The following is a 113,275-nucleotide window of genomic DNA, read 5'->3' as shown; positions in this document are numbered from 1 at the left end:
CTTGATCCGTCTTGCTGGGCAACCTAGAACAGCGACGCGCAACTTTCAAATCCGGAGAACGACATGATCACCCTGTCCGCGACATTGTCGCGCGTGAAGCCCTCGCCCACCATCGCCGTCAGCACCAAGGCGCGCGAGCTGAAGGAGGCCGGGCGCGACGTGATCGGCCTTGGCGCCGGTGAGCCGGATTTCGACACGCCCGAGAACATCCGTGACGCGGGCAAGCGGGCCATCGACGAGGGCAAGACGCGCTACACCGCCCCCGATGGCATCCCCGAGCTGAAAAAGGCAATCTGCGCCAAGTTCAAGCGCGACAACGATCTCGATTATACCCCCGCGCAGGTGAGCGTCGGCACGGGCGGCAAGCAGATCCTCTACAACGCGCTCATGGCCACGCTGAATCCGGGCGACGAGGTGATCATCCCCGCGCCCTATTGGGTCAGCTACCCCGACATGGTCCTGCTGGCGGGCGGCGAGCCTGTGTTTGTCGAGGCGGGCATGGATACCGCCTACAAGATCACGGCAGATCAGCTGGAGGCCGCGATCACTGACAAGACCAAGTGGTTCATCTTCAACTCGCCGTCCAATCCGACCGGCGCGGGCTATACCTGGGACGAGTTGAAGGCACTGACCGATGTACTGCTGCGCCACCCCCAGGTGCTGGTGATGACCGACGATATGTATGAGCATCTCGTGTTCGGCGACTACGAGTTCTGTACCCCGGCCCAAGTCGAGCCCAAGCTCTATGACCGAACGCTGACCTGCAATGGCGTCTCCAAAGCCTACGCGATGACCGGCTGGCGCATCGGCTATGCTGCGGGGCCGGAGCAGATCATCAAGGCAATGGGCAAGATCCAGAGCCAGAGCACGTCGAACCCCTGTTCGATCAGCCAGTGGGCGGCGGTCGAGGCGCTGAATGGCACGCAGGATTTTATTCCGAAGCATAACGAGATCTTCCAGCGCCGCCGCGATCTGGTCGTCTCGATGCTGAACGAGGCCGAAGGGATCGAATGCCCCATGCCCGAGGGCGCGTTCTACGTCTATCCGTCCATCAATGGCTGCATCGGCAAGACAGCGCCCAGCGGTACCAAGATCACCGATGACGAGGTCTTCGCCACTGAACTCCTGGAGGCCAAGGGTGTCGCCGTGGTCTTTGGCGCGGCATTTGGTCTGTCACCCAACTTCCGCGTCAGCTACGCTACCTCCGACGAGGCGCTGAAAGAGGCCTGCACACGAATACAGGACTTCTGCAAGAGCCTGAGCTGATCGACCCGGAAGGAGACGCGGACCATGGCCGGAGAGCTGCCTGATTACTATTTCAGGGTGCGCGAAAACGGCGCCTTCGTGTTCCGCGTCGACACCGAGAACCGGCAGCGCCGGATCGATCTCGATCAGATCGCGGTGGTCAATATCCGCAAGGGCGAGATCAAGCCCCATGGCGAGCGTGAGCTGACCGCAGAAGACACCGCCGTCATCAACGAGTGGATGGCCGAGCGGCTGGAACTGCTGGAATATCGCGATATCGACGATATCCACCGCGCTGTCGACTACCTCAACACTACCGCGCATTGGGTGCAATCGAAGGCCACGGATGAACAGCTGGAGGCTGTCACCGACGCGCTCTTGCTGGCGATGCATGATCTGCGCACCGTTCTGGTGCGCAAGAAAGCCGACCGCCTGCTGGGCGATACGTAAGCGCACTCAGATCAGCCACCGGCCCGTCCAGCGCCAGAACCGGATGCCAAGCAGCAGCGATGCCGCGGCAAGTCCGATCGCCAGCCCCACCCAGACGCCGACCCCGCCCAGCCCCAAGGGAAAACCGAACAGATAGCTGGCCGGGATGCCAATCCCCCAATAGCTGACCGCCGCAATGACCATGGGCGCCCGCGTATCCCGCACGGCCCGCAAAAGGCCCAGCGCCATGACCTGCCCCGCATCCGCCAACTGAAAGAGTGCCGCCGCAACCAGAAGGCCCGTACCCATGGCCATCACCGCCCCGCGGTCCGGATCATCGGGCCCCAGAAAGCCGGACATGAGGGTCTCTGGAATGCCGATGAAGGCCAGGACCGTCAGCAGCGCGAACGCCCCGGACAGCCCCACGGCCACCACCGCGCCCGAACGCAGCGCGCCCTTGTCGCGCCGCCCGTAGGCCTGCCCCGCGCGCACTGTCGCGGCATTCGACAGGCCCAGATGGATCATGAATGCAACGGACACCAGCTGAAGCGCGATACCGTGCGCCGCCAATGCCACCGTTCCCAGCCAGCCCATCATCACGGACGAGGCGGCGAAAAGGCCCGTTTCGGCCAGATTGGTGATCCCGATGGGCCAGCCGAGGCGGAAAACCTCGCGCAGGGCCTCCCAGTCGGGGCGCCAGACGCGCACGAAAATCGCATGTTCGGGCGTCGCGAGCGCCACATATACGCCCAGCGCGATCATCGTAACGGTGGTCACGCCCAGCGATGCGATGGCGGCGCCGCGGACGCCCATCTCGGGCATGCCCAGATTGCCGAAAATCAGCGCGTAATTGATCAGCGCATTGAGCGCGACCCCCGCCAGCGTCAGCCACAGTACCACTTGCGTGCGCTCAAGCGCGGCAAGATAGGATTTCAGCACCATCACCATCAGCGCCGGTATGATCGACGCGCCCGCAATCGCCAGATACTCGCCCGCCAGCGCCGAGGTCTGCGGGTTCTGATCCAACTTCAGGAAAATCGCCTCCGAGCCGATCATGAAGGGCAGGACAAGCGCGGCAAAGCCCAGCGATGCCCAGGCGCCCATCCGGGTGATGCGCCTGACCTGCCGCTCGTCCCCTTCGGCAACGGCAGTGGCCACCATGGGCATCACGGCAAAGGCGAAGCCAGAACCGATGATGAAGAAAAGGAAGAAGAAAGTATGCGCCAGAACCTGCGCCGCCAGCGCCTCGACCCCGTACCAGCCCAGCATGACGGAATCCGTCAGATGGATCGCCATCTGCGCCAGATGACTGCCGATCAGCGGCATGCCCAGCACCAGAAGGGATCTGGCGTCACGGCGATATGAGGGGACGATGTGCATCGGAGATATGCGTTTGGGCTCAGCCGGCACGGGCGCGGCTGGTGCTCAACCTGCAGATGGCATGCTTTGATCGAGGCCATGCAATGCCTGCGGTAAGATCGGCCCTCATGATGCGTGTTTCCCCTTTGACGTCGCACGGTTGCGGAGCCTGACCACATTCAGTGCGAAAGTCGATGGCCAGCGTCGAACCGGATATCGGCAAAGGCCAACTGCGGCAAACGCGCCCGCCTAATCGGGCACGCAGATCGCACCCGCCCGCATCGCAGTGGCAGTACGCAGGATCAGCGCGGCCACAACGGCGATCAGCAGTGCCAGAAGGCCCGCGCCGATCCATTTATGCACCTCTGACCCCGCCGCACCGGCGTAGCCGAAACTGGCGATCGCCAGCGCGGCCAGCGGAAAGGACAGCGCCCACCATGATAGCGTGAAGGGGAGTTTGCGCAGCTTGGCCGCTTGCGTCACCACGATAAGGGCAAAGACATAGGCCGCATTGAGCAGGAACTGCCCGAAAAACCCCGGAGCGCCCGCAAGGCCCATCCAGGCCGTGAAGGCCACAGCCGGAGGCGCGACGAGGATCGTCAGCGTCGGCACCATCTTGCCCGGCAGGGGGTCGTGAAACATCAGCCGGTTCATCACCATCGTCAGCAGCACGATCCAGAAGATCAGCCCGCCCGAAAAGAAGAGCCACGACAGTTCGATATAGCCAAGTCGTGCGCCCGCCAGCGGGACGATGACATTGCCCACCGCCGGAATGAACCAGGCGGGCGTCATCATCCCCGTCTGAAACGAGCGGTGCCCGATCCAGGCCGAGATCACCGCCAGCGCCAGACCGCCCTGCAGCAGCGTGGCAAAAAGCCATAGCGGCGCGGCCAGGGTAGGCGCGATATCCAGAAGCGCCGTCGCGAGCAGCAAAAGCGAGATCGAAATTGCCGGAAAGAAGGCGATGCGGACCGGGTGATGCCATTCGGCTGCCACCTCGGCCGGGTAGCGCAGCGCCTTGGCCAGATAGCCCGCCGTAACGGCCAGCAGCAAGGCGACCGACAAAACCAATGCGCCCTGCGAGATACCATGCGCCAGCCCGAAGGCCCGCTCGGCCGCGCGCAGCGCCAGCGTCAGACCCATCATCCCCATGCTGATGGCAAAGAAGGTTACCGGGTAATGGGACAGCCGGGAGGATGATGCCAGATTGGGCGATATGACGGACATAGTGAGACCTTTTTGATGTTTGCAAGGCGCAGGGCGGCAAGCAAGACCTGCCGCCCGCAACCCGGCTCAGTCGCGCGGCGGCCTAGCCGGGCTGGCAGACCCCTTGGCCATGACGCGCTCATCCTCTTTCAGCTCAAGCCACATGGCGTTCATCACCGCAAAGATGGCGGCCAGCGGAAGGCCGAGAATCCAGGCAAAATACCACATCGGAATTTCCTTTCCTTAGTAAACAGAGTCGGAGTTTTCAGACACATCGGCATCGGTGACCTTGCCCCACAGCACCTTGTAGACCCAGGCGGTGTACATCAGGATCAGCGGCATGAAGATCGCCGTGGCCACCAGCATGACAAAGAGCGTCAGGTGCGAGGACGAGCTGTTCCAGACGGTCAGCGACGAGCGCGGATCGCTGGAACTGGGCATGATGAACGGGAACATCGTCAGGCCCACCGAAGAGATCACGCCAAGGATCGCCATCTTGGAGAAAAGCAGCGTCGACACCTCGCGCCCGGCACGCAGGCCCATGAAGGTCAGCAGCCCGCCCATGATGCCCATGATCGGCGCAATGGCGATCCACGGGCGGTCGGTATAGGCCGTCAGCCAGCTTGCCGACCGCGCGACCTCGAAATGCAGCGGGTTGGACGGGCCATCCGTCACATAGCTGCCGACGATGGCAAAGCCCTCGATGCCGAAGGCCAGCCATAGCCCCGCCAGAACATAGCCCCCGACCGCGACCAGCGCGGCGAGCGATCCGATGGCGCGGGCACGGATCTGCACCGGCCCTTCGGCCTTCAGGGTCAGCCACGCGCCGCCATGCATGATCAGCATCGACAGCGACACCAGGCCCGCAAGGATCGAGAAGGGATCGAGCAAGCCGATGAATTTCATGTACCACGCACCCTCGTAGATGGTGTGCAGATCATCGGTGAAGTGGAACGGAACGCCCTGGATCACGTTGCCCACGGCCACGCCGAACAATAGGGCAGGCACCGCGCCACTGGCGAAGAGCGCCCAGTCCCACGTGCTGCGCCAGCGCACATCATCCCGCTTGGAGCGATACTTGAATGCCACGGGCCGCACGATGAGCGCCGCAAGGATGACGAACATCGCAAGGTAAAAGCCGGAGAAGCTGACCGCGTAGAGCGGCGGCCAGGCGGCAAAGATCGCGCCGCCCCCGAGGATGAACCACACCTGGTTGCCCTCCCAGACGGGGCCGACCGTATTGATGGTGATGCGCCGCTCGACATCCGTCTTGCCAACGAAGGGCAGAAGCGCCCCTACCCCCATGTCGAATCCGTCCGTCAGGGCAAAGCCGATCAGCAGCACGCCCAAGAGGCCCCACCAGATCACACGCAAGGTCTCGTAATCCATAAAGTCGTGTAGAATCATAGCTCTTACTCCGCAGGGGTTGCGATGGAATCGGCATTGTGCCCGCCGGCCAGGCGTTTGTGGTGGCGGTCTCTCCAGGCGTCCGTTTCCTCGACATCCTGATACGGACCCTTGCGGATGTATTTCAGCATGAGGCCCATCTCGACGATGAAGAGGATCGTGTAGAAGATCACGAAGCCCGCCAGCGTCAGCGCCACTTCGGTCATCGACAGGGCGCTGACCGACATGGCCGTGGGCAGGACACCGTCCACGGTCCAGGGCTGGCGCCCGAACTCGGCCACGAACCAGCCCAGCTCGGCGGCGATCCACGGGGCCGGGATCATCCAGACCGCCAGATGCAACGCGGGCCGCGGAAAGTTCATGCCCTTGAACGAGGCGCGGTAGAAGAAATACCCCATCGTCGCGATAAAGCCGAAGCCAAGCGCCACCATGATGCGGAACGCCCAGAAAAGCGGCCAGACCATGGGCACCGTGTCATTCGCCGCCGCCTTGATCTGATCCTCGGTCGCGTCCACCGGGTTCTCGACATACCTCTTCAACAGGAAGGCATAACCCAGATCGGCGGAATGCTCCTCGAACGTCGCCATGACGGCGGGATCGGTCGCGTCGCGGTTGGCCCGCACCTCCATCAGCGCCTCATAGGCGATCATGCCCGAGCGGATACGCTCCTCGGAGGTGGCGACCAGATCGTTGATACCCGGAATTTCCGTGGTCAGCGACCGCGTTCCGATCAGGCCCATGGCCCAAGGGATCTCGATGGCGTAATGCGTCTCGCGCGCCTCCTGGTCGGGGATGCCGACAAGGTTGAAGGGCGCAGGGGCGTCATGCGTCTCCCACATCGCCTCGATGGCGGCCAGCTTCATCTTTTGGCTATGTGTGGCCGAGTAACCGGATTCGTCGCCCAGCAAGACCACGGAAAACGCCGAGGCGAGGCCGAAGGCCGCCGCAACGGTGATCGACCGGCGCGCCAGTTCGGTATGGCGACTGCGCAGCAGGTACCAGGCCGAGACACCGATGACAAAGACCGAGGCCGTGACATAGCCCGCCGAGACGGTATGCACGAATTTGGCCTGCGCCACCTCGTTGAAGATGACGGCAAAGAAATCGGTCATCTCCATGCGCATGGTCATCGGATTGAATTCGGCGCCCACCGGGTTCTGCATCCAGCCATTGGCGATCAGGATCCACAGCGCCGAGAAGTTGGAGCCGATGGCAACCAGCCAGGCGACGACCAGGTGCGCGACCTTGCTCAGCTTGTCCCATCCAAAGAAGAAAAGGCCGACGAAGGTCGCCTCGAGAAAGAAGGCCATCAGTCCTTCGATCGCCAAGGGCGCGCCAAAGATGTCGCCGACATAATGGCTGTAATAGCTCCAGTTCATGCCGAACTGGAACTCCATCGTGATGCCCGTGGCGACACCGAGAACGAAGTTGATCCCGAAGAGCAGCCCCCAGAACTTGGTCATCTGCCGCCAGATCGGGCGGTTTGTCATGACATAGACCGTCTCCATGATCGCCACGAGGATTGACAGACCCAGCGTCAGCGGCACGAAGAGAAAATGATACATTACCGTCACGGCAAATTGCAGTCGTGACAACTCGACAATACCGAATTCCATCCAATCAGCTCCAGCTTGCAGGCGGCGACTCGCTACCGCCCAAGAATTCCAATGTCGGAATATGTGCGCCTTGAATGGCGAGGAATCCTTGACATGGGTCAATAACCAACATCTCGGATGCAACTTATTTCAGGGCAATGACCCGGTCCGCGAACTGGATCTCGGCCTTGCGGTGGGCGGCAATCAGGATCGCGGCATCCGGCAGGTAGGCGCGGATGCCGCGCAGAACCTCGCGCGCGGTCGCATCGTCCAGCCCCTCTGTCGGCTCGTCCAACAGCAGAACGCCGGGCCGCCGCAGCATCGCGCGGGCCAGGGTCAGCCGGCGCGCCTCGCCGCCCGAAAGGCCGTCGCCGCGCCCGCCGATCATCGTGCCAAGGCCTTGCCGCGCCTCCATCAGACGGATCAGACCCGCCGCCTCCAGCACCTGCCAAAGAGCGGCATCACTGCTGTTCGGCGCGGCAAGGCGCAGCGCATCGGCCACCGACCCCGACATCAGCGCACTGCGCTGCGGCAAGAGCGTGAGCGCGCGGCGCAGCGCAGACTCGTCCCAGTCGGGAATGAGCATGTCGCCCAGCGTGATGCGTCCCGCCGCCACCGGGTGCAGCCCCGCAGCAGCCAGAAGCAGCGTTGACTTGCCCACTCCGCTGGGGCCGGTCATGGCAACGGTTTCGCCGGGCCGGACGGTCAGCGACAGATCCCGAATGATGGGCACCTGCGACCCGGTGCGGCTAAGCGTCACCGCGTCGAACTGCAGCGCGCGCCCCGCAGCAGTAGCGCCCTCCGGCACCTCTGACAGCGCGATGTCACGCGCCACCTTGCGCGCGGCCTCGGCCATCCGCCCCAGATCACCCGCCGCGCGGCGCAGCGGCGCAATCGTCTCGGACAGCGCCAGCGCCGCGAAGAAGCCAAGCGCGGCGAAGGCGGGCGCAATCTCTCCCGCCTGCACCATGGTGATACCCAGCCACAGGGTTCCGGCGGCAACGAAGGCCGACAGCATCTCGAGCGCGGCCCCGGTCCACCGCTCGGCCCGGTCCTGATCGCGGCGCAGGGCAAGCCGCCGGTCGTCCGCCGACAGCACATGCGCGGATTGGGCGACAAGACGCCCCTGAACCGCCAGATCGCGCCGCGCCCGGATCATGTCGATCAGCCGGGCGCGCGTCGCCTGCGCCGCCGCCTCGGCCCGGCGCGACAAGGGCGCCGTTCGGCGCGCGGCCCGCCAGAAGATGACGGTAGCCCCCACGACGAAACCGACGAGCACCCAGAGCGCGACCGGCAGGCCGATCAGCGCCCAGAGGGCGATGAACGCCGCCCCCTGCGCCGCAACACCCGCCAGAACCGGCAGGACCAGACGCAAGGGCACACCGTCCAGCGCGTCAATATCCGCGACAAGGCGGTTGAGCGCCTGCGCGCCCCTCAGCCGGATCATCCGATCATGCGGCGCGCCCATCAGCCCGCTCAGCAGGCGCAGGCGCAAAGCTTCGAGCGCGCGCAGCGTCGCGTCATGGGTCAGCACCCTTTCGCCATAGCGCGCCGCGGCCCGACCCAGCGCCAGAAACCGCACCATCGCCGAGGGGCGAAAGACATCGAAGACCGCGCCCATCCCGGCCAACCCGGCAGCGGCGGCAGCGGTGATGAACCAGCCCGACAGGCCCAGCAGCGCCGCCCCCATGGCCAGCACCACAAAGCTGAGAAGCGCGCCCCGCGTCAGGGAAACGCGCTCTTCGCGCAGGATCAGGCGAAAGATCTGCCAGAGCGCCCTCATACCGCGCCTCCGATGCGAATGATGCGGTCCATCCGCGCGGCCAGCATCTCGTCATGGGTCGCGACGACCAGCGTCGCGCCGCGGGCGACCTGCGCCATCAGCCCATCCGCCACGGCCTGCGCGGTGACCGCATCCAGATCCGCCGTCGGCTCGTCGGCAAGAATCACATCCGGGGCGCCATATATCGCGCGAGCCAGCGTCAGGCGCCGCGCCTCGCCGCCCGAGAGGCCCCCACCGGTCTCGCCCAGCCGGGTGTTCAGCCCCTTGGGCAGGTGCGCGACAACATCCGTCACCGCCGCGTCGCGCAGCGCGGCGTCCAGATCGCCCTCGCGGCCCGAGGTCAGGTTCTGCCGCAGGCTGGCATTCACGAAATGAGGAGCCTGCGGCATCCATCCGATCCGTGCGCGCCAGGCATCCGCGCTTGCGCCGTCCAGCGCGCGCCCGGCCACGCTGACCCGTCCCGAGACCGGCGTGATCAGCCCCGCCATTATGCGCAGGGCTGAGGTCTTGCCCGCGCCACTAGGCCCCATCAGCGCCACGCTTTCCCCCGGCGCGATGTCGATATTCGCCAGCGCGAGGCCCCCCGGCAAGACGCAGCCCCGCAGCGAAATGGCCGCGGGGCCAGCCAGAGGCGGCGCCTCACCGCCGCGCCCCAGAAGGCTAGCGGTCTCCTGGCCCTGCCACGCCTCGAACTCATCCAGAACGGCATCGGCGGCGGCCTTGTCATGCCATGCCGCCGCAAGATCCCTCAGCGGCTGATAGAATTCGGGCGTCAACAGCAGCAGGAAAATTCCGGCCTGCGGCGTCATCGGATCGCCCCATGTGCCAAAGCCAAGCACCCCGAGCAGCGAGAAACCGACATAGACGGCCACCATCGCAACACCGATGGCAGCGAAAAGCTCGAGCACGGTCGAGGACAGGAAGGCCACCCGCAGCACCGCCATCGTGCGGCTGCGCAAATCGCCCGCCTTGGCGGCGAACCCGCCCAGAACGGCATCACCCGCGCCCAGAAGCCGGACATCGACCAAGGCCGACAGCCGTTCGACCAGCAGATCGTTGAGGCTGCCGACCTCGGCCATCTGCTGCTGACTGGCCTCCTTGGCCGCCAGACCGACAAGCGCCATGAAGACAGGGATCAGCGGCCCCGAGATTGCCAGGATCAGCGCCGCCGCCCAGGATTGCGACAGCGCCAACAGCAAGATGACCAGCGGCACCGTCATCACCCGCGCCCGCGCGGGGGCGTAGCGCGTGATATAGGGCGCAAGCAGGTCCAGCTTCTCGCTGGCCAGTGCCGCGATGCTTCCGGCGCCGCCAGAAGGGCTGCCCGATGCACGGCGCGCCTCGACCGCGATGATCTCTGCTCGCGCGGCATGGATCACTGCCTCGGCCGCCGCTTGCGACTGCGCCTCGCTGAGCACGCTCAGCAGCACCCGCAGCGCGCCAAGGCCGGCAAAGCCCAGCGCCGCACCCAGCGCCGATACATCGGCGCCGGTCAACAACCCGCCCAGCGCATATGCGACAAGCGCGGCCTGCAAGGGCCAGACCAGCGCCGCCAATGCGGACAGCCGGCTGGCCCGGCGCTGCATGGATTTGCCGGGCTGCAGCAGCTCTTCGCGCCCTGGCCCTCCTGCGGCGGGCGCATCCATAATTTCTGGCCTTGAGACCGTCACGGGGAAAAGAGCCTTAAAATTGAATCGCTGAAACCACTTATTCACGTCTCGCCTGCTGCGATCTGATCTGAATCAAATACCGGGCGGCCCAATGCAGGTAGGAATGAAAAACTGGAATCTGCAACAGAGCTTTGCCCCCATGCGCCTGACCACCCGCACCAACCTTGCCTCGCGCATCCTGATGGCCTGCGCCGTCAATGACAGGGTGCTTGTGCGCACCGCTGACATTGCCGAGAAGTGCAACACCTCCAGCAATCACACCCAGCAGGTGGTCAACCTACTGCAAAGCAACGGTTTCGTGGAAACCATACGGGGGCGCAGTGGGGGCCTGCGGCTGGCCCGCCCGATGAACAGGATTTCTGTCGGTCAGGTGTTTCGCGTCTTCGAGGCGTCGGTGCCCTTTGCGGAGTGCTTTGCCGATACCACGAATACCTGCCCGCTTTCCGATACCTGCCGCCTGCGCCACTTCATCGCGCGCGCGGTCGAGGCGTTCTATCACGAATTGGATATGGTGACATTGGAAGATCTCGTGAAAGGCAATTGCGATCTGGCCGCACTGCTGGACATGCGCCCGGCCCCCGCCTTGGCCTGCGCTGGATAGAGCGTCCGAACATGACGGACCCAGGTCAGGTCTTGCGGTAAATCCGATCAAGACCACCCCTTAGAGTCCGAACATTTGCGCGAACTCAATAGCTTATCGCAGGAAAGCGCATGGTGATCGGCTTGCCGTCGCGGGCCGCTACCCGCCGCGACATCTCGGTCGTTGCATCGCGTTGAAAAGGCGGCAGTAGAAACTCTCCAGGAGTCTTGATGCCCGTCTCAATCAGGTCGACGGTCGTTGCAGTACTGGAGGATTACCGGTGGACCGCCAGGCCTTGCCGCGGAAACGCCATGCCCTGATTCCAATGGGCGGACGCGAACACTGTTGCGACACCGCCGCTGTCAAAACGTTCTTCAAAACCATCAAGTCCGAGCTGATCTGACCCGTCGACTGGCAAAGCCGCGCCCAAGCTGAAAAGCCGTCGCCAGATATATCGGAGGGTTCCATATCCCCCCCCCGCGTGTCGGCATTCACCGCTCGGCTGGAAAAGCCCAATCGGTGCCGCGCGGGTGGATGACGAAGAGCAGGTGATCGGCGCCGGCCTTTTCCATGCCCGGACTCCGCCATAATCGCTTGGTATTTGTATGTCACCGCGATGCGTTCAAGTTTGACTGAAATACAGGTTTGCCGCCCTTCTGAGTGAACCGGAAACCAAAGAAATGCCGGCTCGGCCTGCCGATTGAATTGCGCGGTGATGGTGTCCCGTGTCGTGGTGTAGCTCCCGATGGGCACCGCGCTTCCGGGCGGGCGGAGCTGGTCAGTCGCACTGCGCAGCTTTTTTTTGCCATACATGGATTGGATCCTTTCGACGACCGGCGAGCTCAGAACTCAGCCCTGGACGCCCAGGATGTGGCAGAAGCCAGAGCCTATCGAATCTCGCCAAGCTCCTTATCCTCCGGCAAGCTGAGTTTTTTACGCATATCACATCTCGGACCAGCCCTTCGCCGCGTGGCGATAAGTCCAACAGAAGTTTCTGTTCATGCGCCAGCCAGCTTCGTAATGCACGCCGAGATAATTCGCCAATTCTCGGATGAACACGTCCGCGTCCATTCTTGGCGCAGCGCGTCTCCATATAATTTGCGCAGCGCCAACAAACCACATTTTTGCTGGCGAGTGGCTACGGTGCATGACTGTGCCAGACGTGATGGAAAATTGTTGTCGGCACGTCCGACACTACAAAATCTTTTGCGTTGAGAGCATTACGGCGTTTCGGTCACCGCATTTCATACATGTCACGCCATCCAGACATTGCACGTCTTTCAGGCGGCGTCAGCGTAATCCTTCAGAGGGATCCGTTGTTCTCACTCCCCTTGCGGCAATCGAAGAGCTGATGCCGTCCAGTAAATTTTTTCCTGTTCAGTGTCGGTGAGAGAACCTCAGGATTTAACCGGCTTTCGGGTCATTTTATTGGAGATCATTCTGACAGATCGGCGAATTTTCGTGCCCATAGGTGAACGCGCCGGAATTCTGGGGATGCCGCAGGTTTCATCATATTGCGGTTCCCCATCAGTCGCGGCGGTGCTCGAGCCTGTCTTGCCGTAAGCTCATTCGTGGCGCAAGTTAATGGCAATGCCAGGAGCGTCGGCGCCTCCCTTTATCGATCGAGTTCGGCTCGACGCCGCCTCTAGACGCCCGGATGTCGGATGCCCGCAGCTGACATGCGTTCTGTGAACAGTCGACCCTGGCAGTACAGGCTTATCGTGCGGAGAGTGGAACTTCGTTGCGCGCCGCACAAACGGCGGCCATGTGGGGGACTTGGACCGTGCGAAGCAATGCGTGTCGAATACCAGGTTAAGTAGTGACCGGTCCGCTTCAGTCAGCCAACAGCTAGTGTATGTCGCCATCGGCGTGCCACCCCCGCCTCATTCGGCCGCTTGTCTGTCCCAGTCCTTGGGCTGGGGAAGCACTTCGAACGTGTGTTCGGGGACAGGCGACGGCAGGGTCCATTCGAGCGTATCGGCGTAGTCGTTCCAGTAGCTTGCCCGTGTCTCGCGCCTGCCCGCCAGCAGCGTGTAGAGGATGATCCCAATGAACAGCAGGAAAGACGCGAAGGACAGCAGCGCGCCCCAACTTGACACCGCATTCCAAAGGCCGAACGCCTCGGGGTAGTCGATGTAGCGGCGCGGCATGCCCTGACGGCCAAGGAAGTGTTGCGGAAAAAAGGTGAGGTTAGCTCCGATGAAGAACATCCAGAAATGCAGCTGCCCCGCCCATTCGGGATATTGGCGCCCCGACATTTTGGCGATCCAGTAGTATATCCCGGCGATCAGAGCGAACACCGCGCCGAGGCTCATCACGTAGTGAAAATGCGCCACGACATAGTAGGTGTCGTGATAGGCCCGGTCGAGGCTGGCCTGCGCCACGACCACACCGGTTACGCCGCCGACGGTAAAGAGGAAGATGAAGCCGATGGCAAACAGCATCGGCGTCTTGAACTGGACGGACCCGCCCCACATCGTCGCCAGCCATGAGAAAATCTTGATCCCGGTCGGCACCGCGATCGTGACCGAGGCGATCTGGAAAAAGCTCTGCTGCGTGATCGACATGCCGACAGTGAACATGTGATGCGCCCATACCAGAAAGCCCAGCCCCCCGATGGCGATCAGCGCCCAGACCATCGGCAGGTATCCGAAGATCGACTTGCGCGAGAAGGTCGCGATGACATGACTGATGATGCCGAAGCCGGGAAGAACGACGATGTAGACCTCGGGATGGCCGAAGAACCAGAACAGGTGCTGATAGAGCATCGGATCACCCCCGCCCGAGGGGTCGAAGAATGTCGTGGCAAAGTTGCGGTCGACCAGCAACATCGTGACGGCCCCTGCGAGGACTGGCACTGCCAGCAGCAGCATCCATGCCGTGATGAAGATTGACCAGGCGAAGAGCGGTACCTTGAACAGCGACATCTCCGGCGCGCGCATGTTGAGGAAGGTGGTGATCATGTTGATCGCGCCAAGGATCGAACTGGCCCCCGAGACGTGAATAGCGAGGATCGCCAGATCCATCGAGATGCCCGCGTCCCCGACCGAGAGCGGCGCGTAGAGCGTCCAGCCCACCCCTGCCCCGTGCGAGCCATCGCCACCCGGCGCAAAGAACGATGCGGCGGCCAGGCTGGTGCCCGCAACGAACAGCCAGTAGCTGAGATTGTTGAGGCGTGGAAACGCCATGTCTGGCGCGCCGATCATCAAGGGCATGAAATAGTTGCCGAAGCCTCCGAAAAGTGCGGGAATCACAACGAAGAACATCATCAGGATGCCGTGATAGGTGACGATGATGTTCCACAAATGCCCGTCCGGTGTGCAATCCGCAGCCGAGGGCACGAACCGCAGTCCCTCCAGACACAGGTATTGCACCCCCGGCTCCATCAGCTCGAGACGCATGAAAACCGACAAGAGCGCGGCGACTAGCCCGACCCCGGCCGAGGTGAACAGATAGAGGACACCAATATCCTTGTGATTGGTTGACATGAACCAGCGGGTAAAAAAGCCGCGATTGTCGTAGCTTTCGGTCACTTTTGCTTCACTCATCTGCACTTCCCCTTGACGTTGGACTGCTCGAAGTCGAGTCCGCGCCACGCCTTCGGCCCGTCGGAAAACAGCGCTGACCTCAAGACGGGGCGCTCGACCGATTGCTCTTAATTGGAGTTTACAATACCATTTATGCCGCCCTATAATAAGTATTGTCAATACCAATTAAGGAACCACCCATGCGCCTTGCGGCTTTCACCGATTATGGATTGCGGATCTTGATGCGGCTCGCCAGCACCCCGAACGAGCGGCTGAGCACTACCGATCTGGCCACGCAACTCGACGTTTCGCAACATCATCTGACCAAGGTCGTGCAAGACCTCGCCCGTGGCGGTTTTATTATCACGCAGCGCGGCGCGGGCGGCGGTATCAGCCTTGCGCAGGACGCAAGAAAGATCGGTCTTGGCCGTGTTGTGCGCCATCTGGAGCGGCGCTTTGCCTTGGTCGAATGCTGTCAGGCAGATGGCGGGAATTGCGTTTTGACACCGCGCTGCCGTCTGAAGCCCCGCCTTCTGGCCGCACAGGAGGCGTTCCTGAAAGACCTGGATCGATCGACCGTCGCAGATTGCGCCTGGCCTGGTGATGCAGCGGCGGCCTGATCCAGAAAAGGAGATCGCCATGTCTGAAATTGAAATCAGCCCCGGCATGATCCAGATCGATGCCGACATCGTAGCAAAAGCCCTGAAGCTGGAGCCGCTCGATTTACGGATCCGCATGCGCGACGGCACTGTCACCAGCAGGTTCGAAACCGGGGAAGGCGCGGATATCGGCCGTGTGCGGCTGACGTTCTTCTCAAGCACCCGCCGCGCCCGGATCATCGCCGACGCGGCCGGTTCTGTCCTCTCATGCACGGCGGTGGATTACGTCGGCGCACCCAAAAGCCCGCGATCGGTAGTGCCCAGCGCGGCAGGCTCCGGCGACGCCGGGAAGACATCGAAACCCGCCCGTCTCGATTCATTGCTCGACACGGCGCTCGACGGAAGCTTCCCCGCAAGTGATCCGATCGCAATCACCTTCGATCACCGCGATTGAGCGGCCGTGCCTGACCTGCCCCGACGGTTACCGCTGACCACCGGAAAGGAATGTTTATGACCGATGCGATTTTTCCCGCCAAAAGCGGCGCGCTTGCAAAGCGCCGCAAGGCCCTGACACCGGAGGCCGAAAGAGCTTTCAGTCAGGCGGTCTTTGCCGATGGCACTCTGGACGCGAAGACCAAGCAGCTGATCGCGGTGGCCGTCGCCCCATGTCTCCCGATGCCCCTATTGCATCAAGGAACATACCAAGGCGGCGCTGCGTCACGAGGCGGACGAGGCCGAGATCATGGACGCCATCTGGATCGCCGCCGAGATGCGGGCGGGCGCCGCCTACGCGCATTCGGTGCTGACCCTCGATGAGATGAAAAACGCTGCGGCACAGGGCTGAAGGAAAGGCGCGCAAGGGAACGAGATGAAACACGATTTTTCGATCACGCACGGCTATTCGGACAGAAAGCGCGCCCAGATCAGGGAGGCAGCCGGGATCATCGGCATTGACGAGGCGTATCTGGCGCGCATGGTCGATGAGTTCTATGCCCGCATCCGCGCCGACGCACGTCTTGGCCCGATCTTCGAGGCCGAACTCGGTGAAGATTGGGGAGCACATCTGGACCGGATGAAGCGGTTCTGGGCTTCAATCGCACTGAGCACGGGCAGTTACGCGGGCAAGCCGGTGGCCGTACATCAAAGGCTCCGTGGTATCCGACGCGATGATTTCGATCTCTGGCTGCAATTGTTCCGCGCCACGCTGGAAGATACCGCCCCCACCCCGGAGGCCGTCGAATATCTGGTCGTCCGCGCCGAGCGGATCGCGCAGAGCCTGCGCATGGCGATGTTCGAGCGAAACGAGGTCGGCGTGCCGACACTCGGTTAAACCGCCTCGTGGCGAAACCGGGCGGGCCAACTGCATGCCGTGCCGGTCATGCTTGCGCAGCCGCGGGATAAACGACTTTCCTGTCCGCCATCCGGGTCGCGCCCAGCGTCGGCTCCGCCCGGTCTTCACGGCCGCTGCCCATCAAGTGAATGACCTCATACCCGTTCAGAAGGAGATAATCCGCAATGATCCGGCGATGGCAGCGCCACCAAACTGCCTCCGAGCACATGATGGCAATGAGGCGGCTTTGGCCGAACTCGACAAGCGCATCGTAGGCGCTGGCGAACCGTTCGGACAGCGCGTAATCCGCGTAATTGTGAAAACTCCGGTTGCGCCAGAACGCGTTTACGCTGTCCGCAACATCGCCCTGAACCTTCCGCCGCCCGCCAAGATCGGGAAAATGGCGATAGCCGATCTGGCAAGAGCCCAAATCATCCGGCAGGCTGTCAATGTTGAAGGCGGGATTGCTGCGCGAGCGCGGATAACTGCGCACGTCCGCCACCGACTGCACACCAGCCAGTTGCAAGATTCCGATGAACCCCGCAAGGCTTCGGTTCGAGTGCCCGACTGTGCGAAACCCGCTAATCATCAGTCGATCTTCGTCAGCGCATCTTCCTTGTGGGCGGCGATGTGATCGGTCTTGTCGCTTTCGATTTCGTATTGCGGATCGTTGTTCGATGCGCGCCGGGTATGCCCCTTATAGTCGAAATCCTCGGTGTGAATCTTGGTGATCTCGCCGGTCACATGTCCCGCTTCGGAATTCCATTTCACGTGGTCTCCAACTTTGAACTTGGCCATCCTGACATCCTCCGTTTCCTTGGAAACCAGGATTGCCACGCCAAGGTTCCACGGCGCCGTCTCAGCGGATCAGACCGGACGATTGGACTTTCAATTTTTTGACGCTGATGAGATGACCTTTCGGACGGCCAGGCAAAAGGCGCCCAGGACATTCTGATCAGCCGCCAACCTGCGACGTAGCGACATAGGAAGCTCAAGCTGCACCCCGTTCCCCGCGCGTGTTCGGTTGCAGATGCTGGTCTCGTGGACGGCCGGCAGGGTCATGTTGGATACCGCCCTGAAGTCGGCCCCCGCAGCGGCCCGCCAATCTCATCGCTCAGTTCAATTGAGCAAGGATGGCTCGGAGCGGACCTCCTTTGCGATGGTCGCCGGGCGCCGCTGATCGAACAGACGAACAAGACCGTGCGCCGCGTCAATGCGGCCGCCGGAAAGGTCATCCTGCCAGAGGCGCGAGCTGTCATTCAGAGGCGTGGCCGCTTGCCAGGCATTAACGGCAAGCCCAAGATGTCAAAATCAGGCGGGAATGCCATCCGTCTCTGCGCTTCGCCGGATGCCATTTCGGCAGCGGTGCGCGCGATGTATACCGATCCAGGCCATCTGCGCATCGCGGATCCCGGCAAGGTCGAGGGTAATTTCGGCTTCGCATATCTCGATGCAATCAACGAGGATGAAGCAGCCGTCGCCGATTTGAAGGCGCAGTATCGACGTGGCGACCTCGGCGACGCCGTGATCAAGCGCCGTCTCGACGGCGTAAATCACGCCCCAATCCGATCTTCGTCGAGGATGCCGCGCGGTTGTTCTGCGAGCAATTGCAGAAGGATGTGAGACTTTAAGGTGGTCCCCGAAAACTGGACACTGACGTAAGCTCGAATTTGCTGTCTGCTGATCTTCACCACGAAGGAGATTGAAGATGTCGAAACGAAAGCGGCATGCCACTCAGTTTAAGGCGAACGTGGCGCTGGAGGCGCTGAAAGGCGAGGGGACCGTTCGGAACAGGCGAGTTGGTTCGGCATGCATCCAACGATGATCAAACAATGGAAACCTGCGCTGCTGGATGGCGCGTCCGGTGTTTTCGAGCGCGGCAGCCGCAAGGCACCGGTGATTGATGAAGACCAGATCAGGGACCTGCACGACAGGATCGGGTGAATGGGCGGGTGAACGCCAATGGTCCGAGAAAACCCGCCCATGCGGTGGCCAACTCTTTTTGGGAAAGAAGGCTCAAGCCCTGGGACGGCAAGTGAGGCGGGGCATGATCGAACGTGACCATCCAGACCTGTCGGTCGGCCAGCAGTGTGCTCTGCTCTCCATCCCACTCTCGTCATTCTACTACGCGCCGCAGGGTGAGACAGAGCAGAACCTTGCGCTGATGCGGTTGATCGACCTGCGGTTCCTCGACACGCCGTTCTTCGCCGTTCGCCAGCCTCTCGGGGCATTGCGATGCAATGCTCTGACGGTCAATGGATGACATGGCACCTGCGCAACGAGGGCCATGCGGTGAACGAGAAGCGCATCCGTCGGCTGATGCGTCTGATGAGGCTCATGCCGATCCGCTGCCTGGCAGGGTATCGCAAAGCGATGCCCGAGAGGGAACCAGACCCCTACACCAGCAAGCCGGGACGAGGGCAAAAGACCTATCCGTACCTGCTGCGGGGGGCTGCGTGTGGACCGGCCAAACCAGATCTGTTGCGAGGACATCACCTATCTGCTCCCTCTCGGCAGATTGCTTTGCAATCGCCTGCCGGGCAATGATCGAAGCGCCGAACGAGGCCATCTATCGGTTCGGACCGCCGGACATCATGAACCGCGACAAGGGGTCCAAGTTCACGTCGTTTGTCTGGACAGACCGCCTGCGTCGGTCCGGCATCCGCATCTCGCTGTTCGAGTTGGACCTAGACTTTGAAGCTCGTGATCCATCGCATTCAATGATGGCATTGCTCCTGCAGCCGTTCCTGAACAACGCATCGGCTTAAAGGAACATTACCCGGCCAAAGCCTCAGCCACCGCGATATCCGCCATTCTTAGGACCGCTTCGCGCGAAGCTGCCACCGCGATGAACCGACCGTTGTGGCAGAACTTCGCACCGTTCACGCCGCAAGCAGCTTCAAGCGCACCGTCAGTCAATCCTGCCCAGGCGGCAGGAAGGTCGGCGCGATTGTCGAATGTGTCATCACCCAAGCGGATCGTGGTCAGCGCCCAATCGGTGCCGCGCGGGTGGATGACGAAGAGCAGATGATCGGCGCCGGCCTTTTCCACGCCTGCGCGAAAAGGCATTCCCATGGTCAGTTCCAGAACATGCCCTTCGCCTGCGGCCTCAATGGCTGCCATCACCATCGCCTCGGCGCGGAACGTGGCGGCCTTGCGTTTGATCTGCGCCTCGACAAGGGCGCGCGCCACCGGCAGTGCCGCCATGAAGGCGTGGTCATCAGCGCCCTCTTCGCGGTCGTCAAAGACCGGCTTCAGACTTTCCAGCAGCACTGGCAGGGTCAGCCCGGCAAACAGCGGTCCGGCCTCGGCCGCATCTACTGCGCCGCTATCGAGCAAATCAACCGGCAGTACGAAATCATGATCAAACGAGGCGTGGATCGCGCCCACATCCTTTTCAGGCACATCCATCGCGCGCAGGTAGTCGCGACCATACTGCGCCCAGATCAACCCGAATGAGCTGTAGGGTTGGCCATCTTCGCGCAGCGGGTTTGGGCGCTGATGATGATCGAAAATCTGTGTGGCAGCGTCGAACTCGCGCCCGACATCGTAGATGATCCGATCCTCGGCGGGCGTGACCCATGCCTTGTCCCGGCTGCGGATCAGCTCTGCTACAGGGAACAGCCGCGTCAGAATGACCGAAGACAACAGCTCATCAGCATGGAAACCGCCGGAATGGGTGACGAGGTAGGCAATGGTCATCAGAGACAGGCTCCAGCGGGGTTTGACACGATTGGAGTGACCGAACCGGCCGCCCTGAAGGTCATAATGAAAGTAATTTTTCGGAAAGAGCGGCGTGAAGCCAGATCATGTAGCACAAAGAGCCGCGCCCACAACATATAGGCAGGCAAGCACCGTCGCGGAATTCTCACCCCAATTCCAAGACAACCTTGCCCAGATTTACAGCGATCAGTGCGTCCAGACCGCCTTGCGATTGGTTGCGAAATTCTCGCCATAGCCACCCTGGCGGATATTGGGCTTGCGCGTTTGGGGGTCCTGAACGACCACGTCGATGCCATGCTCCTGCGCGTATTCCAGCGCCGCGTCCTTGGTCGGAAAGGTCAGCCGTACCTGCGCCTGCGTATCATTGGAGGACGTCCAACCCATCAGCGGATCAACTTCGCGCGCCGTGTTCGCGACATATTCCAGCACCCACTTGCGCGTCTTGGCGGTGCCGGACGACATGGCGGTGCGGGCGGGGCGATAGATACGTGCGGGCATTGGCGTCTCCTCGGCAGTGCTGACCTTCCATTGCACCATGAAAGCCCCTTAGTCAATTGCGGCGCGGCGCCGCGCTGAGCTAGGATCATGGCAAAGCGACAGCGAGGCATCCAGAGGCATATGGCGATCAAGATCGAAATGCTGCGCTGTTTTCAGGCGGTGGCGGATCACGGCAGCCTGAGCGGCGCGGCGGAAGCGCTTGGGCGCACGCCTTCGGCCATCTCGATGATGCTGCGCCAGTTCGAGGATCATATCGGCGCACCCCTCTTCGAGAGCGCGCGCAAATCCCGCCTCACTCCCTTGGGCGAGTTGATCCGGACCGAGGCCGCGCGCGAGTTGGTCCATTACGCCCGCACGATCGAGGCCATCGAGGCTTTGTCCCACGCCAAGGCCGGTAATGTGCGCCTGTCCTGCACGCCCTCGGTCGCGCAAACAGTCATGCCGCCCATCCTGCGCGATTTCATGGCTGCCCGCCCCGGCGTGCGTATTGACATGCGCGATACTGACAGCGGCACGGTCCAGCGCGATCTGATCGAGGCGCGCGCCGACATCGGCATTGGCTCGCTGCCGCCCCTGCCCGGGTTTCGCCGCGATCTGCTGTTCTCGGATGCGTTCGGTGTGGTCTGCCCTGTCCAGCATCCGCTGGCCGCCCGTTGGGATCGCCTGACATGGGCGGATCTTGCCGGGGTCGAATTCATCGCCAACGGGCTCTGCGCGCAGATCACCGATGCCGATTTTCAGCCCGTTCTGGCCGCCTCGCGCCTGATGGTGCGCAACACCGCGTCGATTCTCAGCATGGTGCGCGCTGGTGCTGGCGTGACGATCTTGCCCCGACTGGCCGTTCCCCCCGAGTTTCAGGACCTCGCCTTCCTGTCACTTGCAGGCAGCGCCGCGTGCCGCGAGGTCTGGATGGTCATGCCCCCCGAGGCCGAGGTCAGCCCTGCCGTACAATCCCTCGCCCGCGCTATCAGCGAGGCAGATGTTCAGACCAAAGCGGGCTGAGTTCTTCCAGATTTCAATTTTACTGAAGTTACCTTAATCACTTTGCGATTGCCCTGAAGCGCGTTCTTGCCTGACACTCTTGGCTTTAAAGGGCAGGCGTGGGTGCCTCACCCATCTGGCCCTGCCGCGACCGAAACAGTGGCGCGCCCGCAGCGCGCGAAGGACAAGGGGATCGTCATCATGACAGACATTCGCAAAAACTACATCGCAGGCGAATGGGTCACCGGCCCCGGCCAGATCGAAAACATCAATCCTTCCGACCTCTCGGACGTGATTGGCACCTATGCACAGGCTAGCGCCGAACAACTGGACCGCGCCCTCGACGCCGCCAAATCCGCGCAGTCCGAATGGGCCGCCTACGGGCTTGAGCGCAAGCAAGCCGTACTGAATGCCATCGGTACCGAAATGATGGCACGCGCCGAAGAGCTGGGCACACTGCTCAGCCGCGAAGAGGGCAAGCCCTTCGCCGAAGGCAAGGGCGAGGTTTATCGCGCCGGCCAATTCTTTACCTATTACGCCGCCGAGATCCTGCGCCAGTTGGGCGAGACCGCCGACAGCGTGCGCCCCGACGTCGAGATCGACGTGCGCCGCGAGCCTGTCGGGACAGTGGCCATCATCAGCCCTTGGAACTTCCCCACCGCAACTGCCAGCTGGAAGATCGCGCCCGCCCTCGCCTATGGCAACGCGGTCATCTGGAAGCCCGCCAACGTCACCCCCGCCTCGGCCCATGCGCTGACCGAGATCATCTCGCGCCAGGACATCCCCAAGGGGCTCTTCAGCCTCGTCATGGGCGCCGGCCGCGACGTGGGCCAGCGGCTGGTCGAAAGCCCGAAAGTCGATGCCATCTCTTTCACCGGCTCGGTGCCCGTTGGCCGCGGCATCGCTGCCGCCGCCGTGCAGAACTTCACCCGTGTGCAAATGGAAATGGGCTCGAAAAACGCGCTCCTCGTCTGCGACGATGCCGATATCGACCTCGCCTTGACTCTCGCCCTCGGCGGCGCCTTCGGCGGCACGGGGCAGAAATGCACTGCCTCCTCGCGCCTCGTGGTGATGGACGCCGTGCATGACGCCTTCACCGAGAAGCTGATCGCCGGTGCCAAGGCGATGAAGGTCGGCCCCGCGCTGGCTGACGGCACCCAGATCGGTCCGGTCGTCTCGGAAAGCCAGCTGAATGAAAACCTCGCCTGGGTCGAAAAGGGCAAGGCAGAGGGCGCAACCCTCGCCTGCGGCGGCGAGCGCCTCACCCTGGGCACCGAAGGCTATTTCATGTCGCCCGGTGTCTTCACCGGCACCACCAACGACATGGCAATCAACCGCGTGGAAATGTTCGCCCCCCTCGCCTGCGTCATCAAGGTCGCCAGCTATGACGAAGGCCTCAAGGTCGTCAACGACACGAATTTCGGCCTCACCTCAGGCATCGTCACGCGCTCGCTCGCCCGCGCCACGCATTTCCGCCGCAATGCCCGCACCGGTGTCGTCACCGTCAACCTGCCCACGGCCGGCACGGACTACCACGTTCCCTTCGGCGGGCGCGGCGACAGTTCCTACGGCCCGCGCGAGCAGGGCCGGACCGCGCGCGAGTTCTATACCATCGTGAAAACCGCCTACATCTCCAGCGGCACACCGTCATGATCCGGCCTGACCCAACTCTCGCGTTCACTGTTCCACAAATACGCGACCCCGCCAGCGGGTCCGGTAAGGCCGCATGACCGATTTCGCCCCCCGCATCGATGGCCTGCAATACGCCAACTGGTCCGAAAAGATCTTCAGCGAGATGCGCGCGGGCGGCCTCGACGCGGTGCATGTCACCATCGCCTATCACGAGACCTTCCGCGAGACGGTGCTGAACATCGAGCGCTGGAATCGCTGGTTCGAACAGTTCCCGGATCTGATCATGAAGGGCCGGTGGGCGGGCGATGTGCGCCGCGCGCACGAGTCCGGCCGCACGGCTATCTTCTTCGGTTTCCAGAACCCCAGCCCGATTGAGGACGATATCGGCCTCGTCGAAGTGCTGCACGATCTGGGCGCGCGCTTCATGCAACTGAGCTACAACAACCAATCCTTGCTCGCCACGGGCTGCTACGAGGCCGAGGATCCCGGCATCACCCGCATGGGGAAACAGGTCATCAAGGAGATGAACCGCGTGGGCCTCGTCGTCGATATGAGCCATTCCGCGGACCGCTCCACGATCGAGGCCGCCGATATCAGCGAGCGGCCCATCGCGATCACCCACGCCAATCTGCATTCGTGGCAGCCGGCCCTGCGCAACAAGCGCGATGACGTCATTCGCGCGGTGACGCAAAACGGCGGCATGATGGGCTTTTCGGCCTATCCTCATCATCTAAAGGGCAAGTCCGACTGCACGCTGCGTGATTTCTGCGAGATGATCGCCCGCGCCGCCGACCAGTTCGGGGCCGAGCATTTCGGTATCGGCACGGATCTTTGCCAGGATCAGCCCGACAGTATCGTCGAATGGATGCGCACGGGTCGCTGGACCAAGGAGATCGACTATGGCGAAGGCAGCGCCGCCGCGCCCGGTTTTCCGCCGCAGCCAGACTGGTTCAAGGACAACCGGGATTTCGTGAATTTCGAGACGGGTCTCAAGAAGGTCGGCTTTGACCAGGCCGAAGTCGCCGGGCTGATAGGTGGCAACTGGTTGCGTTTCTTCGAAGAAAACTTCATCCCCCGCGCTTTCACAGCCGAATCCGCGGGCAATTAAAAGATTGTCGGTATCATCCGGCATCAATTCTACACTCAGGGAGGGTGTGAAAATGAGCGATCTAACAGCGTCGGGCAAGCCCCGCGCGCATATCAACAAACCCCTATTCGCAATCACCGGAGGCTTCATCACCCTCTTTTGTATCGTCGCGCTGGTCAATCTGGATCTTTTGTCCGCGATCGTGGATGCCAGCTTTGCCTTTTCGGCGAAGTATTTCGGCCTCTACTGGCAGATTTTGCTGCTGGCCACGTTCCTCATCGGACTCGTTCTGGTGGTGATGCCCGGCGGGCGCGCGATCATGGGCAACATGAGCGTGCCTGAGTTCCCGGCTTTCCAGTGGGGCGCGATGATCATGTGTACGCTTCTTGCCGGTGGCGGCGTCTTCTGGGCCGCGGGCGAGCCGATGGCGCATTTCCTCTCGTCGCCGCCCTATTTCGGCGCCGAGTCTGGCACGGCCGACGCGGTCGGCCCCGCCATGGCCCAAAGCTTCATGCATTGGGGTTTCCTGGCCTGGGCCATTCTGGGCGCGCTCAGCAGCATCATGCTGATGCACTACCACTATGAAAAGGGCCTGCCGATGGCGCCCCGTACGCTGCTCTACCCAGTCTTCGGCGATGCGGCCATTACCGGCCCGATCGGCTGGATCGCGGACGCCGCCTGCATCATCGCCGTGGTCGCGGGCACCGTCGGCCCGGTGGGCTTTCTGGGTCTGCAGGTCAGCTATGGCCTCAATGCCCTGTTCGGCATCCCTGACACCTTTACCACCCAAGCGGTTGTAATCGGCGGTCTGGTCGCGCTCTACACGATCTCGGCCATTACAGGTCTGTCGAAGGGTATCCAGATCCTCAGCCGGATCAACGTGATCCTCGCGGGCCTCCTTCTGGCCTACATGCTGATCGCCGGCCCGACCACCTTCATCTTCTCCAGCTTCGCGCAGGGCTTCTCGACCTATATCAGCGATTTCTTCGGTATGGCGCTCTATCGCGGCGATGCGGAAGTCTTTGGCGATCCGGGCTGGCTGGGCTGGTGGACCGTGTTCTTCTGGGGCTGGTTCATGGGCTACGGCCCGCTGATGGCGATGTTCATCGCGCGGGTGAGCCGCGGCCGGTCGATCCGCTCGATCATCATCATGCTATCGATCGTCGCGCCCGTCGTGACCACCTTCTGGTTCTCGATCGTCGGCGGCTCGGGCATCGCGTTCGAGCTGAACAATCCCGGCTCGGTCTCGACCGCGTTCGAGGGCTTCAACCTGCCCGCCGCGCTTCTGGCGATCACGCAGCAGATGCCGCTTGGTTTCCTTGTGTCGGTTCTCTTCCTGATCCTGACGACGATCTTCGTCGCCACGACGGGCGATTCGATGACCTACGTGATCTCGGTTGCCATGTCGGACGAGGACCGCAGTTCGACTGGCGTGCGCGTCTTCTGGGGCGTGACGATGGGCATCATGGCGCTCATCCTGATCTGGACCGGGTCGGGCGGCATCGGCAAGCTGCAAAGCTTTATCGTCGTCACCGCCGTGCCGGTGTCGCTGATCCTGCTGCCCTCGCTCTGGGACGCCTTCCGCATCACCCTCGCGAAGGGGCGCGGCACGGATTGATATGAAAACACTGGGCGGCCCGAACGGGCCGCCCTATTTATTTGAGAGGAGGAGTCCAACATGCAGATTGACATGACCGCCGCCATCGCCGCCATGCGCCAGCCAGATCAGGTGATGCGGCTGGAACGATTGGGCTCCTTCCATCAAAGCCGTCTTTCTTTCATGCGCATCCTGTTGCGCCGCCTCAAATCCGAAAACTGGCGAATCGAGCGCAGGCTTTTCGACATCGACGCAGCAGGCATCGGCACCGCGGTCTATACCGCCCACGGACCGCTGCGCAGCTACAGCCTCGTCGCCTTTGCCAATGACCTCGACCCTGCGAAACGCTCGGACCGCGTGATCGCGACCGAATGGGACGCGACCTTCACCCTCTTTGACGGTATCCCCAATGAGGCCGACATCACCCGCCTGCGCGCAAACGTGCCCTTGCAGGAGGCCGGTCGCATTTCTGAAAGCGAGCTTTCGCTGAGCCGCGCCAACCGCTCGGTGCGCCTCTGGGATCACGTTGTGGAAGCGCTTTCGGCAGGCCGCCAGCCCGACGCGGCCATGATCGACGACGTGGGCTACCTGATGCGCACCACGGCCGTCTATGGCTCGGGCAAATTCGGCGCGGCGGACCGTGCCGCGACCTCGGGCCGCCCCGAGTTTCAGGCACCCTACCAGATCGAGATGCTGTCGGTTTACCTGACCCGTGCCTTCGTCATGGACCTGGTCGAGGATATGGCCCGCCAGCGCGCGCCTGAAACCGCCGTGCCGATGGACCCAGGATTGCGCCGCCGCTTTGGCATCGGCAATTCCACCGGCCTCGGCATGGCGCCCTACCTGCTCAATCACCCGGCCCTGCTGCACAGCTGGATCGCCGCACGCGAAACCGCCCTGTCGCGAGTCCGATCGCTACCGTATGCCACGCCGCACCATGCCGAGAAATTCCGCGAGATGGTGGACCGCGCGATCCTGCATGCCAAGGTATGGCATAGCGAGCATCCCGCGCAAATCGCCAAGCTGGCGGACCTGCGTAACGATCTGGCACGACTCAAGGCGCATTTGACGCCAACCGCCCTGACCGGCATGCGCCCCTGGGACGCGATCTGGCACTGGGCCGAGGACACTCTGACGCTGGAGGGGCAGGAACAAGTCGTATCCCTCATGCTCGAGCCCTATCCCGAGATGGTCGATGACCTCGCTGACGAAATGGCCTGTGACGAGGATCGCCACTGGCGCATCTGGGGCGGCATGCCCTGCGAGCGTCTCGCCATCATCATGCGCGACATCTACGGCTGGGCGCTCGAGATCGACTGGAACGCGCCTGACGCGCAGGCGCGCGTCTGGTATGTCTCGGAGGCCAAGCTGGAGCCGCGTCTGGGCGAGCGCCGTCTTGAGCCGGTCGAGCCCTACGAGCAGCCCCTTTGCCCGGGCCGCGATGCCGCCCGCATGATGGCCGATCTGGAGGTGTTCGAGGGCGATACCGTCGCCGCCTTCACCCTCGCCCATCCCGAGCATCGCCATATCGTGCGCCGCGCCCAGATCGCCGCACGCCTGCCCTATGCGGAGATCCGCGGCAACACGATCGGCGCCTCCCTTCTGCCCATCGACATGCTGCGCGCCAAGCTCAGCTTTTTCGGCGCCTGCCATTTCGATCCACGCTCGGATCGCTGGGTGCGCATCACCATGTTCCAGAACGCGCCCTACCCCGCCGAGTTGGCGACCGGCGATGCAGATGACTGGACCTATCCACCGCTGGAGGCAACATGAGCTGGTCGCTGAGCGAGATCGAGGGCCTTGCGCGCAAGGCCGCACGCGGCTCGGGCTTCAGTTGGGGCATGGCCGAAGAAGCGGGCAAGGCGGTGCGCTGGCTGGCCGGAATCGGCCTGCCCGGGCCCGAGGCGTTGGCCGAATTCCTGGAGGCCCATGACCGCACGCCCCACGCGCAGATGCGCCCTGCCGATACCGATCTCGACACATGGACGGCGGCGGGCGGCGTGATCTGCCCCATCTCGGCGGGCGCGGCCCTTTGCGACCTTGCCCAGAACGACGCGCCCAGCCGGGACATCCGGATCGAGACCTGCGCCTATCCCCTTCTGCTCTTGCCCTTCGTGCGGGCCGCCGCCGAGGATGGCGAGCAGGCCGAGCGCATGATCTGGGACGGCGGCGAGTTCGCCTTCGCCGCAGATGTCAGGGGCGCCGTCACAGTACCGATGGCGCCGCTTGGAGACGTCCGCGTCGAACATGGCATGAATGACACTTTGCCCCTGCCGGGATGCCAGCTGCGCTACGATCTGGCCGACGCGCCCGCCGCCCGCCTCGCCGCCCTCGCCGCGCGCACCTACGCGCCCGATACCGAGCAAAGCCGGATCTCCGGCGCAGGCGCGGGCCTGAGCGATAACGACTGATTTCCGACCGCCGCGCAGCGCAGCGCGGAGCAGCGGGCGGGGATACTTTCCGCAAGAAGAACGCGTGGCATGGTTCGGCGAGCGTGATAGAGGCTCTACCATGATATTGAGATTCCCTGAGTTCAGCCGTGATTTGCGGCGCGGCGACGAGGCGGCGGTGGATGATCTGCTGCTGCGCGCAACGGGTGATGCCGAAACAGCGCGGATGATCGCGGCGCTGCGCAGCGCGGGGGATATCGCGGGTGAGGTAGTGTTGCCGTTTCAGGACGGAATCGTCGGCTATTACGCACTGGCCCGGATGCGCGCCCCGGCAGGATGCCTTTACGTTGCAACCGTGGCGATAGAACCGGAATGGCAGGGCGCGGGACATGGCCGGCGCCTGATGGGCGTGCTGTCCGAATGGGCGCGGTTGAGCGGGCAGAGCGTGATTGCATCTGGCCCTTTGGAGCTTTTTGAGCGGGCAGGCTTTGCGGCCGCCCCGGGGCCATCAGGGCCATTGGCCGTGGCCGGACCCGTGCCGCCGGAGTTGGCGAAGGGCGTGATCTATCCGCCAGCGGCTGGATCGCGGGCGTGAGGCTATTATTGTTGGTGGCGCTGGCCATGACTGCCTTTGCCGCCAATTCCGTTCTGAACCGCGCCGCGCTTACAGATGGCGGCACAGATCCGATTGCCTTCGGCGTGCTGCGGCTGATCGCAGGTGCGGGGGTGCTGGTCCCGCTGGCATGGCTGCGCGGCGGGCGCTTGCACCTGAGGGGCGGGCGGCGCCTGCTCGGAGTCGCTGCGCTCTTGGTCTACGTCTTCGGTTTTTCAACGGCCTATCTTCGGCTCGATACGGGACTGGGCGCGCTGATCCTCTTCGGCTTTGTGCAGATCACGATGTTTGGCGGCGCACTTTCTCTGCGCGAGCCTGTGCCGCCGCTGCGATGGGTGGGGGCAGCGATAGCCTTTGGCGGACTGATCTGGCTACTCTGGCCCGGCTCGGGGGGCAATGTGCCGCTCTTGGCCGGGCTTGCAATGGCGGCAGCCGGTGCGGCCTGGGGCGTCTATTCGCTGGCCGGGCGCGGCGGCGGCGATCCCTTGGCCGGGACGGCGGCGCAGTTTCTGCTGGCTTCGATAGTGGCTCTCATGGTGGGAGCGGCGTTGGCGCTCTGGCCTCAATCGGGCGTATTACGAATGACGGTGGAGGGAGCAGCACTGGCCACGATATCGGGTTGCGTGACCTCGGGACTGGGCTATGCGCTGTGGTACAGGGTGCTGCCGCACCTCGCAGCCAGTAGCGCGGGTGCGGCGCAACTGAGCGTGCCGATCCTCGCGATGATCGGCGGCGCGGCCTTGCTGGGCGAGCCGCTGACGCGTGATTTCGCCGTGGCGGCGTGCCTTGTGCTGGGCGGAGTGGCCCTGTCCCTGCGCCGTTAGGGGGCGTGCCGGATGCCCGTCACCTCCAACTCGATCATGCCGCTGGGGCGAGGCCATTCGACGACATCGCCCACCTGCGCTTCCAGCAGGGCGCGCGCCAGCGGCGAGGGCGCAGCAATGAGGCCGGCGGCCGGATCGGCCTCGTCCTCGCCGACGATTGTGTAACTGATGGCGCGGCCATCTTCGTCCAGCACATCGACCGTGGCGCCGAACTGCACCCGCGGATAGCCACCCTCGGGCGGGGTGACCAGCATGGCTGAGGCCAGGCGCGCCTCGACATAGCGCAGATCGCGCTCGGCCACGGCCAGCGGGTAGAGCGTTTGGGGATCATCCGTGGCGGCGCGCAGGCGGTCGATCTCGGTCTCCAGCGCCTCGGCCCGCGCGCGCAACTGCGCCAGCCCGGCGGGCGTGACGTGGTTGGGGTGGGAAGAGATTGGCAGATCGTCCAGCCGCTGGGGCGCGGTGCTGCCATCGTCCTCCTTGGTAAAAGCCTTGTTCATGGGGTCATCAGCCTACGATTATTTCCAGAGGATCATAGCCGATGGTATCCGAAAAGGCGACATCCGGCAGGCTGTCCGGCTTGAGCCGGATCGAGGCCAGCTCATCCTTGGTGAACCAGCGGCGGCGGGTGACGATGCCTTCGGGATCGCACCAATCGTCGCTGAGCGTGCCACTGACGAGAGCGCAGCGAAAGAAGAGTTCGACCTGGTGAAAACCGCGGCGCGGGCAGTGAAATTCGTTGACCAGGCAAGGCGCACCGACATCGATGCGCAGCCCCGTCTCCTCATAAACCTCCCGGGCAAGGTTGTCGGGCAGGCTTGCATGCATTTCGGCCCCGCCGCCGGGGGCGCACCACAGATCGGTTGCGGCACCGGGATAGGCGTTGACCAGAAGCAGCCGGTCCTCGTGGATCAGGACGGCGCGGGCGGCAAGGCGAATGGGCATGGGCGGGCTTTCACCGATGGCGGCCCGGATCGGGCCTTTTCGTGGGATCAGTTTGCGCATATCTGCATAGGGATGAAAACACCGCGCATCCTGACGGCGCTTGCGCTGATCCTGACCGGGCTGCCACTGGCGGCACGGGCGGACTGCGCCGTGCTGCTGCATGGCCTTGCGCGCAGCGATGCGTCCTTCCTGGTGATGGAGGAGGCGCTGGAATTGTCGGGGATGACGGTCGTGCGTCCTTCCTATCCCTCGACCGAGGCGCGAATATCCGTTCTTGCCGACGAGGTTCTGCCCGAAGCGGTCGCCGCCTGCGGCGATCAGACGGTGCATTTCGTCACCCATTCGATGGGCGGCATCCTGCTCCGAGCGTGGCTGCCCGCGCACCGGCCCACCAAACTGGGGCGCGTGGTGATGATGGCGCCGCCCAATCACGGCAGCCAAGTCGTTGACGAGCTTGGTGGGCTGGAGCTCTTCGAGTGGCTGAACGGCCCGGCCGGCATGCAGCTGGACACAGGCCCCGGAACCTTTACCGAAAGCCTGCCGCCCGTTGATTTCGAGCTGGGGGTGATTGCCGGCACACGCTCGCTCAACCCCTATTTCTCGCTGCTGCTGGAGGGGCCGGATGATGGCAAGGTCTCCGTCGCTTCGACGCGGGTCGACGGGATGGCCGACCATATCGTCCTGCCGGTGACTCATACCTTCATGATGAACAATCCGATGGTCATCGTGCAGGTCGAGACATTCCTTGCCACCGGCGCCTTCGACCATCAGATGTCCCTCGGCGACCTTTTTGGCTGGGGGGACGAGTGACGCTTGAGTTACAGTTTGAGGGGGCCGATGTGCTGCGCCCCGGTGGGTTGGACCGCGCACCGCTGAGTATTGCCGGCGGCCTTGTCAGCGAAGGCGGTGGCCGGCCGGTGGACCTGAGCGGGTTCACCATCCTGCCCGGCATCGTCGATGCCCACGGCGACGGGTTCGAGCGGCACCTTGCCCCCCGGCGCGGTGCGATGAAGGACATCGGAACGGGCCTGATTGCCGCCGAGGCCGAACTGGCGGCCAATGGCATCACCACAGCGACCCTCGCGCAGTTTTACAGCTGGGAGGGCGGGATGCGCGGGCCGGATTTCGCCCGCTCGGTGCTGGACGGGTTGGCGCGGATCCGCCCGGAGGCGATGACCGACCTGCGTGTGCAACTCCGGTTCGAGCTGTCGATGCTGGAGGATTACGGCACCGTCGCCGCGCTCGTCGCCGAGCATCAGATCGGCTATGTCGTCTTCAATGACCACCTGCCGCACGAGGCGCTGGAGGCAGGCAAGAGGCCCCCGCGCCTGACGGGCCAAGCGCTGCGGATCGGCCGCAATCCCGAAAAACATCTGGAGGCGATGCAGGCCCTTCACGCCGGGATGGACCGGGTGCCCGAAGCGCTGGCGCGACTGACGTCGGATCTTGCTCGCGCCGGTGTGCTGATGGGCAGCCACGATGATCGCAGTCAGGCTGGGCGCGACGAATGGCGCGGGCTGGGCGTGAAGATTGCCGAGTTTCCGGAAACGATCGAAGCGGCCGAGGCCGCCCGCGCGGGCGGCGACGCCATTGTTATGGGCGCACCCAACGTGGTGCGGGGCGGCTCGCATAATGGTAACGCCAGTGCGCCCGACATGGCGGCGATGGGGCTGATCGACTCGCTTGCCTCGGATTATCACTACCCGTCGCTGCGGCGCGCGGCGTTTCTGCTGGCCGATGCCGGGATTCACGATCTGGCAGGCGCTTGGCACTTGGTATCCAAGGGGCCTGCGCAGGTTCTGGGCTTGACTGATCGGGGAGAGCTAAGACCGGGGCAGCGCGCCGATCTGGTCATTCTGGAGCGTGCGTCACGCCGCATCGCAGGCACCATCGCGGGCGGGCGGATCAGCTATCTCACCGGTGCGGCGGCTGAGCGACTGATCGGCTGAAGAACACTCCCGGAACTTATCGGCGAAACCTTGCAAAGCACGCATGGTGCCTTCTTTCGTGCTGCGCGATTGTTGCGTAGGATGACACAAAAGCAGCGAATGCAGCAGGCAGGGAGGCAAGCCATGCGCAACCTCAAACTGAAAACGGCAGCACTGATTTTACTGATCTCGCCGAGCTATGCTGTCGCTGATCTCTCCAGTGATCTGCGCCCGCAGGTCCGCCCCGAGGGGCTGGCACAGGCCGCTCTGCGCGTGGCCGCATCTGATGCGGGCTTCCGGCAATGGCTGCTCGGATTGCGCAGCCGCGCCGCTACCGCAGGTATCCGCAAGAACACGCTCGACGCCGCCCTTTCCGGGGCGCTGTACGACTCCGGCATCGTCCAGCTGGATCGCAACCAGTCGGAATTCTCGAAACAGATTTGGGACTATCTCGACACCGCCGTCTCGCCCTCCCGGGTCGCGAACGGGCGCGACGCCATCTCGCGCCACGGCGCCGCCCTGCGCGACATCGAGCAGCGCTACGGTGTCGAAAAGGAGGTCGTCGCGGCCATCTGGGGACTCGAGAGCGCCTATGGTGCGGTGCGCGGGGACAAGCCGCTTATCGCATCGCTGGCGACTCTCGCCTATGATGGCAGGCGCGGCGATTTCTTCGAAGAAGAGCTCTTGGCCGCGCTGAAGATCCTGCAATCGGGCGATGTGGCACCGACGGCGATGACCGGCAGCTGGGCGGGCGCGATGGGCCACACACAGTTCATGCCCAGTTCTTACCTGGCCCATGCGGTCGATTTTACTGGCGACGGGCGGCGCGATATCTGGTCCGACGATCCCACCGATGCGCTCGCCTCGACTGCCGCTTATCTCAAGAGTTTCGGGTGGCGTCACGGTCAGCCATGGGGCGTCGAAGTGCGCCTGCCCGACAGCTTCGATCCGGTCCGCGCGCGCCGCTCCTTGATGCAAAGCCCCGACGTCTGGGCCGCCGAAGGGATCCGCGATATCCGAGGCCGCACCGTGCCGAACCATGGCCGCGCGTCGATTCTTCTTCCCGGAGGGGCTGGTGGCCCGGCTTTCATGATTTTCGATAATTTCGAAGTGCTCGAACGCTACAACAAGGCCGATGCCTATGTCATTGGCGTCGGCCATCTGTCGGACCGGCTAAGGGGCGGTCCGGCGATCGAGGCGTCCTGGCCACGCCAGCACCTTGCGATCAGCGCGACCCAGCGCAAGGAACTCCAGCGCCGACTACAGCGGCGCGGCTTTGCCGTGGAAAAGATCGACGGCATCATCGGACCCAACACCATCGACGCCATCCGCGCTTTCCAGGCGTCAGCCGGGCTTAACGCCGATGGCTTTGCCACCCATGACCTTCTGAAGGCGCTGGGCGGCTAGAAGCTGATTTTGGGTATTTGGCCCAAGAAAAGCCTAGGACTGCCCGCTGCGAGTATTGCAAAAAACACCCCCCGCCGGAGACACGGATCGCTTTGGGCCCGCCAGCCGGTATCGAAAAAGGGGCCGCCTCTTGGGCGACCCCTTGTCATTCATGCACTGTCGTGATGCCGTCAGTCCATTTCGCGGTGCGAAACGGGCCGTTCTTACATCATGCCGCCCATGCCGCCCATGTCGGGCATGCCGCCACCGGCACCGCCGCCGTCCTTCTGGGGACGATCGGCAACCATGGCTTCGGTCGTGATCAGCAGACCGGCGATCGAGCCGGCGTCCTGCAGAGCGTGACGCACAACCTTGGCCGGGTCGATGACGCCGAACTTGAACATATCGCCATATTCTTCGGTCTGCGCATTGAAGCCGTACTTGGGATCATTGGATTCGCGGATCTTACCCGCGACGACCGATCCGTCCACGCCTGCGTTCTCGGCGATCTGGCGCAGCGGAGCCTCAAGGGCCTTGCGCACGATCGAGATGCCGACCGTTTGGTCGTTGTTCTCGCCGGTCATGCCTTCCAGAACCTTGCCGGCCTGGATCAGGGCAACACCGCCACCAACGACGATACCTTCCTGAACCGCCGCGCGGGTCGCGTTCAGTGCGTCATCGACGCGGTCCTTGCGCTCTTTCACTTCGACCTCGGTCATGCCGCCGACGCGGATGACGGCAACGCCGCCTGCGAGTTTCGCAACACGCTCCTGCAGCTTCTCCTTGTCGTAGTCCGACGTGGTCTCTTCGATCTGGTTGCGGATCTGGGCAACGCGCGCCTCGATCTCGGCCTTCTCGCCTGCACCGTCGACGATGGTGGTCTCGTCCTTGGTGATGGTGACCTTCTTGGCCGAGCCCAGCATGTCCATGGTGACGGACTCAAGCTTCATGCCCAGGTCTTCGCTGATGACCTGACCGCCGGTCAGGATCGCGATGTCCTGCAGCATCGCCTTGCGGCGATCGCCGAAACCGGGGGCCTTGACGGCTGCGATCTTCAGACCGCCGCGCAGCTTGTTGACCACGAGGGTCGCCAGCGCTTCGCCTTCGACGTCTTCGGCAATGATCAGCAGGGGTTTCTGCGACTGGATCACCTGCTCGAGCAGCGGAACCATCGGCTGGAGCGAGCTCAGCTTCTTTTCGTGCAGCAGGATCATGCAGTCTTCGAGATCTGCAATCATCTTGTCGCTGTTGGTCACAAAGTAGGGGCTGAGGTAGCCGCGGTCGAACTGCATGCCTTCGACGACATCGGTCTCGGTCTCGAGGCCCTTGTTCTCTTCGACGGTGATGACACCCTCGTTGCCGACCTTTTGCATCGCGTCCGCGATCTGCTGGCCGATTTCCTTTTCGCCGTTGGCGGAAATGGTGCCGACCTGTGCGACTTCGGCGCTGTCCGACACGTCGCGTGCAGCGGCGCGGATGGCTTCGACGACCTTGGCGGTTGCCAGGTCGATGCCGCGCTTGAGGTCCATCGGGTTCATGCCCGCTGCAACCGATTTCATGCCTTCCTTGACGATGGCCTGGGCCAGAACCGTCGCGGTGGTCGTGCCGTCGCCGGCCTCGTCATTGGTGCGGCTGGCCACTTCCTTGACCATCTGCGCGCCCATGTTCTCGAACTTGTCTTCCAGCTCGATCTCTTTGGCGACAGAGACACCGTCCTTGGTGATGCGCGGTGCGCCGAAGGACTTGTCCAGAACCACGTTGCGGCCTTTGGGGCCAAGGGTCACCTTGACCGCGTCGGCCAGGATGTTGACGCCCTTGAGCATCTTGTTGCGGGCTTCGGTATCGAATTTGACGTCTTTAGCAGCCATGTCTCGATTTCCTTTTGAATGAATTGAAAGGGATGATGCGCCCTGGCCCGTCCGGGCAGGCACTTCATGCGATCATCAGGCCATCTTGCCCAGGATGTCGCTTTCCTTCATGATCAGCAGCTCTTCGCCGTCGATCGTGATCTCGGTGCCGGACCACTTGCCGAAGAGGATGCGGTCGCCGGCCTTGACGGCCATCTCGATCAGCTCGCCATTGTCCTTGCGGGCACCGTCTCCAACCGAGACGATTTCGCCTTCGCTGGGCTTTTCCTTGGCGCTGTCGGGAATGATCAGGCCGCCCTTGGTTTTCTCTTCGCCTTCAACGCGGCGAACGAGGACGCGGTCATGCAGCGGTTTAAATGCCATCTCTGAGGCTCCTTAGCTCAAAGTTACGTTTTCACGGTCCGATATCGAACCGTTAGCACTCACTCGGGGCGAGTGCTAACGGGAGGTAATTAGGGAGCGTGGAACCATCTGTCAACGGCAGAATGATGCGAAAGTTCACGCGGCCTCACGGCACCGTCATCATACCGGAGATGCGCGGGCTGCGCGTCTTGCCACAGCACTAATCGCTCTGCGCCGATGCTGTTAACGTTTCATTAACCTTTTGTTAACCTTTGGGCCCAGCGGCGAGGGGAATCCCCCTATCCTGCCGCAAACCCGAAGGGAGCGTGCCATGAACGAGCTGGGATTTGCCGCCATATTCTGCGCGCTCATCGCGGGCGGCGAGGCCGAGACGCAGCACGGCTATTCGGCGGGCTACGATCTGCACCGCATCCGCGTCGATTGCGAAACCGAGGCCGAGGTGATCGAGGTTGCCCTCGACAAGCGCGGCGCGCTGGACAGCGTGCAGCAGGCGCTCTTTGCCGCGCATCTGACCGGCAAGGCGCCCGTCATCCTGATGATCGACCGGGACGGGCGCACCGGCCCTTACGAGACGCGAATCCAGGCCGCGGCGCAGATGGCGAATGTCGCCTACCGCGAGATCGACGCGGATTTTCTGATCCGGTGGCAGATGACCAGCTATCTGCGCAATTACTCTGCTGTGGGCGCGCCGGGGCTATAGCAGCGCGCGGCCTCGGCGCCCGCTTCTGTCACGGCATAGACGCCACGCTCGACCCGGACGAACCAGCCCCGGTGATTGACCGCCATGATGTTTGTCGCGCGGCCCACTCCCGTGGCGCGCGCCACCTCGGCCCCCTTGCACGGCCCCGCGCCGGCCAGATGAGCGGCGCAGGCCAGCGCGTCCTGCCGGTAGGAGGTCATCACCTGCCCGTTCGTGCCCCCATGCGTCGGATCGCCCGAGCGCGCCGCGAATTCGCGCATGAGGCGGCCGCGTTTCCTGGGCGATTTGCGCGGCTGGAACGGCCCCGGCGCGCAATGGGCCTGCACTGTGCCGCACGCATCCACCGACAGCACCCCGATCCCCAGCCGTTTGCAAAGGCCGACATTGCCCTTGAACGCCTTCCACCCCGCCTTGCCGCGCCAGCGCGGCACCGCGACATAGACCGCATCGCAGAGCGCCTGCCGGGCCACGGCCTGTTGCAACAGGACCAATGAGAAGCCCAGCTTGAGCTCGACGATCAGCATTTCGGCGTCCTTTTGCGCCACCACATCCGCTGCGCCGACCTCGCCCTTGACGTCATAGCCTTGGGCGCACAGCCACGCCTTGACGGGCGGATACAGATCAGTTTCGGCGGTTTTGGTCATATCCGCCATGTTTGGCCGTGCCCGCCCCCCGTGACAAGCCCGGATGCTGCGCTTATAACGCGCGCAAAATGCAACGCTCAGCCCAAGGACCGCAGCCCATGACAACTCTCGTTTTCGGCCATACCTCCCCCGACACCGACAGCACCGGATCGCCCATCATCTGGGCGTGGTATCTGAACGAGATCAAGGGCGAGGACGCCAAGCCCGTGCTGCTGGGCCAGCCCAACACCGAAGCGGCCTTCATGTTGAAGCGCTGGAACCTCGACACGCCGGAGATCATCGAGGATGTCGAGGCCGATCAGCCGGTTGTCATCGTGGACACCAACAATCCCGCCGAACTGCCCAAATCCATCAACAGCGCCGATATTCGCAGCATCATCGACCATCACCGCCTCGTCGGCGGGCTTGAGACGCGCGGCCCGCTGGAGATCCGGATCGAGCCCCTGGCCTGCACCGCCACCCTCATGTGGAAGATGATCGGCAAGGACATGGCGCAGATGCCCGAGGGCGTGAAGGGCGCGATGCTGTCCTGCATCCTCAGTGACACGCTGGAATTCCGCAGCCCGACGACCACGCAGGAGGACGAGGCCGTTGCGCATGAGTTGGCCAAGGATCTGAACGTCGATATTGGCGACTACGCCGCCCAGATGTTCGCGGCCAAGTCCGACGTTTCGGCCTTCTCCGACGCGGAACTCCTTCGCATGGACAGCAAGGAATTCGAGCTACCGAACAAGAAATTCCGCGTCTCGGTCCTCGAGACGACCGCCCCGCAGGTGGTGCTTGACCGGAAAGACAGCCTGATGGCTTCGATGGAAACTGTAGCCGCCGAGGATGGCGTCGATCAGGTCCTGCTCTTTGTCGTCGACATCCTCAATGAGGAGGCGACGCTGCTGGTGCCGAACGATCTGGTCAAGGGCCTGGCCGAGAAATCCTTTGGTGCCAAGGTCGAGGGCGATACCGTGGTCCTGCCCGGCGTGATGAGCCGGAAGAAACAGATCATCCCGAACCTCAAGCTTTAACGCATGCAAGGGCTGAGCCATCCGGCGGCGCTGGGTGGCTATTTCCTTGCGGTCAATCTGGCGACCTATCTGGCATTTGCCTATGACAAGCGGCAATCAGAGATGCTGGGCTGGCGCACGCCCGAGAAACGTCTGCTGACGCTGGCCCTGGTCGGCGGGTGGCCCGCCGCCAAGCTGGCGCAGCGACATCTGCGTCACAAGACGCGCAAGCAGCCGTTTGCGACGACGCTGAATGTGATCGGCCTCGCCTGGGTTTCGGCGCTGCTTCTGCTGCTCGCCGCGGCGCTATACGGGGCGCCTTAAGCGTCAGGTCTCGACCTCTATGGTGACGTGGCCGATCCCGTGATGCTCTTGCAGTCTCTCGCGGATGGCCGATTTGGCGGTGGCGGCATCGGTGCCAGCCTCCAGCGAGATCCGCATCGTCACCATCGGCCGCTCCTGCGTGACCGACCAGGCATGAACGTGGCTGACCTCGCTCAGGCCTGGCACGCTCTCGCGGAGTGCGCGCGCCACCTCGCGCCGGTCAAACCCGTCGGGCGCGCCTTCCAGCAGGATATGCCCGCTCTGCCGCACCACCGCGAGGGCCGAGCGCAGGATGATGACCGCCACCAGTACCGACAAGATCGGGTCGATCGGGGTCCAGCCGGTCCAGATGATGACCAGCGCCGCCACCAGCGCCGCGACCGAGCCGAGCAGATCGCCCATGACATGGAGTGCGGCGGCGCGCACGTTCAGATTCTCGCCCTTGCCGCCGCTGGTCAGCACCCAGAAGGACGCGATATTCACGAGCAGACCACCCAGCGCAATCCACAGCATGACCCCGGCCAGCACTTCCTGCGGGTCGTTCAGGCGCTGCACCGCCTCCCAAAGAATCCAGCCGGCCACCACGAAAAGGGACATCCCGTTTACGAAGGCCGCCAGCACCGAGAACCGGTCGAACCCATAGGTTCGCTTCCAGTCCGCCGGGCGCCGCGCCAGCCGAAAGCCCAGCCAGGCCAGCATGAGCGACGCGAAGTCGGTCAGCATATGCCCCGCATCTGCGATCAGCGCCAGCGAGCCGGAAATGACACCGCCGATCACCTCCGCCAGCATAAAGGTGCCGGTCAGCGCGGCGGCAATGGCGATCTTGGTCTCATTCTTCGGAATATGCGAATGGCCGTGCCCGCCATCGCCGTGGTCGTGAGGTGCGTTGCCGTGCATACTGCCCTGCCTTTCACACGCCAATCTGCCGAGCCCCTGATGGCGCCGCAACCCCATCCGCTCTGGCCATGCGGGCGGCTGCCTGCCATATCTGCATCCAACACCCCGCACAGGAGACTGCCATGACCCAGATCATCCAATCGCTCGCCGAAGTGTCCAGCCGCTATGACGCGCTGTTCGTCGATCTGTGGGGCTGCCTGCATAACGGTGTGACGGCCTACCCCGAGGCCGTCAAGGCGATGCAGACTTACCGCGCTGGCGGCGGGACGGTCGTGCTGGTCACGAATTCGCCGAAACCCCGCAAGGGGGTAGCGGCGCAGTTGCACGAATTCGGCGTGCCCGAAGATGCCTATGACGCCATCGCCACTTCCGGCGATTCGGCGCGCGCGGCGATGTATCGCGGTGTGGTCGGGGACAAGGTCTATTTCATGGGCGAGCCCGAGCGTGACTTCGGGTTTTTCGAGCCGATGGAAGTGATCGAGGATCCGGTGGAGATCACCCGCGTGCCTCTAGATGAAGCGACCGGCATCGTCTGCTGCGGCCCGTTCGATCCGATGGCCGACCCGTCCGTGAACCGCGCCGACTTCCTCTATGCCAAGCAAAAGGGGCTGAAACTCCTCTGCGCGAATCCTGATATCGTCGTTGACCGCGGCGACGTGCGCGAGTGGTGCGCGGGCGCTTTGGCGCGGCTTTATACCGAGATGGGCGGCGAGAGCCTCTATTTCGGCAAGCCGCACCCGCCGATCTATGACCTCGCCCGCCGCCGTCTGGCCGCGATTGGCAAGGATGTGGGCGATCTGGGCATCCTCGCCATAGGCGACGGCATCGGCACCGATATCGCGGGCGCGATGGGCGAGAATTTCGATTCGCTCTTCATCACCGGCGGCTTGGCAGCGGCCGAGACCAATGGGACCGACGGCATCGACCCAGAAAAACTCGAGGCCTATCTGGCGCGCGAGCAGGCCAGCCCGACCTACACGATCAGCCATCTGCGCTAAAACAAGGGCCAACCGGCGCTACAAAAGCCAGATTAAGGGTTGATTTTCTGCGCCTGCAAAGTAATAAAGTTCCAATATTGGGCGCGACGACGTCTTAAAGTTACCCACGCGACCACCCCGGAGGGCCTCATGTTGGACAATATGCCGCGCGGCACGATCTGCATCGAAGATATCGAAATGGGCATGACGCGCCATCTGCGCAAAGTCGTCACCGACCGCGATATCGAGATGTTCGCCGAGGTCTCGACCGACCGGAACCCGGTGCATCTGGATGATGACTATGCCCGCGACACGATTTTCGAGGGGCGTATCGCGCATGGGATGCTGACCGCCGGCCTGATCTCGGCCGTCATTGGCGAGCAGCTTCCCGGCCACGGCACCGTCTATATGGGCCAATCGCTGAAATTTCTCGCGCCCGTGCGCCCCGGCGACATGGTGACAGCCGAGGTCGAGGTGATCTCGATCGACCATGCCAAGCGGCGCGTCGGCCTTGATTGCCGCTGCATGGTGGACGGCAAGAAGGTGCTGATCGGCGAGGCGACCGTGATGGCCCCGTCGCGCAAGTTCGACTAGGGCGCGCAGCAGATCGCATCCCCGCTTGCGCAGGCGCATGGGGCGCGCTACGCCTCACCCCATGCGTATTTACCGTGACTACAAGGCCGTCCCGGCCACGGCCAAGGGCGCCAGCGCCCCGATCGGCAATTTCGACGGCGTGCATCTTGGCCACCAAGCGGTGATCGACCTTGCGCGTCATGTCGGGCGCGCTCCCTTGGGCGTCGTCACGTTCACCCCGCACCCGCGCGAATATTTTGCACCGGATGCACCGCCCTTTCGCCTGATGAATTCGGGCGCGCGCGCCAATCGGCTGGCCAAACTTGGCGTCGATACCCTGTTCGAGCTGCCGTTCGATGCGCATATGGCCGCGCTCAGCCCTCGCGCCTTCGCGCAGGAGGTGATCGCCGATGGTCTCGGCCTTGCCCATGTGGTTGTGGGCCGCGACTTCTGCTTTGGCAAGGGGCGCGCGGGCACGGCGGATATGCTGAAAGAGTTTGGCGCCGAGATGGGGTTTGACGTGACCCTGTCGGATCTGGTCGCCGGCCCCGATGGCGCGGTCAGTTCGACCGCGATCCGCACGGCGCTGGGCGATGGGCGCCCGCGCGACGCCGCCGCGATGCTGGGACATTGGCACCGGATCGAGGGCACGGTAGTCGGCGGGCACAAACGCGGCCGCGATCTGGGCTACCCTACAGCCAACATGTCGATCGAGGGGCTGCACCCGCCGCGCTTCGGCGTCTATGCCGTGTTGGTCGATGTGCTGAATGGCCCGCATGAGGGCCTCTATCACGGCGCCGCCTCCCTGGGCGTGCGGCCCATGTTCGACGGCGAGCAGGCAAATCTGGAAACGTTCCTCTTTGATTTTTCCGGCGATCTATATGGCGCGGACCTCTCCGTCGCGCTGGTCGACTATCTGCGTCCCGAGGCAAAGTTCGACAGTCTCGAGGCGTTTATCGCCCAGATGGATGCCGATTGCGTTCGCGCGCGCGATCTGCTGGACGCCTTATGAGCGCCCCGCTGCGCCCCCGCTACTGGGAGGATACCCCCCTCACCCGCATGACGCGCCCCGAATGGGAGGCGCTTTGCGATGGGTGCGGCAAATGCTGCATGAACAAGCTGGAGGACGAGGATACTGGCGAGGTCGTGATGACCCGCGTCGCCTGCCGCCTTTTCGACGACACCACCTGCCAATGCGCGCAATACCCGATTCGCCACCAGTTCGTGCCGGAATGCATCGTGCTGAAGCCGACGAACATGGACGCCAACCTCTACTGGATGCCGGAAACCTGCGCCTACAAATTGCTTTGGCAGGGCAAGAAACTCTATGACTGGCATCCGCTGATCTCGGGCGATCCGCAATCGGTGCATGACGCGGGCGTGTCCATGCAAAGCCGCACGGTGCCCGAATTCGAAATCGACGAAGACGACTGGGAAGATCATATTATCGAGGAGCCGACCTGATGTATTTTGCCTCTGACAACACCGGACCGATGCACCCTGCAGTGGCGCAGGCGATGGTGGCTGCCGATACCGGGTATCACCCCAGCTATGGCGCGGATGCCATCATGGACGGTGTGCGCGACCAGATCCGCAACCTCTTTGATGCGCCCGAGGCGGCAGTCTATCTGGTCGCCACCGGCACGGCGGCCAATGCGCTGGCGCTGGCGACAATGGCGAAACCGTGGGATGCGGTCTTCTGCACGCCGCTGGCACATATCAACGTCGATGAGTGCCACGCGCCCGAATTCTACACCGGCGGCGCCAAGCTGAGCCTTGTGGGCGAGGGCGACAAGATGACGCCCGATCAGCTGCGCGCCCGCATCGAGGGTTGGGGCAAGGGCGATGTGCACACCTCGCAGCGCGGGCCTGTGCAGCTGACTCAAGTCACTGAAATGGGACGGCTATATACGCTGGACGAGCTGCGCGGGTTGACCGGGGTAGCGCAAGACTATGGCCTTCCCACCTTCATGGACGGCGCGCGTTTTGCCAATGCGCTGGCCGCACTTGATTGCACCCCCGCCGAGATGACTTGGAAGGCGGGCATCAACGCGCTCAGCCTTGGCGGTACGAAAAATGGCTGCGCAGGTGTCGAGGCGGTGATCTTCTTCGATCCGTCACATTCGTGGGAATTCGAGCTGCGGCGCAAGCGCGGCGCGCATCTTTTCTCCAAGCACCGCTATCTGTCCGCCCAGATGCAGGGTTACCTGACGGATGGCGTTTGGCTGGAGGCGGCGCGCGCGGCCAATGCCAATGCGGCGCGACTGGCGGCTGGCCTGCGCGACGTACCGGGCCTTGCGTTCGTCGAAGAGCCAGAGGCGAACATGATCTTTGCCACCCTGCCCCGCCGCGATCACCAGAGGCTCAAGGCGGGCGGCGCGGTCTATGGCCTTTGGGGTGACCTGGAAGGCGACCCCGAGGAGCGCATCATGATGCGCCTCGTCTGCGACTGGTCGATGACGCATGAGTTGATCGACGAATTTCTGGCACTCGCAAAGAGCTAGCGCGCGGCGTCTCACACTTCGCGCAGGAACCGCAGCACCTCGGCGCTGACCTGCGCGGGATGCGTCGCCACCGACATGTGTCCGGCCCCGCCGATCACGCTGCGCCGGGCGCGGGGCAGACGGGCGGCCAGCGCCCCGTTGATGTGAGGAATGATCGCGGGCGCCTCGCTGCCTTCCAGCAGCAGTACGGGAATATCGACAGCCTCCAGCGCGCCGGGCGCCAGAAGCCCGCCGATATCGTCGACAAGCGCCGGGCCAGCCGCCGCAATCAGCGGCATCTGAGCGGCCATGCGCGCCTGAGCCTCCGGCACGAAGCTCTCCCACGGGCGCCCGCCGCCCCAGGCGCCGATGAACCCTTGCGCCGCCATCGCCAGATCTCCCACCGCCATCCCGGCCTCGAACCCACTCATTTCCTCAACCCCACTCGCAAACAGCTTGGGCGCGGCCTGAAGGGCGGCGGCGAAAAAAACCGGCTCGATCATCACGAGGCTGCGCACCAGATCAGGCCGTGTCATCGCCAGCCTGAGCCCGACGACGCCGCCGAAACTGTGCCCGATCACATCCATCGGAGCGCCGCGACGAGCGAAATCCGCTGCGATGCCTGCGCAGACCTCGCTCATCTCGCCGCGCGCATCCCAGTCATCGCTGCGTCCGTGGCCAGGTAGATCGAACGCCGTCATGGTCAGTGCCCCCGACATCTCGCGCGCCATACCGCCCCAGATCGCCGTTTCCGCCAGACTGCAGTGAATCATCAGCGCCGGACGCGGTCCCTGCCCGAACGTCGTCCAATAGGTGGGAAAGCCGCCAAACGTGCCGCGCGGCATCTCAGACACGGCCCCCGCGGCGATCTATGCAAAAAGATGCAGCAACGGCCATGTTTTCGTCCCCCTCGCGGCTTCGGCAGCTTTGCCAGACCCTACGCCCATGCTAAGCGGTGTCAACGCGGCGAATCCGTCAACGGCCTCCGCCGCTCCAGCCATCCAGGGGACCCCAGCCATGTCATCCACGTCAGAGCCGAAACTGATTTCGGGCAATGCCAACATGCCGCTGGCCACCGCCATCGCGCGGCGCATGTCGATGCACCGGGGCGTCAATGTCGGCCTCGTCGACGCGCGGGTCGAGCGGTTCAACGACGGCGAGATCTTCGTCGAAGTTTTCGAGAATGTGCGCGGCGAGGACATGTTCATCATCCAGCCCACCTCGAACCCGGCGAATGACAACCTCATGGAGCTTTTAATCATGGCCGACGCCCTGCGCCGGTCCTCGGCGGCGCGCATCACCGCCGTCATTCCCTATTTCGGCTACGCCCGGCAGGATCGCCGCTCGAAGGCACGCACGCCCATCTCTGCCAAGCTGGTGGCGAACATGCTGGTCGAGGCCGGGATCGAGCGAGTTCTGACGATGGACCTGCACGCGGCGCAGATCCAGGGCTTTTTCGACATTCCTGTGGACAACCTTTATGCTTCGCCGGTCTTTGCCCTCGACATCATGAAGCAGTTCAAGGGCAGCATGGATGACGTTATGATCGTCTCGCCCGATGTGGGCGGTGTTGCCCGCGCGCGCGAGTTGGCCAAGCGGATCACCGCGCCCCTCAGCATCGTGGACAAGCGCCGCGAGAAAGCGGGCGAAGTGGCCGAGATGACCATTATTGGCGACGTTGCCGGCAAAAAATGCATCATCGTGGACGACATGTGCGACACGGCCGGCACGCTTTGCAAAGCGGCCGAAGTGCTGATGGAGAATGGCGCCTCCGAGGTGCATGCCTACACGACGCACGGTGTCATGTCCGGCCCCGCGGTTGAGCGGATCACCAACTCGGTGCTGAAATCCATGGTCATCACCGACACGATCGCGCCCAGCGAAGCGGTCCGCAACACGCCCAATATCCGCATCATCCCGACGGCGCCGGTCTTTGCGCAGGCGATCCTGAACATCTGGAACGGCACGTCGGTCTCGTCCCTGTTCGAGACGCCGACACTGGAGCCGGTTTATGAGGGGCAGTTCGGGAACTGATTGCGCCGCAGGAACGGGGCGTCAGTACAGGTCCCAGTCATCCTCGTGATAGACCTCGCCGATAGCCATCCAGCGCACCCGCGCGCGTGCAATGTGGGTATCGGCCCAAGTGCGGAATACCACCTCAAAGCCATCCTCGGTGATCTTCTCGGCGCTGACCTCGACCCGGGCGTTGGTGCCACTGTCGATATCCCACATGGACAGGGCGCAATGTACGGCAGGCAGATTGCGAAACTGCTCGGTAAAGCGGATCGAATGGCGGCGCGTGCGCTCGCCCTCGCCCGTCCACATGGCGCCGCCCTTCTCGAAATCCGAGAAGAGGACAGTCTCGCCCTGATCGATCCCCATGAGTTTCGTGTCGATGCGCTTCATACTAACTTTGATCGTTACCCGCCGTCTTCGCCCTAACGGCGCATTCCGGCGAAACTATGATCCACGATAAAAAAAGGGCCCGCAAGATGCAGGCCCCTGAATCATTTGCCTGAGCCGGCGATATCAATAGGCACTGAGGCCCATATGCTCGCCCATGGCGACCATGTCCGACAGGAGCTTGGCCGCATCGTCGACGGGGCCGGGTTCGTTCTTGAACGTCTCGCGGGTCTTTTCCAGACGCGCTTTCGCATCTTCAACGAGGCCCTTGAAATGCTCTTGGGTCATATCGGCGCGCGGAATCGCCTGCTCGGCAAGGACCGAAACGCTGTCGCCATTGATTTCGGCAAAACCGCCGGTCACGGCATATTCCTGCTCGCCCTCGGAGGAGGTGACGCGCACGATGCCGGGGCGCAGCGTGGTGATAAGCGGCGAGTGGTCGGCCATGGCCGTCAGATCGCCCTCGGCGCCGGGGATCTGCACTTCGCGCGCCTGCACGGATGTCAGAAGGCGCTCGGGCGATACCAGATCGAATTGCACTGTGTCAGCCATGGATGGCCTCCTTCATTTGCGGATGTGCCGGACCGCCCGTGTCAAAAAATGGGCGGTCCGGCAGGTGCATTATGCAGCGTCGGATGCCATACGCTCGGCCTTGGCCTTCACGTCCTCGATGCCGCCCACCATGTAGAAGGCGCCTTCGGGCAGGTGATCGTACTCACCGGCAACCACGGCCTTGAAGGACGAGATCGTCTCTTCCAGCGGGACCTGGACACCGTCCGAGCCGGTGAAAACCTTGGCCACGTCGAAGGGCTGCGACAGGAAACGCTGGATTTTCCGGGCACGCGCCACGGTCAGCTTGTCCTCTTCGCTCAGCTCGTCCATGCCGAGGATCGCGATGATGTCCTGCAGCGACTTGTAGCGCTGAAGGATACCCTGCACGTCACGGGCCACCTGGTAATGCTCTTCGCCGACGACCGAGGGGTCCATCAGGCGCGAGGTCGAGTCGAGCGGGTCCACGGCGGGGTAGATGCCCAGCTCGGAGATGGCGCGCGACAGAACGGTCGTGGCATCGAGGTGCGCAAACGAGGTCGCAGGTGCAGGGTCGGTCAGGTCGTCCGCGGGAACGTAGACGGCCTGCACCGAGGTGATCGAGCCCTTGTTGGTCGAGGTGATCCGCTCCTGCATCTGGCCCATGTCGGTGGCCAGCGTCGGCTGGTAGCCCACAGCCGAAGGAATACGGCCCAACAGGGCGGACACTTCGGAGCCTGCCTGCGTGAAGCGGAAGATGTTGTCGACGAAGAACAGAACGTCCGTGCCCGACTGGTCGCGGAACTGCTCGGCCAGCGTCAGGCCGGTCAGGGCCACACGCATACGCGCGCCCGGGGGCTCGTTCATCTGGCCGTAAACCAGCGCCACTTTGGACTCTTCGAGGTTGTCGGGAACGATAACGCCCGATTCGATCATCTCGTGGTAAAGGTCGTTGCCTTCGCGCGTCCGCTCGCCCACACCGGCGAAAACCGAGAAGCCCGAGTGCACTTTGGCGATGTTGTTGATCAGTTCCATGATGAGAACCGTCTTGCCCACGCCGGCACCGCCGAAGAGGCCGATCTTGCCGCCCTTGGCGTAGGGCGCCAGCAGATCGACGACCTTGATGCCGGTCACGAGGACGGTCGACTCGGTCGACTGGTCCGCGAAGGGAGGCGCATCGTTGTGGATCGAGCGGGTTTCCTCGCGCGAGACGTCGCCGCCTTCGTCCACGGCCTCGCCCACCACGTTCATGATGCGGCCCAGCGTGGCGTTGCCCACGGGGATCGTGATCGGGCCGTCGGTGTCGGTCACTTCCTGGCCGCGCACCAGACCCTCGGTGGCGTCCATCGCGATGGTGCGCACGGTATTCTCGCCGAGATGCTGCGCAACCTCGAGAACGAGGCGCTTGCCGTTGTTGTCGGTGGTCAGGGCGTTCAGGATCTCGGGCAGGTGGTCGCCAAACTGAACGTCGACCACGGCGCCGATCACCTGAGTGATTTTGCCTTTTGCGTTTGCCATGTTTGCTGTCTCCGGTTCGTGTTCTAGAGCGCTTCCGCGCCCGAAATGATTTCAATCAGCTCGTTCGTGATCACGGCCTGACGCGAGCGGTTATACTCGATGGTCAGCTTGTCGATCATCTCGCCTGCATTGCGGGTGGCGTTGTCCATCGCGGACATGCGCGCGCCCTGTTCGGACGCCCCGTTTTCCAGCAGAGCGGCAAAGATCGCCGTGGCCACGCCGCGCGGCAGAAGATCGGCCAGGATGGCAGACTCGTCCGGCTCGTAGTCGTAGAAGGCGCCCGCATCTTCTTCCTCGGGCGCATCGAAATCGGCCGGGATGATCTGCTGCGCGGTCGGAATCTGCGTGACCACGTTCTCGAACTCCGAGAAATAGATCTTGGCCACGTCAAAATCGCCTTCGTCGAAACGGTTCAGCACTTCGGTCGCCACGCCTTGGGCATCGGCATAGCTGATGCGTTTGACGTCGCTGAAGTCGATGTGATGCACGAAATACTTGCCGTAGTCGCGGCGCATCGCATCACGGCCCTTTTTGCCGACGGTCATGATCTTGACGGTCTTGCCCTCGCTGATCAGCTTGGACGCTTCCTGCTTGGCCAGCTTGGCGATGTTGGCGTTGAAGCCACCGCAAAGCCCGCGCTCGGCCGTCATCACGATCAACAGATACGTGTCGTCCTTGCCCGTCCCGCTCAGCAGACGGGGCGCACCTTCGGATTTGCCGACCGATGCCGCGAGGCGCCCCATAACGGCGTTGAAACGCTCGGTATAGGGGCGCGCCTGCTCGGCAGCGTCCTGCGCGCGGCGAAGTTTCGCCGCGGCGACCATCTGCATGGCCTTGGTGATCTTGCGGGTCGATTTGACCGACTCGATCCTGTTCTTAAGGTCCTTGAGGCTTGGCATTGCCTTGCGTCCTTTCCCTTAATTAAGCGAAGTCGGCGGCAAATCCGTCGATCGCGGCCTTGATCTTGTCCTCGGCGTCCCCTTTGACTTTCGGGTCTTCCTTGGTGATCCAGTCCAGCAGGTCGGAATGCTTGCCGCGCAGATGCTTGAGCAAGCCCGCCTCGAAGCGGCCCACTTCCTTGACCGCGATCTTGTCCAGATAGCCCTTGGTGCCTGCATAGATGACGCAGACGATCTCGGCGTTGGTCAGCGGCGAATACTGCGGCTGCTTCATCAGCTCGGTCAGGCGCGCACCACGGTTCAGCAACTGCTGGGTGGCGGCGTCGAGGTCCGAGCCGAACTGGGCGAAGGCCGCCATTTCGCGGTACTGCGCCAGTTCCAGCTTGACCGGGCCCGCGACGGATTTCATCGCGTTGGTCTGGGCCGAGGAGCCGACACGGCTGACCGAGAGGCCGGTGTTCACAGCGGGACGAATGCCCTGATAGAACAGCTCGGTTTCAAGGAAGATCTGGCCGTCGGTGATCGAAATCACGTTGGTCGGAATAAAGGCCGACACGTCGCCGCCCTGCGTTTCGATGATCGGCAGAGCCGTCAGCGAGCCGCCGCCATTGTCCTCGTTCAGCTTGGCCGAACGCTCGAGCAGGCGGGAGTGCAGGTAGAACACGTCGCCGGGATAAGCTTCGCGGCCGGGCGGGCGGCGCAGAAGCAGCGACATCTGGCGGTAAGCCACGGCCTGCTTGGACAGGTCATCATAGACGATCAGGGCGTGACGGCCATTGTCGCGGAAATGCTCGGCCATCGCGGTCGCCGAATAGGGCGCGAGGAACTGCATCGGCGCAGGGTCGGACGCGGTCGCGGCAACGACGATCGAGTAGTCGATCGCGCCGGTCTCTTCCAGTTTTTTCACCAGCTGGGCCACGGTCGAACGCTTCTGGCCGATCGCGACATAGACGCAATAGAGCTTCTTGCTCTCGTCATCGCCGGCAGCGTCGTTGATCGACTTCTGGTTCAGCATCGTGTCGAGCGCGATGGCGGTCTTGCCGGTCTGGCGGTCACCGATGATCAACTCGCGCTGGCCACGGCCAACGGGGATCATGCTGTCGACGGCCTTGAGGCCGGTCGCCATGGGCTCGTGCACGGATTTACGCGGGATGATGCCCGGCGCCTTCACGTCGGCCAGGCCGCGCTCCTTGGTCTCGATGGGGCCCTTGCCGTCCAGCGGGTTGCCCAGGCCGTCAACGACGCGGCCCAGCAGCGCATCACCGATCGGCACGTCCACGATGGATTTGGTGCGCTTGACGGTGTCGCCTTCCTTGATGTCCCGGTCCGAGCCGAAGATCACGATGCCGACGTTGTCGGCCTCGAGGTTCAGCGCCATGCCCATGATCGAGCCCGGAAATTCGACCAACTCGCCAGCCTGGACGTTGTCCAGACCGTGCACGCGGGCGATGCCGTCACCGACAGACAGAACCCGGCCCACTTCGGCCACTTCGGCCTCCTGGCCGAAATTCTTGATCTGGTCCTTCAGGATTGCAGAAATCTCTGCCGCTTGGATACCCATTTATCCGACCTCTTTCATTGAATTCTGGAGCGATGCAAGCTTGGAGCGGATCGACGTGTCGATCATCTTCGAGCCCACCTTGACGATAAGACCGCCGATGAGACTTTCATCAACGGTCGCATTGATCTTGACGTCCTTGCCGACATTGGACTTGAGCGTTTTGGCCAGCTTGTCGGACTGCGCCTTGGTCAGCGCCTTGGCGCTGGTAACGTCAGCCTGCACTTCGCCCTTGTGGTCCGCAATCATCGCGCGCAACTGCACGACCACCTGGGGCACGGCGAACAGACGGCGCTTCTGCGCCATCAGGGCCAGCCCGCGCGAAAGTGCCGGCGTCAACTTGAGATGCTCGGAAATGGCGATGATGGCCTTTTCCTGCTCGCTGCGGCTGATGATGGGGCTGCTGATCATGTCACGCAGATCGTCGCTGGCATCCAGAGCCTCGGCCAGCTGGTCGACGCCGGTCTCCAGCTTGCCCAGTCGGTTGTTGTCTTGCGCGATCTCGAAGATCGCGGTCGCATAGCGTTCAGCGATACCCGAGGAAATCGAAGCTGGTTCGGACACGTCCACCCTTTCGACAATTAGGCCCCGGCGACAGACGCGGGTTTGCGTCTGAGGGGGCGTTGGCGAGCACTCAGCACTCTTATCATTGTAATCCGGCGTGGGTCTAGCAGAGCCTTCGCCACCTCGCAAGTTGCTATGGTTTTCGCGCGCTCGCATCAAAACCCCGTGAATTCAACAGGATAGGTGGCATGCGGCGCTTTGGCAGAAAAAATAGCCATCGAAATGGCGCATTTTGCGACCCGGGTGGCGAATCCGGCACATCGCTGTTTGCGCTAAACAGGTCAAAGTGGCGGTGGCAGGCCTCGCGCCCTCCTGCCGCGACTTTCCGTACCAGGTGAAATCAGGCGCAGCGCGCCCGGCTAGGCCTGCCCGGCCACCGGCTTTGGCTTGGGTGCCAGTGCACCCAAGGGGCTGCGCGCGCGCACCTTGAGGCCCGGCCCGCGCGGCGCCTGCACGCGCTTGGTCGCTTCGACCATCAGAACGCCGCCCGCAGCAATCACTGACAGATGGCCACCCAGACGCTCCCACATGCCTGCCGTCTTGCGCCAGAAGCGGCGCGTGCTGGGCGGCTGGTAGAGCGTGGTCAGATGACGCTCGGGCAGGAAGCTGTGCGACTTCAGCAGCGTCTCCAGCTGGGTCTGGCTGTAGGGCCGCCCCGACCCGAAAGGTGTACGATCGCTGCGCGACCAAAGCCCTGCACGGTTGGGCACCACGAACAATGCAGATCCCCCCGGACCCAGCACGCGCCAGCATTCATCCAGCAGATCCGCCGGCCGCTCGCTGGCCTCCAGACCGTGCATCACCAATAGCTTGTCGACATGGCCCGTCTCGATCGGCCAGAGCGTCTCTTCACACAGGACCGAGATGTTGGCCATCCGCTGTGGCCAGGCGATTACCCCTTGCGGGCCGGGCATCAGCGCGATCACACGCCGCGCGTCGGCAAGGTAGGGCCGCAGGAACGGCACAGCAAAGCCGAAGCCGACCACAGTCTGTCCCTTGGCCTCGGGCCAGACGGCGGCGATCTCGGCGCGCACGGTTTTCTGCACGGCGCGCCCGAGCGTGCTGCGATAATAGAAATTCCGTAACTCCTGCACGTCGACATGCATTGCGGTCGCGCCCTTGATCCGTCACGCTGGAGCCTAGCTTATGATGCGGGCTGGGAAAACCGTTGATAGGCCCGCCACCCGGCCTGCCATGCCAGGCCCAAAGACCGCGAGGTGCGACAGATGCCATTCGAAATCGCCACGATCCCCTGCCTGTCAGACAACTACGCCTTTCTGGCGCATGATCCCGGCACGGGAAAAACGCTCTGCGTCGATGTGCCCGAGGCCGGGCCGATCAAGGATGCCTTGGCGCAGCGCGACTGGACGCTGAGCCATGTTCTGCTCACGCATCATCACGCCGACCATGTTCAGGGGCTGGACGATCTGCTGGCGGACCATCCCGCCGAAGTGATCGGCGCGCGCGCCGATGCGCACCGCCTGCCCCCCCTCGATATCGCCGTGGCCGAAGGCGACGAGATCACCATCGGGTCTCAGACAGGCGATGTTCTGGATGTCAGCGGGCATACGGTGGGCCATATCGCCGTTCATTTCCCTGCCAGCCGCGCCGTGTTCACCGCAGACAGCCTCATGGCGCTGGGATGCGGTCGCCTCTTCGAAGGCACAGCCGATCAGATGTGGGCTTCGCTGAGCAAGCTTATGGCGCTACCATCCGAAACACTGGTCTATTCGGGCCATGAATACACGGCGAGTAACGCCAAATTCGCGCTGAGTGTTGATCCCGGCAATTCCGATCTTATATCGCGGGCATCACAAATAGAAACGGCCCGTTCCGAGGGCCGCCCCACCATTCCCTCAACCTTGGCCGAGGAATTGGCCACCAACCCGTTTCTGCGCGCCGCCGACCCGGACATCCGGGCGCATCTGGGCATGCAGGACGCGCCCGACGCCGCCGTCTTTGCCGAAATCCGCAAGCGCAAGGACGCCTTCTGAACCCGCCGCCCAAAACAGCACACAGCCACATTATTGCGGAAAAGTGACAGGCTTGTGCAAATAAAACCTTGAAGCGTGGCCGATATCGACCAAACTTTAAGAATATCAGGCCAAGGTTGCCGGCACACCGCCGCACCAGACAAGAAGGAGCACCAACACGTGCCTTCATTCTCGACCACACTGGAACAGGCAATTCACGCCGCACTGGCGCTGGCCAACGCACGCCAGCACGAATTCGCCACACTGGAACACCTCTTGCTCGCCCTCGTGGACGAGCCTGACGCCCACCGCGTGCTCAAGGCATGCAGCGTCGATTCCGAAGAGTTGCGCACTACCCTCGTCGAGTTCATCGATGATGAGCTCTCGAACCTCGTCACCGACATCGAAGGCTCCGAGGCGGTTCCCACTGCGGCATTCCAACGCGTCATCCAGCGCGCCGCGATCCATGTGCAATCCTCGGGCCGCACCGAAGTGACCGGCGCCAACGTGCTGGTCGCCATCTTTGCCGAGCGCGAGTCGAATGCCGCCTATTTCCTGCAGGAGCAGGACATGACGCGCTACGACGCCGTGAACTTCATCGCCCATGGCGTCGCCAAGGATCCCGCCTTTGGCGAGGCGCGGCCCGTGCAGGGCGCCGATGAGGACACTCAAGGCAGCACGCAGGAGTCGAGCGCGGTCGAGCCGGGCGAGTCTGCCCTGGCCAAATACTGCGTCGATCTGAACGAGAAATCGCGCACCGGCGATGTCGATCCGCTGATCGGCCGCGCCGCCGAGGTCGAGCGCTGCATCCAGGTGCTCTGCCGCCGGCGGAAGAACAACCCGATCCTCGTTGGTGATCCCGGCGTGGGCAAGACCGCCATCGCCGAGGGCCTCGCCTACAAGATCGTGCAGGGTCAGACGCCTGAAATCCTCTCGAAAACCACGATTTATTCGCTGGATATGGGCGCGCTCTTGGCCGGCACGCGCTATCGCGGCGACTTTGAGGAACGCCTGAAGGCAGTCGTGACCGAACTGGAGAACCATCCCGACGCGGTTCTCTTCATCGACGAGATTCACACCGTGATCGGCGCAGGCGCTACCTCGGGCGGCGCGATGGATGCGTCCAACCTGCTGAAGCCCGCCCTGCAGGGCGGCAAACTGCGTTGCATGGGCTCGACCACCTACAAGGAGTTCCGCCAGCACTTCGAGAAGGACCGCGCGCTCGCCCGCCGGTTCCAGAAGATCGACGTGGCCGAGCCGTCGGTCGATGACACGATCAAGATCCTCAAGGGCCTCAAGCCCTATTTCGAGGAACATCACAGCGTCAAGTATACCAATGACGCGATCAAGACCGCTGTCGACCTGGCCTCGCGCTATATCAATGACCGCAAGCTGCCCGACAAGGCGATTGACGTGATTGACGAGGCCGGTGCGGCGCAGCATCTGGTCGCTGCCTCCAAGCGCCGTAAAAGCATCGGCGTCAAGGAAATCGAGGCCGTTGTCGCAAAGATCGCCCGCATCCCGCCCAAGAACGTGTCGAAGGACGATGCGGCGGTGCTCAGGGACCTGGAAACCTCGCTCAAGCGCGTCGTTTTTGGCCAGGACGCGGCCATCGACGCGCTCTCGAGCGCGATCAAGCTGGCCCGCGCGGGCCTTCGCGAGCCAGAAAAGCCCATCGGTAACTACCTCTTCGCGGGTCCCACGGGCGTCGGTAAAACCGAGGTCGCGAACCAGTTGGCCGATGTTCTGGGTGTCGAGTTGATCCGTTTCGATATGTCGGAATACATGGAGAAACACGCGGTCAGCCGCCTTATCGGCGCACCTCCGGGCTATGTCGGCTTCGATCAGGGTGGCCTTCTGACGGATGGCGTCGATCAGCACCCGCATTGCGTGCTCTTGCTGGACGAAATCGAGAAGGCGCATCCGGATGTCTTCAACATCCTGTTGCAGGTGATGGACCACGGCACGCTGACGGATCACAATGGCCGCTCGGTCGATTTCCGCAATGTGGTGCTGATCATGACCTCGAATGCGGGTGCGTCCGAACTGGCGAAATCCGCCATCGGCTTTGGCCGGGACCGCCGCGAGGGCGAGGATACGGCAGCGATCGAGCGCACGTTCACGCCCGAATTCCGCAACCGTCTGGATGCTGTGATTTCCTTCGGCGCGCTGCCCAAGGAAGTGATCCTGCAAGTGGTTGAGAAGTTCGTGCTGCAACTTGAAGCGCAGCTGATGGACCGAAACGTCACGATTGAGCTCAGCACACCCGCCGCTGAATGGCTGGCCGACAAAGGCTATGACGACAAGATGGGTGCACGCCCTCTTGCCCGCGTCATTCAGGAGCACATCAAGAAGCCGCTGGCCGAGGAGCTTCTCTTTGGCAAGCTTGCGAAGGGCGGCGTCGTCAAGGTTGGCGTCAAGGACGGGCAGATCGACCTGCAGATCAGCGGCCCCGACACGCCGCGTCTGAGCGGGGGCAAGCCGCCGCTCCTGACGGCCGAGTGATACGCATCGCATCTCTTGCGGCGCTGGCCATGCTGGCCGGCGCCACAGATGCCCAGGACGCGCCGCGGCTGGGCTTGCCTGCCGATTGCGCCTTGGGCGACACGTGCTTCATCCAGCAATATCCGGACGCCGATCCCAGCCCCGCCGCGCAAGATTACATGTGCGGGGCGCTCAGCTATGACGGACACAAGGGCACCGATTTCGGCCTGCCGTCGCTTGCCGCGATGGAGGCCGGTGTGGATGTCTTCGCCTCCGCCCCCGGTACCGTGCGCGGCATGCGTGACGGGATGCCAGACCGCATTTTCAGCGCTGACATGGAGTCGGAGATGGCGGGGCGCGATTGCGGGAATGGCGTGGCCATCGATCACGGCAACGGCTGGGAGACGCAGTATTGCCACATGGCGGAAGGCTCGCTGATGGTGCGCACGGGCGATGTCGTCGAGCGCGGCACACCGCTGGGCCGCATTGGCCTGTCGGGGCGCACGCAGTTTCCGCATGTTCATATCAGCCTGCGCAAGGATGGCGAGACGGTCGATCCTTTCCGCCCCGAAGCGGGCTGTGGCGCAGTCGGGGCCGATCCGCTCTGGATCGATCTGCCGGCCTATCAGCCCGGAGGCCTTCTTGCCGCTGGTCTTTCGGTCACCGTCCCTGATTACGATGCGATCAAGGCGGGCACAGCAGCCATCGAGGCGCTGGCCACGGATGCACCGTCGCTGGTCGCGTGGGGCTATGGCTATGGCGCACGCAAGGGCGACACCATGCAACTGACCATCATCGGCCCCAACGGCGAGACGGTGTTCCAGCAAGAGGCCGCGATCGACAAGGCGCAAGCGCAATATTTCCGGGCAGCAGGCAAACGCGCCCGCACGCCGTGGCCCGAGGGCAGCTACACCGCCCGGGCCGAACTGCTACGAGACGGCACCGTCATCGACACCGCCGAGGGTACAGCGCAGACCGGCCCTATCTCTCGGTAAATTTCAGTTCGATCCGCCGGTTCTGCGCCCGCGCCTCCGCGCTATCCCCCTCCGCAACAGGCTGATACTGGCCAAAACCGTTCGCCGCCAGACGATCGGGCGGCACCCCCAGAAAATCGATCATGTAGCGCACAACCGACAGGGCGCGCGCCTGACTCAGCTCCCAATTGTCTGCGAATTCGGCCGAACCGATGATCGGCACGTCGTCCGTATGTCCATCCACACGGATCACCCAGTCGATGCCATCAGGGATGTCGCCCACGACCTTGCGCAGGATCTCGGCGACCTTGGCGATTTCGTTCTTGCCGGGATTCGACAGATCCGCCTTGCCCTGGTCGAACAGGACTTCGGAGGAAAAGACAAAGCGATCGCCCTCGATGCGCACTCCGTCCTGATTGCCGAGCACGTCGCGGAGACGACCGAAGAAATCCGAGCGGTACTTCTCCAGATCCTGCTTTTCAGCCTCAAGCAGGCGGTTCTTTTCTTCTTCAGCCTCGCGCCGGCGCTTTTCAGCCGCAGCGACCCGCGCCAGCGCGGCGTTCAAATCCTGGCCCAGCGATTGTAGCTGCACATCGCTCGCCGCCTCGCGCTCCTTCGCATCGTCAAGCAGCGCCTGAAGCTGGCCCAGCTGATCGCGCAGCGCCGCCACCTGCTGGTTCAGCAATTCCTGCTCGCGCTGCGCCTTTTCGGTTTGCGTCTCCTGCGCATTCAGCCGCTCGCGCGCCTCGGCCAAGAGGGCCGCGCGCTCTTCGGCGGCGCTCATCTGCTCTTCGGCCTCGTTTTCAGCGGCCAGCTTGGCGGCGAGGGCGGCGGCTAGCTGTTCCTGCACGTCGGCTTCGGTCAGGGCGCGGTCGGCCTTGAGCGCCGCCAGCTCGGCCTCCAGCGCGGCGATGCGCCCCTCGGCCGTCTCCAGATCGTTTACCAGCTTCTGCGCCTCGGCGCCTTCCACCTCGCGCGCGGCCAGCGCGGCGGCCAGCTGTGCCTCCAGATCCTGGCGCCCGTCACGGGCGGCGGCCAGCAGGGTCAGCGTCTCCTCGGCGCGGCGGCGCTGCTCTTCCAGAGCGAGGGTCATCGCCGTCAGTTCGGCCTGTGAGCCTTGCAGCCGCTCGCGCAGCGCCTCAGCAGCAGCGGCCTGCGCCAGGCGCGCGGCCTCGGCATCGCTCAGCTCGGCCTCCGTTTGCTCCAGCTGCGCCGCACTGCCTTCGGCCTCGGCACGCAGTTCGGCGGCCAGCGCCTCCAGCGCATCGCGCTGCGCGGCGGCGAGGCGGGCCGCCTCGGCCTCGGCATCGACCTCGTCGCGCAAATCGGCCAGCGCCAGTTGCAGCGCCTCCTTGTCCGAGATGAGCGTATCGCGCGCAGCCTCGAGGTCATCCACCCGGCCCAGCGCCGTATCCCGTTCGGCCAGAAGGCCCGCCACTTGCTCTTCAAAACTGGCGATGCGGGCGCTCGCCGCCTCGTTGGCTTCGGTTAGCGAGGCGATGAGCGCGGTCTGCTGGTCCTGCCGCTCGCGCGCATCCTCCAGCGTGGTCGTCAGCGCCCCGACCCGTTCACGCAGGGTCGCACTGCGGTCCTGCTCAAGCCCCAGCGCGCGCGACAGTGCCGCCACCTCGGACGAGAGCGTGTCCAGCTCGGTCTCCTGCCCCGTGATCGTCTCGCGCAGCGCGAACTGCACGACCATGAAGATCGTCAGCACGAACATCAGGACCAGTAGAAGCCCCGTCATCGCATCGACGAAACCCGGCCAGATCGACGACTGAAAGCGTTGCCCGGTGCGGCGCGACAGGGCCATGGATCAGCCCTCCCGCTCCGGCGTGTCGCGCGGGGTGGCAACAATGCCGGGCGCGGCACGATAGCTGCGGCGCGCACTGCGCGCGCCCATCAGAGCGGATTTCAGTCCGGCGATATCCATGCGCAATTCGCTGACGGCCTCTTGGCGCCCGGCGCTGATCTCTTCGAGGATGCGCAGCATCTGCACGTCGATCGAGCGCAGGCGCATCCGGCTTTCGGCATCGAGGCCCGTTTCGGAAGAGACCTCGCGCGCGGTCAGCGCCTCGATCAGTCGCTCCTGCCCATCCGCGACGCGGCCCAGTGCGGCGGTGGCGCCGGTACCGTCAGTTTGCTCGGCCAGCCGCGCGACGGCGGCGGTCAAGTCCGCCATCTGCTCGTCCGAGGCGGCGCGGGCGATATCCGATTGCGTCAGCATCTGCTGGAGCGATTCCATCTGCTCGCTCATCTGGTCGATAATGCCGGTCAAGAGCGCCTGTTCGCTGCTGCCATCCTCGGCACCGGCAAGGCCGACGCGGGTGATGGTCGACATCCACTCTTCCAGCTCGCGGTAGAACCGGTTCTGCCCATGCCCGGCAAAGAGCTCCAGCAGACCGACGATCAACGATCCGGCCAGGCCCAGGAGGGACGAGGCGAAGGCCACGCCCATCCCGCCGAGTTGCGATTGCAGGCCCGTCATCAGGCGGGTAAACACCTCGACTCCGCCTTCGCCCTCTTGCGGGGCAAGGCCTCGGATCGTCTCGACAAGCGCGGGCACGGTGGTGGCAAGGCCGTAAAATGTGCCCAGAAGGCCTAAGAAAATCAGCAGGTTGACGATGTAGCGCGTGATCTCACGCGCCTCGTCGATGCGCTGCGCCACCATATCCTGGATCGAGCGGGCCGAGGATTGCGAGATCTGCATCCGCTTGCCGCGCTGGCGCAAGAGCGTGGGCAAGGGCCCCAGAAGCAGCGGCGGCTTCACCCCATCGGCCCCCGGCACCTCACGCGCGAAATTCTCGATCCAGCGAACCGAACCGATCAGTTGAAAGACCTGCCAGAAGCAGGTGACCACGCCGATCAGGAAGACGAAGAAGATGAACCCGTTGAGATAGGGATTGGCCTCGAATACCGGCAAGACGCGCGGCAGCGCCATGAACGCGCCAAGGCCAGACAAGCCCAGCACCAGAAACATGGAAACGATCTGGCGCAACGGCTGTGAGAATTGCTGCTCGACCTCGCGGTCCGGCTTGTCCATGCGGACGCTCCAGGCACTTGTTTTCGCTCTGCTCACCCTACGCGGATTGCCCCGCCAAGCCAAGGCGTTAACCGCAAAGCGCCTGCACCCGCGCCGAGAGCCATTCCAGATCGCTGTCACTGATGCCAAGCTCGGCCAGATGGGCGGCGGTGTTGTGCAGATACTCGGTATTCGGCCCGCGCCCGCCGACGGCGCGCGCGATGATGCGGGCCTGCTCCTCTAGCGGAAGACCGCCACAATATTGCACGTGATGCGGGTCGATCACATAGGTCACCGCGCGGGCGATGCGCCCGTCGTCGAGCCGGATGTCCAGATCCCGCTCGAGATAGGCGGCGGAGATCAGTTCGCGCGCGCGCAGATATTCCAGCGTCTCGGCCTCCTGCCCTGCCCGCACGGCCAGCGCGACACCATGGCATTCTGCGCCATGCGCCTCATCCAGCGCGAGGACAAGGCCCGGCTCGTCCTCGGTGCCACGATGGTGGATCGAGCGCATACAGAAACTGCGCGCATAGCCCGGCAGGGTCGCGATGATCTGGTGATCCACCTCGAACCCCGGATTCCACACCAGCGAGCCGTAGCCGAACACCCACATCGTCATATTCTCGCCTCTCCTGTTGCTTTGGCCCTCGGGGCCATGGGCATCGCGCCGAAACACTCTATAAACACCTTTGCATTGAGGCGCAAAAGGGGTGCGAGCATGAGAGTTTTGCTGGCCATCTGTCTGGCATTGGCGGCGGCTTGGGCCGGTTACTGGTTCATCGGGTCGAGCGCCCTGAAATCCGGGTTGGCCGCCTGGTTTGACGCGCGCCGCGCCGAGGGGTGGGTTGCCGAGTACGGTGCGCTGCAGGTGCAGGGATTTCCCAGCCGGTTCGACACGAGCTTTACCGCCCTGCGGCTGGCCGATCCGGCCGCTGGCCTTGGCTGGCAGGCGCCATTCTTTCAGCTTTTGACGCTCAGCTATACGCCCAATCACGTGATCGCCGTCTGGCCGCACACGCAGAGCATCACCACGCCGGGCGGAGAGTTCATTCTGTCCAGCGCGGATATGCGCGCGTCGATGGTGGTTGCGCCCAGCACGGCCCTTGCCCTTCGGCGCGCCACATTGACCGGCGAAGCGCTGTCGCTGGCCCCCCATGCCGGCGCGGAAGGCGAGGCGCTGTCGGTGGCGGCGCTGCGCCTTGCGGCCGAGCGGATCGAGGACGGCAGCGCCGATGCGCGCTATCACCTGGGCCTTGCCGCCACGGACATGGCTCCGCCCGCCGCGCTGATGGCGCAACTGGAAGGCTCCAATTCGGTGCCCCGCGTCATTGACAGCGTGGCGGCCGATATCACGGTCGACTTCACCGCGCCATGGGATCGCTTTGCCATCGAGCGCGCGCGCCCGCAGCCCACCCGCATCGAGATCGCCCGCCTTGCCGTTACATGGGGCGCGATGTCGCTCGAGGCTTCCGGGGCGCTGGACGTTGACGCGCGCGGCCTGCCCGAAGGCGACATCACCCTCAAGGCGCGCGGCTGGCAGGACGCGCTGGAGATTGCGCGCAGCACGGGCGCGCTCACCCCCGACATGGCCGACACGGCCCAGGCGGCGCTGTCGATGATGGCGGGCGGCGATAGCGCGCTGGACATACCGCTGCGCCTCGGTGAGGGCCGCGTCTGGCTGGGACCGGTGCCCATCGCCCCTGCCCCGGTCCTGCGGCTTCAATAGCGCCTAGCGGCAGTAACTGCCGCTGCGATAGCGCGCAGTATCGAAGTGGAAATGATCAGCGTGGAACCGGTCGGACTCCGGGCCGAGGACAGTCCCGAAGGGTCCGCAGGCCGAGCGGTGCATCTGACTGAGGATCTGCCCCTTTTGCCCGCGGCCCCAATCGCTCAGCACCGTGAGCGTGCGCCCGTCGCGCAATTGAAACCCGGCAATGTCGATGGCGCGGCCCTTGCCATGTTCCGAAATCTTGGTACCGCGTTGGTTGTTGCGCGAGCGGCAAACGTAGTGCGCAGCAACCCTTAGCTGCGCGACTCCGCCTCCATAACCGCCGACCGCTGGCTTCATCCCGCCCGCGATCCAGGATTTGATCGCCCCCGCCGTGCGGCAATCCATCAACGCATGCTGGCTAAGTGCAACGCCGTCGATACTGCGCACCTTGACCGCGTCGTCGATCCCGCAGCCCGAGATGCGGCCCGGCACGCGGCCCACCTCCTCGCCCTGAATACCTGGATCACCGCAGACCATGCCGCGCGCGCGGGCCTCCTTGCGCTTTTGCGCCGCGCGTCCAATGGCAAGCGGGCGCGAAAGCGGACGGAGCGACGAACGAAGGCCACCGCTACCCTCCTTGATCTCCGCAGATGCGCCCATCGCGGCGCTTGCCTGGGGCATGCCTTGGGATATCTCCGGTGCATCGGGACGCGCAACGGGGCGCAGGGAGGTGTCAGGCGCAGCGGCAAAGGCGGTGCTGGCGGCGGCGATCACGGCGGCCATGATCGCAGCGCTCCTCATCCGCCGCGTGTCCGGCCGAAATCAGGCGCGTCGGTATCCTGCCCCGCCTCGATGATGCCACGCCGGATGGCGCGGGTACGGGTGAAATACTCGTGCAGATGATCGCCATCGCCGGTGCGGATCGCCCGCTGTAGCGCAAAGAGTTCCTCGGTGAAGCGGCCAAGGATCTCCAGCGTCGCCTCGCGGTTGTTCAGAAACACGTCGCGCCACATGGTCGGATCGCTGGCGGCGATCCGGGTGAAATCGCGAAAGCCGGCAGCAGAGTATTTGATGACCTCGCTATCGGTCACGCGCCCCAGATCATCGGCCACGCCGACCATCGTATAAGCGATGAGGTGCGGCGCGTGGCTGGTTACAGCCAGCACAAGATCGTGATGCTCCGCCTCCATCTCGTCTGTCAGCGCGCCCATGCCCTGCCAAAGCGCCTCGAGGCGCTCGACTGCCGCGCGGTCCGAGCCCTCCTGCGGCACGATCAGGCACCAGCGATTGTCGAAAAGTTCGGCAAAGCCCGAACGCGGACCGGAATGCTCGGTCCCTGCCAGCGGGTGCGCGGGCACGAAATGCACGCCTTGGGGCAGATGCGGGGCCACCGCGTCGATCACCGCGCGTTTGACCGAGCCGACATCGCTGACCGTCGCGCCGGGCTTCAGCCCCGGGGCGATCTCGGCGGCGACATCGCCCATGGCACCCACGGGCACGCAAAGCACCACCAGATCTGCGCCCTCGACAGCGGCAAGCGCGCTATCCTCAATCCGGTCGCAGAGGCCGATTTCGCGCGCGATGGCGCGCGTGGCTTCTGACCGGGCATAGCCGACAGTTTCGCCCGTCAGTCCTGCTCGGCGCATCGCCAGAGACATGGATCCGGCGATCAGCCCCAGACCGATCAACGCGACGCGGCCATAGATCTGGCTCATCGGGCCGTTGCCATGAATTGCCCCACGGCGTGCGCGACACGGCGGCAGCTGGCCTCGTCACCGACGGTGATGCGCAGGCAGTTGGGCAAGTTGTAGCCCGCCACGCGGCGCACGATCAGGCCCTCCGATTTCAGATGCTCGTCGCACGCCTCGGCCTCGGCCTGATTTGCAAAGCGGGCGAGGATGAAATTGGCCAGCGACGTGTCCGAGGGCACACCATGCTCGGCCAGCGCTTCGGCCAGCCAGGCGCGCCAGCGGGTGTTGCCCTCGCGGCATTTCTCGGCCCATTCGGTGTCGCGGATCGCCGCCTCGGCCGCGGCGAGTGCGGCGGAAGACAGGTTGAACGGGCCGCGCACGCGGGAGAGCACATTGATCACATGCTCGGGGCCATAGCCCCAACCGATGCGCAAACCGCCCAACCCGTAGAGCTTGGAAAAGGTGCGGGTCATCACGACGTTCGAGCGTGCCTCGACCAGCGCCGCGCCGCCATCATAGCCCTCGACATATTCGGCATAGGCGCCGTCCAGCACCAGCAGGACATGATCGGGCAGGCCCGCGGCAAGGCGGGCGACCTCGCCCTCGCCGACCATCGTGCCCGTTGGATTGTTCGGGTTGGCAATAAAGACCAGCTTGGTCGCAGGGGTGCAGGCGGCAAGGATCGCGTCGACATCCGTCACGCGCTCGCGTTCCGGCACCTCGACAGGCGTCGCGCCATTGGCCAATGCGCTGATGCGATACATGCCAAAGCCATGCTCGGTATGAATGACCTCATCGCCAGGGCCGGCATAGGCCTGGCAGAGAAAGGCGATGATTTCGTCACTACCATTTCCGCAAATGATGCGTTCGGGGTCGAGGCCATGCACCTCGGCAATCGCCTCGCGCAGTGCGGCGTGATCCGACGAGGGGTAGCGGTGCAGGTGGTAGGAGGCCTTGCGGAACGCCTCCTTCGCGGCCTCGCTGGGGCCGAAAGGGTTCTCGTTCGAGCTGAGCTTGACCACATTTGCGACACCCGGCACATGCGCGGCCCCGCCCTGGTAGAGCGTGATGTCCAGAATACCCGGCTGCGGTGTGATGTTGCTCATGCGACCCCCTCCAACGACGCCCGTTCTAGCCATGCCCACGTGACTTGACCAGCGCCAATGAGCGAAGGCCGCCCCGGTTTCCCGGTGCGGCCCTCACGTGTTGCATCTGTGCAGAATTAAGCGCGGTACGCTTAGTTCTGTGCGTAGAATTCGATGACGAGGTTCGGCTCCATCATCACCGGGTAAGGCACATCCGACAGGCCCGGTGTGCGCACGAAGGTGGCGGTCATCTTGGAGTGGTCGGCATCGACGTAATCAGGCACGTCGCGCTCTGCCAGTTGAACGGCCTCCAGAAGAACGGCCAATTGCTTGGAGCGGTCACGGACCTCGATGACGTCACCCTCTTTCACGCGGTAGGAGGGAATGTTGACGCGCTGGCCGTTCACCTTGACATGGCCGTGGTTCACGAACTGGCGTGCGGCAAACATGGTGGGCACGAACTTGGCGCGGTAGACGACGGCGTCGAGGCGGCGCTCAAGCAGGCCGATCAGATTCTCGCCGGTGTCACCCTTGACGCGGGCGGCCTCGGAATAGATGCGCTTGAACTGCTTTTCGGTCAGGTCTCCATAGTAACCCTTGAGCTTCTGCTTGGCGCGCAGCTGCAGACCGAAGTCGGAAATCTTGGCCTTGCGGCGCTGGCCGTGCTGGCCGGGGCCATATTCGCGGCGGTTGACGGGCGATTTGGGGCGGCCCCAGATGTTTTCGCCCATGCGGCGGTCGATCTTGTACTTGGCAGACGTGCGTTTGGTCACGGCTGATCTCCTTCTTTGCTTTATCGAAGGGCGTTGTCCTCTGGATTGCTCCCGACAGGCATCCCCTTGCGGGGGCCACCAACACCAATGAAGCCGCGCTTATATCCGGGATTTGCGCAGAGTCAACGGCCACTGCCAAAAGAGATTCCATACCTCCGGCGAGGATATTTGAAGCAGGAAGAACCGGGGGGGGGGGCGCGCCGAGGGGGTGGCGGGCCGGGGCGCGATGCGCTAGCGATTGGCAAGTTTGGATGAGGTCACGCCGTGCAGCAGCCGCCAGTCAGAATTGCCATCAACGGGTTTGGCCGGATCGGCCGCGCGATCCTGCGGATCATCCTGGCCGGGCGCACGGATGTCGAGCTTGTCTCGATTAACGAAATCGAACCGTTGGAGACATGCGCGTATCTGTTTGAATATGACAGCGTTTATGGCAACTGGCCCGGCGCGGTTATCACGGAGCCGGGCGCACTGATCGTCGATGGACAGCGGGTGCCGTTCTCGTCGGCATCCGACCTTCGCCAGCTGGATCTGAGCGGGGTGGACCTTGTGCTGGAATGCACCGGCATGGCCGGAAAGCGGGCCATGGCCGAGAGGGGCATCGCCGCGGGGGCGCGCGCCGTGCTTGTTTCTGGGCCGTCGGCGGAGGCGGATGTGACGCTGGTTCTGGGGGCGAATGACGGCGATCTGGCGGATCAGAGCATCATCTCGAACGCATCCTGCACCACGAATGCGCTGGCACCGCTGGCGCGGCTGTTGGATGAGACGTTCGGCATCCTGTCGGGGCAGATGACGACAGTGCATTGCTATACCGGCAGCCAGCCCACGGTGGACAAGCCGCGCGGCAACCTGGAGCGGAGCCGCGCGGCGGCGCTGTCGATGGTGCCGACGACGACCAGTGCGCATGGGCAGATGGCGCTGGTCCTGCCACATCTGGCGGGCCGGATCGAGGCGCGCGCGATCCGTGTGCCAACGGCGAGCGTGTCCTGCATCGACCTGTCGGTGAGACTGCGCGAGGCGGTATCGGTCGATGCTGTGAATGCCGTGTTGAAAGCCGCGTCGGAGGGTGGGCCTTATGCGGATGTATTCGGCTGGACCGAGCGTCCGCTCGTCTCGTCCGACCTGCGGGCGCGGCCCGAGTCGATCATCATGTGCGGGCGCGAGACATCCGTGGCCGAGGGCGGGCTGACCCGTGTCTTTGGCTGGTATGACAATGAATGGGGGTTCAGTTGCCGAATGCTGGATATGGCGGCCCGGATCGGGGCGCGCTAGGCGATTTCAGAACCAGGGTTTGAAATTCGCCTCGAAATCGGCCTGAACCTGCGCGTTGTCATATTCGGTCTGCACCCACTCCTCGAAGCCGATGCCGGTCTCGGCGTGGCGCGCCTCGAAGAGGTCGAGGATATAATCCAGAACGCCTGTGCGCGAGCGTCTGACGTGCCAAAACCGCAGGCCCAGCATGGCTCGCGCCTCGGCAACGGGGCGTCCCTCGATCACCATCATATAGATGGCCGAGGCAAAGCCCGCGCGGTCGGCGCCCGATTTGCAATGCATTACAAAAGGCCGCTCGATCGTGCGGAAGGCATGGAGAAGCGCCGCGATGTCGCTGGGCGGGGCGGCATAGCGCGCGTGCAGCGTGACATCGACCAGCGTCAGGCCCAGCGCGGCGCAGCTTTCTTTCTCGGTCAGGTAATGCGCAGCGCCGGCGGCTCCGCGCAGGTTGAGGACGGACCTGATCCCGCGCGCCTTCATCGCGGCAAAGCGTTTATGCGTGGGATGGTTCGAGCGCCACACACCCGGCGCGACCTCGAACTCATTGGTCCAGACGCCGCGCAGGATCGCGTGGTCGAACCAGAGGTTATAGATATGTGCGCGGCGCCGGTTCTCGGGGGTCGAGAGATCCGTGTTGTAGGATTGGCGCAGGTCACGCTCCCACGTGGCCAAGCGTTTGAATAGGGACATGCGGGCCTCGGGCGCTGCGGCAGGAATGCACCGTCTAATAGCGCGCGCCGTGCAAGGCAAGCGCGGGGCGCATTGACGCCGCCCGCGATGGGCGTAGATTGCCCGCAAACCCACAAGAGCGAGGCCGATATGAGCGGAACGGGAAACAACGGTGCACTGGCCGGCGGGCGATCCTATCTGGCGATCCCCGGCCCGTCGGTCGTGCCCGATAAGGTGCTGAACGCGATGCACCGCGCATCGCCCAATATCTATGCCGGCTCGCTGATCGACATGGTCGATACGATCATCCCAGATCTGAAGCGCGTCGCGCGCACCGACGCGCATGTGGCCATCTACATGTCGAACGGTCATGGTGCGTGGGAGGCGGCATTCGCCAACACCCTGGCCCCCGGCGACAAGATCTTGGCGCTGATCACCGGCCGCTTTGGCCATGGCTGGGCCGAGATGGCGCGCGCCATGGGTATCGAGGTGGAGGTGCTGGATTTTGGACGCGCCTCGCCCATCGATGCGGCCCGCGTCGAAGAAGCGCTGCGCGCCGATAGCGCGCACAGTATCAAGGCGGTGCTGGCCACGCATGTCGACACGTCATCCTCCGCGCTCAGTGATATGCCCGGCCTGCGCGCCGCAATGGATGCGGCGGGGCATCCGGCCCTTCTTATGGCGGATTGCATCGCGTCCTTTGCCTGCGACCGGTTCGAGATGGACGCCTGGGGCGTCGATATCCTGGTCACAGGCAGCCAGAAAGGACTGATGATGCCGCCGGGCCTCGGCTTTGTCTTTTTCAGCGAGAAGGCGGCGCAGGTGCGGCGCGGCCTTGAACGGGTCAGCCCCTATTGGGACTGGACGCTGCGCAGCGCGCCGCAGGAATTCTACCAGTATTTCTTTGGCACCGCGCCGACGCATCACCTCTACGGTCTGCGCGCCGCGCTCGACATGATCCATGCCGAGGGGCTGGAGGCGGTCTGGGCGCGGCATGACCGGCTGGCCCGTGCCGTCTGGGCCGCGTGCGATGTCTGGGCGGAAAAGGGCGCGCTGCGCATCAACATTGCCGATCCGGACCATCGCAGCCGCGCCGTGACGGCCCTCTCGGTGCCCGCACCGGGTGCAAGCGATCTGCGCGCCTGGCTTGAGCAGCATACCGGCGTGACGCTGGGTGTCGGACTTGGCATGGCCGAGCCTTCGGACCCGGCCTGGCACGGGTTTTTCCGCATCGGGCATATGGGCCATGTCAACGCGCATATGGTGTTGGGCGTCCTGGGCAGTATCGAGGCAGGGCTGTCGGCGCTGAATATCCCGCATGGACGCGGCGCGGTGGGCGCCGCCGCGCAGGTCATCGCGGAAGGCTAGGGCAGCTTCAGCCGCGCGCGTCCTGCAGCGCGCCCGGCAAGGCGCTGGCCAGAAGGGCCAGGTCCTCGGGGCGTCCGCAACTGACGCGAATGCAGCGGTCCAGCGGCTGCGCGCCCGGCATCCGCACGAAAATGCCACGCGCGATCAGCCCCGCCAGCACCGCGCGGGCGAAATCGCCGTTCCTGCCGCAATCGACACTCACGAAATTGGTGGCCGAGGGCACGGCGCTCAGCGCGTTCTGCGCGGCGATGCGGGTGATCTCGTCGCGCGCCTGTGCGATCTGCTGTTGCACATGGGCCAACCAGCCTTCGTCCAAGAGCGCGGCCAGCGCCCCGGCCTGCGCCGCGCTGTTCACGCCGAAATGATTGCGGATCTTGTCGAACTCGGCGATCAGCGGCGCGGCTCCCAGTGCATATCCGATCCGCGCGCCCGCCATACCATAGGCTTTAGAAAAGGTGCGCATCCGGATGACGCGCGGATCGTCAATGGCAATCGGCGCCGCCGTGCCCTTTGGCGCGAATTCGATATAGGCCTCGTCGAGGATCAGAAGGCACCCCTCGGGCAGATCGTTCAGCGCGGCGGCGACCTCGGCCCCGTCCCACCATGTACCCATCGGGTTGTCGGGATTGGCGAAATAGACCAGCTTGGCATCCGTCTCGGCGGCGCGGGCGATCAGGGCGGGCAGATCCTCGCGATCGTCGCGGTAGGGCACCTTGTGCAGCGTGCCGCCAAAGCCGGTGACGTGGTAGTTGAAGGTGGGATAGGCTCCGTCCGAGGTGACCACCCCATCGCCCGGCGCCACCATCAGACGCACCAGGCAGCCCAGAAGTCCGTCGATACCCTCACCGATCAGGATATTCTCCATCGCGATACCCAGCCGCGCGGCCAAGGCCTGACGCAGATCGAAACTGGCCGAGTCGCCGTATTTCCAGATTTCCGACGCCGCCTTGCCCATGGCCTCGATCGCGCGCGGCGAGGGGCCAAAAACATTCTCATTCGCACCGAGGCGCGCGGCGAATTTGAAATTGCCCTGACGCTCCTGCACTTCGGGGCCGACGAAGGGCACGGAGGCAGGAAGCGAGCGGATCAGCGGTGTGGTGCGTGGATCAGACATGGCAGCAGATAACGGCATGACGCCGGGACGTGCAAGGCCGTCAGAGCGCCGTCGGTCAGAGTCCGGCCTCGACCATCGCCGAAGCCAGAAGCGGCACGTCGCGGGCGTTCAGTCCGGCGATGTTGATGCGGCTGTCGCGTGTCATGTAGATACCATGCGCTTCGCGCATCTGCGTCACCTGCGCCGGGCCCGCCCCGATCATCGAGAACATGCCCCGGTGCCGGGCAATGAAATCGAACCGGTCCGAATTCGTGCGCCCTCGCAACTCCTGCACCAGCGCGGCGCGCAGGCCCTGGACCTGGCCGCGCATTTCGTCCAGCTCGGCCTCCCATTCGGCACGGAGGACTGCGTCGTTCAGCACCATGGTGACCAGCCGCGCGCCGTGGTCGGGCGGAAAGGAATATGTCTGCCGGTTGAGATGCGTCAGCGCGCCTTGGGCGCGCGCCTGATGGCCTGCGTCCTGCATCACCGCCATCAGAGCGCCCACCCGCTCGCGGTAGACGCCGAAATTCTTGGAGCAGGAGACGGCAATCAGAACCTCGGGGCATGCGGCGCAGATGGCGCGCGTCGCGGCGGCATCCGCCTCGATCCCCTCGCCAAAGCCAAGATAGGCCAGATCGATCATCGGAAGGGCGCCCGCGGCGGTGATGGCGCCGATCAGCGCCTGCCAGCCCTCGTCGTCCGGATCGGCGCCGGTCGGGTTGTGACAGCAGCCATGCAGCAACACAACATCGCCCTCACGCAGTTGCGCCAGATCCTGCAGCATACCCTCCAGATCCACATCATGCGTGCCTGCGTCGAAGTAGCGAAAGGGCACCGTCTCCATGCCCAGATAGGCCAGGATGCTCAGGTGATTACCCCAGGTCGGATCGGTATGAAACACGCGCGCCTCGGGCTGTGCCATGCGCACCAGATCAAAGCCGAGCCGCACCGCGCCCGTCCCGCCGGGCGTCGCGATTGCCGCCACATGCGCGGCAGGCAGATCGCCCAGCACCAACGTCCGCATCGCATCCAGGAATGCGGGATCCCCAGCCAGCGACGTGTAGGTCTTGGTCGTCTCGGCCTCCCACAACTGCCGCCCGGCCTGCCGAACGGCACGCATGACCGGCGTGTTGCCCGAGGCATCGCGGTAGACGCCGACACCCAGATCCACCTTGTGGGCCCTCGGATCGGCACGCAGTTGCTCTTTCAGGTGCAAAATGCCGTCGGGCGCTTGCTGCGGCAGATATTCCAACATGATCAGGCGTCGCCCGTGGCAACCGGCACCGTAGGAAAGGCACCCCATTCGGCCCATGACCCATCATAAAGCGCGCCGCCCTCATGCCCGATCCGCACCAGTGCAAGGTTGATCACCGCCGCCGTGATGCCCGACCCGCAGGTGGTGATAACCGGCTTGCTCAGATCTGCCCCGGCGGCATCCAGCACCGCGCGCAGCTCGTTCAGTGACTTCATCGTGCCGTCCTCGTTCAGAAGGTCGCTATAGGGCACGTTGCGCGATCCGGGGATATGGCCTGCGCGCAATCCCGGGCGCGGCTCAGGCGCCTCGCCGCGAAAACGGGGCGCGGCGCGCGCGTCCAGAATGGTATGATCGCCCAGCTTGGAGGCTGCCGAGACTTGCGTGACGTCCTTCACCATGTGGTTCTGGCGCCGCACCGTCATATGACGGTCGCGCACGATGGGGGGCATGTCCTCGACCGGGCGGCCCTCGGCCTGCCACTTGGGAAACCCGCCATCCAGAACCGCGACATCGGACTTGCCCATCAGGCGGAACAGCCACCAGACTCGCGCCGCCGAGAATAGGCCATGTGTGTCATAAACCACCACTTGATGCCCGTCGCCCACGCCCATATCCCGCATCCGCGACATGAACTTCTCGGTCGTCGGTACCATATGCGGCAGTTCCGAGCGGTGATCGCTGATCTCCTCAATGTCGAAAAACCGCGCGCCGGGAATATGCGCCGCCTCGTATTCGGCCTTTGCATCGCGCCCGGTGCCCGGCAGGAATGTCGTCGCATCGAGGATGCGCAGATCCGGGTCCTTCAGATGCGCGGCCAGCCAATCGGTCGAAACCAGGTTTTTCGGATCGTCCCCAGACATGATAGCTCCCTCGTTTGCTGCTTGTCTTGAGTATAACCGGGCCGCAGCAGAGGCAAGGGTGCCTCAGCGCGCTGCCCGCGCCAGCGCTAGGATCGCCAGCGCCGACAGCGCCGCGCCGCCTGCACCGCCTGCCACCACATGCCAGATGACCAGCGGCCCGGCCTTCTCGCCGGGGCCGATCTGCGCCAGCACCCACCATGCGGCCCCGCCGCCCAATATGCCCATCACGGTGGCCAGCCAGAGCCCGCGCCGCCCCCTCCGCAGCGCGCCGCGCGCCATCACGCCGCCGACCGCGCCCGACATCATTGCAGCCAGCATCTCCATCAGCGGTGATCCTTCAGCAGGCGCTGCTTCTGGCGGGCCCAGTCGCGCTTGGCCTCGGTGGCGCGCTTGTCGACATTCTTTTTGCCCTTGGCGATGCCGATCTTCAGCTTGGCCAGTCCGCGATGGTTGAAGTAAAGGACCAGCGGCACCAGCGTCATTCCCTTGCGCTGCGTGTCCGACCACAGCCGCGCCAATTCGCGCTTGGAAACCAGCAGTTTGCGCCGCCGTTTCTCTTCGTGGCCAAAGGTTTTGGCCTGCGCATAGGGCGCCACATAGCTGTTGACCAGCCACAGCTCATGCTCGTCCACAGTCGCATAGCTCTCGGCGATATTCGCGCCGCCCTGGCGGAGCGATTTGACCTCGGAGCCTTCGAGGATGATACCACATTCGATATCGTCCTCGATCGCATAGTCATAGCGCGCGCGCCGGTTCTCGGCGATCACCTTGTAATTCTTGTTCTCGTCAGTCTTTGCCATGCAGGCGATCTAATCACGCCCCGCCGCCAAGTCCAGTCAAAGCCGGCGCGCCCCGCTTCTTCTTGCCTCAAACATCGTCACCGGAGACGATTGGCGAAGACGCTCTGACACACGCAAAATCGATGCTTTCGGCTGGCGCCCTGGTCGCAGTGATACACTTTTATGCGACGTTGCGACACTAGTGCAGGCAGGTGTCCATGACCCGTGAGACCGGCAGGTGGCAAAATGGCCAGAGAGTTGGAGCGAGCGGATCAAGGGTGTCTAGCGCTTCCCGCGCCAGCGTGTCATTCATGTATTGGCGGAAGGAATGTATGCCATGGCCCGGCTTGTTGCCGTCGAAGACCAGCTTCTGCGCGCTCAGCCAATTTAGATAAACGGTCTCACCATGTTTCTTCAGCGATCGGTTCACGTGCCTCTCAGGCTTCAATTCCGGGAAAGGATCGGAAGTTTTCTGTCGCCGAACTGCGGTGACATAGCCGAGAACCGTGGCCTCCTGTTCAGATATGATATCGACTGGACCTTAGCGGTCGCTGGCTTGGAAAAGCCCACTGCCTTCGCAGAAGAGGGCATCGCCTCTATCATATGCTCAGCCAATGTCCGGGCGATCTCTGGCTCGGGATTGAGGCCTGCGCTATCGGCCTGCGCTCAGCCTGCCGCCTCGCCTGCAATCAAAACCTTACCCGATTATCCACAATAAGAAGCGCTGGTTGAGCTATTGGATTGAAACCATAGGTAAACCTTGAGCTTGCCCCGATTTTGCGCGAAATGACCCGTCTCCTTCCGAAAACGGGAAGCTGGCCAATATTGTCGGCTCCCCGTTGTTGGAGTGCCGACATGATCACAGAACTGAAATCCGTGAGAGACATCTGGAAGAAAATGCCGAGCGAACATCACGGTCGCGTTTTCCTTGAAGAAATGATCTGGCCCACCGGTCGCTATTGTCCTCACCGCGGCAGTGTGCGGTCTGTGGCGTTGCGCTGTCAATCTGCGCGTGCTGGGCTATATCAATATTCCGAGCAGGAGTGTCGCCGTCAATTCACAGTCACCACAAAAACGCCGATGCACTCAACCAAGCTGGATCTTCGACTCTGGATAGCTGCGATCTTTCTCGTGCTGACATCAAGCAAAGGGATATCCTCGGTCGTGATGTCGCGGATCCTGGACGTTAATCAGAAAACTGCCTGGAAACTCGGCCATGCCATCCGTGAGATGATGGACGATACAGAGGGAACCGCCAGTCAGTTGGGCGGCAAATGCGTCGCACTCATGAATGGGGCCTGATCTGGCCATAAGATCGGCTGATGCCTTGCCGGCAGCTTCGAGTCCCTTATCGCACCTTGGAATACATGAAACAGTCACGAGGATCGTCCGAGATGTTCGGATGCTTGAAGTGGCGTCTCAAAATACCTTCGCGCGTCATTCCTGCTTTCTCCATAACGCGAGCAGACGCGGCATTTTCCACGTCGCAGAAGGCTTCCGCCCTGAATATGGCTGGGTGTGACAACGCATGATTTACCAGCCAGATCATGACTTCTGAGGCGCACCCTTTGCCCCAGGCCGAAGCTCGCAATACGTAGCCGTAATTCACACGATTAGCGATCAAACGCGGATGAAACATTCCGACAAGATTATCAGGCTGTTCCCGGCAGAAGGCGACGACGGGAAAACCTTTTCTTTGCTCCCATTCAGATGCCGCGATCTTGAGAAAGGCTTCTGTGTCGCCGATGCTCTTGTGCGGTCGCCACCCGAGAAACCGCGTTACTTCCGCGTCGGTTGAATAACTGCTGAAAATGACTGCCGCATCATCAATCTCCACACGTCGGAGAAGATATCGTTCGGTCTCAAATTTGACGGGCAGGCGGTAAAGTTCTTCCATCTGGATACCATATCTTCGAGTCTGAATGGCGCAAGTCCCAACGCCTTTCGTGCAAAGTCGCTATACACTCAGCGCGTTTGACCCACGCTTCGGTTGGTGGATAATAGGGAAACCTTACGCAACTGCAGGAGTTCGACATTTCCGGTGCGCTTGCTGCGATCGGTCAACTCCATGCCCTCCCTCGCCGCGCGAGTCATCCATGCTTCCGGCACCACATCTTGCGTAGTGATGGACAGGTGCATCTTCAAAGCGTGGAGATCGGTATCACAGATCCCAACATCTGTGTGTGACACCATTGTGCGACAGATCAGAGGAAGATCTCCTAAATACATTGAAAATCAATTCTCTAGGTAATTCCGTCTTTTTGACTATCCCCGCCGAAGGCTCCCGCCCACTCAAACAGGGGAGGCATCCCCATAGCGCGCCAAGCGTTGCCGCCGCCCGCGCGCCCATGCTAATCTGCGCGCAAAAAGGGGCATGGGCAGGCATGACGGCACTTCGCGAATATGAACGGCTCGAAGCGTCGGGCCTTTGGCGCGCCGCGCCCGACGATCAGCGCTGCGAAGTCGTTGTCTCGGTGGGCGATGCGACCCTCGTCATCACCGATATGCGCGACCGGGTACTGACGCATTGGTCGATCCCGGCGGTCAACAGATCCAATCCCGGCGATCTGCCCGCGATCTATCATCCCGATGGCGACAGTGGCGAGACGCTTGAACTGGATGCCTCGGAATCCCATATGATCGACGCGATCGAGAAATTGCGCGCAGGCATTGCACGCCAAAGACCCCATCCGGGGCGGCTGCGCCACGGCATCCTGCTGGCTTCGGCGGTCGTGATCGGCGCACTCGCGCTCTTTTGGCTGCCGGGGGCGGTGCGCGATCATGCGTTGCGCGTCGTCCCGCCGGTCAAGCGCGCCCAGATCGGCGCCGCGCTTGAACGCGAGATGCAGACCGTGACCGGTCCGCCCTGCAGGGCATCCGGCGGAGTGCAATCACTGGCCAACCTGGCCCAGCGCCTGCCATCCACCCGCGGCGCCGGTGCGCTGCGCGTCGTGCGCGGCGGTGTCGACAGCACGGCGACGCTGCCCGGCGGCACCATCCTGATCCACCGCTCGCTGGTCGAGGATTACGAAGAGCCCGATGTCGTCGCCGGCTACATAGTGGCCGAGCGTCTGCGCGCGCGCGTGCATGATCCTCTGGGCCGGCTGCTGGACCATGCCGGGATCGGCGCGGCCCTTCGCCTCTTGACCACTGGCGATCCCGGCGAGGCTGCGCTTCGCAGCTATGCCGAATACCTTCTGGCCGACGCGCCAATGCAGCAGATTTCGGATGACGCGTTGCTGGAAGGGTTCAAGACATGGTCGGTGCGCGCCACCCCCTATGCCTATGCGCGTGATATTTCGGGCGAAAGCACGCTGGCCCTGATCGAGGCTGACCCTTTCACCACCGAGGTTCCGCCCCCTGTCCTGAGCGATAGCGACTGGCTGCGCCTGCAGGGCATCTGCGGCGGCTGACACGGCCCCCGCGGCACACCCATGCCTCATGCAGAACGCCGGGTCCTTTCGGACCCGGCGCCTCGATTTCATCATTCAGATGTTGCGTGATCAGCGAAGGCGGGCGTTTCCGAAGCCGGCACCACGCGCCCGGGCCAGCGCGCTCTGCGCCGCTTCGGCATTGGCGTAAGGGCCGCTCAGTAGCAGACTATACTGCGTGTCGCCGCGCGTCATACTGCCCAGCCGCGCAGGCAGGCCGGCGCCTGCCAGCCGCTGCGCCGCCTGCTGCGCCTGCGCGCGGGTGGTGTAGACACCCGCCTGAACATAGCTATTTCCACCCGCCAATCCGGTGGTACGCGCCTTGGGTGCTTGCACCGTCATCGCAGATTGACGCGATTTGGTCGAGACCGTGACGGCGGGCTTGGCAGGCGCGCTCATCGCTGCGCGCTGCTGTTCATAGCTGGTGTAAGGATAGATCAGGCCCGGATGCTGGCGCGACACATCATACCCGGTTTCGGTCAGGATCAGGCGGCGCGGCAGGGTCTTGGTCCACATCAGCTCCATCTGCGCCTTGCCTGCAAAGGTCTGGTGCGCGCGGTGCGGATTCAGGCGGCCATCGGTCCAGACAGGCTTGTAGCCCTTTGGCGTCTTGATCCCCCGCGTGGCGCGTACCTGCTGGCGAACCACGTGGCGCGGCGCAACGCGAGTCGTGACCGGATCGACGCGCACGACACGCTTTGTCGCAACGGCCTTCTGCACGGCGGGCGCGGGATCATAGGCGGGTACAGCCGTGGGACGCGGCGCCGCAACGACGTAGGACGGCGCGGCAATCGCGCGCGGCGCGCTGCGGACAGCCTGCGTGCCCGGCACGCGCGTCACATGATCTGCGGTTTGTGGACCGCAGCGGACGGCATAGCCCGAAACGGTGCGAGTGTAGCGCGCGGAAATGGCGCTGGTCCCGGCACACGCCTCGGAGTAACGAACGGTGCGGCGCACGGGCTTGGGCGCAGGTGCGGGTGCAGGCTTGGCGCGCACCGCCTTGGGGGCGGGCACGAGCTTGACCCGCACGGGGGCAACCCTGACGGGTTGCGGGGCAGGCTTTTGCATGCTGCTTGCAGCAGGAACCTGTGCCGCGCGCACCACCTTCTTCGGAGCAGGCTGGGGCGCAGGCTTGGGGGCCGCGGCGACCGCTTTGGGCTGCGGCACCTGGCGCACCGGCGCAGGCGTTGCCGCAGGTTCGGGCACGGGAGCCTTGGCCAGCGATGGCTGCTGATTGCAAAGGATCTGGCGACTACGCGTCACGCGCGGCACCCATGTCACGTTGCCGTCAATCCCGGCGCGCACGAAAACGCAGCCCTCGCTATCGACATATTGGCGGCCCGTGTAGGAACTGGGCGGAAACTCGGCAGGTTCGCTTGCATCACGCAGGCTTTTGGCCTGCGCGTAACTCAGACCGCAGGTCGCCGTCATGACCGCAATCGCTATCACGCGTGTAATTTTCATAGTGCCCCCACAAGATGTGCCACATTGTTGCCGCAATTCAGGGGCCGAGTAAACAGGCAAGCAGAGGGGGCCGCGCCTTATTTCGTGCCGAACATCCGGTCTCCGGCATCGCCGAGGCCGGGCAGGATATAGCCCTTGCCGTCCAGCCGCTCGTCCAGCGATGCCGTGACGATGGGCACGTCCGGATGTGCCTCTTTCATCCGGGCGACGCCCTCGGGCGCAGCAAGAAGGCACAGAAAGCGGATGTCGGTCGCGCCCGCCTGTTTCAGGAGGTCGACAGCCGCCGCCGAGGAGTTGCCCGTGGCCAGCATCGGATCGACCACGATCACCAGCCGCTTGCCCAACTGGTCCGGCACCTTGAAATAGTATTGCACCGGCTTCAGCGTTTCCTCGTCACGGTAAAGCCCGACGAAACCGACCCGCGCCGACGGGATCAGTTCCAGCATTCCATCCAAAAGGCCGTTCCCCGCCCGCAGGATCGAGATCAGCGCCAGCTTGCGGCCCGCCAGTACGGGGGCGTCCATCTCCTGCATCGGCGTTTCGATCGCGCGCGTGGTCATCGGCAGCTCATGCGTGACCTCATAGGCCAGCAACTGCGAGATTTCGCGCAAGAGTTGGCGAAAGACGGCGGTCGACGTGGCCTTCTCGCGCATCAGGGTCAGCTTGTGCTGGACGAGCGGGTGTTTGACGACTGTCAGATGCTGCTGCATGGAATCCTCCGGCGGTTGGGTGCGGTCTATGTTTCAGATGCCGTTCGCAAGGGCAATCCACTTGATTGCGCGCCGGGCGGCAGGCACGCGCCGATGATGCGAGTTGCACGGCGGGCAGCAAAGATGCACTCTTGCACCAGATTGCAGCCGGAACAAAAAGTAGTTTAACGCTAAACTACCCAATCAACGAGGAGCAGCAGGATGAGCGATCCCAACGACACGCTAAGGCAGGCGGCCCTTCATTACCACGAATTCCCAAAACCCGGCAAACTCGAGATCCGCGCGACCAAGCCCTTGGCCAACGGTCGCGACCTGGCCCGCGCCTACTCGCCCGGCGTCGCCGAGGCCTGCCTTGAGATCAAGGAAGATCCAGCCAATGCCAGCCGCTATACCAGCCGCGGCAATCTGGTGGCGGTCGTCACCAATGGCACGGCCGTTCTGGGACTGGGCGATATCGGCGCGCTGGCCTCCAAGCCGGTAATGGAGGGCAAGGCGGTCCTCTTCAAGAAATTCGCCGATATCGACTGTTTCGATCTGGAAGTGAACGAATCCGATCCCGAGAAGCTGGCCGAGATCGTCTGCGCGTTGGCGCCCACCTTCGGCGCGATCAATCTCGAGGACATCAAGGCGCCCGATTGCTTTATCGTCGAGCGGATCTGCCGCGAGCGGATGGACATTCCCGTGTTTCACGACGATCAGCACGGCACCGCCATCGTCGTGGGCGCCGCGGCAACGAATGCGCTCTACGTCGCCAACAAACGCTGGGAGGATATCAAGATCGTCTCGACGGGCGGGGGCGCGGCGGGCATCGCCTGCCTCAACATGCTGGTCAAGCTGGGCGTTCGGCGCAGCAATATCTGGCTCTGCGACATCAACGGCCTCGTCTACGAAGGCCGGACCGATGATATGAACCCGCAGAAGGCCGAGTTCGCCCAAAAGACCGATCTGCGCACACTGAACGATGTGATCGAGGGGGCTGATCTCTTTCTCGGCCTCTCCGGTCCCGGCGTCCTCAGCGTTGAGCAAGTCAAGAAAATGGCCCCGCGGCCCATCGTCTTTGCGCTGGCCAACCCGACGCCCGAGATCATGCCCGACATCGCCCGCGAGGCCGTACCGGACGCGATCATCGCCACGGGCCGCAGCGATTTCCCCAACCAGGTCAATAACGTGCTCTGCTTCCCGTTCATCTTTCGCGGCGCGCTGGATGTGGGCGCAACCCAAATCAATGACGCGATGCAGATCGCCTGCGTCGACGGCATCGCCGAACTGGCCCGCGCCACCACCTCTGCCGAGGCGGCAGCGGCCTATCAGGGCGAGCCGATGACATTCGGCGCCGATTACCTGATCCCCAAGCCCTTTGATCCGCGCCTGTCGGGCATCGTCTCGACCGCTGTGGCGCGCGCCGCGATGGAAAGCGGGGTCGCTACCCGCCCGATGGAGGATCTGGGCGCCTACAAAGCCAAGCTGGACGCCTCGGTCTTCAAATCCGCGCTGCTGATGCGCCCGGTCTTCGAAGCATCCAAGAAGGATGCCCGCCGCATCGTCTTTGCCGAGGGCGAGGACGAGCGCGTGCTGCGCGCGGCGCAGGCCATCCTGGAGGAAACCAGCGAACAGCCCATCCTCATCGGCCGCCCCGGCGTGATCGAGGCGCGCTGCGAGCGGATGGGCCTGAACATCCGGCCCGGTCGCGATTTCCGGCTGGTCAACCCCGAGGACGATCCGCGCTACCGCGACTATTGGACCAGCTATCACGAGGTGATGAAGCGGCGCGGCGTGACGCCCGATCTGGCCAAGGCGGTGATGCGCACGAACACCACTGCCATCGGCGCGGTCATGGTGCATCGCGGCGAGGCCGACAGCCTGATCTGCGGGACATTCGGCGAATATCGCTGGCACCTGAACTACGTGACGCAAGTCCTGAGCGACAAGGAGCACCACCCACATGGCGCGCTCAGCATGATGATCCTCGAGGATGGCCCCCTGTTCATCGCGGACACCCATGTGCGGGTTCACCCCACGCCCGAGGATCTGGCCGAAACCGCCCTTGGCGCGGCGCGCCACGTGCGCCGCTTTGGCATCGAACCCAAGATCGCCTTTTGCTCGCAATCGCAGTTCGGCAATCAGGGCGAGGATTCCGGCAAGCGCCTGCGCGCGGCCATCGCGCTACTGGACGCCAAGCCCCGCGATTTTTGCTACGAGGGCGAAATGAATATCGATACCGCCCTTGATGAGGAATTGCGCGCGCGCCTTTTGCCCGACAACCGGATGGAGGGCGCGGCCAATGTGCTGATCTTCTCCAATGCCGATGCGGCCTCGGGTGTGCGCAACATTCTCAAGATGAAGGGCGGCGGTTTGGAAGTCGGCCCGATCCTGATGGGGATGGGCAATCGCGCGCATATCGTCTCACCCTCGATCACGGCGCGGGGGCTTTTGAACATGGCCGCCATCGCCGGTACGCCGGTCGCGCATTATGGCTGATGTCTAGTCGCCGTCCCGTATGACCGGGGCGGCGCAGTCTTGCACGGTCCCCGGGGGACCTTACTTCTTCTTGCCACCGGGTTTTGCGCCGGCTTCCTTGGGCTGGGGTTTGGGTGCGTTTGCCATGCTGGCAGACCTCGCTATCGCGGCCCGACACCATGCCGGGCCTGGTTCCAAGGATCTCACAGCCGCATGGATTCTCAAGCTGAATATGAAGACCCGCCCCGGCAGGGCAGACTTCATCAGCCAATCTGCGCCTGAAAAGTGCAGTGATCGGCCAGATTTGGCCGGCGACTGAAAAAATTCACACAAGCCGCACCAGACATAAGGAACGGACGGCACAGCGCAGACGTTTTCGCATTCTTGCGCACCTGTTAGCGCGCACGCGCCTTGCCCCGCCCCCTGCCCGCGCCGTAAACATGTCACAAGCTGCATGGGAGAGCACAGATGGGCTACGCTGAAATATATCAGAGTTGGAAATCCGACCCCGAGGCATATTGGCTGAAGCAGGCCGATGGCATCGATTGGGACGAACCCCCGAGCAAGGCGCTGTTCGATCGCGGCAACGACATGTACGAATGGTATGCCGATGCGAAGGTGAACACCTGCTACAATGCGGTCGACCGCCATGTCGAGGCAGGGCGCGGCGCGCAGGCGGCCATCATCCATGACAGTCCCGTAACCGGCACCAAGCACCGCATCACCTATGCCGAATTGCAGTCCCGCGTCTCCAGCCTGGCCGGAGCCTTGCGCGCCAAGGGCATCGAAAAGGGCGACCGCGTCATCATCTACATGCCCATGGTCCCCGAGGCGATCGAGGCGATGCTCGCCTGCGCGCGCATCGGCGCCATCCATTCGGTGGTCTTCGGCGGCTTCTCCGCCAACGAGCTGGCCGTGCGCATCGACGATTGCACGCCCAAGGCAATCATTGCGGCCTCCTGCGGGATCGAGCCGAACCGCACGGTCCATTACAAACCCCTTCTCGATGGCGCGATCGAGCAGGCCACGCACAAGCCCGATTTCTGCGTCATCTTCCAGCGCGAACAAGAGGTCGCCAAACTGATCGAGGGCCGGGACGTCAGCTGGTACGCCTTCCAATATGGCGTCGAGCCTGCCGAATGCGTGCCCGTCGAGGGTAATCATCCGGCCTATATCCTCTACACCTCTGGCACCACAGGCGCACCCAAGGGCGTGATCCGCGCCACGGCGGGCCATCTGGTCGCGCTCAACTGGACGATGAAGAACATCTACAATGTCGACCCGGGCGATGTGTTCTGGGCTGCCTCGGATGTGGGCTGGGTCGTTGGCCACAGCTATATCTGCTACGCGCCTTTGATCCATGGCAATACCACCATAGTCTTCGAAGGCAAGCCCGTGGGCAATCCCGATGCCGGCACCTTCTGGCGCGTCATCGCCGAGCATAACGTGCGCAGCTTCTTCACCGCCCCTACGGCAATTCGCGCAGTCAAACGCGAGGATCCCAAGGGCGAGTTTCTGAAGAAATACGACCTGTCGAACCTGCAGGCGCTTTACCTCGCGGGCGAGCGCGCGGATCCCGACACGATCATCTGGGCGCAGGACATGCTGGGCAAGCCCGTCTATGACCATTGGTGGCAGACGGAAACCGGCTGCGCCATCGCCGCCAATCCGGCCGGGGTCGAGGCGCTGCCGGTCAAGATCGGCTCGCCCACCGTCGCGATGCCGGGCTACGATATCCAGATCCTCGGCGAGGACGGCACCCCCAAACCGGTGGGCGAGCTGGGCGCCATCGCGATCAAGCTGCCCCTGCCCCCCGGCACCCTGCCCGGCCTCTGGAATGCCGAGGACAGGTTCCGCAAATCCTACCTCACCACCTTCCCCGGCTACTATGAGACCGGCGATGCCGGCATGATCGACGAGGATGGCTATCTCTACATCATGGCGCGCACGGATGACGTCATCAACGTCGCAGGCCACCGCCTCAGCACCGGCCTGATGGAAGAGGTGCTGGCCAGCCATCCGGACGTCGCCGAATGTGCTGTCCTCGGCGCCAAGGACGATCTCAAGGGCCAGGTGCCCATCGGCTTCATCTGCCTGACCAAGGGCGTCGATCGCCCGGCCGAGGAGATCACCCGCGAATGCGTCGCCCTCGTGCGGGACAAGATTGGCCCGGTCGCCGCTTTCAAGCTGGCCGTGATCGTCGACCGCCTGCCCAAGACGCGGTCGGGCAAGATCCTGCGCCGGACCATGTCCAGCCTCGCCGACGGCGAAGCGTTCAAGCCCCCCGCAACCATTGACGATCCGGCAATTCTAGACGAGATCGCGGTAGCGCTGAAATCCATAGGGTATCCGAAATAACATAAGGGCGCTGCCCCTTCTGCGGCGCGCCTTACCGGATGTATTGATCACCGCGGGCCGCCGAAAGATGCGTTCATTACCAAACGTTTGACCGCTTTGAGCCCGCATTGACGGATGCAGCGGCACGCATAGGTGGCTGCTTGGCGCAGAAAGCCGCCCTTCGCGGCGTTTGCCCTTAAGATCTGCTTTGCTGTCGGTGAAACAGGGGCCCGATCAGTCGGTTTGCTGTTGCAGGCAGCTTGTTTCCTAGGCATTTCAAAGGCAAAAAACACAGAAAGGTTGCATCGTGAATACTGTAGACGAGAAGCTCCAGCCTATCTTTAGCACCGTTCTGCACCGTAATGCGGGCGAGAATGAGTTTCACCAAGCCGCACGCGAAGTCCTCGAAAGCCTCGGCCGCGTCATCGCGCGAAACCCCGAATACTCTGACGAGGCTTTGATCGAACGAATTTGCGAACCGGAACGCCAGATCATTTTTCGCGTGCCGTGGATTGATGACAACAATCAGGTTCAGATCAACCGTGGGTTTCGGGTGCAGTTCAATTCGGCGCTTGGCCCTTACAAGGGTGGCATCCGTTTTCATCCTTCGGTCAATGTGGGGATCATCAAGTTCCTGGGCTTTGAGCAAACGTTCAAGAACGCACTGACGGGCATGCCGATCGGCGGCGGCAAGGGCGGGTCGGATTTCGATCCAAAAGGAAAATCCGACCGCGAGGTCATGCGCTTTTGCCAGTCATTCATGATCGAGCTGCATCGCCATATTGGTGAATATGTCGATGTTCCGGCTGGAGATATTGGCGTCGGCGCACGTGAGATCGGCTATATGTTCGGCATGTTCAAGCGGTTGAACAATCGGTTTGAGGCGGGCGTATTGACAGGCAAAGGCCTTGTTTACGGCGGCTCGCGGGCACGCAAGGAAGCAACGGGTTTTGGCACGGCCTTTTTCGTGCGTTCCATGCTGGCAGTGAAAGGCGACGATTTCGAAGGCAAGCGCTGCCTGGTATCAGGTTCAGGCAATGTGGCCATCTATGCGATGGAGAAGGTCATTTCATTTGGGGGCAAGGTTGTCGCCTGCTCGGATTCGGGTGGCTATGTTGTCGATGAAAACGGCATTGATCTGGATCTGGTCAAACAGATCAAAGAGGTCAGACGCGGACGCATTTCCGAATATGTGGCGCTGCGCGGTGACGGCTGCCATTATGTCGAGGATGGCACGATCTGGGATGTTCCGTGCGAGATCGCACTGCCCTGCGCCACCCAAAATGAGCTCAACGGCAGCAACGCGAAAACACTTGTCGAAAATGGTGTGATTGCCGTTGCGGAAGGGGCCAACATGCCCTGCACCCCCGAAGCCGTGCGTCTGTTCCAGGATGCACACGTCATGTTTGCCCCGGGCAAGGCGGCCAATGCCGGCGGGGTTGCGACTTCGGCTCTGGAGATGCAGCAAAATGCCAGCCGCGACAGCTGGAGCTTTGAGAAGACGGAAAACCGACTCGAAGAGATCATGGTCAATATCCATGCGGCCTGCCATGACACTGCCGAGGAATACGGTGTGCCTGGCGACTATGTCCTTGGTGCCAATATTGCGGGGTTTGTGCGCGTGGCGGATGCAATGCGCGCAATGGGTGTGATTTAGAGCCAACAGCGTAACAGGGTTTCGATCTGTTGTGCCTTTCGCGCTTTGCTGTCCCAAGCCAAGGCCTGCCATGCGGGCCGCGATCGCAACCTGCTAGGGTTCCGTCGAAAGTCGGCGATGCGCCGGAAGCAGCCCTTGAGAAGGCGGTGTCAGGCGTCTGCTTTGTCCCGCATCGCCATCGTTAATTCGAGTAACGGCAAATGCCTCGGAAGAGCCCAGACTCTCCGATGCTGCGCAGTGAACGAAAGGCCGCTTCGGTGAAGAATGCGAAATAGCTTCAGAACTCTCGGCTCGAAGCGGCAATCCAGCAACCATCCTGAATGCCGCTCGTCTCGGGATTGTTACCCGATTTTGGCAAACTCCCAGTCAAATGAAATCCTTTCGCATGAGATCAGCAAGCTGCAGTCACAATAATCTCGACTTTCAGTTCTGGGCGGGCCAGCTTTGCTTCGCCGCAGGCACGCGTCGGCGCGTGGCCTTCAGGGATCCAAGCATCCCATACCGCGTTCATCTCGGCAAAATCTGACATATCGGAAAGCCAGATCACGGCCTGCAACATCTTTTCGCGCGTTGATCCGGCCTTTGTCAGTAAGGCCTCGACCCGCGACAGGCAATCGCGGGTCTGGTCTGCCACTGTCGCTCCCTCTCCGACTTGTCCGCATAAATACGCCACACCGTTGTGCTTGACGATCTTGCTCATCCGCTGGCCGGTTTCGATACGTTCGATCATGTCTTTCTCCTATTCCGCTGCCTCAGGCGCAGTGTCGTCCATGGTCGCCAATTCGCCCAAGGTCACAGGTTTCAAGGGCGGTCGGATGCGGTAATACCCTGTCTCATCCGGTGTCTGATCATTCGCGGCTGCCAAAAGAGCCGTCACGGTCGTTCCGCAATAGCGGCCCTGACAAGGCCCCATACCCGCCCGCCCGAAGGCCTTGGCCTGGTTTGGGCCGATACAGCCGAGTTTGGCATAGCCGCGGATGTCACCGGCCGTGACTTCCTCGCAACGGCAGACCACCGTCGTGTCAACGGGCGCGCGAGCCCCGGCGTAAGCAGGATAAGACGCGTCAAGAAATGGACGCACGGCAAGCTCGCGAGACCGCGCAGACCGCAGCGGGGCCGCTTGCCTGTCACGTTCGGACCGCGCGAGGCTGCCTAAATCCTCTGCCACCTTGAGTGCCGAGAGCCGGCCTGAAAATTCCGCTGCTTTTGCGCCACCAATGCCCCCGCCATCACCCGCGATAAAGACCCCGGCGATAGAACCCTGCCCCCAGTCATCAAGGTCTGGAACAAAGCAGTCTTGCTGGACGCTCCATGAATGCGTGACGCCAAGGGACCGTGCGGCCTGCGTATTGGGCACCACACCGTGGTGCAGCATAACGGTATCGCAGCCAATGGTGTGGGTGCGGCCGCGGCTTGTGAACGTCACGGCCTCTGCCCGTTCCTGCCCTGAGATCGTGATATCGGTCGTCCCGGTGAAGCGCGGCACGCGGGCGCGGGTGATCTCCGCCAACAACCCCATCCCCTTCATCAAATAGGGCCATCCGCGCAGCGCGCCTCCAATGTGCGGCGCGGCGCGGATCATGTCGCGGCGCGTCTGCGTCTCGATCATGGCGGTGGGTGGCGTGCCCGCGCGCACCATCTGCGCCGCGATCAGATACAAAAGTGGGCCGGAGCCGACCAACACAGCATTGCGCGCAAGAACCCCCGATTGCTTCAGCAGGATTTGCCCCGCACCAGCTGTCATCACGCCCGGAAGGGTCCAGCCCGGCAGCGGCATTGGCCGTTCCAATGCGCCTGTCGCCAGCAGTATCCGCTTTGCCGCTATCTGTGCACCGCGACCGTCGCGTGTATAAGAGACGACAAAACCGTCTTCTATCGCCCAGACGACCGCACCGGAGATGTGTTCAATCGCATTCTGCCGCAGCGCCGCCGTCAGATTTGCACCATGGGTGTAGTCCTTGCCCAGAATGCCCCCGCGCACCGGCGCGACACGGTCCACGTCGCGGTAGATTTGCCCACCGGCGCGGGGCTGTTCGTCCAGAATGGTGACGCTCAGGCCAAGTTCGGCCGCTTGCGCCGCCGCTGCCATGCCAGCCGGACCAGCACCGATCACGACAAGGTCACGCTGTTTCATCTTTGGCCTCCGTCTGGTGCGGCTTGGTGATTTGCAGCCCTTCTGACACCTCCATCATGCAAGCCTGCCGCACGACGCCATCGATTTCGACAAGGCAGTCGAAACAGGCACCCATCATGCAAAACGGGCCGCGCGGCGCACCTGATACGGGTGTGTGCCGAAAGACACCGACCCCGGCAGCCAGCAAGGCGGCAGCAAGGTTCGCGCCTTGCGGAAGGTGAAGACCCTCGCCACAAAACATCACCTCGACGCGTGGGGTATCTTCCAGTTCAAGAAACGGCGAAACGGTTTTCACTGAACACCTCCAGATCAGGGGCGTCAGCCGTCCCTTCGAGCCAATCGGGCAGCAACCGCGCATGGGCAGCCGCAAGCGTGATGCCACTGTGGCAGGTGACAAGGTAAGCGCCCGGCATCTGGGTGCTCTCCTGATAAATCGGGAGCCCGTCAGGCGAGAGCACCCGCAAGGCCCCCCAACTGCGGACAAGCTGCGCACGGGCGAGCGCGGGATACGCAGCGATCGCCTCGGCGGCGAGCCCCGATATCCCGGTTTGTGTGACGCCATCATCAAGGCCCACCTCTTCGTTGGTGGCCCCGATCTGGATGCCGCCTTCGTCCACTTGCCGAGCAATCAGCGATGGACGGTTGATCAGTTTTGGTAGCTTTTCCGTGATCAAAACCTGCCCGCGCTGCGCACGAACGGGTGCTTTGAATCCCATATTTGGGCCAAGCTGTGCGGCACCCAGGCCCGCAGAAAGGACCACCTTTCCGGCGCTGACAATCGTGCCATCCGCACAAGTGATCCGAAATCCGTCCCCTTTTGCCACATCCGTCACCGTTTTGCCGGTCAGAACCCGCCCACCCATCCGGCGCACGTCAGCGGCCAGTGCCACCAGGAGCTTCAGCGGGTTCGCGTGCCCGTCCTGATGGTGCAGGATTGCACCAACAACTTTGGGTCCGATATGGGGTTCTTCCTTGCGTAGCGCGTTGTGGCCCAACACTTCGAACGGGTAGTCGCCGTCAAGTTTGGCCTTCAACGCCTCATATTTTTCAACCCTCGCCTGTAGCGTCTCTTCCGAAAAATGGAAATCATATCCACCCTTCTGCTCCAGCGGAACGGTTTTTCCAGTATTGTCACCCAGTTCTGCTGCAAACTTCGCCCAGATGGCGGCGGACTGTTGCGACCAACGGGCATAGCGCGGCTGGTTCATGCCCTTCGACTGGACCCAGACCAAACCGAAATTGCCACGGCTGGCACGGAATGATCCGTCATCACCGTCCAGAACAGTCACCGTCAGACCGCGCTTGAGCAAGCCCCAGGCGGTCGATAGGCCGACAACTCCGCCCCCTATGATGGCATAATCGGTTTCCATTGTTCCGTCCGGTTGCTGAAGAGTATGGACAGGGCGAACATGTCGCCCTGTCCGATAGTGATCAGTTGGTTGCGGCTGCAACTTGGTCAAGGATGCCCTGCCCCCATTCGACACCAACGTCTTCGAGAACCTGCGGCCACACATCGGCACGGACCTTGGCAGCCATCGCGGCAAGCTCTTCATCGCTCAGGGTCACGACGGTTGCGCCCAAGTCGTCGACAAGACGCTGCTCATTGCGGGTCTGGTCAGCCTCGGCCACTTCCCAACGGGTCGCCTCGAATGCGGCGGCCTGCTCTTTCAGGGCGGCCTGATCCTCGTCCGACAACCCTGCAAGGCTCTCGTTGGAGATGATCATGTACCAAACCTCAAAATGCGTGTTGGCAGGGATGTAGGTCCGTGTCACATCACGGAACGAGGCATAATAACCTTCCGCACCAGACCCGATCACGCCATCAACCACACCTGTCTGCACAGCCGTAAAGGCCTCGGAGAAGGGGATCGGTGAGGGGATATAGCCAAGCGCCTCGCCGGTCAGCTGGAAGCTTTTGATTCCCGGAACGCGGACCTTGATACCGCTGGGATCGACTGATCCGGCATTCGGGTGATCCACGTTCAGCGCGATGCCCCCGAAATAGACCGGATAGGCCGCCAGCATGGTGATGTCCTGTTCACCGTAAAGATCAGCCATGACCCCGCGCACGACACCGGCGGGGCCATAGACCGCGCGGGCCTGATCCCAGTTGCCTGCAAGATACGGGAACGAACTGATCTGCATACGGCGGTCAACAGCCGTTGCGGCAGGTTGCGTGGCCATATCGATCGCGCCGACGCTGATACGTTCTTGCACCGTGGTGTAATCACCCAGCGCGGAAGCCGGGAAAATATCGACATTGACGTCCCCGCCCGTCGCTTCGGCCACAGCAGCCGAAAAGGCGCGCAGTTCTACGTCGATCGTGGCGTCCTGAGGGCGCACATGGCTCATCTTCAGGTCTTGCGCTTGGGCATAGCTGCCAAGCGCCATCAGGACGGCGGTCGCTGTTGTCAGGAATGCGTGTTTCATAAGGGTTTCCTCCTTTGTTGGATTGCAGTTGGTCAGAGTGGTTAGGGCGCCACGTCGTATCCGAAGAAACGTGGCAAAAAGAGCGACAGGTCCGGCCAGAGCGATGTCAGGAAGACAACGGGCACATAGCCGAACAGGATGAGTTTCATTGCAGGTGGGATGACCTTGGTCACCTTCACGTTGCCGATCCGCGCACCCAGATACAGGATCGAGGCATAGGGCGGCGTCACACCACCCATCGCAGTATTCACGCCCATGATCGCGGCGAACTGAACGGGGCTGACCCCGATGGCGTTCATCAGCGGCAACAGCAGCGGCGCGATCAGGATGATGGCCGTTACGTCATTGACGACCATGCCCACCAGGAAAAGCAGGATGTTGATCATGATCAGCAACAGCACCTTGTTTTCGGTGATCGAGAAGATCCCCTCCACAAGCTGTTGCGGGATGCTCTCGTAGACGAACATCTGGCTCAGGATCATGGAAAAGAGGATCATCATCATGATCGCGCCCACGGCGGTGGCGGCTTCGCGGCCTGCCGATAGGAAGTTTTCCAGTCGCAGACCTTTATAAATCAGAAAACCCACCGGTACCGCGTAGATAACGGCAACAGCCGCAGCCTCGGTCGGGGTCATGACACCGCCATAGATACCGCCCAGAATGATCACCGGCATCAGCAATGCGGGAAAGGCATGGAACCCACGCCGGGCAACCTCGCCCGACAGTTCAGAAAACGTGGGCTTGTCGTCGAGGATCAGATTGAATTTGCGCGACATGACAAGGTTGATGACAGAAAACGCAACCATGATCAGAAGACCGGGGCCGAGGGTCGCCAGAAAGCACGCAAGGATCGAGGTATCCGTGACCCAGCCATAGACGATCATCGTCACCGAAGGCGGGATCAACAGGCCGAGGATCGAGGAATTGGCGATCAGCGCCGTGGCATACTCACGCGGATAGCCGCGCTTTTCCATCTCGGGAATCAACAGCGGGCCGATGGCGGCGATGCCCGTCAGGCCGGACCCTGAAATCGCCCCGATCACCGCGCAAGACACCGCAGCAACCACACCCAAACCGCCGCGTATGTGTCCGATGAAAGCATTGACGAAGCGCAAGAGCGAGGCGGCAATTCCACTTTCCGACATGATCGTTCCGGCCAGCACGAAAAGCGGAATGGCCAGCAACACGGGGTTTCCAAGCTGCTGGAACCCCCAGAGCATCATGCCCTTCATGGTCACGTCGCCGATGAAATACATCACCATCAGCGCGGCACCGAAACAATAGGGCAGCGGCACGCCAAGTGTCAGGGTAATCACCAGAATGGCGATGGCAAGAAGTGCAATCTCGATCATAGCCGCTCTCCTGTGCGCAGGCTGCGAATATGGCACCATAGATGCCACGCGGTGTAGACCATCATCAGCCCAAGCCCGATCAAGAGCGCGATGTCAGAATAGAACGTCGGGATGTAAAGGGTCGGGCTTTCGCGCCAGACCCGCCAGGCATAGCGGGTGTAATCCCACGCCCATGACAGAAGCCAAAGGCCAACGATCAGGCTGATCACCTCTCCGACGATGGCCAGAATCGTATGGCCCCGCGCAGTCTTGACGAAGATCTCAAGTACGTTTGCACGAATATGCGTATTTTCTCGCGATGCGTTGACCGACCCCAGAACATAAAGCCAGAGCGTCGGGTACAGCATCGTTTCTTCCAGCCCCATAACGGGCACCTGAAGGACATATCGGGTAACGACCTGAACGAACTGGCCCAAGGCCACGATGCAGATCAGTGACGTAAGCAGATATTTGGAAAAGGTATCCATTGGTCCTCCAATCCCACAAAGACCTCGTGGGGAGTGCAACACCATCTCACTGGACAAACGATATTAAATCAATTTAATAATTTCTCTAAGTTCATTAGTTGAGTTTATATCCATGGATCTCTCCCTCAGGCAGCTATCGACGTTTCGCGAAGTCATGCGTTCAGGCTCGATCAGTCAGGCTGCGCGCACTGTCGGCCGGACCCAACCTGCTGTCTCGACCATGGTGCAAACGCTCGAAGATCAACTTGGGTTTGCCCTGTTTGTACGAACCCACGGAAAGCTGTTGCCAACCCCGGAGGCATTTTTCTTCCTCGAAGAATGCGAGGATATCCTTGGGCGGGTCGAACGCACCGAACGCACGCTTGAGCGCATAAGCTCACTTCAGTCAGGCAAGCTACAGATTGCGTGCCACCCCGCCGCGTCCAGCGTGTTTCTTCCCCGGCTTCTCACGCGCTTTCTCGAAGGCAGGGGTGATCTTGATGTGTCCTTGATTATGCGGTCTTCGGACGTGATCGAGGATTTGATCGGCTCTCAGCAGTTCGATGTGGGGTTCTCCGAAACGCCCGCACCGCGCACGTCAATCCACCAGTCCGACTATGATCTTGAATGTGTCTGTGTTCTGCCCATCGATGACCCCCTTGTTGCGGCGGACTGCATCACACCCGATGATCTGGATGGTCGGCCCATGGCGACCCTGTTCGGTGAACACACAACCGCCGCACAAACCGAAGCCGCGTTTGCCGCAGCGGGCCGCAGGTTCAACAAGCGTTTGGAACTGCGCACCTTTATGCCGGGCTTGCAATTTGTCGCAGCGGGGACCTGCGTCATGGTCTGTGACATGATCACCGCCTACAGTCATCTGCTTCAAGCGCCCGAAGGGGCGAGGCTTGTGATCAGGCGGTTCCTGCCCCGTGTTTCCAACAGTGTCTCAATACTGACCCCGGGATATGCCACTCGGTCGATGGTAAGCGATGCCTTCATCACCGATCTGCACGAAGCAGTCGACCGGATGCAAGGCAGAATTGGAGAAGCTCTGTCGAAGTAGTCCGTTTCTTCCCCGGCTGAACGATCTTGGCCGCCCGAGATATGCTGCCCCGAAAAGGCATATTCCTTGCAGATTCTTGTTCCAAAGCCGGCTTGAAGACCAGTCACACATCTTGGCGCATCCATATGGAAGGTTGGGCCGCGGCAACCGGATTTTCGCTCGAATAGCGCTGGTCGGGGGTGGGGAACCTTTTATGATTTCGAACGATTTTCAAGTCGTTTTCGCCTTGAAACAATGCAAAGTTCGGTTGTCCATATACATGACTAGCTCCACAGCCATCGCCGTTGGCGATCACCGTTAGCTATCCCCTCATGCTGCTTTTCGCTACGGTTGCACTTAGGCCAAAGCGGTCATTTGGTTCAGGTGAGACAAGGTCGGTTTTCTCCCGCATAGCGGAAGTTCTGGCAGAGCCGCGCGAACGGCTGCTTTGGTGCACAATACTGCGGTACACGCAATGCCCTACTATGTGGTGATGGCTGCAATGGCGCGAGCCAGAGGTATGTTTTGCATGCATTTGCCGCGCGGCTCGGCAAGGCCGCGCGACAGGTTTTGGTCAGCTCCGGCGCCTCAGGCGTCTATGGCGTAACCTGCGCTGAGCGTGCCATCGGCGCGGCGTTGGGTGGCGCGCAAGGTGCCCAGACCGCGCCGCCCGTCGGGCCGCTGAATGCCCAGAACGAGCGGGGCGTATCGTCCTCCGGCCAGAAGCGTCGGCAGGGCGATGGCCGGCGCCGACTGTTCGAAATAGACAACCTCCTGTCCCTGATAGCGCCCCAGCGTGAGGCGCGGGCTCAGGACCATCCCGCCACAGCGGAACTCAAGCTGCGTCTTTGGCATGCCGTGCACGATCATCGTGCCCTGCGTACCGCAACGCACCGCCAGCCGCGCGCGGTCCAGCAGGGTTACCACGCAGGGGTCGCTGGGCTTGCCCATCGGATCATCATCACCCGGCCAATGCGGGATAGGTTGCGTGCTGCCGGGCAGCGGATCGACCGCCTGAATGCCTCCCTCCTTCAATTCGGTGATCCAGCGTGCCATCAGCCGGTCGTCGGCGATGCGCACAAACACGCGGTAATCGCCGGGCAACAGGCTGCGGTCCAGAATGACGCTGTCGATCCCGATTGCATCCGAGGTGCCCGCGATCACTGCGCTGACCAGATCGGCATCGCTGCTGTCGGCATCGTCGTCGATGGTGATGTTGCGCTGGGCAAGATCGTTGTAGCGGCGCACATCGAATGTCGCCCCACTGGGGGCGGGGCCATCGTGGGGGGCTGCTTCGGCCAATAGGCAGGGATGCCAGTGCACGTTGATGCCCCCCACCATGACCGAGCTTTCCGGCACAAGGGCTGCGTCCCAAGTCATCTTGACGATCTGGTCGGCACCGGGGGCAAGACTGGCGATCGGTGTCTCGCCGATCAGGTAGGTGCCGGGGACCAACGGGTTGGGCACCGTGCTGCCGGGCATGTTGGACGGCATCCATTCCTGCGGATAGCGAAATTCAAAGCCGGGAAAATGGGTGATCATGGCCCGGACCCAGAAATCGCTGGTGGCGGCGGTACCGATATTCCTGACGCGCACGAACACATAGTTGTTCTGGCCGCGCACCGGGTTGAAATGCGGTGGGGCCGTCCCGTAGGCCAAGGCCGGGATCGCCACGTTGTTGGGGTCGGTCCAGATGTCCGGACTGACCGCGTGCCAGCCCGGCGAGGGCGTGGTGCCCACATCGGTGAGGTTGTCGCGGATCACCACGTCGCTGGCATGGCCATAGTCACGCGCATTGATCACGGCGGCATCGGCATTCAGCCGCCCCCAGCCGTACCACTGGCTGAAATTCACCGTGCCATCGCCGGTGGTATCGACCCAGGCGCCGGTGGCGGTGGTATTGCCCAGATCAATCTGTGTGGCCGACAGCCGCAAGATCTGGCGCAGCTCCACCCAACTGAGTGCCGCATTCGCCGACAGGCACAGCCCCGCGATGCCAGCAGCCAGCGGAGTTGCCGAAGACGTGCCACCAAAGTCGTTCTGATAATCGGCAGGCCCGCCTGCCACGGCAGTGCCTGCGGCGTGATCGTTGTGCAACCGTTGCACCCGGATCTGCGTATTGCTGGGAATGGACACGATCAACTGCGCCTCGGTGTCGGCGGCGCCCGGCACGCCGATCAGGACCGCATCGCCGACGCTGAACCCGGCCGAGCTGCCAACCGCCATTGTGACATTGGACCCGGTCGCATTGACCGGCGCGCTGGTCGAGGTCGATTGGAACGGCGCGCCCGGCATATTGCCGTTGCCCAGCAGATCTGCACTGATCACACCGTAGTTTGCCGGTGGATTGTGCAGTGGCGAGCCCCCCACATAGGCATCGTGACTGGGGGCCACGAATTCGACACTGTTGCCGATCTGGCTGTAGGCGCTCCGCACTTCGGTCGTGCCGTCATCGGCAAGGGTCGATGCGCCGACGCACATGACCTTGGGATGCAAGGCCATGCCAAAGCTGACCGGTACGACGCCAGTGGAGTTGCCAGCGGCCCAGAAGATGCCCACACCCCGACCGCCGCGCCCGTAGGTGGTGACAAAGTCGACCATGTCCGACATCACCCCCGCGAGCGGCCCTGCGGACCAGCCAAAGCTGCAAGAGATCAGGTCAGCCGGATTGGCGGGCGGAGCGGGAAAGACCGTGCCCACCGCATAGTTCACCCCGTCCCCAGTCCAGCCGGGATCAAAGCCGGCCAGCCAGACGAAGGCATCCGCGTATTGCTGGTCGGTTGCGGGCACGGGGCGAATGGCCCCGATCAGGCGGCAATTGGGCGCCGCACCCACAATTCCCATTCTGGTCCCACCAACGCCCGACGGGTTGTTGGCCAACCCGCCCGCGACGCCGGAGCAGCCCATGCCGTGATTGTTGGGCGGGCTGTCGTTGTCCAGCGTCAGCGAATTGAAATCGATGAAATGCGCCACCTTGTCGGCGCCGCCGGTCACGGTCCCGTCAAAATCCGCATGCGCGGCCGTCGTCACCCCGCCGGTGGTGGTCGATTGAATGCCGCGGTCCAGTACCGCGATCACGACGTTCTCGCTGCCAAAGGTCATATCACCGGGGTCGCCGGGATTGACGCCCGCGGCATTGTTGTTGCGCAGGGTTTGCCAAGCGTCGGGCAGGTGCACCAGATCAATATGCCATTGTTCGGGGGCCAGGTAATCGGTGGGGTTGATCGCCTGATCCGGCACCGTGGCCGACAGGTTCGGCTCCGCATAATGAACAAGGCCGCTTTTGACCAGTTCCTCGCAGACCCGCAGCACATCGCGCGACCCGCCGCCTTCTACCTCCAACAGCCAGCCGTTTGGCGAATAGGGCAATCTGCGCACCACGCGCAGCCCCCGCCGGGCGGCCAGAACAGGCACCTTGTCATTGCTGATCTCTGCCTTGAACCGCACGTTGATCTGGCTGGTCATGAATTCGACCGCCTGCGGCTCGAGATTCAGAACCAGACCCGCCGCCGCCACGGTGGGATGCGCGCGAAGCTTGGCGATGGCACCGTCAATGGCATCGCCGTTTTCGGGGTGCGTATAGATCGCAACGCCCTCCTGCCGGACCTCTTGGGGGATGCCGTCTTGCTCGGTCAGGCCCAACTCCCTGATCAGCGCCCTCAGCTTTTCGATCTCATCGTCGGGGCTGGCGGGGGCCAGGGCCACCGCAAGGCGCGCAGGGTCGGGATCGAACGGCACCCGGATCTTGCCACGGTAATAAACCGGCATACCCTTGCGCCCCAGAACGAACCGTTCAGAATTGGCGCCGTCATGGATCACGACCTGTCGTTCGTCGCCCTCAAGGCGCGGCGCATCGGCTTGCAGCAGGTACTGCCCCGGCACAATGTCCGTCGCGTGATAGCTTTGCGTCTGTTTCGAGAACTTCAGAACGATGGGCTTGGATTGGGCGTTGTCCTCGCTGCGGGTTGCGGTGACCTTTGCGTTGGAAATGGTTTTCCAGTTTGGGTCCTCGACTCGCACGTCCAGGCCGCTTTTTGCAATCCGTTCCATGATAAATTCCTGTCAAATCGGTTAAAGGCCCTGCCGGTCACGCGGACCGGCAGGGATGTTCCGTCAGATGTTGACGATGGCAATGTGGCGCCGCGGGTGGGTCCAGGAATAGGCCTCGTCGTAGTCCCATCCGCTGCTGGGTCCAGCGTCGCCCCCCGCAGGGTTAAAGGCCCGGCCCTGCGCGTTGATGCCAATGGTATAGGCCCCCTCGTCAGAGGCGCCGCTCACCAGAAAGCGGGCTGTCGTCGTCCAAGCGTTGTCGGCATCGGTGACGTGCCAGTGGTCATAGTCGGCCGTCGCATCCATCCGGCCCAGCGGCGTGCCTTCGCAACTGCGGCCAAACAGAATGGCATTGCGCAGATGCGCCGCCGACACTTCGCAGGAAACCCGGATTTCGATGTCCGTGCCTTCGGGCCTGCGAATGACCGGACACACGTCCGGCAGCGGCGACCAGCCGCCGGTTCCTGACGGACGCCACTGCATCGCAGTAAAGACCGCATGGGGCCGGGTGTTGTCGATCTGGATGGGCACGGCCGCACTGGTATCCACGACGTTCTTGCCTGCATCGCCCAGTTCAAGTTGCATCTCGTAGCGGCCATTGGCATAGCGCTGCGTGCGCCAGTTCAGCAACCAGTGCGGAAACACCAGATCACCGGCAGGCAGGATGGGATACCATCCGTTTGAATCTGGCACGATGTGGATCGGCCCCCCCGCCCCTAGGCGTGGCGCCCACCAGCTTTCGTCCTGTACCGGGGTAAAGCTGCCGCTGCTTTGATGTTTCTTCATCAGCCGGTAATGCACTGCGCCGGAAAAGCGGTGGCAGCCATGCAGTTGCACCGTCGACCACAGTGGTGCCGTGGTGAGAGTGTCGCGCGCAGAGGTGGACAGCCCCCCCGACCGCGCCCGGTTAACCATGCGCCCATATCCCGTGCTCAGATCGAAATAGGAGGCCTCAAGCGGCATCAGGCCCGCTGTCAGGATTGTCGGCGCGGAACAGCCGGAAGGGTCAATCTCGGGCCCTTCGCAATTGGGCGAGGACACAGCATGCGCCTCTGCTTCCAGCACGATATCCGACAGACCGGTGCTGTTCCAACGCACGTCAAAGAAGCCTTCGGAATAGATCACTTCGTCGGTGCCATCGCCATCCACGTCCTGAGTCACCCGGAAGGTGATATCGGGGACGTCCCTGATCTTGGTCCAGATGCCCAGAACGATATCGGTACAACGCCAGAACGGCCCGACCCAGTGGTGAAAGTCGAGATCTGGGGCCGCTTTGCGCATTTCATCGTTCATATCCGCATCGAATGGCTGTCCCCTATCGGGCAGCGGTGGCGGCACGCGAGGCGCGCGCATCTCAAGCTCGGCCTCCAGTTTTTCCGTGCTGGTCCCGAAAGACCCGCGGCTGACAAGCGTCTCAAGCTGGGCCGTAACGGTCTCTCCGGCTTCCTCGCGCAGCCGGTCCAGCACCTCGGGTCGCCGCAGCAGCGCGGCCAGTTGCGCGGGCTGCGCCGCCCCGCGCATGAAAGGATCAGGTTTCGGTTTCGGAATTTCGATGGGCGTCGCTGCAACCGACGGACGCCCGGCAAAGCGCTCTTCCGGCGGGAGGGGCCATTTGATCCGAGGCGGTTCGCGCTCCAGTTCGGGTAGCGGAATCCGCTCCAGCCAATCTTTCAGACGGACGGGATAGAGCGTCGGGAAACACAGCCGCGCGCGCCGCCATTTGATGATCCAGTCGATTTCCCAAGCGGGGATCCAGACACAGAAATGGCCGCATTCATCTGTCGTGGCCGTTGCGATCAGTTCGCGTTTGCATTTCGTGGGAAAGAACCATGACCAGCGCGGCCAGCCCGGCGGGCTGTAGATGTGAAACGAACAATCGGTATCCTCGACATGTACGGTGGCGTTGGGCACGCCCTCCAATTCACCCGAGACCGGGTTGCGTTTGACAACCTGCCCGCAGACGCGGCGAAACAGCAGCAGGTCCGGATCGATCCGCCATTGCAGTTCTTTGTGAAGTTTGCTGAATTTCTGGCCCTTGAGGGTTTGCAGCGGCGCTCCGGTCAAATCCGCGAGACGCACAGCCTGCATATCAGAGATCTTGGCATCAATTGGATCCATGCGGTCTTTTTCGGTTTTCATGTGATGTCCTCCTGTAATATTTCCGTCCGGGCTGGGGGCAGCCTTATAGGCAGGGCAAATGCGCCCCGTCAGTCATCTGAAATAGTCAAAAACAGGCAAAAAACGCGGTGCCTATGGTGTGATCAGAAACAACCACCAATCCATGGTTCCATCATAGGTTGCATGGAGGGAACGGAGTTGATTTTCGTCAACGCGGCCGGTATCGGGGCGGTATTTCGCCGACTTCATGGACGCCTGCAACTTCGTCCGCAGGCTCAAGACGCTCGGCGGCCTCACGCCCTACGAACACATCTGCAAGATGCGGACTTCAGATCCATATCTGATCCATCTTGACTGCGACCTACCAAATGCCGGGACTGAACAAGGGATTATCTTCATCAGTCGCAATGGGTTGCGCGATGGTGAGCCATTGTCGCGCCATTGATCCAAGAGACAATGGCGACCGCAGACTACGGCCCGCACAAGACGCTTTACAACCGTGACATACGACAGGCGGCGATATGAACGTCTCAACCGGAATGAGATCATGTTCGGAAGGCTGAAGGACTGGCGACGTGTCGCGACAAGATACGACCGATGTCCACCGTCCCCGGGGATGGGCGCAGCCACGGACACCATAAGCGCCTTGTCCTCGATTGCCCCTGACAAGGTGCACATGCTTCGGGATCGCATGTCGAGCCAGAGACGATTTCCAAGACGATCCCGTCGCCGCTTTGATAGATGTCCATCAGGCCCGCACCCCATTTACTGGAGTAGGCCCATCCTCCCGTGATATTGAAGGTGGCCAGGTCGACCAACATTTCCTTGTTCACGCCAGGAAGCAGCCCGGGGGTTTGAGACGTTATATCCTGCGCTGTCGCGGAAAGCGGCGCGAGACACAGCCACAAAAAAGCGGCCATCCGATATTTGTTAACGCCCCAAAGCATTCTTGTCTTAATTTGAAGTGTTTTTTCTCGCACCGCCAGATTCCTCAATCGCCGACTATCGTCTACGAACTTTAGAGGGCGTTCCAACACCACGTTCGTAAGCGGCGTAAACACTTAGCAAACTTAGATGAGGCGATGGTCATAATCGGTGGTGTCGAGCAGAAGGCGCATTTCTTTGCCCTCGATCTGCCGCACAGCGACGCCTGTTATGTCAGGGCCTATCCGGCTGCGGTTTCCGAGGCTTGCCCCGATTGCGCCGGGCCGCACGCCGGCGCCGGCTCTCGGACGGCGCTTGCACCTCCTGCTTCTCCTCGGCTTCGGCTACCGCAATCTCGAGATTCTCGAAAGCCAGCTGCCGGTCATCCTCGCTGAGCTTCTCGGACCGCTTTCCGTGGACGACATGGTTGAGTTCGGCGACCAGATGCTCGAGGCGCCTGTTGGCCTCCTTCAGCGCATCTCGCTCACGCAGCAACACGGTGACAGCTTCGCGCTGCGCCTCGGGGATGGCGGAAAGGTCGATGGTGGCGGCGGTGGACATGGCCGCAGGATAGCCAAAAACGGCGTCAGGTGCGCGCCATTCTCCAAGCCTGATTCATTCTGCCGCAGCCGGGCGGCGAGTCTCCAGCGCCCTCACCTTGCGCCAGTCCAACCCGGCAAACAACGCCTCGAACTGCGCTCGGTTCGGCATAATCACCCCGTCCCGAACCGCCGGCCAGGTGAAGGTGGCTTCCTCTAATCGCTTGTAAGCCATTACCAGGCCGCTACCGTCCCAGAAGAGGATCTTCAGCCTGTCGGCTCGCTTCGCCCGGAACAAAAACACAGTGCCGGTGAACGGGTCCTCCTCCAGGACCGACTGTACCAGTGCGGCGAGCCCGTCATGCCCCTTCCTGAAGTCGACCGGCTGCGTCACCTCCAGAATGCGCACTCTGTGTGAAGGCATCATCATGTTCGGCAGCCCACAGCCCGGACGATCTCGGCAATCTGCGCTGCCGAAGCGTTCCCTTTCAAGCGAATGGATACTTCACCAACGATGATCTCGATCGAAGGTGCCTCCGGGGCCGAGGTGGTCTCCGGCGATGAACACGAAGGATCCTCATCGCAAAGCATCAGCGGCGCAAATCCAGGAGGTTCCGACACGGCCGGCAGAACCAGCTTGCCGTCCTTCGCAAGCCTCCGCCATTCCGAAATCCGGTTCGCGCGCACGCCATACCTCCCGGCAACCTCGCGAACCGTCACTCCGGGCTCCAGGGTCTCCGCGACGATCCGGGCCTTCAGATCATCAGGCCACCGCCGTCGACCCGCGGTGGAGACATCAGCTCCGCCTCGACCGGAAAAACTCCAACGTATCTTCCATGGAGAAACTCCATCCCTGTTCCAAAACAAGACCGGCTTCTCAGAAACGGCCGATCCAGAACAGGTGGGGGTCAGCTGACGCTTACATTAAAGCTACCATTCAAGCCAGATTAAGGATCTTTTCCACTACCACACCAGACACGCGCTCAGAGGTCCATACGGCCAGGATTTGGGCCACCGCAACGTCCAATGTTGGTTCCTGTCAAATAAGGCATACAACGGCTCTTTACTGTTGGAGATCTGTTGGCAAAATCCTCAGCAGGCACTGAGTGTGAGCAGACCAAGTGTGGTACGCTATATTACAGTCGCAATCCGCTGATTAAACTCCGTTGCCCGTCATCAGAACCTTTGTCCCACCGAGATGTAGAGCAAGCTGTCGCCTTCGTCGCTGATGGAGCCGTCCACTGCAAAGTCGACGGGGAATTTCTTGGATACCCGGTATCTCAAACCCAAGCCTACCGCTGATCCAACGTCATCCAGATCATTAAATCCGCCGCCGACGGCGCCCACGCCGCCGAAGGCGACCACACCTATCCGTTTTCCCAGCCGTTTGCGATATTCGACCTGCGAGGATAGAAGTGCATTGTCCAGAAATTCGGTGATGTTGAAGCCGCGGAACGAGTCTGTGCCGCCCAGTGAGCATAGATCGTAGAAAGGGACACGTCCTGGGGCCGAACATCCGGCCAACCGGACCGCGACAACGCCGTCATCGCCGGCAGTGAAGTACTTGTCGTAGGTCAGAATGGACTTGAAGTACTCTTTCCCAAATCTGTTGGACGGCTTGTTGTAGGTGCCGGAAAACGAAAGGTTGAAACCGGAGGTGGGATAGATCTTTTCGTCCAGTCGCGCGTAATCCGCGACAACGCCAAAGCCGACCGAACTGAAGCCATCGGGCAATCGGATATTCGTGGGGAGGCTCGGGAAAATCGGGTCCGATGATCTTATGGTGGATTCAAGATAACGCGCACTCACCCCGAGATGAAATTCCGGGGTGATGCCATAGAGGAGCTTGAGCTTGATCAACTCGCCCTCTTGTTCGATGGGGAGCGTTCCGAACCGCGATATCAAATCATAGTTGATATCCGCATCGATGTAGGTGGCACCAATGGACCACCGATTTTCCATGAAGTTCAGATTGAAGGTCAGTCCGTAGCCCGTTGACCCGTTTTGCGAGCCCAGGTAGCCGATACCCAGCATGGACGTATCCGACCCTTCATCGATATTGAAGAGGTATCCCGCCCCTATCGCGAGCCCGCTGTCGATCATCGGGTCGCTGAACGGCACCGGCGCGACAATCACCGATCCGCTTCGCAGGCCGAATTCCGGCTTGGAGGATGCCTTGTTCAGGGGAGAAAGCTTGTGATCCAGGTTGCTCTCGGCGGCCACCACCGGCCCGGGATCTCCAGCAATGGCGTGGAGGCAAATAACCCAAAGCGCCACGACCCGCCTGAACGTTGCGGCCCGTGCTTGTGAAAGCCCGCCCTGCCTGAATGCATTTCGAAGCCTCACGAACGGAGAGAAGCCTGCTGACAGAACAGTGCGCGGACCGCCTGCGCCGTGAGAACGACCGATGCTCTGCAAGTATTCCTTGGTTGGAAAGCGAGAGCTGAGACTGAACATACAACAATTCCTCAATGGGGATGGATTTCCGAGAATAAAGAGCAGTCAAACAGGTACTTCTTGAGCCACGTGCCGGTCGACGGCCGGATGGAACCTGTTTTCATGTCACATCATCTTAGAATAACAAAAGTTTGCGCAGGATCTGAAACAGATCCTTCAGGGGTAGCTGCGTCGCGCCGGCTGCGAAGACGGGAAGAACTGCCGCCGCAGAAATAGGCAGAAGTGCCATGCGCTGGATCAGCACTGTGGACAGGTTTCTGGCGGCCTTGAATATCGCACCGGGGTCCGACACGGGTCTCTCCGACGATATCTCGTCCTCGGACGCCTTACTGATGCTCTCTTGCAACACGCTATGCTCCTGGGCGATGTGATATCGCGTGGCCTGGGCCTGCGCGATATCCTGCGTTCTTTGCTGGAGGTCTTGAAGGGGTCCGGTGAAGAACAGCATCGGTAAGGCGAGCAGGCCGTTCGTGATCAGAACCCAGATGACCATTACCGCGGTAAAAGTGGTTGCGCTGATGGTCTCTGCGTTCAGATGTCCCGCGATTGCCGCCCCCAGGTTGCAGCTCAGAGCAAGAACGAAGAGCGTGTATGTATTTGGAAATGCGCCCACAAAGCCGAGCCCGCCGGCACCGTCGGGATGGGTGACCGTCAGCCGCAACTCCAGCGCGGCAATCGCCTTCAGGAACAACCCCACGACGACGATGCGCCAAATCCAGCGCGCCACGAGGAAAAAATATATCGGGCTGCTGACCCATAGGCACCAAAGAGCAGTGTAAGAAAAACGGTCTCCGCCACTGCCAATGGTAAAGACCCAGGAGGCCTCATCAAAGGCCCCAAGTGTGTAAGCTGCTCCAACTGAGAACCCGCAGGCTATGAGGAAGCAGATGATCTCGGCCAAGGAGGAATTGCGGCGTCGCACGGCAAGGGTCGCCGCAGATGCAGCCGCTGCCTGCGAGCCGGTCGCAAGCAGTGGGCGGCTGAGCAGAGGGTTCAGAACTGCCGCGAGTTGACGTTCCGCCACCGGTTCCATCGCGATGAGCAGGCTAATCCCGACAAGAAATCGCGACAGCACGGGCAAGTGAAGAAGGAAAGATGTCTCGGAAGTGTCTCCAAACGCCGATCCTTCGAAGATGCTGATGACCACAGGCGCACCCCATGCAATCAGGACAAACAAAAGCGCCCGGGTAACCGGTCGCAATTGATCCTCCTCCACAAGGCCCAGCCGCGACTGCATCCTGTAGTAGAGGCCGCCGCGCGAAATCCTTGCAGCCTCGATGGTCGGGTCTTCATTCATCTACCAGACACCCCGGATGATGCGCGATCTGGCGGGCGCGATCGCGGTTTCGGTGACCGGGTCGGCGGATCCAGATCTCCGAGGCTTGCTTGTTCATTCACACGCTCCCCCAATTGGCCGTGTCATTATCCTTTCGGGAACAGGAAGGTGAGAAACGCACGCGCGCCCCAGCCTTCGGGGCCGGTCGGCGTGCTATTGGCCCAATAGCGCGCGCCGACGCCAATGCTAACCGGTTGATCCCCGATCCGTGTTAGTTTCGAAACCTGCGCATTTATGGGAACCGACCACTCCTCGGACTCCCAGTTGTAGGAGGTTTCGGTGTTGAGGGTGTATGTCCACGCGGTGGCAGAGGTATAGGAGACGAAAGGTTGGAGGAACGTGTTGTTGATATCCGCGCGGCTACTGTCACCACCGACGGACCAGACATGGTTGGCCAGAGCACCGATGGTCCATCCGTCCGATTGCGTCAGAGCAACCGCCGTCGGGCCGAGCGCCCATTTCTCTGCGCCCAGCAGACTGTCCGTGGCTGTGGGCAATACCGCGACCGGTCCCACGCCCCAGATCCATTTTCCGAAAGCGGGCTGAACAGGCGAGAAGAACGCGCTGACAGTCGTATCACCCAGGCCGAACTGATCGCCGGCACCGGGAAAGATGTCGCTCTGCGACGTGACGGGCAGGATCACGCGCGTGATCAAATTCCAGTCGCTGTTCAGCGAAATCGGAATGACCGGCTGGATATTGAGGGTCGCGCGCTCGCCATCATCCGCCGGTCCGATGTTCGAGTCGTAGTTCCATTGAAATGGAACGCTGATCAGAGAGGAAATCGGGTTGGCCAGTTTCTTGGCCAAGTCGGTGTCCTGTGCATGCGCGACAGTTGCGCAGACCAAAGATGCGCTGGCAGCCAGAATTGCCTTCGATCGGCATCCCCCCCCCTCGAGAGGGTACTGATGTCTTCGCGTTTGTGTTTGCCGAGCTGATTTTCATTTCATTGTCCCCAATTGTCATAGTCAGAAACGCAGGGTTATCCCGGCAACGGGGCCGTACATTTCAAGCTCAAGATCAGCAGTGTCGCCGTCATAGTCGAAGCTCAAATAGCGAAATCCGGCATTGGCGCTGAACCGATCACTGAGCGCATACTCAAACCCGCCAAAAATATCGTAGGAAATATCGGACCCGACGCCGAATCCGCCGATGCTTGCAAAGCCGCCCAGAGACACCTTTTCATTCAGTTCAATGCGACCGCGAAGCCCGATCATCGGATCGACCCACGTCTTGTCTATCCTCGCGTCAAACGCGGCGCCGACCGGGCCACCACCAACCAGCCCGACATCAGTCCGGACATCGACCACGCGGATCCCGCCATAGCCCTGAAGCAATTTGCCATTCTCCTCGTAAAGCGCATAGCCGAGCGCCGCCGAGGCCAGTTGCATCTTGACGTCGACATTCGTTTGACCGGCGAATGGCCCGCCCAGCGTGCCGCTCTCTCCCAGATCGGTGTAGATGGCGTCGTAAAGCAGGCTGAACTTTCCGAACCGGCTTTCGCCCGCGACCATGTAAGTGAAGTCGAGCGCGTCGATGATGTCACCTGGCTTGGCGGACGAATTGGCAGAATTGCCCCCGCTCCCCGTCACCTCCGTGTCGACCCAAGGCACGAGACCGTAAAGCGTCACACTGTTTTGGTACTCCTGCGCCATGGCTGCGCCGGCCGACAGGGTCACCGCCGCGGAGGCAGACATGACGATCAAACTCGGCCGTTGCCGTATAACAGGCCTGCCAATCGCCCGTGTCATCCTTCGGTGCCGCAAGTGTTTGTCTTCGAGAGCTTCATCTGGATTCTCCAAACATGGGTTAATGAGGTAGCATCCGAAGCGGGGTGCCCGAGAGTGACGCGGGCGTTGCAGGATGCGTGATAGGGGCGGCCGATTTGTGTGATGGATACCTTCCTGAGCGCGCACATTTCGATCAATTCAAGGTTGCCATTCTACTAATGGACCTGGGCCAGTTCTGCCCATTTCACGCCAATCTACTTCGAGTGGCGCGCGCGATGCACGCGCTCCTGAAAACACTGGGGGCGCAACCCGCCCACCGGGTGAAGGCACGGCTGAAACCGCCAGGAGTGCTGTAGCCAAGTCTTCTGGCGATCTCCTGGATCTGAAGATCCGTGTCGCACAACAAGGCGGCGGCAATCTCGAACCGGCTCTTCTCAACCAAGGACCAGAAGCAGACGCCACGTTGATTCAATCTGCGTTGAAGCGTTCGGGGACTTACACTGAGATGTCTAGCGACTGTTTCCAGAGAGACGTTCCCCGCCAGAGCAAGTCCGGCGATCACAGACCTCAACTTGGAATGCCCCGGCTCGAGTTCCTTCGTACGGTGCGCCATGTATGCTAACCTCAGGTAAAGGCTCTTGTGCCGACAGGTTGAACGATTCGGATCGAGAGCTCAGACCATTGCGCGCCAAAATCTGCGCGACGACGCGAGGAGGATCGCATTTGGGAGGGAGACTCGCGCTTGTCAGGGCAACTCATCTGCTCGACTATATTGCCGTGCTCCGCGATGCGGGCGCTCCGGTTGACCGCGACCTTGCACGCTCACTATTGCCTCCACGCATAGAAGAAACGCCGAACCTTTATGTGAGCGTTCCAGTCGTACTTGAGTGGGTTGCACGGACTGGCCACGATTTCCATCCTATGGAATTAGGGCTGCTGGGTGCGCAAAAGGCCTCTCTGGCCTCTTTGTGCCCGGCCCATCAAATAGCCATCATGACCGCACAAACCGGCCTGAAGCGTCTTGAGGCCGTGATTGCGATTGCCAGGTTCGAGGACAGTGCCCTTGACGTCAGCATCCGGCACGAGGGCGATGATTTGCGTATTGGCTGCTGCATGACCGAGTTGGGTCAGCATCGTTTCCTGTGTTTTGCCGAATGGTTGAACGTGCAAGGCGTCATTTCCGTCATACGCAGTGTCATGGGAGCGGCATGGTGCCCGAGTGAAATTTGTTTCGTATCCCCCATGTGCCCTCCTCCGGCGGTCCAGGCGGCCTTTCCCAACACCCGTATCATGGTGGGCCAGCCGAACACGTCCGTTGTCGTCTCGCGCGCAGACCTTGCCCGATCAACCTGCAATCCGCCGACATCCGCCTCTGAGGCACCGGCGGTGCTGGCGCCATTGGAAGTGGAGGATGCTCGATCCGCCTGGGAGTTCATTGGGTTGATGCGCGTATTGATTCAGCCCTATCTCAACGAGGGCCGTATCGACATAGCGGTAGCCGCTGAAATAGCGGGTATTAGCGCCCGAACCTTGCAACGCAGGCTCAAACAGAGTGGCAGCACCTACTCGCAGATCCTTCAGGAGGCGCGCTTCGAGCTTGCGCGCAAGCGTCTCGAAGATCCCGGCATGAAAGTGATCGATGTGGCCATGATGGTAGGCTACGACAGCCCCCAACATTTCACCCGCGCCTTTCGCCGGTTCACGGGCGTTACGCCATCTCAGTATCGCAACCAACGCATTGCAGAAGCCTCTGAGGCCGATCGGGTAATCGCCTGAAGAAGCTTGGATGTGGTTGCACACATGTGGCGTGTTCAGCACGCCGTATTGCACGAACCCGGCTAAAAGGCACGATGGGAAGTCCGCCGGTCCGTTATCTCGTTGCTTCAAGGCGCCCCCTGACGTGCTTGCGCCTGAACTCGACCTGTAACGGGACAGTGGCACAGAACCGGGCGGAATTTTAAAGACAGCATTCCCAGTATGGCGCGAAATGGGCAGAGCCATCGCCGGGTGAGGGATAGCCTGATGACTTCGAGGGGAATCATCAGGGAATCGTGGGCAATGAACCGTTTGACAATCAAGGGTGCGCTCGCACTCCTCGTGGGCGGCGCCACCGGAATGACTGCAGGCTCTGCATCACTTGCGCAAAACACCGCTACCTATTCGGCAGATGTTCCTGCCAAGATCACGACGCCTGATAGCACTGACACTCGAATTGGCACGCTGAACTTCAAGGACGGCGCGCCCGACGAAAAGACCGTTGAACTTGTCTATGACAACCTCGATTTCATGCGCGGCGTGCAGGCATTCTTGACCGGCGTTTCCGCCACCTCGATCCGCGCGGTATGTAACGGCTTTGATAGCATCGGCATCAAGGCAAACGAGGCCTTTGGCATTACCGAAGACCTCATGGATGCACGGTCCCTTTTCCTCACGCCGAACACGACAACCGTTTACGGCTTCACCTGTTTCGACCTGTCCGAGGGGCCGATGGTCATGGAGGTGCCGACCGGCGTGCTTGGCCCCGTGGATGACGCAGACTTTCGTTGGGTCAACGATATCGGTGTGACCGGGCCGGATGCCGGCAAGGGGGGGAAATACCTGTTTGTGCCACCCGGCAACACCGACGCCATGCCCGAAACAGGTTATTTCGTTCAAGAACCGCGGACCAATACTTTGCTTCTGTTCTTTCGGGCGTTTGTGAAAGATGGCGATATCGCCGCTGCGGTTGAGCATGTGAAGTCGAGCACCAAGGTCTATCCGCTGACTGCCGTCGATAATCCGCCTGCGACCAATTTCGTCAATGCATCGGGCCAGCAATTCAACACGATCAGCGCCAATGACTTCAGCTTCTACGAAGAGCTGAATGAGGTTGTGCAGGCCGAGCCTGCCGATTGGGTAGACCCCGCCACTGTCGGCCTCTATGCGTCGATCGGCATCCGCAAAGGTCAGGACTTTGCACCTGACGAGCGGATGGAGAAAATCCTGACCGAGGCGGCTGCGGTGGGCAACGCCACGGCGCGGAGTTTCCTTTTCGCATCGCGCGAGCCATCCGCGAATTTTTATGAGGACCGTCAATGGTTCACGCCGTTCATCGGCGGCAGCTATCTGTTTCAGGACGGGCCTGAGCGGCTGATGGACGCGGCCACGATGTTCTTTTACGGCTACACCGGTATTACCCCGGCGATGGCCCTCCAAAAGGCCGGCGCGGGATCGGTCTATGCGATGACTGTCCGCGATTCCGATGGCGCGTACCTCGATGGAACCAAGACCTACAAGGTGACGCTGCCCGGACCGATCCCAGCCAAGGATTTCTGGTCTTTCGTGGTCTATGACAATCAGACCCGGTCCCTTCTGGAGACCGATCAGAAGATGGCTGGCGTGGACAGCAATGACACGGCGATGATCGTGGATGCGGACGGTACCGCCGAGATCTGGTTCGCTCCGGAGGCGCCCGAAGGTCAGGAAGCCAACTGGGTTCAGACCATTCCGGGCAAGGGATACAACGTGCTGTTCCGGCTCTATGGACCGCTTGAGCCCTGGTTCGACAAGAGCTGGAAGGTCGGCGATCTGGAGCCGGTGCAAAAGTGATCTCGAATAACATTACCGACCGCGCTGTCGGCACGGTCATGCAAGGAAAAAAAGAAATACAAATGGGAGATCTTCAATGAAAATAACAACCCTCAGTCTTGCTGCGGCCGTTGCGGCGGCAGCCTTGCTTGCGCCGGTAGCTCATGCGCAGGATGTCACTCCGGAAGAAGCGCGCGAAATTGCCAAGGAAGCCTATACCTACGGCTACCCGCTGGTCGACAACTACCGCGTCAATTATTCCTTTTTCGTCGATGAAAGCAGCCCGGAATTCAAAGCCCCCTGGAACGAGCTCGCGAACATCAACAGGGTATTCACGCCCGCCGATACAGCGGTACAGTCGCCCAATTCGGACACGCCCTATTCCTGGGCGGGATTGGATCTGCGGGCCGAGCCCATCGTGATTTCCCTGCCCAAGATCGAGGCGGACCGCTACTATTCCGTCCAGATCTGGGATGCGTACACGTATGTTATCGGTTACGCAGGGTCGCGCACCACCGGCAATGATGCCACAAATATCATGGTGGTCGGGCCCAGCTGGACCGGCGAGACACCGGACGGCATCGACCATGTCTACACGTCCGATACCGAATTCGGCATGGCCGCGATGCGCACGCAGTTGTTCAACCCCGACGATATCGGCAATGTCGAGGCCATCCAGGCACAGTACCAGATACAGCCCCTATCGGCTTTCCTTGGGACCCCGCCACCGCCGCCCGCTCCGGACATGGATTTCATCGAGCCGCTCAGCGCCGAAGACCAGAAGACGTCGCTTGAGTTCTTCAACATCATGAACTTCGTGCTGAGCTACAGCCCGCCGGTGCAGAGCGAGGCGGCGCTCAGGGAACGCTTCGCCAAGATCGGCATCGAAGGCGGCAAGACCTTTGACCCCTCCACCCTCTCGCCTGAGATGACGGCGGCCATCGAAGCAGGCCGCGATGATGCCTTGGCCGATTTCGCTGACGTCGTGCAGAAGATGAATGTCGGCAAGATCACCTCCGGTGACATTTTCGGCAGCCGCGACTTCCTTGGGGACAACTACCTCTACCGCTGGCTCGGCACGGTCGGCATCTATGGCAACGCCAAGGAAGAGGCGATGTATCCAGTTCTGGCCGTTGATTCCACGGGCCAGACATTGAACGGCGCGAACCGCTATACCTTGCATTTCCCTGCGGACGAGCTTCCGCCTGTGAACGCTTTCTGGTCCCTCACGATGTACGAGCTTCCGGCAAGCCTGCTCGTGGCCAACCCGCTTGACCGCTACCTTTTGAACTCGACGATGATGGATCAGTTCGTAAGGGACGATGATGGCGGTTTGACCCTCTACTTCCAGAACGAATCTCCTGGGAAGGAAAAGGAAGCCAATTGGCTGCCCGCTTCCGAGGGTCCCTTCTGGGTCGTCTTGCGTCTCTACTGGCCAAAGGAAGCCGCGTTGAACGGCAGCTGGACGGCGCCCTCCATTGAGCGCGTGACCGACTGAAATCAATCCGCCCGGTGAGGCAGCTCACCGGGCGGCATGCGCCACGGCAAGCGCGCCGCCTGTTTTCGATGACCCCAGCCTGCGACTACGGTCAGAATCTGCAGGATCATCGGTTTACGCGCACAGGGCGCTGGGCGAGTCGCGACCAAACAGTAAACCAAGGAGTGAAAATGATGATACTTCAAAGCCTGACATCAAAGCTGATGATGGCCGTCGCTGCCCTCTGCTTTGCGATGCCCGCGCAGGCGGATGACACGGCACCCGTCCCGAAACCCGAAGAGGTGGCCGCGCAGGCTTATCTCTATGGGCTGCAACAGGCGATTTATTACGGCACCCGCTGGACCTACACCCAGAACGAGGCAACGACCAACGCGGTCCTCCCCGGCCTGAATCAGTTCTATTGGATCCGCAAGCAGATCACCCCAGACTACCCTATCGTTACGCCCAACGCGACCACCCTGTATGGTTCTGGCTTTCTGGATCTGCGCGCAGGCCCTGTCGTCGTGGAAATGCCCGAAATCACCGATCGCTATTTCAGCCTTCAGATTCAGGATCAGTACGGCATTTTTAGGTTGATCGTTGGTTCGCCGTTTAATGGTACGGAGGCGCGTAAGTATATCCTGGTGCCGCCGGGGTTCACCGGCGATGTTCCGGCCGACTTCCCGACCACCGACATCGTCAAGTGGCCGGCATTGACGGCCTTTGCCATTGTTCGGATGGCGGTCGAGAACAACTCTGCCGCCGAGTTCAAGATCCTCAATGACCTTCAGGATCAAGTAACCATGACGCCACTGGCCGACTGGCTGGCCAATGATCACAATGGCATTGCGCAGGCCGACAGAAAAAAGGTTCTGGGCGATTTTCCGATCCCCGACGGCATGCCTGAATATCAATTCGGTCAGGTCGACAAGCAGACGCCCGAGCAATATTTTACCCTGCTCAGTGTCATCTTGAACGACCCAACCATGCCGACGGACGCGGACTCGCTCATGGAAGTCGAGATGCTGAAGCAACTTGAGGCATTCAACATCGGCAAGGGTCTGACCTTTGACTGGGACACGCTGACCGCCGAGCAGCAAAAGGCGCTGGAGACCGGTTTCAAAGCCGGGTTCGATAATACCCGCAAGGCGTTGAAAACCAGCATGATCGACATGAACGGCTGGGGAATCACACGCAACGAGGGCGGATTTGAGACCCACTGGCTGGATCGCGCGGTGATCGCGGATGCTGCCTGGGGCGCGCCCGACAAGAATATATCGCACGTCGGCGGGTTCCTGTTTACCGATGCCGATGGCGAGTTGTTCAGCGGCAAGAACAAGTACACGTTGACCTTCGGCATGAACGATCTGCCGCCAGTGACCCAGTTCTGGTCGATTCCGATCTACGATGCTAATGGCTATTTCGTTGCGAACGAAATCAACCGCTACACGGTCAACAGTTTCATGTTGGAAGCGGGTGATATCACGCCCAAGGACGACAAGCTGGTGTTTTACATCCAGCACGAAAAGCCCACCGATCCGGAGCAAGCCAAGAACTGGCTTCCGGCTCCGCCTGACGGGTTCCGTTTCGCCGCGCGGTTCTACGGACCCTATGCCCCGATCGTGAATGGCACCTACGATATGCCGAAGGTGGTGCGTGTAAAGTGACGACCTGAGATGATTTAAAACGGGGCTTTGGAGCAACGCTTGATAGCCCCGTTTGCATTTACAGTTCTTATTCGATCCAGGTGGCACCGTTTCCTGAAAAAAGCGTATCGCAAACGAGGCTCAGGACCCATTGATTTCAGGTTTGAACCGCCCCGGGTTTACCGGCTAGTGTTTTGTTCAAGACTTAGGCGGCTTTTTCAAGGGCGTTCATGCTCGCATGGAATGCGTCCTCCTGTTCTTGCGGCGGCCGGTAGCCAATGGCGCTGTGTAGCCGCTCGGTGTTGTACCAGCTGACCCAATGCAGGGTCTCCCATTCGACGTGGCCCATGGATTTCCACGGGCCGAGGAAGTTGATGACCTCGGTCTTGAACAGGCCGATGATGCTCTCGGCCAGCGCGTTATCATAGCTGTCCCCGACGCTGCCGACCGAGGTGTCGATACCGGCATCTGCCAGCCGCTCGGTATAACGGATGGACAGATATTGGCTGCCGCGATCAGAGTGGTGGATAAGCCCGCTTCCCTCTGCTGGGCACCGTTGGCAAATGGCCTGGTTCAGGGCATCTGTTACCCGGCAGGCGATTGCGCAGCAATCTGCCGAGAGGGCAGCACGAAGCCTGTCGTCATCAAGGTTGAGACGCGCCAGCCCACGATCTTGCGGGCGAAGGCATCGATGACGAAGGCCACATAGACCATCCCCGTCCAGGTCGACACGTAGGTGAAATCCGACACCCAGAGCTGGTTGGGGGCATCCGCGATGAACTGCCGATTGACCTTGTCATCCGGGCAAGACTGCGCCGGATCCGGGTTCGTGGTCTTCTTCTTGCCTCGTTTAACCCCCTGTAATCCGTGTTCTCGCATGAGCCGCTTCACTGTGCAGCGCGCAATATCGTGCTGGTCGCGTCGAAGCTGGTGCCAGACCTTGCGCGCGCCATAACGGCCTCTGCTCTCGTCATGGACGCGTCTGATCTCTTCGAAATCCGATCCGTCTTGCCTGACGCGATCCGAGGCCAGCTCAGGGTTGCGGGCAATGGCGGCATGACGGTGGAAGGTCGCCGGGGCGATCGGCAGAACGCGGCAGATCGGCTCGACCCCGAAGACCTCGCGATGCTCTTCGATGAAGGCGATCATTTGCGGAACGGGCGGTCGAGCTCCGCCTGGGCAAAATACGCCGACGCCTTCTTCAGGATCTCGTTGGCGGTGCGCAGTTCCTTGACTTCGCGTTCCAGAGCTTTGATCGTATGCCTCCGGCGGGGGCCGCCTGACGGATTTCAGGAGGTGATGATAGGTCCGACCTTATGGCCGACCTTATG

107 protein-coding genes, 4 pseudogenes and 1 other annotated feature are annotated in these 113,275 nt (G+C 62.4%); of the genes and pseudogenes, 48 read left to right on the top strand and 63 right to left on the bottom strand.

Annotation, left to right across the window (positions count from 1 at the left end):
* The first annotated feature begins 63 nt into the window (after window positions 1-63).
* Both ACEWPM_RS12560 and ACEWPM_RS12555 read left to right on the top strand, forming a co-directional pair.
* A complete protein-coding gene (locus ACEWPM_RS12560) occupies window positions 64-1,266 on the top strand; it encodes a pyridoxal phosphate-dependent aminotransferase (RefSeq protein ID WP_393962537.1) in 1,203 nt (400 codons plus the stop codon).
* Window positions 1,267-1,290: 24 nt separating this feature from the next.
* On the top strand, window positions 1,291-1,695 hold the full coding sequence (locus ACEWPM_RS12555) for a hypothetical protein (RefSeq protein WP_393962538.1): 405 nt from the start codon (window positions 1,291-1,293) through the stop codon (window positions 1,693-1,695).
* A 6-nt stretch (window positions 1,696-1,701) separates the two neighbouring features.
* Here ACEWPM_RS12555 and ACEWPM_RS12550 read toward each other — a convergent pair whose 3' ends face one another.
* The 7 genes from ACEWPM_RS12550 to cydD form a co-directional block, all read right to left on the bottom strand.
* A complete protein-coding gene (locus tag ACEWPM_RS12550) occupies window positions 1,702-3,054 on the bottom strand; it encodes an MATE family efflux transporter (RefSeq protein ID WP_393962539.1) in 1,353 nt (450 codons plus the stop codon).
* Window positions 3,055-3,282: 228 nt separating this feature from the next.
* On the bottom strand, window positions 3,283-4,260 hold the full coding sequence (locus ACEWPM_RS12545) for an SLAC1 anion channel family protein (protein ID WP_393962540.1): 978 nt from the start codon (window positions 4,258-4,260) through the stop codon (window positions 3,283-3,285).
* A 66-nt stretch (window positions 4,261-4,326) separates the two neighbouring features.
* Window positions 4,327-4,467 carry a cytochrome bd-I oxidase subunit CydX gene (cydX, locus tag ACEWPM_RS12540; RefSeq protein ID WP_393962541.1) on the bottom strand — a complete coding sequence of 47 codons (141 nt, stop codon included), beginning with the start codon at window positions 4,465-4,467 and terminating at the stop codon, window positions 4,327-4,329.
* A gap of 15 nt (window positions 4,468-4,482) precedes the next feature.
* Window positions 4,483-5,646 carry a cytochrome d ubiquinol oxidase subunit II gene (gene cydB, locus ACEWPM_RS12535; RefSeq protein WP_393962542.1) on the bottom strand — a complete coding sequence of 388 codons (1,164 nt, stop codon included), beginning with the start codon at window positions 5,644-5,646 and terminating at the stop codon, window positions 4,483-4,485.
* A gap of 5 nt (window positions 5,647-5,651) precedes the next feature.
* A complete protein-coding gene (locus ACEWPM_RS12530) occupies window positions 5,652-7,262 on the bottom strand; it encodes a cytochrome ubiquinol oxidase subunit I (RefSeq protein ID WP_393962543.1) in 1,611 nt (536 codons plus the stop codon).
* Between the two features lie 124 nt (window positions 7,263-7,386).
* The gene (locus ACEWPM_RS12525; protein ID WP_393962544.1) at window positions 7,387-9,024 is read right to left on the bottom strand and encodes an amino acid ABC transporter ATP-binding/permease protein; all 1,638 of its coding nucleotides are present in this window, start codon (window positions 9,022-9,024) and stop codon (window positions 7,387-7,389) included.
* Entirely contained in the window at window positions 9,021-10,670 is a 1,650-nt protein-coding gene (gene cydD, locus ACEWPM_RS12520) for a thiol reductant ABC exporter subunit CydD (protein WP_393962545.1), read from the bottom strand. The genes ACEWPM_RS12525 and cydD overlap by 4 nt, the downstream gene beginning before the upstream one ends.
* A gap of 127 nt (window positions 10,671-10,797) precedes the next feature.
* Between cydD and ACEWPM_RS12515 the strand changes: the two genes are divergently transcribed.
* Window positions 10,798-11,295 carry an RrF2 family transcriptional regulator gene (locus tag ACEWPM_RS12515; protein ID WP_393962546.1) on the top strand — a complete coding sequence of 166 codons (498 nt, stop codon included), beginning with the start codon at window positions 10,798-10,800 and terminating at the stop codon, window positions 11,293-11,295.
* A 222-nt stretch (window positions 11,296-11,517) separates the two neighbouring features.
* Here the strand turns inward: ACEWPM_RS12515 and ACEWPM_RS12510 are convergent, their stop codons facing one another.
* Together ACEWPM_RS12510 and ACEWPM_RS12505 are read right to left on the bottom strand one after the other, a co-directional pair.
* Window positions 11,518-12,087: a hypothetical protein gene (locus tag ACEWPM_RS12510; protein WP_393962547.1), complete on the bottom strand. Its 570-nt coding sequence runs from the start codon at window positions 12,085-12,087 to the stop codon at window positions 11,518-11,520.
* Window positions 12,088-13,157: 1,070 nt separating this feature from the next.
* Entirely contained in the window at window positions 13,158-14,822 is a 1,665-nt protein-coding gene (locus tag ACEWPM_RS12505; protein ID WP_393962548.1) for a cytochrome c oxidase subunit I, read from the bottom strand.
* A 179-nt stretch (window positions 14,823-15,001) separates the two neighbouring features.
* On the opposite strand from ACEWPM_RS12505, the gene ACEWPM_RS12500 reads away from it, so the two are divergent.
* From ACEWPM_RS12500 to ACEWPM_RS12485, 4 genes are all read left to right on the top strand, one after another.
* Window positions 15,002-15,421 (top strand): RrF2 family transcriptional regulator, encoded by a 420-nt coding sequence (locus ACEWPM_RS12500; RefSeq protein WP_393962549.1) that lies wholly within the window; start codon window positions 15,002-15,004, stop codon window positions 15,419-15,421.
* Between the two features lie 19 nt (window positions 15,422-15,440).
* Window positions 15,441-15,854 carry a DUF6522 family protein gene (locus tag ACEWPM_RS12495; RefSeq protein ID WP_393962550.1) on the top strand — a complete coding sequence of 138 codons (414 nt, stop codon included), beginning with the start codon at window positions 15,441-15,443 and terminating at the stop codon, window positions 15,852-15,854.
* Window positions 15,855-16,088: 234 nt separating this feature from the next.
* Entirely contained in the window at window positions 16,089-16,244 is a 156-nt protein-coding gene (locus tag ACEWPM_RS12490) for a carboxymuconolactone decarboxylase family protein (RefSeq protein WP_420768023.1), read from the top strand.
* A 24-nt stretch (window positions 16,245-16,268) separates the two neighbouring features.
* Window positions 16,269-16,730: a group III truncated hemoglobin gene (locus ACEWPM_RS12485; RefSeq protein ID WP_393962551.1), complete on the top strand. Its 462-nt coding sequence runs from the start codon at window positions 16,269-16,271 to the stop codon at window positions 16,728-16,730.
* A gap of 46 nt (window positions 16,731-16,776) precedes the next feature.
* On the opposite strand, the gene ACEWPM_RS12480 is transcribed toward ACEWPM_RS12485, so the two are convergent.
* From ACEWPM_RS12480 to ACEWPM_RS12470, 3 genes are all read right to left on the bottom strand, one after another.
* Complete coding sequence (locus tag ACEWPM_RS12480) at window positions 16,777-17,319, bottom strand: DUF488 domain-containing protein (protein ID WP_393962552.1); 543 nt, start codon at window positions 17,317-17,319, stop codon at window positions 16,777-16,779.
* The gene (locus ACEWPM_RS12475; RefSeq protein ID WP_393962553.1) at window positions 17,319-17,528 is read right to left on the bottom strand and encodes a hypervirulence associated TUDOR domain-containing protein; all 210 of its coding nucleotides are present in this window, start codon (window positions 17,526-17,528) and stop codon (window positions 17,319-17,321) included. Before ACEWPM_RS12475 ends, ACEWPM_RS12480 begins: the two co-directional genes overlap by 1 nt.
* Window positions 17,529-17,618: 90 nt before the next feature.
* Window positions 17,619-17,792 carry a poly-gamma-glutamate hydrolase family protein gene (locus ACEWPM_RS12470; RefSeq protein ID WP_393962554.1) on the bottom strand — a complete coding sequence of 58 codons (174 nt, stop codon included), beginning with the start codon at window positions 17,790-17,792 and terminating at the stop codon, window positions 17,619-17,621.
* On the opposite strand from ACEWPM_RS12470, the gene ACEWPM_RS12465 reads away from it, so the two are divergent.
* The 4 genes from ACEWPM_RS12465 to ACEWPM_RS12450 all read left to right on the top strand — a co-directional run bounded on the left by ACEWPM_RS12465 (window position 17,772) and on the right by ACEWPM_RS12450 (window position 19,498).
* The gene (locus tag ACEWPM_RS12465) at window positions 17,772-18,353 is read left to right on the top strand and encodes a hypothetical protein (RefSeq protein ID WP_393962555.1); all 582 of its coding nucleotides are present in this window, start codon (window positions 17,772-17,774) and stop codon (window positions 18,351-18,353) included. The genes ACEWPM_RS12470 and ACEWPM_RS12465 overlap by 21 nt on opposite strands.
* A 198-nt stretch (window positions 18,354-18,551) precedes the next feature.
* A complete protein-coding gene (locus ACEWPM_RS12460) occupies window positions 18,552-18,674 on the top strand; it encodes a hypothetical protein (RefSeq protein WP_393962556.1) in 123 nt (40 codons plus the stop codon).
* 103 nt (window positions 18,675-18,777) lie between these two features.
* Entirely contained in the window at window positions 18,778-18,993 is a 216-nt protein-coding gene (locus ACEWPM_RS12455) for a hypothetical protein (protein ID WP_393962557.1), read from the top strand.
* A gap of 280 nt (window positions 18,994-19,273) precedes the next feature.
* Entirely contained in the window at window positions 19,274-19,498 is a 225-nt protein-coding gene (locus ACEWPM_RS12450) for a hypothetical protein (RefSeq protein ID WP_393962558.1), read from the top strand.
* Window positions 19,499-19,505: 7 nt separating this feature from the next.
* Here the strand turns inward: ACEWPM_RS12450 and ACEWPM_RS12445 are convergent, their stop codons facing one another.
* Together ACEWPM_RS12445 and ACEWPM_RS12440 are read right to left on the bottom strand one after the other, a co-directional pair.
* Complete coding sequence (locus ACEWPM_RS12445; protein WP_393962559.1) at window positions 19,506-20,432, bottom strand: MYG1 family protein; 927 nt, start codon at window positions 20,430-20,432, stop codon at window positions 19,506-19,508.
* Window positions 20,433-20,639: 207 nt separating this feature from the next.
* Entirely contained in the window at window positions 20,640-20,951 is a 312-nt protein-coding gene (locus tag ACEWPM_RS12440) for an ETC complex I subunit (protein ID WP_393962560.1), read from the bottom strand.
* A gap of 87 nt (window positions 20,952-21,038) precedes the next feature.
* On the opposite strand from ACEWPM_RS12440, the gene ACEWPM_RS12435 reads away from it, so the two are divergent.
* The 8 genes from ACEWPM_RS12435 (at window position 21,039) to ACEWPM_RS12400 (ending at window position 30,075) form a co-directional block, all read left to right on the top strand.
* Window positions 21,039-21,953, top strand: coding sequence for a LysR family transcriptional regulator (locus ACEWPM_RS12435; protein WP_393962561.1), 915 nt, complete (start codon window positions 21,039-21,041; stop codon window positions 21,951-21,953).
* 180 nt (window positions 21,954-22,133) lie between these two features.
* Window positions 22,134-23,585, top strand: coding sequence for an aldehyde dehydrogenase family protein (locus tag ACEWPM_RS12430; RefSeq protein WP_393962562.1), 1,452 nt, complete (start codon window positions 22,134-22,136; stop codon window positions 23,583-23,585).
* Between the two features lie 73 nt (window positions 23,586-23,658).
* Entirely contained in the window at window positions 23,659-24,672 is a 1,014-nt protein-coding gene (locus tag ACEWPM_RS12425) for a membrane dipeptidase (RefSeq protein WP_393962563.1), read from the top strand.
* Between the two features lie 52 nt (window positions 24,673-24,724).
* Window positions 24,725-26,269 (top strand): BCCT family transporter, encoded by a 1,545-nt coding sequence (locus ACEWPM_RS12420; protein WP_393962564.1) that lies wholly within the window; start codon window positions 24,725-24,727, stop codon window positions 26,267-26,269.
* A 60-nt stretch (window positions 26,270-26,329) separates the two neighbouring features.
* Window positions 26,330-28,021, top strand: coding sequence for a hypothetical protein (locus tag ACEWPM_RS12415; RefSeq protein WP_393962565.1), 1,692 nt, complete (start codon window positions 26,330-26,332; stop codon window positions 28,019-28,021).
* Window positions 28,018-28,659: a DUF3726 domain-containing protein gene (locus ACEWPM_RS12410; protein ID WP_393962566.1), complete on the top strand. Its 642-nt coding sequence runs from the start codon at window positions 28,018-28,020 to the stop codon at window positions 28,657-28,659. The genes ACEWPM_RS12415 and ACEWPM_RS12410 overlap by 4 nt, the downstream gene beginning before the upstream one ends.
* Before the next feature lie 100 nt (window positions 28,660-28,759).
* Window positions 28,760-29,233, top strand: a complete 474-nt coding sequence (locus tag ACEWPM_RS12405; RefSeq protein ID WP_393962567.1) for a GNAT family N-acetyltransferase — start codon at window positions 28,760-28,762, stop codon at window positions 29,231-29,233.
* Window positions 29,230-30,075 carry a DMT family transporter gene (locus ACEWPM_RS12400; RefSeq protein ID WP_420768022.1) on the top strand — a complete coding sequence of 282 codons (846 nt, stop codon included), beginning with the start codon at window positions 29,230-29,232 and terminating at the stop codon, window positions 30,073-30,075. Before ACEWPM_RS12405 ends, ACEWPM_RS12400 begins: the two co-directional genes overlap by 4 nt.
* Here the strand turns inward: ACEWPM_RS12400 and ACEWPM_RS12395 are convergent.
* Window positions 30,072-30,575: a GreA/GreB family elongation factor gene (locus tag ACEWPM_RS12395; RefSeq protein ID WP_393962568.1), complete on the bottom strand. Its 504-nt coding sequence runs from the start codon at window positions 30,573-30,575 to the stop codon at window positions 30,072-30,074. The two genes, ACEWPM_RS12400 and ACEWPM_RS12395, sit on opposite strands and share 4 nt — an antisense overlap.
* A gap of 7 nt (window positions 30,576-30,582) precedes the next feature.
* Window positions 30,583-31,020 (bottom strand): NUDIX domain-containing protein, encoded by a 438-nt coding sequence (locus tag ACEWPM_RS12390; RefSeq protein WP_393962638.1) that lies wholly within the window; start codon window positions 31,018-31,020, stop codon window positions 30,583-30,585.
* Window positions 31,021-31,092: 72 nt separating this feature from the next.
* On the opposite strand from ACEWPM_RS12390, the gene ACEWPM_RS12385 reads away from it, so the two are divergent.
* The 3 genes from ACEWPM_RS12385 to ACEWPM_RS12375 all read left to right on the top strand — a co-directional run bounded on the left by ACEWPM_RS12385 (window position 31,093) and on the right by ACEWPM_RS12375 (window position 34,355).
* Window positions 31,093-31,830 carry an esterase/lipase family protein gene (locus ACEWPM_RS12385; RefSeq protein WP_393962569.1) on the top strand — a complete coding sequence of 246 codons (738 nt, stop codon included), beginning with the start codon at window positions 31,093-31,095 and terminating at the stop codon, window positions 31,828-31,830.
* A complete protein-coding gene (locus ACEWPM_RS12380; protein ID WP_393962570.1) occupies window positions 31,827-32,969 on the top strand; it encodes an alpha-D-ribose 1-methylphosphonate 5-triphosphate diphosphatase in 1,143 nt (380 codons plus the stop codon). The genes ACEWPM_RS12385 and ACEWPM_RS12380 overlap by 4 nt, the downstream gene beginning before the upstream one ends.
* A 123-nt stretch (window positions 32,970-33,092) precedes the next feature.
* Window positions 33,093-34,355 (top strand): lytic murein transglycosylase, encoded by a 1,263-nt coding sequence (locus ACEWPM_RS12375; protein WP_393962571.1) that lies wholly within the window; start codon window positions 33,093-33,095, stop codon window positions 34,353-34,355.
* Between the two features lie 203 nt (window positions 34,356-34,558).
* Here ACEWPM_RS12375 and groL read toward each other — a convergent pair whose 3' ends face one another.
* Window positions 34,559-36,202, bottom strand: coding sequence for a chaperonin GroEL (gene groL, locus ACEWPM_RS12370; protein ID WP_393962572.1), 1,644 nt, complete (start codon window positions 36,200-36,202; stop codon window positions 34,559-34,561).
* 75 nt (window positions 36,203-36,277) lie between these two features.
* Window positions 36,278-36,565 (bottom strand): co-chaperone GroES, encoded by a 288-nt coding sequence (locus ACEWPM_RS12365; RefSeq protein WP_076534294.1) that lies wholly within the window; start codon window positions 36,563-36,565, stop codon window positions 36,278-36,280.
* 310 nt (window positions 36,566-36,875) lie between these two features.
* Here ACEWPM_RS12365 and ACEWPM_RS12360 point away from each other — a divergent pair, with 310 nt between their 5' ends.
* Complete coding sequence (locus tag ACEWPM_RS12360; RefSeq protein WP_393962573.1) at window positions 36,876-37,265, top strand: hypothetical protein; 390 nt, start codon at window positions 36,876-36,878, stop codon at window positions 37,263-37,265.
* Here the strand turns inward: ACEWPM_RS12360 and ACEWPM_RS12355 are convergent.
* Window positions 37,235-37,918 (bottom strand): DUF2161 domain-containing phosphodiesterase, encoded by a 684-nt coding sequence (locus ACEWPM_RS12355; RefSeq protein ID WP_393962574.1) that lies wholly within the window; start codon window positions 37,916-37,918, stop codon window positions 37,235-37,237. The two genes, ACEWPM_RS12360 and ACEWPM_RS12355, sit on opposite strands and share 31 nt — an antisense overlap.
* Before the next feature lie 89 nt (window positions 37,919-38,007).
* On the opposite strand from ACEWPM_RS12355, the gene ACEWPM_RS12350 reads away from it, so the two are divergent.
* Together ACEWPM_RS12350 and ACEWPM_RS12345 are read left to right on the top strand one after the other, a co-directional pair.
* Window positions 38,008-38,928: a manganese-dependent inorganic pyrophosphatase gene (locus ACEWPM_RS12350; protein ID WP_393962575.1), complete on the top strand. Its 921-nt coding sequence runs from the start codon at window positions 38,008-38,010 to the stop codon at window positions 38,926-38,928.
* A gap of 3 nt (window positions 38,929-38,931) precedes the next feature.
* Window positions 38,932-39,231, top strand: a complete 300-nt coding sequence (locus ACEWPM_RS12345; RefSeq protein ID WP_393962576.1) for a DUF1294 domain-containing protein — start codon at window positions 38,932-38,934, stop codon at window positions 39,229-39,231.
* Window positions 39,232-39,234: 3 nt separating this feature from the next.
* On the opposite strand, the gene ACEWPM_RS12340 is transcribed toward ACEWPM_RS12345, so the two are convergent.
* Window positions 39,235-40,128: a cation diffusion facilitator family transporter gene (locus tag ACEWPM_RS12340; protein WP_393962577.1), complete on the bottom strand. Its 894-nt coding sequence runs from the start codon at window positions 40,126-40,128 to the stop codon at window positions 39,235-39,237.
* A gap of 122 nt (window positions 40,129-40,250) precedes the next feature.
* On the opposite strand from ACEWPM_RS12340, the gene ACEWPM_RS12335 reads away from it, so the two are divergent.
* The 5 genes from ACEWPM_RS12335 (at window position 40,251) to ACEWPM_RS12315 (ending at window position 44,182) form a co-directional block, all read left to right on the top strand.
* Entirely contained in the window at window positions 40,251-41,126 is an 876-nt protein-coding gene (locus tag ACEWPM_RS12335) for an HAD family hydrolase (protein ID WP_393962578.1), read from the top strand.
* A gap of 129 nt (window positions 41,127-41,255) precedes the next feature.
* Complete coding sequence (locus tag ACEWPM_RS12330) at window positions 41,256-41,699, top strand: MaoC family dehydratase (RefSeq protein WP_393962579.1); 444 nt, start codon at window positions 41,256-41,258, stop codon at window positions 41,697-41,699.
* A gap of 61 nt (window positions 41,700-41,760) precedes the next feature.
* A complete protein-coding gene (locus tag ACEWPM_RS12325) occupies window positions 41,761-42,690 on the top strand; it encodes a bifunctional riboflavin kinase/FAD synthetase (RefSeq protein ID WP_393962580.1) in 930 nt (309 codons plus the stop codon).
* Window positions 42,687-43,142, top strand: a complete 456-nt coding sequence (locus tag ACEWPM_RS12320) for a YcgN family cysteine cluster protein (protein ID WP_393930382.1) — start codon at window positions 42,687-42,689, stop codon at window positions 43,140-43,142. Before ACEWPM_RS12325 ends, ACEWPM_RS12320 begins: the two co-directional genes overlap by 4 nt.
* Window positions 43,142-44,182 (top strand): threonine aldolase family protein, encoded by a 1,041-nt coding sequence (locus ACEWPM_RS12315; RefSeq protein ID WP_393962581.1) that lies wholly within the window; start codon window positions 43,142-43,144, stop codon window positions 44,180-44,182. The genes ACEWPM_RS12320 and ACEWPM_RS12315 overlap by 1 nt, the downstream gene beginning before the upstream one ends.
* A gap of 11 nt (window positions 44,183-44,193) precedes the next feature.
* Here the strand turns inward: ACEWPM_RS12315 and ACEWPM_RS12310 are convergent, their stop codons facing one another.
* Window positions 44,194-45,006: an alpha/beta fold hydrolase gene (locus ACEWPM_RS12310; RefSeq protein WP_393962639.1), complete on the bottom strand. Its 813-nt coding sequence runs from the start codon at window positions 45,004-45,006 to the stop codon at window positions 44,194-44,196.
* 172 nt (window positions 45,007-45,178) lie between these two features.
* On the opposite strand from ACEWPM_RS12310, the gene ACEWPM_RS12305 reads away from it, so the two are divergent.
* Window positions 45,179-46,195: a ribose-phosphate pyrophosphokinase gene (locus ACEWPM_RS12305; protein ID WP_393962582.1), complete on the top strand. Its 1,017-nt coding sequence runs from the start codon at window positions 45,179-45,181 to the stop codon at window positions 46,193-46,195.
* A 21-nt stretch (window positions 46,196-46,216) separates the two neighbouring features.
* Here the strand turns inward: ACEWPM_RS12305 and ACEWPM_RS12300 are convergent, their stop codons facing one another.
* The 7 genes from ACEWPM_RS12300 to ACEWPM_RS12270 all read right to left on the bottom strand — a co-directional run bounded on the left by ACEWPM_RS12300 (window position 46,217) and on the right by ACEWPM_RS12270 (window position 52,737).
* Window positions 46,217-46,567, bottom strand: coding sequence for an H-type lectin domain-containing protein (locus ACEWPM_RS12300; RefSeq protein WP_393962583.1), 351 nt, complete (start codon window positions 46,565-46,567; stop codon window positions 46,217-46,219).
* 123 nt (window positions 46,568-46,690) lie between these two features.
* Window positions 46,691-47,116 (bottom strand): F0F1 ATP synthase subunit epsilon, encoded by a 426-nt coding sequence (locus ACEWPM_RS12295; protein ID WP_393962584.1) that lies wholly within the window; start codon window positions 47,114-47,116, stop codon window positions 46,691-46,693.
* Between the two features lie 69 nt (window positions 47,117-47,185).
* Window positions 47,186-48,610 carry a F0F1 ATP synthase subunit beta gene (gene atpD, locus ACEWPM_RS12290; RefSeq protein ID WP_393930393.1) on the bottom strand — a complete coding sequence of 475 codons (1,425 nt, stop codon included), beginning with the start codon at window positions 48,608-48,610 and terminating at the stop codon, window positions 47,186-47,188.
* Window positions 48,611-48,633: 23 nt separating this feature from the next.
* Entirely contained in the window at window positions 48,634-49,509 is an 876-nt protein-coding gene (locus ACEWPM_RS12285) for a F0F1 ATP synthase subunit gamma (protein ID WP_393962585.1), read from the bottom strand.
* Between the two features lie 22 nt (window positions 49,510-49,531).
* Entirely contained in the window at window positions 49,532-51,070 is a 1,539-nt protein-coding gene (gene atpA / locus ACEWPM_RS12280; protein WP_393962586.1) for a F0F1 ATP synthase subunit alpha, read from the bottom strand.
* Complete coding sequence (locus ACEWPM_RS12275; RefSeq protein WP_393962587.1) at window positions 51,071-51,631, bottom strand: F0F1 ATP synthase subunit delta; 561 nt, start codon at window positions 51,629-51,631, stop codon at window positions 51,071-51,073.
* A 359-nt stretch (window positions 51,632-51,990) separates the two neighbouring features.
* Window positions 51,991-52,737, bottom strand: coding sequence for a methyltransferase domain-containing protein (locus tag ACEWPM_RS12270; protein ID WP_393962588.1), 747 nt, complete (start codon window positions 52,735-52,737; stop codon window positions 51,991-51,993).
* Window positions 52,738-52,857: 120 nt separating this feature from the next.
* Here ACEWPM_RS12270 and gloB point away from each other — a divergent pair, with 120 nt between their 5' ends.
* The 3 genes from gloB (at window position 52,858) to ACEWPM_RS12255 (ending at window position 57,083) form a co-directional block, all read left to right on the top strand.
* A complete protein-coding gene (gene gloB / locus ACEWPM_RS12265) occupies window positions 52,858-53,625 on the top strand; it encodes a hydroxyacylglutathione hydrolase (RefSeq protein ID WP_393962589.1) in 768 nt (255 codons plus the stop codon).
* Window positions 53,626-53,784: 159 nt separating this feature from the next.
* A complete protein-coding gene (gene clpA / locus ACEWPM_RS12260; RefSeq protein WP_393962590.1) occupies window positions 53,785-56,109 on the top strand; it encodes an ATP-dependent Clp protease ATP-binding subunit ClpA in 2,325 nt (774 codons plus the stop codon).
* Window positions 56,106-57,083, top strand: a complete 978-nt coding sequence (locus tag ACEWPM_RS12255) for a M23 family metallopeptidase (RefSeq protein ID WP_393962591.1) — start codon at window positions 56,106-56,108, stop codon at window positions 57,081-57,083. The genes clpA and ACEWPM_RS12255 overlap by 4 nt, the downstream gene beginning before the upstream one ends.
* Here ACEWPM_RS12255 and ACEWPM_RS12250 read toward each other — a convergent pair.
* The 3 genes from ACEWPM_RS12250 to ACEWPM_RS12240 form a co-directional block, all read right to left on the bottom strand.
* Window positions 57,070-58,872: a peptidoglycan -binding protein gene (locus ACEWPM_RS12250; RefSeq protein WP_393962592.1), complete on the bottom strand. Its 1,803-nt coding sequence runs from the start codon at window positions 58,870-58,872 to the stop codon at window positions 57,070-57,072. The genes ACEWPM_RS12255 and ACEWPM_RS12250 overlap by 14 nt on opposite strands.
* A 3-nt stretch (window positions 58,873-58,875) precedes the next feature.
* The gene (locus tag ACEWPM_RS12245) at window positions 58,876-60,102 is read right to left on the bottom strand and encodes a biopolymer transporter ExbB (RefSeq protein WP_393962593.1); all 1,227 of its coding nucleotides are present in this window, start codon (window positions 60,100-60,102) and stop codon (window positions 58,876-58,878) included.
* 67 nt (window positions 60,103-60,169) lie between these two features.
* Complete coding sequence (locus tag ACEWPM_RS12240) at window positions 60,170-60,700, bottom strand: gamma-glutamylcyclotransferase (protein WP_393962594.1); 531 nt, start codon at window positions 60,698-60,700, stop codon at window positions 60,170-60,172.
* Window positions 60,701-60,799: 99 nt separating this feature from the next.
* Between ACEWPM_RS12240 and ACEWPM_RS12235 the strand changes: the two genes are divergently transcribed.
* Entirely contained in the window at window positions 60,800-61,807 is a 1,008-nt protein-coding gene (locus ACEWPM_RS12235; protein ID WP_393962595.1) for a DUF2125 domain-containing protein, read from the top strand.
* Window positions 61,808-61,810: 3 nt separating this feature from the next.
* Here the strand turns inward: ACEWPM_RS12235 and ACEWPM_RS12230 are convergent, their stop codons facing one another.
* The 4 genes from ACEWPM_RS12230 to rpsD form a co-directional block, all read right to left on the bottom strand.
* Window positions 61,811-62,575 (bottom strand): extensin-like domain-containing protein, encoded by a 765-nt coding sequence (locus ACEWPM_RS12230; protein WP_393962596.1) that lies wholly within the window; start codon window positions 62,573-62,575, stop codon window positions 61,811-61,813.
* Between the two features lie 14 nt (window positions 62,576-62,589).
* Window positions 62,590-63,507 carry a prephenate/arogenate dehydrogenase family protein gene (locus tag ACEWPM_RS12225; RefSeq protein ID WP_393962597.1) on the bottom strand — a complete coding sequence of 306 codons (918 nt, stop codon included), beginning with the start codon at window positions 63,505-63,507 and terminating at the stop codon, window positions 62,590-62,592.
* Entirely contained in the window at window positions 63,504-64,589 is a 1,086-nt protein-coding gene (hisC, locus tag ACEWPM_RS12220) for a histidinol-phosphate transaminase (RefSeq protein ID WP_393962598.1), read from the bottom strand. The genes ACEWPM_RS12225 and hisC overlap by 4 nt, the downstream gene beginning before the upstream one ends.
* A gap of 131 nt (window positions 64,590-64,720) precedes the next feature.
* Window positions 64,721-65,341, bottom strand: a complete 621-nt coding sequence (rpsD, locus tag ACEWPM_RS12215; RefSeq protein WP_076534357.1) for a 30S ribosomal protein S4 — start codon at window positions 65,339-65,341, stop codon at window positions 64,721-64,723.
* A 264-nt stretch (window positions 65,342-65,605) separates the two neighbouring features.
* On the opposite strand from rpsD, the gene ACEWPM_RS12210 reads away from it, so the two are divergent.
* On the top strand, window positions 65,606-66,610 hold the full coding sequence (locus ACEWPM_RS12210; RefSeq protein WP_393962599.1) for a type I glyceraldehyde-3-phosphate dehydrogenase: 1,005 nt from the start codon (window positions 65,606-65,608) through the stop codon (window positions 66,608-66,610).
* A gap of 6 nt (window positions 66,611-66,616) precedes the next feature.
* Here the strand turns inward: ACEWPM_RS12210 and ACEWPM_RS12205 are convergent, their stop codons facing one another.
* On the bottom strand, window positions 66,617-67,300 hold the full coding sequence (locus ACEWPM_RS12205) for a tyrosine-protein phosphatase (protein WP_393962600.1): 684 nt from the start codon (window positions 67,298-67,300) through the stop codon (window positions 66,617-66,619).
* A gap of 129 nt (window positions 67,301-67,429) precedes the next feature.
* Between ACEWPM_RS12205 and ACEWPM_RS12200 the strand changes: the two genes are divergently transcribed.
* Window positions 67,430-68,647, top strand: coding sequence for a pyridoxal-phosphate-dependent aminotransferase family protein (locus ACEWPM_RS12200; protein WP_393962601.1), 1,218 nt, complete (start codon window positions 67,430-67,432; stop codon window positions 68,645-68,647).
* Between the two features lie 7 nt (window positions 68,648-68,654).
* Here ACEWPM_RS12200 and ACEWPM_RS12195 read toward each other — a convergent pair whose 3' ends face one another.
* From ACEWPM_RS12195 to ACEWPM_RS12170, 6 genes are all read right to left on the bottom strand, one after another.
* A complete protein-coding gene (locus ACEWPM_RS12195) occupies window positions 68,655-69,761 on the bottom strand; it encodes a pyridoxal phosphate-dependent aminotransferase (protein WP_393962602.1) in 1,107 nt (368 codons plus the stop codon).
* Window positions 69,762-69,816: 55 nt separating this feature from the next.
* A complete protein-coding gene (locus ACEWPM_RS12190; RefSeq protein WP_393962603.1) occupies window positions 69,817-70,998 on the bottom strand; it encodes an amino acid aminotransferase in 1,182 nt (393 codons plus the stop codon).
* A 2-nt stretch (window positions 70,999-71,000) separates the two neighbouring features.
* Complete coding sequence (sseA, locus tag ACEWPM_RS12185) at window positions 71,001-71,858, bottom strand: 3-mercaptopyruvate sulfurtransferase (RefSeq protein WP_393962604.1); 858 nt, start codon at window positions 71,856-71,858, stop codon at window positions 71,001-71,003.
* A 63-nt stretch (window positions 71,859-71,921) separates the two neighbouring features.
* On the bottom strand, window positions 71,922-72,182 hold the full coding sequence (locus ACEWPM_RS12180) for a hypothetical protein (protein WP_393962605.1): 261 nt from the start codon (window positions 72,180-72,182) through the stop codon (window positions 71,922-71,924).
* The gene (gene smpB, locus ACEWPM_RS12175; protein WP_393962606.1) at window positions 72,182-72,658 is read right to left on the bottom strand and encodes an SsrA-binding protein SmpB; all 477 of its coding nucleotides are present in this window, start codon (window positions 72,656-72,658) and stop codon (window positions 72,182-72,184) included. Before smpB ends, ACEWPM_RS12180 begins: the two co-directional genes overlap by 1 nt.
* Before the next feature lie 178 nt (window positions 72,659-72,836).
* The gene (locus ACEWPM_RS12170) at window positions 72,837-73,067 is read right to left on the bottom strand and encodes a hypothetical protein (protein WP_393962607.1); all 231 of its coding nucleotides are present in this window, start codon (window positions 73,065-73,067) and stop codon (window positions 72,837-72,839) included.
* A gap of 425 nt (window positions 73,068-73,492) precedes the next feature.
* On the opposite strand from ACEWPM_RS12170, the pseudogene ACEWPM_RS12165 reads away from it, so the two are divergent.
* Window positions 73,493-73,909 (top strand): annotated as a pseudogene (locus ACEWPM_RS12165) (transposase); the annotation flags it as partial.
* A gap of 76 nt (window positions 73,910-73,985) precedes the next feature.
* Here ACEWPM_RS12165 and ACEWPM_RS12160 read toward each other — a convergent pair.
* Entirely contained in the window at window positions 73,986-74,534 is a 549-nt protein-coding gene (locus tag ACEWPM_RS12160) for a GNAT family N-acetyltransferase (RefSeq protein ID WP_393962608.1), read from the bottom strand.
* Window positions 74,535-75,021: 487 nt separating this feature from the next.
* Here ACEWPM_RS12160 and ACEWPM_RS12155 point away from each other — a divergent pair, with 487 nt between their 5' ends.
* Window positions 75,022-76,050 (top strand): M48 family metalloprotease, encoded by a 1,029-nt coding sequence (locus tag ACEWPM_RS12155; protein ID WP_393962609.1) that lies wholly within the window; start codon window positions 75,022-75,024, stop codon window positions 76,048-76,050.
* Window positions 76,051-76,140: 90 nt separating this feature from the next.
* Here ACEWPM_RS12155 and ACEWPM_RS12150 read toward each other — a convergent pair whose 3' ends face one another.
* Window positions 76,141-77,532: an SPOR domain-containing protein gene (locus ACEWPM_RS12150; RefSeq protein ID WP_393962610.1), complete on the bottom strand. Its 1,392-nt coding sequence runs from the start codon at window positions 77,530-77,532 to the stop codon at window positions 76,141-76,143.
* A gap of 77 nt (window positions 77,533-77,609) precedes the next feature.
* The gene (upp, locus tag ACEWPM_RS12145) at window positions 77,610-78,242 is read right to left on the bottom strand and encodes a uracil phosphoribosyltransferase (RefSeq protein WP_393962611.1); all 633 of its coding nucleotides are present in this window, start codon (window positions 78,240-78,242) and stop codon (window positions 77,610-77,612) included.
* A 201-nt stretch (window positions 78,243-78,443) separates the two neighbouring features.
* Between upp and ACEWPM_RS12140 the strand changes: the two genes are divergently transcribed.
* The 3 genes from ACEWPM_RS12140 (at window position 78,444) to gdhA (ending at window position 84,693) form a co-directional block, all read left to right on the top strand.
* A complete protein-coding gene (locus ACEWPM_RS12140; RefSeq protein ID WP_393962612.1) occupies window positions 78,444-80,720 on the top strand; it encodes an NADP-dependent malic enzyme in 2,277 nt (758 codons plus the stop codon).
* Window positions 80,721-81,167: 447 nt separating this feature from the next.
* Entirely contained in the window at window positions 81,168-83,057 is a 1,890-nt protein-coding gene (locus tag ACEWPM_RS12135) for an AMP-binding protein (protein ID WP_393962613.1), read from the top strand.
* A gap of 286 nt (window positions 83,058-83,343) precedes the next feature.
* Window positions 83,344-84,693 carry an NADP-specific glutamate dehydrogenase gene (gene gdhA, locus ACEWPM_RS12130; RefSeq protein WP_393962614.1) on the top strand — a complete coding sequence of 450 codons (1,350 nt, stop codon included), beginning with the start codon at window positions 83,344-83,346 and terminating at the stop codon, window positions 84,691-84,693.
* Between the two features lie 391 nt (window positions 84,694-85,084).
* On the opposite strand, the gene ACEWPM_RS12125 is transcribed toward gdhA, so the two are convergent.
* The 7 genes from ACEWPM_RS12125 to ACEWPM_RS12095 form a co-directional block, all read right to left on the bottom strand.
* Window positions 85,085-85,423, bottom strand: coding sequence for a RidA family protein (locus ACEWPM_RS12125; RefSeq protein WP_393962615.1), 339 nt, complete (start codon window positions 85,421-85,423; stop codon window positions 85,085-85,087).
* 9 nt (window positions 85,424-85,432) lie between these two features.
* Window positions 85,433-86,827 (bottom strand): FAD/NAD(P)-dependent oxidoreductase, encoded by a 1,395-nt coding sequence (locus ACEWPM_RS12120; RefSeq protein ID WP_393962616.1) that lies wholly within the window; start codon window positions 86,825-86,827, stop codon window positions 85,433-85,435.
* Window positions 86,814-87,122: a (2Fe-2S)-binding protein gene (locus ACEWPM_RS12115; RefSeq protein WP_393962617.1), complete on the bottom strand. Its 309-nt coding sequence runs from the start codon at window positions 87,120-87,122 to the stop codon at window positions 86,814-86,816. Before ACEWPM_RS12115 ends, ACEWPM_RS12120 begins: the two co-directional genes overlap by 14 nt.
* Window positions 87,097-88,197, bottom strand: coding sequence for an NAD(P)/FAD-dependent oxidoreductase (locus ACEWPM_RS12110; protein WP_393962618.1), 1,101 nt, complete (start codon window positions 88,195-88,197; stop codon window positions 87,097-87,099). The genes ACEWPM_RS12115 and ACEWPM_RS12110 overlap by 26 nt, the downstream gene beginning before the upstream one ends.
* Window positions 88,198-88,258: 61 nt before the next feature.
* Complete coding sequence (dctP, locus tag ACEWPM_RS12105) at window positions 88,259-89,257, bottom strand: TRAP transporter substrate-binding protein DctP (RefSeq protein WP_393962619.1); 999 nt, start codon at window positions 89,255-89,257, stop codon at window positions 88,259-88,261.
* A gap of 41 nt (window positions 89,258-89,298) precedes the next feature.
* On the bottom strand, window positions 89,299-90,609 hold the full coding sequence (locus tag ACEWPM_RS12100) for a TRAP transporter large permease (protein ID WP_393962620.1): 1,311 nt from the start codon (window positions 90,607-90,609) through the stop codon (window positions 89,299-89,301).
* Window positions 90,606-91,076 (bottom strand): TRAP transporter small permease, encoded by a 471-nt coding sequence (locus ACEWPM_RS12095; RefSeq protein WP_393962621.1) that lies wholly within the window; start codon window positions 91,074-91,076, stop codon window positions 90,606-90,608. Before ACEWPM_RS12095 ends, ACEWPM_RS12100 begins: the two co-directional genes overlap by 4 nt.
* Before the next feature lie 112 nt (window positions 91,077-91,188).
* Between ACEWPM_RS12095 and ACEWPM_RS12090 the strand changes: the two genes are divergently transcribed.
* Window positions 91,189-92,121 (top strand): LysR family transcriptional regulator, encoded by a 933-nt coding sequence (locus ACEWPM_RS12090; RefSeq protein ID WP_393962622.1) that lies wholly within the window; start codon window positions 91,189-91,191, stop codon window positions 92,119-92,121.
* Window positions 92,122-92,688: 567 nt separating this feature from the next.
* Here the strand turns inward: ACEWPM_RS12090 and ACEWPM_RS12085 are convergent.
* On the bottom strand, window positions 92,689-96,150 hold the full coding sequence (locus tag ACEWPM_RS12085; protein WP_393962623.1) for a S8 family serine peptidase: 3,462 nt from the start codon (window positions 96,148-96,150) through the stop codon (window positions 92,689-92,691).
* Between the two features lie 63 nt (window positions 96,151-96,213).
* Entirely contained in the window at window positions 96,214-98,289 is a 2,076-nt protein-coding gene (locus tag ACEWPM_RS12080; protein WP_393962624.1) for a hypothetical protein, read from the bottom strand.
* A 475-nt stretch (window positions 98,290-98,764) separates the two neighbouring features.
* Between ACEWPM_RS12080 and ACEWPM_RS12075 the strand changes: the two are divergent.
* Window positions 98,765-98,872 (top strand): annotated as a pseudogene (locus tag ACEWPM_RS12075) (IS5/IS1182 family transposase); the annotation flags it as partial.
* A gap of 587 nt (window positions 98,873-99,459) precedes the next feature.
* Here ACEWPM_RS12075 and ACEWPM_RS12070 read toward each other — a convergent pair.
* From ACEWPM_RS12070 to ACEWPM_RS12035, 8 genes and pseudogenes are all read right to left on the bottom strand, one after another.
* Window positions 99,460-99,753: pseudogene (locus tag ACEWPM_RS12070) on the bottom strand (transposase domain-containing protein); the annotation flags it as partial.
* A 54-nt stretch (window positions 99,754-99,807) separates the two neighbouring features.
* Window positions 99,808-100,161, bottom strand: a complete 354-nt coding sequence (gene tnpB / locus ACEWPM_RS12065; protein WP_393962626.1) for an IS66 family insertion sequence element accessory protein TnpB — start codon at window positions 100,159-100,161, stop codon at window positions 99,808-99,810.
* Entirely contained in the window at window positions 100,158-100,598 is a 441-nt protein-coding gene (tnpA, locus tag ACEWPM_RS12060; protein WP_420768021.1) for an IS66-like element accessory protein TnpA, read from the bottom strand. Before tnpA ends, tnpB begins: the two co-directional genes overlap by 4 nt.
* A 309-nt stretch (window positions 100,599-100,907) precedes the next feature.
* Entirely contained in the window at window positions 100,908-102,188 is a 1,281-nt protein-coding gene (locus ACEWPM_RS12055; protein ID WP_393964105.1) for a BamA/TamA family outer membrane protein, read from the bottom strand.
* Window positions 102,189-102,303: 115 nt separating this feature from the next.
* Window positions 102,304-103,485, bottom strand: a complete 1,182-nt coding sequence (locus ACEWPM_RS12050; protein ID WP_393964106.1) for a hypothetical protein — start codon at window positions 103,483-103,485, stop codon at window positions 102,304-102,306.
* A 125-nt stretch (window positions 103,486-103,610) separates the two neighbouring features.
* Complete coding sequence (locus ACEWPM_RS12045; RefSeq protein WP_393964107.1) at window positions 103,611-104,333, bottom strand: transporter family protein; 723 nt, start codon at window positions 104,331-104,333, stop codon at window positions 103,611-103,613.
* Window positions 104,334-104,492: 159 nt separating this feature from the next.
* A complete protein-coding gene (locus ACEWPM_RS12040) occupies window positions 104,493-105,221 on the bottom strand; it encodes a hypothetical protein (protein ID WP_393964108.1) in 729 nt (242 codons plus the stop codon).
* A gap of 277 nt (window positions 105,222-105,498) precedes the next feature.
* Window positions 105,499-105,867, bottom strand: coding sequence for a helix-turn-helix transcriptional regulator (locus tag ACEWPM_RS12035; RefSeq protein ID WP_393964109.1), 369 nt, complete (start codon window positions 105,865-105,867; stop codon window positions 105,499-105,501).
* Between the two features lie 110 nt (window positions 105,868-105,977).
* Between ACEWPM_RS12035 and ACEWPM_RS12030 the strand changes: the two genes are divergently transcribed.
* From ACEWPM_RS12030 to ACEWPM_RS12015, 4 genes are all read left to right on the top strand, one after another.
* Window positions 105,978-107,030, top strand: coding sequence for an AraC family transcriptional regulator (locus ACEWPM_RS12030; protein WP_393964110.1), 1,053 nt, complete (start codon window positions 105,978-105,980; stop codon window positions 107,028-107,030).
* A gap of 282 nt (window positions 107,031-107,312) precedes the next feature.
* Window positions 107,313-108,842: a DUF1254 domain-containing protein gene (locus tag ACEWPM_RS12025; RefSeq protein ID WP_393964111.1), complete on the top strand. Its 1,530-nt coding sequence runs from the start codon at window positions 107,313-107,315 to the stop codon at window positions 108,840-108,842.
* A 76-nt stretch (window positions 108,843-108,918) separates the two neighbouring features.
* Window positions 108,919-110,319: a DUF1254 domain-containing protein gene (locus ACEWPM_RS12020; RefSeq protein WP_393964112.1), complete on the top strand. Its 1,401-nt coding sequence runs from the start codon at window positions 108,919-108,921 to the stop codon at window positions 110,317-110,319.
* 14 nt (window positions 110,320-110,333) lie between these two features.
* On the top strand, window positions 110,334-111,965 hold the full coding sequence (locus ACEWPM_RS12015; RefSeq protein WP_393964113.1) for a DUF1254 domain-containing protein: 1,632 nt from the start codon (window positions 110,334-110,336) through the stop codon (window positions 111,963-111,965).
* A 184-nt stretch (window positions 111,966-112,149) separates the two neighbouring features.
* Here the strand turns inward: ACEWPM_RS12015 and ACEWPM_RS12010 are convergent.
* A pseudogene (locus ACEWPM_RS12010) lies at window positions 112,150-113,209 on the bottom strand (IS3 family transposase); the annotation flags it as partial.
* Window positions 113,019-113,135, bottom strand: a sequence feature (AL1L pseudoknot). (Overlaps the previous pseudogene by 117 nt.)
* Window positions 113,210-113,275: the final 66 nt, after the last annotated feature.

The sequence above is a fragment of the Roseovarius maritimus genome (genome assembly GCF_043355895.2).
Lineage (GTDB): Bacteria > Pseudomonadota > Alphaproteobacteria > Rhodobacterales > Rhodobacteraceae > Roseovarius > Roseovarius maritimus.
The sequence above is the reverse complement of the archived record's forward strand: the minus strand, read 5'-3'. Positions and strand labels throughout refer to the sequence as shown.

Coding starts and splice junctions, on each gene's coding strand:
- gloB (WP_393962589.1), top strand. CDS start 52,858: ATGCCATTCGAAATCGCCACGATCCCCTGCCTGTCAGACAACTACGCC.
- atpA (WP_393962586.1), bottom strand. CDS start 51,070: ATGGGTATCCAAGCGGCAGAGATTTCTGCAATCCTGAAGGACCAGATC.
- ACEWPM_RS12335 (WP_393962578.1), top strand. CDS start 40,251: ATGACCCAGATCATCCAATCGCTCGCCGAAGTGTCCAGCCGCTATGAC.
- ACEWPM_RS12150 (WP_393962610.1), bottom strand. CDS start 77,532: ATGAAAATTACACGCGTGATAGCGATTGCGGTCATGACGGCGACCTGC.
- ACEWPM_RS12460 (WP_393962556.1), top strand. CDS start 18,552: ATGATCAAACAATGGAAACCTGCGCTGCTGGATGGCGCGTCCGGTGTT.
- ACEWPM_RS12090 (WP_393962622.1), top strand. CDS start 91,189: ATGGATCTCTCCCTCAGGCAGCTATCGACGTTTCGCGAAGTCATGCGT.
- ACEWPM_RS12385 (WP_393962569.1), top strand. CDS start 31,093: ATGAAAACACCGCGCATCCTGACGGCGCTTGCGCTGATCCTGACCGGG.
- ACEWPM_RS12310 (WP_393962639.1), bottom strand. CDS start 45,006: ATGCCGCGCGGCACGTTTGGCGGCTTTCCCACCTATTGGACGACGTTC.
- ACEWPM_RS12305 (WP_393962582.1), top strand. CDS start 45,179: ATGTCATCCACGTCAGAGCCGAAACTGATTTCGGGCAATGCCAACATG.
- ACEWPM_RS12125 (WP_393962615.1), bottom strand. CDS start 85,423: ATGATCGAACGTATCGAAACCGGCCAGCGGATGAGCAAGATCGTCAAG.
- ACEWPM_RS12250 (WP_393962592.1), bottom strand. CDS start 58,872: ATGGCCCTGTCGCGCCGCACCGGGCAACGCTTTCAGTCGTCGATCTGG.
- ACEWPM_RS12510 (WP_393962547.1), bottom strand. CDS start 12,087: ATGTATGGCAAAAAAAAGCTGCGCAGTGCGACTGACCAGCTCCGCCCG.
- ACEWPM_RS12405 (WP_393962567.1), top strand. CDS start 28,760: ATGATATTGAGATTCCCTGAGTTCAGCCGTGATTTGCGGCGCGGCGAC.
- ACEWPM_RS12120 (WP_393962616.1), bottom strand. CDS start 86,827: ATGAAACAGCGTGACCTTGTCGTGATCGGTGCTGGTCCGGCTGGCATG.
- ACEWPM_RS12560 (WP_393962537.1), top strand. CDS start 64: ATGATCACCCTGTCCGCGACATTGTCGCGCGTGAAGCCCTCGCCCACC.
- ACEWPM_RS12545 (WP_393962540.1), bottom strand. CDS start 4,260: ATGTCCGTCATATCGCCCAATCTGGCATCATCCTCCCGGCTGTCCCAT.
- ACEWPM_RS12470 (WP_393962554.1), bottom strand. CDS start 17,792: ATGACCCTGCCGGCCGTCCACGAGACCAGCATCTGCAACCGAACACGC.
- ACEWPM_RS12355 (WP_393962574.1), bottom strand. CDS start 37,918: ATGGCGGATATGACCAAAACCGCCGAAACTGATCTGTATCCGCCCGTC.
- ACEWPM_RS12245 (WP_393962593.1), bottom strand. CDS start 60,102: ATGGACAAGCCGGACCGCGAGGTCGAGCAGCAATTCTCACAGCCGTTG.
- ACEWPM_RS12055 (WP_393964105.1), bottom strand. CDS start 102,188: ATGTTCAGTCTCAGCTCTCGCTTTCCAACCAAGGAATACTTGCAGAGC.
- ACEWPM_RS12550 (WP_393962539.1), bottom strand. CDS start 3,054: ATGCACATCGTCCCCTCATATCGCCGTGACGCCAGATCCCTTCTGGTG.
- ACEWPM_RS12360 (WP_393962573.1), top strand. CDS start 36,876: ATGAACGAGCTGGGATTTGCCGCCATATTCTGCGCGCTCATCGCGGGC.
- ACEWPM_RS12330 (WP_393962579.1), top strand. CDS start 41,256: ATGTTGGACAATATGCCGCGCGGCACGATCTGCATCGAAGATATCGAA.
- ACEWPM_RS12475 (WP_393962553.1), bottom strand. CDS start 17,528: ATGGCCAAGTTCAAAGTTGGAGACCACGTGAAATGGAATTCCGAAGCG.
- ACEWPM_RS12375 (WP_393962571.1), top strand. CDS start 33,093: ATGCGCAACCTCAAACTGAAAACGGCAGCACTGATTTTACTGATCTCG.
- ACEWPM_RS12455 (WP_393962557.1), top strand. CDS start 18,778: ATGATCGAACGTGACCATCCAGACCTGTCGGTCGGCCAGCAGTGTGCT.
- ACEWPM_RS12445 (WP_393962559.1), bottom strand. CDS start 20,432: ATGACCATTGCCTACCTCGTCACCCATTCCGGCGGTTTCCATGCTGAT.
- ACEWPM_RS12415 (WP_393962565.1), top strand. CDS start 26,330: ATGCAGATTGACATGACCGCCGCCATCGCCGCCATGCGCCAGCCAGAT.
- ACEWPM_RS12315 (WP_393962581.1), top strand. CDS start 43,142: ATGTATTTTGCCTCTGACAACACCGGACCGATGCACCCTGCAGTGGCG.
- tnpB (WP_393962626.1), bottom strand. CDS start 100,161: ATGATGATGCCTTCACACAGAGTGCGCATTCTGGAGGTGACGCAGCCG.
- ACEWPM_RS12395 (WP_393962568.1), bottom strand. CDS start 30,575: ATGAACAAGGCTTTTACCAAGGAGGACGATGGCAGCACCGCGCCCCAG.
- cydX (WP_393962541.1), bottom strand. CDS start 4,467: ATGTGGTATTTTGCCTGGATTCTCGGCCTTCCGCTGGCCGCCATCTTT.
- cydB (WP_393962542.1), bottom strand. CDS start 5,646: ATGATTCTACACGACTTTATGGATTACGAGACCTTGCGTGTGATCTGG.
- ACEWPM_RS12235 (WP_393962595.1), top strand. CDS start 60,800: ATGAGAGTTTTGCTGGCCATCTGTCTGGCATTGGCGGCGGCTTGGGCC.
- ACEWPM_RS12230 (WP_393962596.1), bottom strand. CDS start 62,575: ATGGCCGCCGTGATCGCCGCCGCCAGCACCGCCTTTGCCGCTGCGCCT.
- ACEWPM_RS12485 (WP_393962551.1), top strand. CDS start 16,269: ATGAAACACGATTTTTCGATCACGCACGGCTATTCGGACAGAAAGCGC.
- ACEWPM_RS12450 (WP_393962558.1), top strand. CDS start 19,274: ATGATCGAAGCGCCGAACGAGGCCATCTATCGGTTCGGACCGCCGGAC.
- ACEWPM_RS12035 (WP_393964109.1), bottom strand. CDS start 105,867: ATGGCGCACCGTACGAAGGAACTCGAGCCGGGGCATTCCAAGTTGAGG.
- ACEWPM_RS12140 (WP_393962612.1), top strand. CDS start 78,444: ATGAGCGATCCCAACGACACGCTAAGGCAGGCGGCCCTTCATTACCAC.
- ACEWPM_RS12300 (WP_393962583.1), bottom strand. CDS start 46,567: ATGAAGCGCATCGACACGAAACTCATGGGGATCGATCAGGGCGAGACT.
- ACEWPM_RS12430 (WP_393962562.1), top strand. CDS start 22,134: ATGACAGACATTCGCAAAAACTACATCGCAGGCGAATGGGTCACCGGC.
- ACEWPM_RS12270 (WP_393962588.1), bottom strand. CDS start 52,737: ATGCATGTCGACGTGCAGGAGTTACGGAATTTCTATTATCGCAGCACG.
- ACEWPM_RS12085 (WP_393962623.1), bottom strand. CDS start 96,150: ATGGAACGGATTGCAAAAAGCGGCCTGGACGTGCGAGTCGAGGACCCA.
- ACEWPM_RS12100 (WP_393962620.1), bottom strand. CDS start 90,609: ATGATCGAGATTGCACTTCTTGCCATCGCCATTCTGGTGATTACCCTG.
- ACEWPM_RS12180 (WP_393962605.1), bottom strand. CDS start 72,182: ATGGAGATGCTGGCTGCAATGATGTCGGGCGCGGTCGGCGGCGTGATG.
- ACEWPM_RS12530 (WP_393962543.1), bottom strand. CDS start 7,262: ATGGAATTCGGTATTGTCGAGTTGTCACGACTGCAATTTGCCGTGACG.
- ACEWPM_RS12050 (WP_393964106.1), bottom strand. CDS start 103,485: ATGAATGAAGACCCGACCATCGAGGCTGCAAGGATTTCGCGCGGCGGC.
- ACEWPM_RS12390 (WP_393962638.1), bottom strand. CDS start 31,020: ATGCCCATTCGCCTTGCCGCCCGCGCCGTCCTGATCCACGAGGACCGG.
- groL (WP_393962572.1), bottom strand. CDS start 36,202: ATGGCTGCTAAAGACGTCAAATTCGATACCGAAGCCCGCAACAAGATG.
- ACEWPM_RS12555 (WP_393962538.1), top strand. CDS start 1,291: ATGGCCGGAGAGCTGCCTGATTACTATTTCAGGGTGCGCGAAAACGGC.
- sseA (WP_393962604.1), bottom strand. CDS start 71,858: ATGTCTGGGGACGATCCGAAAAACCTGGTTTCGACCGATTGGCTGGCC.
- ACEWPM_RS12240 (WP_393962594.1), bottom strand. CDS start 60,700: ATGACGATGTGGGTGTTCGGCTACGGCTCGCTGGTGTGGAATCCGGGG.
- atpD (WP_393930393.1), bottom strand. CDS start 48,610: ATGGCAAACGCAAAAGGCAAAATCACTCAGGTGATCGGCGCCGTGGTC.
- ACEWPM_RS12505 (WP_393962548.1), bottom strand. CDS start 14,822: ATGAGTGAAGCAAAAGTGACCGAAAGCTACGACAATCGCGGCTTTTTT.
- hisC (WP_393962598.1), bottom strand. CDS start 64,589: ATGAGCAACATCACACCGCAGCCGGGTATTCTGGACATCACGCTCTAC.
- upp (WP_393962611.1), bottom strand. CDS start 78,242: ATGCAGCAGCATCTGACAGTCGTCAAACACCCGCTCGTCCAGCACAAG.
- ACEWPM_RS12495 (WP_393962550.1), top strand. CDS start 15,441: ATGTCTGAAATTGAAATCAGCCCCGGCATGATCCAGATCGATGCCGAC.
- ACEWPM_RS12480 (WP_393962552.1), bottom strand. CDS start 17,319: ATGATTAGCGGGTTTCGCACAGTCGGGCACTCGAACCGAAGCCTTGCG.
- ACEWPM_RS12340 (WP_393962577.1), bottom strand. CDS start 40,128: ATGCACGGCAACGCACCTCACGACCACGGCGATGGCGGGCACGGCCAT.
- ACEWPM_RS12135 (WP_393962613.1), top strand. CDS start 81,168: ATGGGCTACGCTGAAATATATCAGAGTTGGAAATCCGACCCCGAGGCA.
- ACEWPM_RS12025 (WP_393964111.1), top strand. CDS start 107,313: ATGAACCGTTTGACAATCAAGGGTGCGCTCGCACTCCTCGTGGGCGGC.
- ACEWPM_RS12525 (WP_393962544.1), bottom strand. CDS start 9,024: ATGAGGGCGCTCTGGCAGATCTTTCGCCTGATCCTGCGCGAAGAGCGC.
- ACEWPM_RS12190 (WP_393962603.1), bottom strand. CDS start 70,998: ATGTTGGAATATCTGCCGCAGCAAGCGCCCGACGGCATTTTGCACCTG.
- ACEWPM_RS12160 (WP_393962608.1), bottom strand. CDS start 74,534: ATGGAAGAACTTTACCGCCTGCCCGTCAAATTTGAGACCGAACGATAT.
- ACEWPM_RS12205 (WP_393962600.1), bottom strand. CDS start 67,300: ATGTCCCTATTCAAACGCTTGGCCACGTGGGAGCGTGACCTGCGCCAA.
- ACEWPM_RS12420 (WP_393962564.1), top strand. CDS start 24,725: ATGAGCGATCTAACAGCGTCGGGCAAGCCCCGCGCGCATATCAACAAA.
- ACEWPM_RS12515 (WP_393962546.1), top strand. CDS start 10,798: ATGAAAAACTGGAATCTGCAACAGAGCTTTGCCCCCATGCGCCTGACC.
- ACEWPM_RS12500 (WP_393962549.1), top strand. CDS start 15,002: ATGCGCCTTGCGGCTTTCACCGATTATGGATTGCGGATCTTGATGCGG.
- ACEWPM_RS12350 (WP_393962575.1), top strand. CDS start 38,008: ATGACAACTCTCGTTTTCGGCCATACCTCCCCCGACACCGACAGCACC.
- smpB (WP_393962606.1), bottom strand. CDS start 72,658: ATGGCAAAGACTGACGAGAACAAGAATTACAAGGTGATCGCCGAGAAC.
- ACEWPM_RS12155 (WP_393962609.1), top strand. CDS start 75,022: ATGACGGCACTTCGCGAATATGAACGGCTCGAAGCGTCGGGCCTTTGG.
- ACEWPM_RS12440 (WP_393962560.1), bottom strand. CDS start 20,951: ATGCCCGCACGTATCTATCGCCCCGCCCGCACCGCCATGTCGTCCGGC.
- cydD (WP_393962545.1), bottom strand. CDS start 10,670: ATGGATGCGCCCGCCGCAGGAGGGCCAGGGCGCGAAGAGCTGCTGCAG.
- ACEWPM_RS12365 (WP_076534294.1), bottom strand. CDS start 36,565: ATGGCATTTAAACCGCTGCATGACCGCGTCCTCGTTCGCCGCGTTGAA.
- ACEWPM_RS12435 (WP_393962561.1), top strand. CDS start 21,039: ATGGCAAAGCGACAGCGAGGCATCCAGAGGCATATGGCGATCAAGATC.
- ACEWPM_RS12200 (WP_393962601.1), top strand. CDS start 67,430: ATGAGCGGAACGGGAAACAACGGTGCACTGGCCGGCGGGCGATCCTAT.
- ACEWPM_RS12195 (WP_393962602.1), bottom strand. CDS start 69,761: ATGTCTGATCCACGCACCACACCGCTGATCCGCTCGCTTCCTGCCTCC.
- ACEWPM_RS12295 (WP_393962584.1), bottom strand. CDS start 47,116: ATGGCTGACACAGTGCAATTCGATCTGGTATCGCCCGAGCGCCTTCTG.
- ACEWPM_RS12285 (WP_393962585.1), bottom strand. CDS start 49,509: ATGCCAAGCCTCAAGGACCTTAAGAACAGGATCGAGTCGGTCAAATCG.
- ACEWPM_RS12080 (WP_393962624.1), bottom strand. CDS start 98,289: ATGAAAACCGAAAAAGACCGCATGGATCCAATTGATGCCAAGATCTCT.
- ACEWPM_RS12410 (WP_393962566.1), top strand. CDS start 28,018: ATGAGCTGGTCGCTGAGCGAGATCGAGGGCCTTGCGCGCAAGGCCGCA.
- ACEWPM_RS12020 (WP_393964112.1), top strand. CDS start 108,919: ATGAAAATAACAACCCTCAGTCTTGCTGCGGCCGTTGCGGCGGCAGCC.
- ACEWPM_RS12110 (WP_393962618.1), bottom strand. CDS start 88,197: ATGGAAACCGATTATGCCATCATAGGGGGCGGAGTTGTCGGCCTATCG.
- ACEWPM_RS12225 (WP_393962597.1), bottom strand. CDS start 63,507: ATGAGCCAGATCTATGGCCGCGTCGCGTTGATCGGTCTGGGGCTGATC.
- ACEWPM_RS12320 (WP_393930382.1), top strand. CDS start 42,687: ATGAGCGCCCCGCTGCGCCCCCGCTACTGGGAGGATACCCCCCTCACC.
- ACEWPM_RS12040 (WP_393964108.1), bottom strand. CDS start 105,221: ATGTCTGCCTCCGCGGCGGTGACCCTGTCGGCCGGCGCAGCCATGGCG.
- ACEWPM_RS12345 (WP_393962576.1), top strand. CDS start 38,932: ATGCAAGGGCTGAGCCATCCGGCGGCGCTGGGTGGCTATTTCCTTGCG.
- ACEWPM_RS12325 (WP_393962580.1), top strand. CDS start 41,761: ATGCGTATTTACCGTGACTACAAGGCCGTCCCGGCCACGGCCAAGGGC.
- dctP (WP_393962619.1), bottom strand. CDS start 89,257: ATGAAACACGCATTCCTGACAACAGCGACCGCCGTCCTGATGGCGCTT.
- ACEWPM_RS12095 (WP_393962621.1), bottom strand. CDS start 91,076: ATGGATACCTTTTCCAAATATCTGCTTACGTCACTGATCTGCATCGTG.
- ACEWPM_RS12425 (WP_393962563.1), top strand. CDS start 23,659: ATGACCGATTTCGCCCCCCGCATCGATGGCCTGCAATACGCCAACTGG.